This window comes from [Ruminococcus] lactaris ATCC 29176, from assembly GCF_025152405.1.
Classification (GTDB): Bacteria; Bacillota; Clostridia; order Lachnospirales; family Lachnospiraceae; genus Mediterraneibacter; species Mediterraneibacter lactaris.
In genome coordinates this window covers 57,672-173,014 of record NZ_CP102292.1, presented here as the reverse complement: position 1 = coordinate 173,014, position 115,343 = coordinate 57,672, and the positions used below count along the sequence as shown (strand labels likewise).

Here is a 115,343-nt window from a genome sequence, read left to right as displayed (position 1 = left end):
ATATGCGGAACAGGTGCGGGTCAAATGGAAAGAACGTCCGCCCCGTCTTTCTTCGGCTGAATTTCTTTCCCGGTTTCAAAAGAATGATAAACTCATCCCGGTGATTACTTTGATCTTCTATTATGGGACAGAGGAGTGGGATGGACCTTTGGAACTGCATCAGATGTTCGATCTTGGGACAGAAAAGAAGCATGCGGAACTGATGAAAAAGTATCTTCCCAATTATCACATTAACCTCGTCGATGTCAGAAGACTGAAAAATTTAGAATCTTTTCAAAGTGATTTACAAATCATATTCGGTATGCTACAATGTAGTCAGGATAAATACGCATTGCGTACATGTGTAGCAAGTCATAAAGACTATTTCCAAAAGCTGGATCTGGAGACTTATCATGCACTTGCGGCATTCTTAAATTCCCGGCAGCTTATGGAGATAAACGTAGAGAAGGAAGAAAAGGAGGAACTGGATATGTGTAAAGCACTGGAAGATATTTATAATGATGGCGTTCAGGATGGTATGGAACAGGGCAGACGATCAGGTATTGCCGAAGGAGAAGCTCATGGAAAAGAACTTGGCATAGCCTCCCAGAAAAAGGAGGTGGCCCTGCAGATGCAAAAGCTTGGTTATCCTTTGGATGCCATTGCAGCGGTACTGATGGAGTCTCTGGATAGCGTCCTTAAAATTCTTGCTGTAGTTGGGTAAATTTGTGGTTGTTGGGGTGATACGCTTGTAGATTAGAAAGCTTCTTTGTGAAGAAGCGGACGCGGAAATCAGAGATATTCCTTCGCGGTGCAGGCCCGCTTTACCTCAGCCCGTTGACCGTTTGTAACTCGAAAGTGGAAATCTTCGTGCAATGGCACTCGATTTACTTTCTCTAACAAACACTGCAAAGTGTCTTCGGAACGCTCCTGCTAATGCACCTGCTCAGGAACACCCTACTTTCCGCTGACCATCTCGATAAGAAGTTTTTTAGCTCCACAGCGTAGTCACTCAACAATACAAGATTTAAAAGATAAAAAGAGCCGGATGGCTATTGGCTAAGATATTCGATCGTAAATGATGTCGGGGGCTTTTGACCCCGACATCTTTAATATTTGACTAATCATTCATCTTAGTTGATAGCCTTCCGGCTTTTTACTTCTTACTTAAATTTCGTGTTTGTTAAGAGAAAATGTCCCGGCACGAGAACTGTTTTCTGACTTGAAAAGCCTAATATCCGCCTTTGCTGTTGCGTGAGCAGTGCATTGACAGGGAGCGTTCCGAAGACACTTTGCCCAACTTGTTAAGGAACGTAAACAGGAGTGCCTCTGCACGAGTGTTTCCACGTTCCTGTTACAAGTTGTCAACGGGCTGAGGTAAAGCGGGTCCTGCACTGCGATGCAACAACAAGGGCGGATATGGACGCTCTTCTGTCAAAAAGCCTTCCTGCCGCCGAATCATTTTCACTCTCAACAACTACAAATTTCTACTTTGTCGCTCTATAATAGTTAATCAGACATCCATCCAGTATGATCTGGCGTTCAGCATCTGTCAGATCTCCGAGCTTCAGGTCGATCTCTTTTAACTCATCCCCGACAACATATGCTTTCACAACCGCAGCCTTTTCTTCTACTGCTTTTCTCACATCCGGAACAAAGATATAATCTCCATTTTTAAATGGAAGTGATTCATGGTCTGTATCAGTCAGGAACGGGAGCATACCCCAGTTGATGAGGTTGGAACGATAACGCTTTGTTGCATATTCATTCGCGATATTTGCCCAGCCGCCGAGTACCTTCTGACATGATGCAGCCTGCTCACGTGCAGATCCGTCTCCCGGCTTCACTGCAAAGATTGTACTTCCTACTCCAAGGTTGCCTTTGCCAACTTCCGGGTATGTCTCATGGATCTTGTCCATAACCGGTTTCAGCTCTTCCAGTGCTTCTACCGGACACTCATCGGCCTCAATCGCCTTCTGTGCTTTCTGTACTTCTTTTGCCCGTCCTACATATGCCGGATCTTTTCTTGACAGAGCAAACTCTGCAAGTCCCAGCGGATTGGAACGGTAAGAAGATGTCTCTCCTGACGGAATCAGCTCATCTGTTGTCGTAACCGGGTCGTGGATCTCAGATACAACCTTTACAAGCAGATTCTGCGGAAGCGCTGACATTGCCGGCCAGTCTTTGATATTCGGACCAAACTTGATCTCTACGGACGGATCAGCAACACCCTTGCTGTCGAAAACTCTGTTCGCATAAATATTTTTATCGAAATGATACTTCTGTCCCTTATATTCCACATCCAGTGCAGTTGCAGGTGTAAGGAATCCCTTATTTGCAGCAGTTGCAGCAATAGAACGTGCATCCATCAGTGCGACGGAAGAGATCTGTCCGCTCTGCAGCTTACTTCCCTCTCTGTTCGGGAAGTTTCTCGTTGTATGACGGATAGAAAATGCGTTGTTCGCCGGTGTATCTCCTGCTCCGAAACATGGACCACAGAATGCAGTTTTTACAACAGTTCCTGCTTCCATCAGATCAGCGATCGCACCATTTTTCACCAGTTCCATATAAATCGGAGTACTTGCCGGATAAACGCTGAATGTAAATTCATCTGCTCCGATATTCTTTCCTTTAATGATGTCTGCTGCCGCACAGATATTTTCAAATCCGCCACCGGCACAGCCTGCAATGATACCCTGTTCTACATAGAACTTGCCATTTTTAATCTTATCCTGCAGTGAATAATCTACTGCTCCGTCCAGACTTACAAGGGCTTTCTGCTCTACATCATGAAGAATGTCTGCAAGATTTGCATTCAGTTCATCAATCGTATATACATTGCTTGGATGGAACGGCATCGCAATCATCGGCTTGATCTCGCTTAAGTTCACATATACCAGTCCATCATAGTAAGCAACTGCTCCCGAATTCAGCTCTTTATAGTCTTCACTTCTTCCATGGATGTCATAGAACTCCCGGATCTTTTCATCTGTTCTCCAGATAGAAGACAGACAGGTTGTCTCTGTCGTCATTACATCAATACCGATACGGAAATCAGCACTTAAATTGCTGACACCAGGTCCTACAAATTCCATAACTTTATTATTTACATAACCATTCTTGAAGGTCGCCCCGATGATTGCCAGTGCAACGTCCTGCGGTCCGACACCCTTTGCCGGCTCACCGTCTAAATAGATCGCGATCACGCCCGGCATCTTGATATCATACGTCTTGTTCAGAAGCTGCTTTACAAGCTCCGGTCCGCCTTCGCCCATTGCCATCGTTCCAAGTGCACCATAACGGGTATGACTGTCAGAACCCAAAATCATCTTTCCTCCGCCTGCAAGCATCTCACGGGCAAACTGATGGATGACTGCCTGATGAGGCGGAACATAGACGCCGCCATACTTTTTCGCACATGTCAGTCCAAACATATGGTCATCTTCATTGATCGTACCACCTACAGCACAAAGACTATTATGACAGTTCGTTAATACATATGGCATCGGGAATTTTTCAAGTCCTGATGCACGGGCTGTCTGGATAATTCCTACAAACGTAATATCATGGGATGTCAGCTTATCAAATCTGATCTGAAGTCTCTCCATATCAGATGAAGTATTATGCTCTTTCAGGATTCCATACGCCATAGTATTTTTCGCGGCTTCCTCTTTTGTAAGAGGAGTCTGTACATTTCCTGCGTCTTCCACTATCTCGGTGCCATTCAACAGATACACACCGTTATCGTACAATTTTATCATGTAACGACCTCCTTTTAATTTTAAACTCATTCCATAGTATCATATTTTCCGGCTTTGGTAAATGAAGAATGTATTTTACAATTTACATGATGCCAGGGTCAAAAGGTCTAAGCCCACATGAGCTTGCTCATAGGTGGGTGAAAGACCTTAGGATCTACCCCGATATGAGCATAAAAGTGGGATGATAATCCCACGATATGCGAATATTGGGTAGGATTGTGGGAGTGCGTAGCACAGAGCAATCCGTAGGCATCAAAGTCGGGGGGCTTTTGACCCCGACATCTTTACATTTTCTCTTTACAGAGGAGGTATCCTTCCAAACGGCGTTGCATTCTTTTCATGTCGATAAGCCAACGGATATTTCTTTGCATACTGTATAAATCCTCTTCCATATTCATCATCTCTCAGCCTTGTAACAATTTCCTGACGCTTCGCATAAGAAATTTCATTCAGATACAACAGATATTGGATCTCTGCCCATTTTGCCATACCCTCATAGATCTCCAGCCTGTACTGCTTTCCATATTTACTGAGGATCATTTTTTCATCCCAGTTCTGGTATTGCCAGATATGCGTCAGTTCATGTGCGATCGTTGCCATTGCTGCAAGTTTCGGAGACCCATTTTCTATATACAGGCTATATCCTGATGAATCTTTCTGTGCGAATCCAAGTACACGTCCATCAAATCCCGGAGTTGCCACAAATTCATCCCCGAAATGTTTTGCGATCGTCTTGGCATCTGTCATTCTTACCTTAATTGCCACATTGAGCTTGATTCCAAAAAAGATCTCCATATTCCGGACAACCATTTTATAAACTTCTTTAAACTCTTCGCCAGTCCTAAGTGCAGTTGAAGAGCAATGATTGCAACGTTCTCTTCCGTCTTTCAGAAGTTCATATTCTCCTCCGGCAAGCTCTACACCACAGAAATCGCAAAAATGACTTCCCTCTTTATGTGGATCATATTTTGCGTTATCAGCTTCTGCTGCCTTCACGCCATCACGAACCTGCTGCAATGGATTTCGATCATAACCATATTTAGTAAGATACTTGATCGTTCCCCCAAAATCAAAGTATGGATCGATTTCTTCATAGCCATACTTCAGGAAACAACTTTTCTGATATTCCGTCTTTTTTGTCGTCTTTTGTTCCACAAGCTGCTCATCTTCACCTTCAATATCCATTTCTGCTTCTGCTGAATACATCACATTTTTCATGACATTTTCAGTTCCGGTTTCTGTGTTTCTTTCATCTGTGGAAGTGGTTTCCTCTGACGGAAGTTCTTCTCCTGTTGAAGGCTCCTCTTTTATTGAAGTTTTTTCTTCCCCTGAAGGCTTTTTTTCTGTTGAAGTGGTTTCCTCTGTTGGACTATCTTCTGAAATTCCTTCTTCTGGTGTTTCTTCTATTGGTGTTTCTTCTGTTGGTGTTTCTTCTGTTGGAGTTTCTTCCACCGGCTCATCTTTCGGCTTCTTTTTAAATCCCGCAGTGATCTTTTCCCAGAATTTCCTTAATTTTCTCTTTATTTTTCCGAGGAATCTCTTGTTCTCTTTCTCGGCTTTCTCCCTGGCTTTCTTCGCAGCTTCCTCTTCTTTTCCGGCTTCCGGCGTAAACGGAGTCTCATAGTCCTCCGGTTTGCTTTCTTTTTCCGGATTTTCAGCCATTTTCTGCTCATGCCACATCAGTACTTCTGTTATGATTTCAAAATACCGCTTTAAATTTCGTTCAACAGATGCGATCAGACCCAGATCGATCTCACTGTCTTCTACTATATAAATTGCACTTCCGTCTACTTTTCCTGACAGTGTATACATTGCACCTTTTAACTTTTCCGGTGCATGATTCGTATCAACCAAGGTTACCGCACAAATATATGGGTAAGCATCTGGATAAATCGTGCGGAAGATTTCATTCAGAAGAAGGCAAAGTGTATATCTCACCCGCTCCGAAACATCCGGCAAATTCAATTTCATAACCAGTTTATTCCTATAGGAACGAACCGGTATTCCGCTGACACGAACTTCTTTTGCCGCATTCAGATTCTCATAAGATGTCATTTCCAGGTATCCTGCTGTCTCAATATCTATCTCACAATAGCCTTTATAGATTGAGATTCCCTCAACGGATTTCTGTCCACCGATATTCTCATCATCTTTCCAGTCATTGATCCTGATATGACGCAACTGCCTGTAGTAGACACGATCCGTGATATGATCTGCTGCTCTTCGTACCACGACCCCATTTTGTGGTGTGATCGCCTGTACTTCATAATATTTTCCATCATAAGTCAGGAACTGGCCCGGAATCAGTGCCTGGAATACATGTCCATATAATTTTGCACCGATATAATATTTATCGCCCTGCTCATCTTCTGCGATATAATATGCATTCTGAAGTTTCTTTGCGTACTCTGCAATTTCTGTTTCTTCCTCGATCGCATAATATTTTTTCACTTCTGTATGAAGTGCATCTTCCATCAACTGTTCTCTGAAATAGATCCGAATGTTGATTTCCTTTATGAAACAATGCTTGTAGATCAGGTTCTTTAATGCTGCCAGTGGATCTTCAAACTTGATTCCACTCACCATCAGTGCATCCACGATTTCATCTTCGGAAACCTGCTCCTCTGCCATCCGCATGATCAGTTTCAAAATTGTATTCCGCTCTGTTCGTGCATAGTCTGCCACAATCGTCGGGATTGCTTTCGGGTCAGAAATAAAGGTCTGTGCATTTCCCAACATATAATCCCTTAAGAGATAATTTTCACTGATCACGTTAATAAATCCCTGCTGCGTTCCTCTCGTTGCGAACAGTCTCGTCAGCTCGAACAAGTTCTGAAATTCATCTTCCACCACAAGGAATGAATTTTCTTCTCTCTGTGTATTCCACAAATTGGATTCCACATGAAACGCTCTGTTGAAAGACTCCTGACTCACTGGCAGGTCTGTATAATTACAGATCTTTTTGTAGTACTGTCCCGCGATCCATTTCATATCCATAACCGGAAATTTCTCACTGCTGATCCATTTTGTATTGGCAATCTGATACTTCAATGCCACTGCATTGATCTCTGTACCCATACCAAGATAACGGGATACATTGGAGAAAATCCGGTGATGCATATAATCTCCTTCTGTTTTCCAGCACATAATAGAAGTCGTTGCCGCACTTTTCAGTGTGGCTGTTACTTCTGTAATCGTAGTCTTCAGTACATGAGACAGTGCATCAACCAGCCCGTCACAGTTTCTGTCGCATGCAGCATACACAACCGGCTCTTTACTTTCATCAAAACGATGAACCAAAAGGCTGACTCCAGCCTGTCCGGATGCCAGCAAGCGGGATGGTTCTACAATAAATACAAATCCGACACGGCTTAAAAATTCACTGTGGTTTCTCTGCAGACGAAGGTTATACAGATCACTGAATTTAAGGATTCCGATATCCGGCTCGTCAATTTCCGGATTTTCATTCTCCAGCACCCCGACTTTCCACAGACTGCTTGTATTTACATTTTCAAAGATTCCCTGCTCCAGCCATTCTTTTACATCTTCCGTTGCTGAATCTCTTCCCATGATCACCAGACATTTTTTATATCTCATCAGTTGCCCCATAATCGGAAACATCAGATAATGAGTCAGGTCTCTGTAAAACGGATTACAGAACAAAGTACTTTGTCCACCGATCAGATTAACACAACTTTTTACATAGTTGGGTTCTACATCCTGACCGCTTTCCTTTAGCTTTGTGAAATATCCTGCCAGATTGCGGATGGCCTGATTTTCTGATTTCTTCATCTCCTCCAGTGTCTCAAAACTGGAAGATGCATCAAGCCCACTGTCTACAGTTGCATCATATAAGACACGCTCTCCAAATAAATCCTTTAAAATATCTTTCAGCAAGCCATAATTTGCAACTTTAAAAGACTCCTCATCTTCTCCAAGGACATCTTCAATAAATTCTGTTCTGCTAATTCCGGAAAGATAATTGATCACTTCCCCCAATACCAGCACTCCAAAAACCGGATAACATGGTGTCTGTGCAAATGCCATCTTCGGGTACATCTGTCCCAATACAAAAATCAGAACAGATGCTCCAAGTGCCGCATAATAAATTCCGTTGCAATAAGTCTTTACCTGCTCATATTCTTTCTTCAACAGCCATTTATCCAGGTCTTCTTCATATTCATAGAAATTCCCGGAGGTTAGCTGCATCAGGTTTTTAGACTTCCATGTCTTGTTCAAAATAGGAAGGAAAATCCCTTTCAGCACAAGAAATATAACTACAATCAATATATTGAACAGATTCATATAATGACTTATCCCTGCATTTGATAAAAATGGAAGGAATCCTGATATCCACCCCATAATTTTGATCAGCAGGGAATGGAACTGCGTTAAGATTACTGCTACGATCGTACAGTAAAGCAATGCAATAAACGGCATCAAGACCTGTCTTCCTCTGTCAATTTTATTCAGATTTGCTTTTCTCGCTGCCAGACACAATAAAATAAAAGGAATCGCCTGTGCTAAAAACTGCAGCATTCGTATAAACATCATACTTCTCCTTTCACTTCATCGTACAGATCTTCTCGTTCCAGTTTTAGTTTGGCAACAAACTTATACGGTGCTCTCACCAGGTCTCCCGCCTCATTCAGCGGAATACCTACATCGGATTTATCTGTCTCATAGTAATACAGTGCATTATCCTTTGGAAGTTTTTCTTCATGGAAGAAAGAAGTAATATTTTTCTCAACTTCTGCCACCCGCCTGATCCCATAGGATGCAGCCACTTCCTCATCTCTTTCTATAGAACTTTTCAACGCCTGCTTATGTGCCCTGAGTATGAACTGTGCGGAAGAGATCGATTCACTTTTCAGCTTGATCCCTGCCCGGATCGATTGTGCTTTCATATAAGTACATACCGCTGTAAAATATTTGCCAAATTCATCTGCTGATGCATTGACATTATTTACCATCGTGTGGATCACATGATTATATTCTTCCATACTCATCCGGACTCTGTACCGTAGAATGAAGAGTGCTGCAATTCCGCCTGCTGCCGCCACTGCAAGTGCAGCCAACGCTACCACAACCGCTGAACCGAACTGACTTCCTCCCAGTTTGGCTGCAGAGATCCAATATGGCACAAATCCCAACAGGTACACTAACAGAAGACAGCATCCAACCTGAACTGCCGTACTTCTTCTGATATGAGATACAATATCCTTCTTCACTTTTTTGTCTACTTTTTCGATCTGCTCTTTAAATTTTGCTTCATCTACCAGTCCACTGGTACTGTTTTCCAGGACGTTTGTCTCCAGTCTTTCAATTTCTGCTTCAAGATCCTCCACCTGAAACTGATCCATCTTATACTCATCACCAAAGAAACTTTCTGCTCTGCCTTTCAAATGCTGAGATGCTTTGTCGATCGCACGTCTTGGTGCTTTCAGGAATTGATTGATCTGACGCTTTTTCTCTGTGATCTCCATGATCCAGGTAAATAATTCATCTTTTGGGCAATCTCTGCTCAATCCAATCTTTGAAGTATTGATATACAACTCTTTCCCTGATGAACCATCAAAATGAACCGGTATCTTCTGTTCCGGCACAAGAATATCATCTTCCTCAAAGGAAAGTTCTGCTTTCATTTTCATTCTTTCCTGAACAAAATCATAGACCGACTCCATTCGGTTCAATCGCTTATTCAGCAGCCGTTCCAGTTCCTCTTCTGAAGCTTGCATTCCCAGTTTGTACAGACGATATGCCTGCAGCGAACTTGCCGGGATCCGGTTGATCGCCAGTGTAAGAACAGAAACCCAGAACTCTGTCAGCTCCTTCATATACAGACTATTTTCTGCATTGGTAATACTGCTGCATATGAATCTACAGTTATTCGGATATTTATTTCGGCTGCTGAAGTTGGAACTTTCCATTTCAAACTGCGTCTTCCAGGACTCATAAATATGTTCTTCATCCTTTTTATGCTTCCTGGTCGCAATAAAGATCAATTCCTGCGGACGATTATCACTGAACCCATATTTTTCATTTAATTCATCCTGTGCTTTTTTTACTTCTTCAGAGACCGGAACATCCAGATAGATTGGTTTCAGCCTGTCACGATACCGCCGAGACAACTGGTAAACCTCATCCTCCGTCAACTCTGACTCTCTCACCCGGACTCGCTTCAGGGTCTTCTCATCATAATACTCGAACCCTTTTTCAAAATTTTTCACTGTTGCAGCAGGATATCCGCACAACATATGTGACAAACGGATCATTGGTACATTACTTTCTCTTGGGATTTCCGTATCATTTACCGTCTCACCCGGAAAATCAAATGGATTTTTTTCATCTGCAACCGGTCCTGACGTATGTACTGCCATAGAATCCGTATTCAGCACGATTGCACGCCAGTCCGGTTTTCCCTTGATACATTTGTATATATCAGGGACAGCCGATTTCAGGTCCGTCCCCGCCTCATTCCAGTCACAGAAACTAATCGTTCCTTCATCCACAAATGGTTTATACAGAAAGCGAAAGTCTTTCAGCAGATCCGATGATTGCTTGTTCAGTATGATCACTGTATGCATTTCATTCACCGCCTTCTCCTATGCTTTTCAAGACCCTAGCCTCTCTTTTTGCTTGATTCTTTCATGATTTTTCTCATTTTTTCATAAATATCTGTCAGTTTCTTTCTTTCAATATCGCTTACAGCTATTCTCATCAAATCATTAATATAGTCACTGAAATTATCTTTCCAGTTATCCATATACCAGTCTATATTTTTATCAAACATTTCAAATTGTTCTAAGACAAACTTTCCATAAATTCTGTCTAAATCTGCCTCAAGTACCATTGTCTGTGCATACTCATAAATCAGGGTAAGAATTTCTCTCATAATTCCCTTACCTACAGTTTTATCAAACTCGGCTGAAGGCGTTGAAACTTTTAACAATAACGCAACATCAAAAATAGATAAACCAGCTTTACCATATTCTATACTTGCAAGCTCATTAATCTGTCTTCTTAAATAGCTATGTTCAAAATCAAGTTTTCCTGAACTATTACGTTCATCTGCAAATTTCTCTTTCATATAAGAAAGAATCGTCTGCACAGCAACCGGATTGATTGTCAATGCATCCAGTACTTCATAATAATGATCACAAGGTGTTCCATTAGAAACCACAAATTCTTCCGGTTCAAGATCATTAAGCTCTAATCTATATAAATATTTTCCTTCTGAAATCTTACTATAGCAAACCAGATCACAGATAATTCCAAGTGCAAATGCCCGGTAAATTTCTCTTTCCTGACGTCTCTGATTCTCCTCGTCCAGATCCGGCAATGCAGATACAATATGCCAGTTTCTGTCGATATGCGGTGTGATAACCGGTGTCTTATCTGACTTTGGTTTAATCTGGCTTACTACCTCATAATATGCCTTATAATACTCACCATCTGAACGACCCTCTGCTGCACATCCAGGTGAGAATTTTGACAGCTTATTTGCTCTCAATCCATAAATAGACTGGTAGAACATGATCATATTCAACGGAATATCCTCATCCGGTGTTCCGCCATAATTTCCAAGCTCTTTTGCAATCAACATAGATCTCGGTGAATCATCCTTCGGATCCAGCTCTTTACTGTATGTACATGCAGCAATCGGTGCTTTCTGCTCACCAAGCGGACGCTCGATAAATGGATTCGACAGGTTTCTCGTCTCTGCGATCACCTTCTTTACATACTGCTCGATCCTGGTTGCATCATATTCATTCTTCTCGTATTTTGCTTCTTTTTCAAGTGCGGTCAGCACATCCATGTTAACAGTGCTTCCATAGATCTCCATCAGAGATTTCTTGAAATAGCCGATAATTCCATTATCAAAGATCTGTTCAAAGTAACCACCATTCTCCGGTTTATCCTTGAGCATGGAATAGTTACGTACTTTATTGTAGATTTCCTCTGCAAGCTCTTTATCGATCGTGATGCTGCTTCCTGTATAAGGCATCTCTTTTAACAGTCTCTGGAAGCAGTTCGGTGTCGCACATACATATCTGGAAGTTCTTCCTGCTGTATTGCCATATTTCTTGGACAGGGCTGCAATTCTGCGATCCAGTGCTTCGATACGATTCTCGAAAGATGTATAGAAATTCTGGAAAGCCTCACACAAACTGGAAATATAATCGATTCCTTCTGCCAGAACTTCTGCCAGAACACTGCTTGTTCTGTATTTATCTGTCTCTCCGATATAAAAACGTAACTTGTCTTTAAACTCCTGCTGCGTCTTTTTATCAATCTTTCTTTCTGTGAGCTGATCTACAGTTTCAATTTCATCATCCGTCTTCGTATTGTCAAAAATTGCATACATTCCATCAAAGGATTTTTCTTTTTTATCATTTTCTTTCTCTACCAGAACCTTCTCTGCTTTCATCAGTTCCAGTGCCTGATACAGGAAATAACGGACTGCATTCGGATGGATAAAGTTTCCTTCTTCATCTCTTAAATATGTCTCCATCTGATGCGGCAGTTTTTCCTTCGTGATAGAGTCGTTCTTCGCCTTAAAAATCGAATACGCAATGGTTCTTGCAGTATCTTCACTTCGTTTTACAACCATATCTTTATACTTTTCCATCTCTCTGTACGCATCCTGAAGCTCTTCTGCTGCCTGCTTCGATCCAATCTCAACCTCGTTGATCATTCCCATTGCCAGATTCTTCTGTGCATCCAGATCCATCTGACCATTCATGGTACTGTCCTTCACAAACTTCTTGAGCTGCCCGACATACTCTGTCCACTTATCGTTGACTTTCTTATAACCACCCTCGTCGTAGATCGTGCAGGCTTTTTCAATCGATAATGCAAATGGATCTTTCTGCTTTGCCATCTGGTTGATCGATTCAATATAATCTACCGACGCATTGATATCTCTCCGGTTCAGTCCCTGTGCACGCATTTCCGCATTAGCCAGACATTTTTCCTTATACATACGGTCAAATACAAGCCACTGACTGGATACACACTCTTTTGTCCAGTTCAGTGCGATATACTCTCTTACATCTTCATATGGATAGATCAGCATTGCAGAACCTGCACCGGCATAACGGTTACGTCCACGTTCCGCACAAAGTTCACGGATCGTATTATCCTCTGAAGAGTTACTTCTCTTATTCATTGGTCCGATGGACTGAGAATAAATACAGTTGGCGGCATGATCCAGATACTGGTTAAAACTGTTCAGCTTCTTTCCTTCCGTATTCTGTGCATCAAACAGGAAACAGAAATCATACGGTCTTACATTATACTCTTCCACATCATTGGATCCGACTCTCGGGAACTCCAGCTTGACCGTCTTTTCATACTTCTCCGGCAGAGTCTCGTCCCCTTTCATAAGAAAGGCATCCAACTCTCTTAACGTTGCATAAGCATTACATTTCAGATTATTTCTCTCTGACTGTCCACGGATTACCTCATAGAACACTTCCGGAAGAATGAAGAATCCTCTCGTAATATTGGCACTTGCCTGGAATTTGGTTGCAAGATAATTTTTCAGGTACAGTGCAACCGGGAGAATCAGTCCTGATCCGGTTCCTCCTGCCAGGGAACTTACAATGACCACCCTTAATGCCTGTTCTGAGGAATCGCCCTCCAGCTTGTAAAGTTCCTCGATTGCATTATGCAGAGGCTCCATATTTCCCGCACGGATCGCTGTGTCCAGTGCCAGTCTGGAAATCGCACGTACCTGACCGGCTCCCTCTGTCAGGGATTTGCTGTTCAGGATTCCGTTCACCGGGAACCACTCATCTCTTGCATGCGTATCAATATTCAGATACTCTCCGACCGTCAGCTTTGTTGAGGTCTGGATCGTCTTGATAAACGGATTCGCCTCACGGATTTCTCTTAATTCATTGATATCCGTATCAAAAACTGCAAATCCGATCCTTTTCCGCTGCTCTTCCGTAACCATCTGAGATACACGGCATACAATCTTTGATCCGGTTCCTCCAAGTCCTACTAATAATGTTGGTGCAATCATACTCTCTTCCTCCTATAGCCTTTTATTTTCTTTTTCCTCTTTTTATCTCGCCATTTGCAGTTCTCTGCACATTCGGGATACAGGTATATGTAAACTCTGGCGTACTTACTACAATAATGGTACTTGCGGAAATACGGTGATGTCCCTTTTCATTCTCCTGAATGGACATTCCGTTAAATGTGATCTCCTCTTTCCCTGCAAAAGCGGATGTATTCAGAATCAGCATACTTCCGCCTCCTGATGCCCGGACTTTTGCTGTTTTTTTCACCGGAGTCGGTGAGAACGTCAGCCTTCCGGTCTCCGGTACATATGGGAGCAGTCTGGATGCAAGATCCTTCTCAAAATTTCCCTTCATAACATTATCACGAAGTCCGATCTTCTCCGCACTGCATTCGATACTCGGACGCTTCTTGATACTTCTTGCAAACCGCTTTTTAAACGGTGGCACATATCCTAAAATAAGGATCAGAAGCAGAAGTGATATTACAATATGCTTCCAGTAGCGCTTCAGATAATCTACGATATTCTTATCATCCTTGATGTTTACACTGACCGTTTCTGCCTTACCGTAATCATCCCCGTCGATTTCTGCCGATACATTGATCGTTACATCTGCCTGACCGGTCTCTGTTGCGAACATACCGCCTTTCTTATATTTCGGAGTAACGATCCAGGTTGAGACTTCACTGCCCTTCTGCACATCCCACTGGATACCAAATTCTTCTCCGTCTTTATTTACACTTACCACGTCCAGCGTTGCGGCATCCCACTGCTCTTTTGTCAATGGCTCACCATTTCTCGTTGCCTCTACAGTAATCTGATTTGCTCCGTCTTCCAGCATCTTCAGATTTGCACTCTTGAATGCGTCCACATTCATATCCAGCGTGCAGACCTTAAACGTATAGGATGCACTGTCTGTATAATCTTTCAGGTAATTGACATCTGCCGTCAATTCCAGTGACTCCCCGTCTACTTCCACATCAATGGACTGAGATGCCCCGTCTTTTCCGGTCAGTTCCTGCGTCTCTCCATTGATGCTGACTGTATACTTCGGTTCTCCAAGAAGCTTGGAGCTTTTAATATATTTTCCTGAAAGCTGATCTACGAATCCAACTTTTACTGTATAAGCTCCACCTTCGATGGTTCCCTCTTCCATCTTTGTATCGCCTTTGTAAAGTCCTGCCTCAAACTTCACATCCGGCTCATAATAAATCTGAATACTGTCTGCTCCGCTGACATCCAGCGTATATTTTCCAGCTACGATCGGTGACTCATCTGCAAAAACCGCAACCTGTCCTTTCAGAGATGTATCTTTGACCGGTGTTGACTTTACAAAGGTAGTCAGTCCCGCTCCGTCCGTACTGCTATATGAAACCGCCGTATCACTCTGGAGCTTCACTTCTCCGCCCTCTTCATTTTTCAGGCTTCCGATCTTCACATCTTTCCCCTGTGCAAAGACAATCAGCTTTCTAAGCGGAATGTCAAATTCCAGACCGGAATCTTCACTGCTATAACCTGCATATTCATTTCTCTTGAAAATGCGGTTGCTGATCTCAGCAAGCTCATTCACAACTTCTGAAGTATTACCCGCCTTCTGTGCATACAGACCTTTATCCGCATTTCCCTCCGGGATATTCTCTACATCCGTTCCGATAGCCAGATACTGCACATACAGATTTTCGTTGGCCGCAGCCTTCCCCTCCAGATCTGCTTTCAATCCGCTGGCCGGAATATCATTGTCAAAGTCACCGTCTGTCAGCACAACCAGCCATCCTTCATCCACACTTCCGGCATTCAGAAGCTTCGTCAGCTCTCCTGCCGCATTATTCACCTGCGTATACGGAGTTCCGCCCGGCTTTGGTGTATACATATTATGAATCTGTGCAATATCATCTTTTCCACGAATCTCCATGGATGACTTTGTTGCAGACCCCGTATTCCCATCTGTTGTGATATCATGCATCGGGAATACTTTCATCACGTCTCCGCTCTCATAATTCATCATCGCGGCAAAAACTTCCATCGCATAAGTCGCCTGAGACCATGCTTTGTTGCCGTCCCCATACATACTTCCCGAATTGTCAAATACAACATAGATTGCACGCTTCGTTGTCCCCTGCTGCTTCTCTGCGTGTACCTTACCGACTTCGGAAAAACCTCCGCTAAGTATCATGGCAAATAAAATCACTGCCGCTAATACTCTTTGAATCGTCTTTTTCATTCCTTCCTCCTCATCCGTAACTATTTTGACCTTCCGTACAGTTTTTTCAACACATACAGTAGAATGCCAATCATTGTGATTGGGAAAACTCCCTTTAAAATAATATCAAGTACTCCCGCCGGTATCAGCCAGTCCAAAGTACTCAGATAATCATTACCGTCGATCATGGCACTGAAGAAGCACAGAACGGATAAGATCGTCAAGGCTGTATTGGACTGATCATCTCTCTCTTTTTCTTCCTTTGCCTCCTGTCGGTCAACGATTTCCCTGTTGATATCAAAAATGTTCCCAACTTGTTTTTGATTATACTCCATTTTCTCTTTCAAGTCATCTATAAGAAACGATTTTCTGATCATTTGCAATGATTTTTGTGACGACGGGTAGTTTACACTAACATTCCAGAAATCCACCGTATTTAAATACCGGTTTGTAATCGTTCTTGCACGGGTCAGGAACTCCGTAGGTTCGATCCGCATGACCTCTGCCATCAGATCGATCAGTTCCTTATTGAAACAAGTCAGTGCCGCCTCTTCAAACATCAGCAATTCCACATAAAAGCAGGTAAATGCTGCATTATACATCCTTGCCTGTATCGTTCCCCGCAGGTCTTTTTCAAAGTCCAGAAGCACATTTGTATGTGCCACAACAAAAGCACGGCTGTACTGTCCCATACCGGTCTCTGAATTTGTCAGCTTCAAAATTTCTGCATCTGTAAATTCCCCGAAATCTTCTCCCTCTTCGTAGATCGTTTCTGACAGGAGAACTGCTCCTAACTGCTTTTTGTTTAGGCAGTTTTTCTCTTTCGGTATCATTTCATAACTTTTTGGAGTCCCGGAAGCGTTCAGTCCCCATTTTTCCTGCATATACGCATACAGATTCACTGCTTCTCCATTTTCTTCTATTACCATCAACTGGTTTCTTACAATGTTATCCAGAAAATGACTCAGCAGAAAAGGAGTGGACAAAGAAACCAATGTCAATACTCCGATATGGCTCAACCGGTCAATCGAAAGGACCGCTTCTGCCTCCGCATCACATCCCACCGGCTGATCCTCATGATCCAGGATATCCAGGATCATTTCCAATGTGATCCTGACTCTCAGCCTTCCAAGTGGAATACGTTCCAGACGGTTCTTATAACGTTCCATCAAATCAATTCCATCTTTTCCAAAAGGAACTCCTGTTTCACATTGCAGACGGATATCCATATAATGCATATAATTGCCGATCTCCTGATTATCATAACAGGCACATTCTAAAAGCCGGTCCTGCTCTTTATACGTCACCGGATACATAATGTAACTGTCAGGAACAATGCTCCATTCCGCTTTTCTTGTCTTTACCATTTCACGGAGCAGATCATTCCACAGAAGAGAGCTGTCACTTTGATATTTTTCTGAATAGATCAGTGCTTTTCCCCTGTCTGTCTGCTCAAAATGTTCTTCATAATTAGTAAGGTTGATAAACCGCTGATATCGAAGAAGCTGTTCATAATCACACTGCAGCAGAACCCCCTCACAGGCCGCTCCTGGTTTTCTGAAAAAAGCACTGCCTTTTTCAGATCGGACGATCTCATAACCGGTCAGTTTCACCATCGTCACTTCTGCCTCTTCTATTCCCATTTCCAGAAGCACTTCCTGCCCCGGCAATATTAACAATATCTCTTCTTCAAAATAAGTATCTTCCATTCGGATCTGCGGTGCAAAATGAAAAAGCCACACGTTTTCACCTGCCGCATCGTATCTATGGCTTTTCAGATTCTTCTCTGATACCACTGCCAGGTCTTCCTGAAATTTTTCACTTTGCTCTCCGCTAATTCTGAACAAAAGATGACTGTCCCGGTATTGTTCCCGAAGCAGTTCGATCAACCGGCCCACCTTCTCTTTTCCAACAAGCAGAGGTATCACAACAACATTCGTTCCCAATGTCTCGATCTGCCGCCATTCTTTATCACCTGGATTCAGCCATTTCCTTCCATTTCTTTTCAATCCTGTATACTCAAAAGCACAGGCAAATGCGGTCAGCTCCCCACCGGTAAAAATTCCGGTTATCTGGCAGTCTGCCCCCAATTCCTGTGCTTTTTTTCTGTCACAGAGTATCTCTGTAACACCCATTTTTCCCAGACATCCGTAAAATGCAGATGCCTGTTCCATACATTCTCTGATCAACTTATCATCTTCCGACAATGACAAAAGCTTTAACTCCATCTTTCTGTCGGATTTATCCTCATAATATTTCATCTCTGTCCCCGACTATACCAGGCCATACACGCGGACTGCATTCTCATAAAATACTTTTTCATGATATTGCTCCGGCACCAGCCTTTTTATAAACTCTCTATATTCAAAACAGTTGACCGCAGGCCAGTCTGTCCCATATATAAATTTACCATAATCGCTGACATAATGCATCCATGATTTCAAAATTTCCAGGTAACCTGACTGATCTTTTATAAACGTTTCCGTTTCAAAAGCACCTTCTATCAATCCTGAAAGATCTGCATACATATTTGGATTTTTCTCTAATACGGCCGCTGCCTCCTGTAAAAACGGATTTCCAAAATGGCACATCACAATCTTCAAACCTGGAAAATCTGTCGCTATATCGTCCAGATGGATCGGTCTGCAATACTTCAGATGCCCGCCATTTCCGGCAACCATCCCCGTATGAACTGATAGAACTTTCCCATATTCTTCCGTCATTTTATAAATGGGATACAGACTTTTATCATTGGGATAAAGTTCATAATATCCCGGATACAGTTTCACACCTACACAGCGTTTTCTCTGAAGATGTGACTCGATCTCCTCCAGCTTCAGCCAGGAATCCTTCTCATCCAGTCCGGCACTATAGTAAAAGTACTCCCCCAGATTCTTTCCCTGCTCTTCCAACGGGCCATTCCCCATCACAATCCCTTTTTCAATTCCCAATCTGCCATAATATTTTTCAGTCAGGTATTCCTGCGTAGGTTCATCTCCGATCCCATGTGCCAGACGGTCTCCAAATTCACAATGACCGAAAATATGAAGATGTGCATCAATTACTTTTCTTTCTTTTTTCATTCAACCTGACCCCTTATCTCAAATTAGTCTAATATCTTAACCTGGTTCTTCTCGATATAACCGATCGGTTTATAACCTCTCTTTGAGCGTCTCAGCCCCGGCTCATTCAGATCTTCCTCCCGGTTCATATATTTTACTTTCTCCTGCAGATCCTGTGATACGAGCTGAACCAGCTTCGAGTACACACCATTGTAGGTCTTATCCGCTTTCTCAATATGAGAATAATAATAATCTCCCAGAATTTCTCCTACTTCAAGTCCTACGATCTTTCCGTCCACTTTCAGAACATATCCGACTACCCCATAAGCCTCCAGATCGGAAAGCACTTCTTTTGCCTTTACATTTTCTTCTTTTGCGATCGTCGCTTTTTTATGTTCACTCTTTACATAATCATCCAGAAATTGTAGATACTCTGCCGGTTCTACATCCCGGATATCCAGCAATTCTACATTTTCATACAATGCATTGAACTTATTGATATGATTTTTGTGGTTATGATATTTTTTTCCCTTCATATTTGCCAGAGCTGTAATATCATAGACATAATCATTCCAGCCTTCATCCCGCTCTGTCTCGATCCTGTATCCGGCTTCCTCAAATAAAGACAACTCTTCGTTCGCTACCGGATAAAAGTAGCACTCCTCACCCTGCTCTTTCATATAAGCAACAATCTCTCTAATCCCTGCAATCCGGTCTTCCATCAGCGGAATATAAAATAAATGCTTTCCGTCTAACTGCTGATACACGATCAGCTTCTCTTCCTCAAGAGAAATCCTGATATCCAGATAATCCCTCCACATATAAGTACCGCAGATCGTGCAGTCACATGACCAGTTTCCATACTTTTCATACATTTTCCTGAGTGCAGGAAAATCTGACATTTCTATTCTTCTAAAATCTAACATAGGTTCAACTCTCCACTGCTCCATTATTTATATGATACCAGGGTCAAAAGGTCTGACACCACGTGTGCTCGCACACTAGTGGTAGAATGACCTTGTGACCCGCCCCGATTTTCAGCCACTGTTCAGTATAGCACAGCTTCTTTTTGAAATCCATTATCCACATTTGCCGAACCGGCAGCATCTCACTCCCTATTTATGCCCAATTTTAACAGGAAAAACCGCACTTATAACCACCTATTCATTTTCGTTATATATGCATCCCCAAATCTATCTTGACAGACTGCATTGGCTGGTGATACGGTTACTTTGAAGTTTATGACAAACGTATGATGAGGTGAGAAAATGCAGGAATTAAAACCAATCAAAGAAGGTAAAGTACGAGAGATCTATGACAATGGGGACAGTCTGATCATGGTTGCAACTGACCGTATCAGTTGCTTCGATGTCATCCTGAACAATGAAGTTACAAAGAAAGGAACTGTTCTGACCCAGATGTCCAAATTCTGGTTCGATCTGACAGAAGATATCCTTCCAAACCACATGATCTCTGTTGATACAAAGGATATGCCGGAGTTTTTCCAGCAGGAGAAATATGAAGGCAAGTCCATGATGTGCCGCAAGCTCAATATGCTCCCGATCGAGTGTATCGTACGTGGTTATATCACCGGAAGCGGCTGGGCAAGTTATCAGGAGAATGGTACCGTATGCGGCATCACACTGCCGGAGGGACTCAGAGAATCTGATAAACTCCCTGAACCAATCTACACACCATCCACAAAAGCAGAGATTGGTGACCATGATGAGAATATTTCCTTTGAGCAGAGCGTAGATCACCTTGAGAAATATTTTCCGGGCAAGGGACGCGAATACGCTGAAAAGCTTCGTGACAATACGATTGCCCTTTATAAAAAATGTGCTGAATACGCACTGAGCAAAGGAATCATCATTGCCGATACTAAATTTGAGTTCGGCCTGGATGAAAATGGTGATCTGGTGATCGGTGACGAAATGCTCACTCCTGACAGCTCCCGTTTCTGGCCTGCAGAAGGATATGAACCGGGACATGGTCAGCCATCCTTTGACAAGCAGTTTGCCCGCGACTGGCTCAAGGCAAATCCGGGCAATGACTGGACACTGCCTCAGGAGATTGTTGACAAGACGATCGACAAGTATCTTCAGGCTTATGAGATGCTGACAGGCAAGCCATTAGACAAATAATTTCTGTCTTTTAAAAACTTTTCAACATCAGAGAAGGAATTTGAGGAAGTTATCCACAAATTCCTTCTCTTTTTCTTAAAATTGTGCAGAAAGAGCCGGAACAGATATGGTATACTTAACTTAAAGATGCCAGGGTTCTAAGGTCTTTCACCCACCTATGAGCAAGCTCATGTGGGCTTAGACCTTTTGACCCTGGCATCATTTAAACACCTGCTTTATGCTGTCATAATGAAGGAATATTCCCTCTTTCGCAAAAGCTTCAATCTGTTCTTTTGAAGCGAACATATATCCGTCCGTTTCTTCTGTCTGCAAATGCAGATCCTCTTCCTTTATATTCATGGTAAACCGGTAAACATCCACAAAATAGTTATCGCCCTCTCCCGGATTTTCCCGCTTATAGGTAAAGACATAACCCCCTTCTGCTCCACTCACATCCAGTCCTGTCTCTTCCCTGACCTCTCTTAAAACTGCCTCATAAGAAGACTCTCCTGCCTGTGCCGCACCACCGGATACTTCCCACCAGCCTGCTGCCCATGCCTTTGTCATAACTCTCTTTGTGATGAGATATTTTCCATCCGGTCTTGTAATGACTCCCAGTACCGTCAAATGATATTCTCCATCTTTCAGACACCAGTCATTTCTCTTCATTGTCCGTCCGGTCGGTTTCTTCTTTGCATCATAAATGTCCCATAATTCCATTGTTCTTCTCCCTTTTTCTCTTCTTTTTTAATGGAGTTCTTATCCTGTCATTCATATAACGGGCTCTCATTCTTGCCTTCCATCCTGCAGTCTTTCCTGCTTTATAGTGCCGTAATCATCTGCTCATTTCCTTCCGCACTCATTCTGAATATATTCTGATGTTGGGGTCAAAAGTCCCCGACAATGATGCCAACGGATTCTCTTTACAGTATAAAAGCTCCCAAGTTCTATATGAAGTTGGAAGCCAAATCAAGAAAAATCACGTATGTTCTTTTATACCTATTAACTGATTTATTATATACAAATTTTCTCTTTGTGTCTACCTTCTGAATCTCGCTTTTACACATGTATCTATTTTTATACTTTTAATAAATGTAAACTGCATCACCCGATTCCGCCCAGTGCGATTCCCAGAATCAGCACTAAAAAGCAGACTGGAATATACAGGTATTTGCAAACCGGTACAAACCATTTCGTAAATGGCTTTTCCCTTCCTTTATTGATCTGCTCTTCCACATAATCTTTTCCGCATAACCAAAAGAACATAATCCCGGCAAGCCCTGCTCCAAGCGGACAAATATAAATCGACAGCACATCCATCCAGTCGGATACAATTCCCTGGATCACAACCGAAATCACCGCTCCGATGACCGCGATCACTGCACACGCCTGGACTCTTCCAAGATGCAGCTTCTCCTGTACAGTTGCAATCGGTGCTTCATATAAATTGATCAGCGAAGTCAGACCCGCCAGCAGGACTGCCACGAAAAAGATCATTGCGATCACCGGCCCTCCCGGCATCGACTGAATCAGATGCGGAAGGAAAATAAATAAAAGTCCCGGTCCTCCCTGATCTAACTTTGCCCCTGTGGTTGCCATTGCCGGAATGATAACCAGTGCTGCAAGTATAGCAGCAAGTGTATCGAAGAAAGCGACTCTTGCTGCTGCCGCAGGAATATTTTCCTCATCCGACAAATAAGATCCATAAATCAGTGTTCCATTTCCCGCAACAGACAGTGAAAAGAAGGCCTGTCCTAACGCAAAGATCCATGTTACCGGATCTGCCAGTGCCTTTGGATCGATTCTGAAAATATATTTATATCCCTCTGCTGCTCCAGGCTGGAATGCTACATAAACTGCAAGGATCACGAACAGCCCGAAAAATAACGGCATCATAAACTTATTTGCTTTCTCGATTCCACTGACAACTCCCAACATCAGAATCCCCATACATAAGATCAATGCGGCAATCTGCCAGCCATTATTTCCAAATGCGGATGCCATACTTCCAAATGCTCCGCTAAATTCCTCCACACCCTTCGGTGCAAGTGTCTTTCCTGTAAACGTTCCCACTGCATACTTCAGGATCCATCCCATTACAACCGTATAACCGATTGCCATCGCTATTGCCCCAAGTACCGGGATCATCCCCAACGCTTCCCCGTACTTTCTTTTTCCTTTCCGCTCACATGCGATTCCAAACGCATCTACCGGGCCGGATCTTGTTGCACGCCCGAAACTCATCTCTCCGATCACCCCGGTAAATCCGACCAGTGCCACAAAGATAAAATAAGGGATCAAAAATGATCCTCCTCCATAGGATGAAACTCTTGTCGAGAACATCCAGATATTCCCCATACCGACAGATGAGCCAATGCACGCTAAAATAAAGCCCCACTGGCTCTTGAACGACTCTCTTTGCTTTTTCATAAATTTTCTCCTCTATCTCTCCGCTCATTAGTATAATGGTGCCAGGGTCAAAAGGTCTGAAACCACGTGGGTTTGCTCATAAGTGAGTGAAAGACCTTCCCCCAACATCATAATAATAACAGAGATCTGAACATGTTAAAAGGGGAAGTTCCCCTCGTCACATAGAAACGCCACATAGGAAGTGTCACATAGGAAGTGTCACATAAGAAACATCACCCAGAAAGGAAAGATGAAATGAAACCAGGAGAAGCACTTGACATTGAATCACCGATATTTTCCGACTGGATCATAGGACACTATCAGGATATGGGTGACCTGCAGGAATTTGAATCCGATTTATTATAACTGTTGCAATAGAGACAATTTATATATAGCAAAATAACAGCCCCGTCTCCGGTGACTGCTATTTTATGACCAGTTCTATAATCCTGACCTCTCTAATACTGATCTTTCTAACACTGCCCCTATTTCCTCACCAATAAGCTGCAAAACATCAATAACTACTGAATTGCCAAACTGCTTATATGCTTGACTTTTACTGTCAGAAATCTTATACGTGTCGGGATATCCCATAATTCTGGCACATTCACGGGGATGAAGTTTTCTCGTCTTTCCATTGATCAAATATCCACCCGTCTTGGCAAAAACGCCGCCACCGGATGCAGAGAGCGTGATCGCAATTCCCTTTGTGCTGTAAATTCTTTCTCCCTGTCCACCTTTATTAACAATGCCCAGTCGGATCGACTTATTACTGTATTGATCGTCCTCAATCCCATTGAAATAAGTATCAGGTCTTTCCACATACAGATCTTTGACCATTTCTTCATCATCAAGAAGAAAATTTTCCACATGCCGGGTCAGTTTAAACGGTTTTGGATAGCTGAATCCCGTAATCCCCAGATCATTCCTGAAACAAACCATATAAATTCTTTCTCTCTTTTGAGGTATGCCATAGTCAACAGCATTCAGCACTTTCTGATAAAATGTATATCCGAGCGTTTCCATCGTTCTTTTGACAACCTCTAAGGTCTTTCCATGATCATGAGTAGCAAAATTTTTTACATTCTCCATAAAGACGACTTTCGGTTTCTTTGCTTTTACAATTCTCGCAACATCAAAAAATAACGTACCCCTGCTGTCCTCAAACCCCCGCTGCTTCCCGCTGATCGAAAACGCCTGGCATGGGAATCCGGCACAGAGGATATCATGATCCGGTATTGTATTCTCATCTACCTGCGTAATATCGCCTTCCGGAATATCGCCAAAATTATCTGCATAAACTTTTTGCACCGGAACATTCCATTCATTTGAATACACACACTTCGCCCCCAGCGACTCCAGTGCAATTCTGAATCCGCCCAGTCCTGCAAATAAATCAATGAACGAATACCCTGCCAATGATTTTTTTTCTATCGTGATCATTTAAATAACTCCCCATCTACTTTCTCTCGATTATAACGCACAGCACTATAACTTTCAATATTCCAAAAGTTTCCGGTTCCGTTTATTCTTATGATGCCAGGGTCGAAAGGTCTAAGCCCACATGAGCTTGCTCATAGGTGGGTGAAAGACCTTAGGACCCGCCCCGATATGAGCATAAAAGTGAGATGATAATCCCACGATATGCGAATATTGGGTAGGATTGTGGAAGTGCGTAGCACGGAGCAATCCGCAGGCATCACTTAAAAGGAAAAAAAACTCTTGAATATTAAAATTCTTCAATAAAAAATCCTCTAAGACAATAGGTATTTCACTATCTCTTAGAGGATATATATCAGAGGAAACGAGAGATGCAACGAAATCAGCCTGCTCGGACTAAGAAAAAGTCACATGATATGGAATTGTAAATTGGGAAGAGCCACTTTTGTATTTTCTTTCATATCGCCATCCTCATTTGTGCCACAACTTGTGGCACAATTCAGCTTTCACCATCTGTTACTTTTTTCCGTCAGTTTTCTGTTCCAGCAGCTTTATCGAATTCAGATAATCCCGTTCCACATCACTGAGCGTTTTAGCCTTATATTTTCGATATTCATCTGTGGCTTTATCCACCGCCTGTTTGTGAGAAATAATTCCTTGAAGTATCCACCGCCACCCAGATTTTTCAATCGTTCATCGTCCATGGCAAAGCCTTTTTTCATATATTCTTTGAGAATATTTGTTGCCCATATTCTGAACTGTGTGCCACGCCTGGATTTTACACGATAGCCAACAGAAATGATAACATCAAGATTATAGTAGTCAACCTGATAGGTTTTTCCATCTGCCGCAGTTGTTGCAAAATTTGCAACAACTGACTCTCGCTGCAACTCCCCTTCGGAAAATACGTTTTTTATATGTCTTGAAATAGTAGATTTATCTCTTTGGAACAACTCCGCCATCTGATCAATGGATAACCAGACGGTATCTTCATCAAATGTGGTTTCAATTTTTGTCAATCCGTCTTCTGTTGTGTAAATAATCATATTGGATTTTTGATTCATATCATCATAATTGTTCACCGGAATACCTCATTCCTAATTGTGCAACGGGGCGTTGCACTCTTTTTCTATGTAGCTCTATGCGTAAAGAATAGCAGCTCTCGCATAGAGTTTGGACACTTATTCCACGACTATTATATTGTTGTTTTCCAGTTAATTCAATAGTGTCACTGGGTTCTTCAGATGTGTTTTCTTCCTCCAAACAAGACAACGGCTCCGGAAGATTATCAATATCCAGAACCGCCGCATATTTCTCTACTAAATTTGCAAGTAAATTGGCAAAGCCATTCCAATTATCTGTCAATAGTGTTCTCCTTTCTTTTTCGTCCATGTTCCTGCGGAATGTCCTATACTTCTTTTCCTCTTATTAAAACGGCATTAATAAAAAGCATCCTCACTGGATGCTCATTTACTCAAACTGTATGCAATTGTATTCCTGGCTAAGCACTGCAATCCCAGGAACCATGAATCAATCAGAAGCTTCCCGCCGTCTGACAGATCTTCCCATTCGATCACCGTCATTCCGCTGGCTGTTTCCACCCGGATTCTGTCACCTGTCAGATCTTCCAGGGAATTGATTAGGTTGCAGGTCAGTGCTGATACTGCTGTGCATACCCGGTCAATCCCATCTGGACTCTTCCTACAGGCATGACCATTCATACGGATACTACGATCTGTTATTTTGATCGTTATCATAATACCTCCTAAAAATGAGTGCAAAAATACCACTCACTCCGAAGAATGGGTGGTATCTATTCTTTTATAAATTTCATTCCATTATTACATTCTTTTTCAACTGGCTCCCACAACACATCCTCTGGTATTCCATCTGGAAATGCCTCGCATGTTTCATGCTTACCATCATCCTTGTATCTAGCACATAATTCGCATTTTGGCAATGTTAACATTATTTTTTCCACCTTTCTATGTAGCTTCTTATCAATAATTCAGCTCTAATTGGAATCTTTTCTTTGTTTCTATAGCGAACAAACGCTTCTGCAAGAGATTCTTCGCCTTTTCCGGTTTTGTCAGCATATTGGGAAATTCCCTGCATGAACTGTCTTTCAACAATTCGTTGTCTAGTGCGAAATTCTGCTTCATTTTTACAATCTTGATATGTCATAATGTGCGCCATTTCGTGAGCGATATAATCTTCAATACTTTTTCCTGCAAAGCGCCCTTTATCATATCTTCGCTGAATTTTCTTCTTCACTACATTGTAATCAATATCTTCATTGATTACAAGTGCAAATCTCAGCTTTCCTCTATCGTCCAAATATGGTGCTGCACCAAATATATCTCCTACTTCCATCTTTGCAACTTCAATTAAATCCAACCTAATATCATACTCTTTTTTCAAATTATTGATTGCTGCCTCTATTTCGTGCTTAGCTTCAGAAGTCATTCCTTTAATTTTATATGCATCTCTCGGAACTGATATTTTCATGGTATTCACCACATTAAGCTTCTTGTCGATTCTTCCTGGTGCGACTCTCCAACGGCCATCGATATAAATCCTCTCACGCTCCTGCTTCAGTCCCATCTGTTTGGAGAACCGTGCGTACTCGTCAAGCTGCCCCTGGTACTTGCACTTTGCCAGCATCACATCATCCGGATCAGCATCACCGTCCTGAAGCATCTGCACCTTTTCACGCTGTGCCCTCATGGCTGTTTCCATCTGCCTCTGTCTTTGCTTTGCTTCATACAGTGTATATTCTTTACCACGGAACTCGGTCGGCTCGCTTTCTTTCCAATTCTGTTCGTCTAGCCAGTCATCCGTATAAGTTCGTACCGATACGCCGGGAACAAAAGGGAAATAAGTATGGTAGCAGTTTGCTCCACATAGTCCGATTACTGTACCGAGTCCACAGACATCATACAATTGCTGTTGACTCCACACTCTGCCCTGCCATATCGTATGCGTTGGTCTCGCCCCTGCGTGCCATTCCACTTCAAAATATTCCGTACCGAGCTTTTCAGCATTATATTCCGCAATCTTCCCAGAAAGCTGCGTCAGTCCGGTCATGACAGCCCGTCTTGCTGCGACCTCGATTCGATTTGCATAATCATTTCGGATGTGTACTTAGCATTTTGCTTTTTCGTATTTGTAGCAACTCTGCCTTTCATATCCAGATAAATTCTCTCACGTTCCTACTTGAGTCCCATTTTCTTCGAAAACCTTGAGCCACGTTATAATTACTATCAGAATCCCATATAGAACAACCGCCATTTCAACCGCTGTTCTCCATTCAAAATACAACTTCATCCTATTTTTCTCCATAAAAATACCACCGGTCATTACGACTGGTGGCAACTAACTTGCCTGACTTTTAATGGCTGTTTCTATCTCTTCTTTTTTCCAACCATCCTTTTGCAAAATAGATACAATTTCTTCCGGCTCACATAAAATTTCTTTCAGACGATTTATTGCATCAAGTAAATGCGTATTTCTGATTGCACTTTTTATCTGTTCTTCTGAGTATCCCTGTTTTTTCATAAAGTTATATAGATCATTATCCTCTATCTCCTGAAGCTTTTTTTCTACGTTTACTGTATCCACATCAAACATTGTCATCGCAATCCCTCCATGATTTTCTCCAAGACCTCTCCGAAGATTTTAGCTGCTTCTCTTGGTCTTGCACTCATCAGATATTCCGCAAAGCATTCTGCAAAAAACTCTCTTTCATTCTTATTCGCATATTCTGATATATGTTTAGTAATAAATTCTTTTTTAGAAAACTCTAATGCTTCATTAAGTTCTCTCCCTTTATATCCCATCCGTGTCCATTCTGCACGTTCTGCACGGATGTAATCAAAATATCCTAATTGCTGTAATACTTCTCTCTTTACGGCTACACTTGTTCGGGTCGTTCCGTATAGACTTACATTCCCTCCCCAAACTCCCCTTTGCGTAAGATAGCCATCTAATTGATGTCCCATTTCATGAATAATAATAGCATCTGCATTAGTCCCCGCTGGATGAAATTGCATTCTCACATCTCTATCGTACCGCCTTTTTAACTCCTTATAATTACTGAATTTACTGCCAATTTTCAAAACGCCTTGCATGGACTTACTCATTGCATAGCCCTTTATATCCGGATCATACAATACCTTGTTTGTATACCCCCTTAATTCCGGGAATTGAGCAAATACTTTCTTAATACCATTATATACAGATTTTTTTGATTTTTCATCCATTTTTCCAAAATCAATAGCGTTTTTATTCACTCCCATTATATTTGCAATTTTACCTCTCTCAAATAAATAGTCAGTGTTCATTATTTTTTGTGCAGTTCTCAGTGTATCCTTACTCGGTGCTACTCTTCCCCGTCCATCAATATAGATTCTCTCCCGTTCTTCCTTGAGTCCCATCTTCCGAGAGAATACCGCATATTCATTAAGCTGTCCTTGGTACTGTGCTTTTTGGAGCATTACTTCCTGTGGATCAGCACCGCCTTTTTGCAATAGCTGCACCTTTTCACGCTGTGCCCGCATGGCTGTTTCCATCTGCCTCTGCCGTTGTTTTGCTTCGTAAAGAGTGTATTCTTTACCACGGAACTCGGTCGGCTCGCTTTCTTTCCGATTCTGTTCGTCTAGCCAGTCATCCGTATAAGTTCGTACTGATACACCGGGAACAAAAGGGAAATAAGTATGGTAGCAGTTTGCTCCACATAGTCCGGTTACTGTACCGAGTCCACAGACATCATACAATTGCTGTTGACTCCACACTGTGACAATGTCCATGCAGGCATTATCGAGATACCTACTGTATACCTGTGACAATGGAGTTAATACCTTTCTGCCGCCGTAATCCAAATAAAAGCCTAGAGATCTTGTAATATTTTCCAAGTCCTCAAGGCTTTGCTTTTTGATAGCTGATGTCACCTGTATCAGATGTTTATTTTCTTCAAAAGGGATGTATTCCGCATTGATCTGTTCATAGATGTCCTTGTTTCTGACATATTCCCAGTCGATCACTTTGTCGTACAGTTCAAACATTTCCAGGTAAGAAGCATTCAGAGTGTCTTTCAATGCATTTTCAATGTCCTCCGAAGAATACCCCGGTATTTTTAACCGGTTAATCTGCCAGTCTGCCGTGCTGGTGATCTTTTCCTTATATTCATTTCTCATATCACTCCATCACCTGATTTTGCTCGGGAAGATTCTGACGAGCCTGCTCAACCAAAAGCAAAAATACACTCTGAAACTTCTCCGTTCTTCCAGGTCACTGGGAAAATATTGGGTGCATCCACATATTCAATTCCAATCTTCCCTGATAGTACGGAGCCGTCCTCGTTCACTTCCGTATCATACAAATACGGAATGTATGCAACTGTTCCGGTGTATGCCTTATACGAGTATTTCTTCGCATTCGCATAGTTCAAATCGCAGAGTGTAGATTTCTTCATATTTTGTGATATAATATTTTGAAGATGCCAGGGTCAAAAGCCCCCAACAATGATGCCATATCTTTGCGGAGGAATATTATTTTCATTGATTCTTCAAGCAAGAAAAACACGAACAAAAACTAGAGATAAATTAAAGGGTGGATCTGATGGATTAAAAGACACCGATGTAATGATGGGGTTAGTCGAAGTGGTTACTGGTGATTGTTTTGATTCTGCACAAGGTACAACTTTTGGAAAATGCACTACGCAATTCAAAACTTGCCAGGATTACGGGACAACCTATATTCCGTTTACCGGCCCTTCGGTTATCAGTTCCTTTAATTCGATAATAATGTAGCAACTCTAGAAAGACTAGAAATCCTTTCACATTACTTAAAGAATCCAACAAATAACGGTAAGTATTCCGTGAAAGATATTAGAGATATGGAAGGAAAAATAATAGACACACGTATGAATGATCTTCGCATTTATGAAGGGCGTTGTCCTACATTAAGAGCACAACGAGACGGTGTATTGTATGTTAAAAACCACACCATATACCAGCTGACTGGGTACGAAACTTTACTTCTTCAAGGCTTTCCTAAAGAATATGCCGACAGAGTTAAGGACGAGGTTTCTGATAGACATCTTCTGATGCAGGCAGGAAACGCAATGACAGTAAATGTAATCAAACTACTTGGACAATCCATTATTGGATTCCTGGAGGTGAATAATGAAACGTAATTATGATGAATGTGTTACTAAATATTCAGATTCTTTTGTAAGAGTTGTGCTTGACCCCGGATACGTTTCTCGAATCCAAAACTTTGTTACTGAATTGGTTGAGGCTAAGTCCAAGGAAGATCATCACAAGATAGACTCTAACAAGGAAGTCAAAAGATTTACAACTGGCTTTTTAGGAGAGGCTGCACTTGAGAAACTATTCGGAATACCCATTATTGATTGGACTATAGGTTATTCTGGTCTTTATCATATTCCAGATATTCCCGGCTATCGAGTTGGAATAAAAACAGTCGAACGAGACAAGTTTCCGATTATCTTTAAGGACAATTCATATCCACAAATAATTTGTATTAAAAGCACAAAATATAACAATTTAATATTTGTATGTGGCTTGGCTACAAGTAATGTCTTAAACAACTATCAAGATGACGATTTGATTCTTGACCCTAATTTACGAGCAAGAGGAACGAAAACCGGTTTTTATGGATTTGAGCAATTAGTTCCTATTAAGTCATTAAATGACTTATCTACATATAAAAAATGAAAGCGAGGTACTTTGAATATTCTCGTGCGGCTTGTTGATTCGAAATTCAACCTGTGATAAAGTTTCATCGTTTATGATTTCGGGACGCTCGGGTGCACCTAAATATCCAGAATTACCATATACAACATGATCGTCTTTACGAATCAATTTTGAGGTTTCAGAATTTTGTTCTTTGTAGACTTTGGTGCAGCAATCAGGCTCGCATCCACAATCGTTCCACTATTGTTGTTCATTAAAATCTATGTGCATAAAAGTACGCATAGCATAACTGTCATAAATGGAATCCTCGATTCCTTCATCAGACAGATTGAACCAAATCTGCATAAGATACATGCGAAGCATGACGGAGTTTTTCTCTAACATCGAGCTGGGCGTCGATACATTCAAAACAATCAACGGCAACGAGTTCACTGTCACCAGCGTGGATGATAAGCATATCAACATCTCCATCCCCGGAAACGCTACAGTAAATAAGCTCACCCTTAGTCTCGACGAGGTCAGGAAGATGCTGGAGTCTGGGCAGAAGTTCGATAAGATAAAGGACGTTACCACATTCTTCGGAAAGTCATACGACCGTCAGAAGGTCATTGAGCAGAATAAGAAGAACGCTGTCCGTCATGCTTATTTCAGAGAATACCTTGCATTGCAGCGGCTGGCATATATGTTCCGCTTCGATGCAAAGGCAGGTTACTATCTCTACCCGGAATCCGAAGGAACGGATGACTTACGACTGCGGATGAACCAAGGCTCAACATATGAAAAGAATGTGACGCCTCGGGAGGATATAAGCGTTACCAAACACGGATTAAAGCAAGAAAGGACTGTAGCAATTATGTGGTTAAAACTTGATATTGGCGGCATAGATTTTCATTTCCGTATATCAGAATATAAAAAATCAACACAGGAAAACTGGGATGACGAATGGTGCGATGTAGACCTGACTCTTCAATCACGAAAATGGCTGGATTACCACATCAACTCGGACGAGACTTTGCTTGCTCTTGAGGTCGAGGAACTACGGGATTCGATAGATGCACTCTTGAAGGACGGATTGGAGAATTACGAACACAAGGAATGCGTTGAGCCTGATTTTGAATTTCACCTATATCCCAAGGAAGACCTTCGAAACAATCCCAGGTTCACCTATGTCGCACCCGGTCACGAGATTCTTGATGTGCATATGGATTTCTCCGTCACATTCTGGGATCGAGAGGGATGCTTATCATCCAATCGCCTTCTGATGGAATTCGATAGAGATGATTTGGAGAAGCTGTTGTGCTATCTGAATCTTGTAACCAAAGCTGTCAGCAAAGATGATGATACCGTTAAGAAGGCTATTGCTGAAGGATATATTTATGGATAGAATGGTGATTTGAAGGAGGCATAACGTATGCCATTTACAATTGTCCGTCAGGACATAACAAAAATGAAAGTTGACGCAATCGTTAATGCAGCAAACACAGAACTATTGATGGGAGGCGGAGTCTGCGGAGCAATCTTTAATGCCGCAGGTGCAAAGGAACTTCAAGAGGCTTGCGACAAGAAATCACCTATCAAAACGGGAGATGCAGTCATCACTCCCGGTTTTAAGCTGCCTGCGAAATTTGTGATTCACGCTGCCGGTCCTGTTTATATTTGCATAACAGGAACGGTAGTATAAAAGAACTGTTTTGAAGAAAAAATCTCCGCTTTGCTAAGGCGGGTTAGAGCGGTTTCTTTAATTCAGAAAAGCCTGCGGACTTTCCTCTTTTTTCTCCCTGAGACGGGCAGGGAAAAGGAGATTCGGAATGGATCGGAAAAGGGTGGGAATGGTACACGAAAAAGGAAGATTTCCCTTTGAAAGAAAATTTTTGTTCTGATCTCCTTTTCACATGGTATCAAAATTAATTTTGATACCATGTGAAAAAAGGGACGATTCCGAAGAATCATCCCTTCCAACTAATTTGCCCAATTTTCAACTTTCAATGATTTTACCCGATCAAATTCTTTTGTATTATTTGTAACAACCGTATATCCTAATGACTGTGCATGACCGGCAATCATCATGTCCAATGGACCGATTGGTGTTCCTGCTTTTTCTAAATCAGCCCGGATCTTTCCATAACTTTCCGCAGCCAAACTGTCAAAATCCAGAATCTCAATGTTGGCCAGTAATAACGTGAGGGCAAGGCGATTCTTTTCCACCGCTTTACTTTTTTCCACGCCATGCATTAATTCTGCATAGGTGACTGCTGAAATACATACTTCTGATGGATCATGTTGTTGTAATCGCCTGAACACTTCCTCCGGCTTTTTCTTAATCGCATAGATACAGATATTCGTATCCAACATATATCTCATAGTTCTTCCCTTTCCTGTTCCATTCCCTGATTTCTTCCTGTCTCCATAAAATCATCAGAGAACAGATCTACCGCTTGGAGAAAAGAACTCCAACGGTTTGTATTTGGCATAAGTAACACAATGTCACCAATTCTATTTACAACTACCTCATCAGTGGCAAATCTGCATTCTTTTGGAAGCCTTACTGCCTGACTTCTTCCATTTTCAAAAACTTTTGCTGTCATCATGATACGTCACCCCTTTCTTTTTCTTAATGTCAGTATATACCACGATATATATCTTAGTCAATTTTTTCTTCTTTTTTAGGAGTTTTTTTAGGTGCTATTACTAGCACCTAAAATCATCCCACGGTATCATAATTAATTATGATACTCTATTATTTCAAAAAATTTTTCATTCTCGTCATAAACTTCCGGATTTGCCTGTAATATTTTCCATGTCCTATAATAAAAAAGAAGGCTTTCGGCAGAACATCAAAATCTACTGAAAGCCTTTATTTTAGCCACTTTTCTACACTCCCATGCGGCAGGCATTGTATCAAGATGCGATTTTACATATCTATCTAAAAGCCGCATGGAACCTTGTCATACGAAAGGCGAAGGGGGAACGGAAATGCTCCTATCTGCCTCGCCAAAAAGAGAAATTGTGAAACGGGGACGAAGCAATGAACCGTCCAAGCGGCTTGAAAGCAAATCGACCGTTGCTTTTTCTTCCTGCCGCGAAAACAGCCGTGTGGGCTTGCTTTTATTCGGATATTCGTATACAATGTATTGTATTGAGTATTATCCATGCGGAGGTGCGGTATGAACGGGATCAAAGGCTATATCTCCATTCGGGAGGCGTCCTACCGTTGGGGCGTATCGGAGCGGCGGGTCAATCAGTATTGCGCCGAGGGGCGGATCCCCGGTGCGTCCCGGTTCGGGCGTTCATGGGCGATCCCGGAAAATGCGGAAAAGCCGTCCGACCCGCGCTTTCAGGAACAGCACCGCGATCCCGGCAGGACAAGCACCTGACGGATCTCCTCCGCATTGGAATTGGAAGCATCTGCAAAAAGGAAGTGAGTGCGATGGCCTGCGATGAAACCCTATACCGCCAATATCTGAGCGGCGACGATGCGGGGCTGGAGGCCCTGATGAAAAAATACGGTGACCCCCTGACCCTGTATATCGACGGCTATCTGCACGACGTTCACGAGTCCGAAGAGCTGATGCTGGACGTTTTCGCCTATCTGTTCACGAAAAAGCCCCGCATCCGGGACGGCGGCCTCAAGGCGTATCTGTATAAGGCGGCACGGCACATGGCACTGCGCCATAAGAGCAGGCGGAAGCCCCTGTTCAGCCTCGATGCACTGACCGACGAGCCGGAGGGACGGCTGCTGGCGGAGGAGGTTATACAGACTGAGGAACGAAACCGCGTCCTGCACTTCTGCATGGGCGAAATGAACCCGGACTACCGTGAGGTTCTATATCTGACGTATTTCGAGGATATGAGCTACGCGCAGGCGGCGGAAGTCACGGGAAAAACGGTGAAGCAGATCACCAACATGGTGTATCGCGGAAAGGAAAGCCTGCGAAGGCTGCTGGAACGGGAGGGGATCACAAATGCGGAGTCATGAGGAACGGGTCACGGAGACCAAGCGGCGCATCGCTAAAATTGAACAGGAGAAACGGCTGCGGCACAATATGGTCACCATGGCTTCCGCTGTGGCTGCGTGCCTTGTGCTGCTCATTGGTGCGTCTTTCGCCATGCCCGGCATTGCCGCAAGCATCCAGGCAGGCAACTATGCGGGCTTTGAAACGGCGGCCAGTATGTACGGCGGCGGTGCGGCTTTGGGATACATTGTTATCGGGCTGCTGGCCTTTCTTCTTGGCGTGTGCGTGACCGTTCTGTGCTTCCGGCTGCGGCAGATGAGCCGTGAGGACGGGCAGGACAAGGAAAGCGAGGATGCACATGGAGCTGATTGAGAACCTGCTACAACTGCTGGTCACGTTCGTGGGCGTGCTGCTTTCGGGTATCTCCTACCGGAAAAGCCGCAGGCAGGCGTATTTTCTGCTGCTGTGCTTCTATGGCTGCTTTGCCCTCGGTGTGCTCTACTGGACACTGTACCTGCTGCTGTTCGATACCACGCCGCGGGTCTTTTATGTGTCGGAGTTCGGCTGGGTGGCCAGCGTAATTTTCCTGCACATTTTGCAGGCCACGCTCTCCACTCCGGAGGAACGCACCTTCCGTTGCCGCAGGGCGTGGCTTGCACCTGCGTTCGGCGTGCCGCTGCTGGCGTTCTACTGTACCTACGGGGACATTCTCTCCAACCTGATCTGGTGCGGCATGATGATTGAGCTATCCTACTGTGCCATACGGGGGCTTTCTTATGCAGACACCCAGACGGGTGCGATGCGGAATATGCGGTGGTTTCACATCGGCATGCTGTGTTTTGTGTACGCAGAATACCTGCTGTGGACGGCGGGCTGCTTTTGGCCGGATACCTCACCGGCCAGCCCAACCTTCTGGTGCGATCTGCTGCTGACGTTTGCGATTCTGGGGCTGTTGCCCGCCACGAGAAGGGCGGTGGAAGCATGACCTATATTGAAAACATCTTCCTCTGCATGGTATCTCCCCTGCTGGTGGCCGCCCTGTGCATGGGCAGACGGCAGCTCCGCTTCTTCCTGTTCTGCATTGCCGGGATGGGGGTGTGTCTGCTTTCGGCCTATATTAACACCTTCCTCGCGGCGGTGTGTCAGGCGGATGCCCTTGCTGCCACGGCGGAGATCGCACCGGTGGTGGAGGAAATGATGAAGCTGCTGCCGCTGGTGTTCTATCTGCTGGTGTTTGAGCCGGAGGGGGATAAAATCAAGGCTGCCGCCATCACGGTTGCCCTCGCCTTCGCCACCTTTGAAAATGTGTGCTATCTGATCCAGAACGGTGCAGACCGTTTCTCCTTCATCTTCTTCCGGGGCTTCGGCACGGGAGCCATGCACGTCCTCTGCGGCCTGATCGTGGGCGGCGGGCTTGCCTATGCGTGGCGGCGGACGTGGCTGAAGGTCGCGGGCACCTGCGGACTGCTAGGTGCGGCCATCACCCTCCACGCCATCTATAATCTGCTGATCGCCTACGGCGGTGCGGCACAGTACATCGCCTACGCCCTGCCGGTGCTGCTGGTGGCGGCGGGAAGATTGTCCGTTTTCCGCTTATCGCGGAGGAAATAACCGAATATTCACTCCTTGAGAGCTGCTTTCTGGCAGCTCTCAAATTTTTTTGAAAAATTTTGCGTTTTGGGTGAGAGTTTTTTCGATTTTTTGTACCTATATAAGTGAAGGGGTTTTTAAGCCGCATTTCAAAGAATCCAGAAAGGAGGTTCAAACGATATGTACGATACCGAAAGACGGGTCGCACTCGTCAAGCAGCGTGTGCGGGAAAACACCCGCCGAAGGCAGCGGCACGAGGCAATAAGCCTCTCCGCAGCGTGTATGCTGCTGTTCGCGGTGCTGATGCAGGCGGCAGACGCACTTATCGCTCCGGGGCAGACCGCCGCATGGGGCAGCTTCGGCGCAATGCTGCTGCGGGAGGACGCGGGCGGCTATGTGCTGGTGGCCGTCGTCTCCTTTGCCGCGGCGGCGACGATCACCGCGCTGTGCTTCCGGCTCAGAAACAGAGAAAACCGGAGAAAAGACGGGGCGAACAAGCACGCCCGACACGAACAGGAGGAGAAAAGCCAATGAAAAAACGAATACTCAGTATCCTGCTACTGTGCTGCATGTTGCTGACGCTGCTGCCGACAGCGGCCTTTGCGGCAGATACAGGAAAGGCGATCCAGCTTGGCACAGACGCACTAAGTAAAAATGTAAACACAGCGAGCGCACCGACCGTGTATTTCGGGCAAGACCATGAAAATAATCCTGCTGCATGGCGTGTGATCGGCTATAACGGAAACGGCGTTGCAAGCGCACAGGGGGATATGACCCTGCTTGCGGCGGGCAATATGAGCTCAGTGTTGCAATTTGCCGATTTCGGAACAAACAACAGATATGCATCGAGTTATTTGAAAACCGCAATAGACGCGCTTGCAGAAAAGCTGACGACAGAAGAAAATACTGCCGTAAAGAAACGGACGCTTACAAGCGGAAGCTACAACGGAGAAAATACCGACTGTGTAGCAGGAGAGCAGGTGGATAACGCTGTATTCTGGCCACTTTCCACAGCGGAAGCGTTTGCGGTAAATCAGGATCTGCGAATTGTGGATCCCGAACATCCGAGTTGGGCGTCAAGCTATTGGTGGCTGCGCTCCCCTGGTTACTCTGATCACGATGCCGCCACCGTGAATGGTGATGGTTCTGTCGTCTACTCTGGGAACGCTATCAGCAGTTGGTGGTGTGTTCGTCCCGCTTTTAACTTAAATTCAAGCTCCGTACTCTTTACATCCGCCGCTGTGGGAGGAAAGCCTGACGGAGGCTTGACCCCGATTTCCAAATACACTGGAAACGAATGGAAGCTGACGTTGAAGGACAGCAACCGCAATTTTGCCGTAACGGAAACAACCGTCAGCGGCGACCCCGGCGATACCGTTACGCTGCATTACACCGGGGCGACCGCAGGGATAAATGAATATATCTCTGTCATCCTTGCGGATAACAGCGGCGCACAGTATTATGGCAGAGTAGCGCAGCCTACTGCCGAAAACGGAACGGTTGAGATCAAAATCCCGTCCGGCCTTGCACCGGGCAGCTATACCTTAAAGGTCTTCAGCGAGCAGTGCAACGACGATAAAAAGACCGACTATGCAAGCGATTTTGTAGACATCGATCTCACCGTTGGGTATCAAGAGCAGTTTACCCTCACTCCCGGCGGCGTCTATTACTTTGACCTCTCCGGCGTGAGCATTCCCGGCACGGCAAACGGCTCTCTGCCGGACAAAACAATGCATTATGTCCCCTTTACCTATGCCGGGACAGTGGACGCCTACAAGCTCACATCAGAGATGGCCACCACCGAGGAGTATGCACAGCAGAACGAATATGCCCATAGCCTGTTCGTGGCGGACTATGCCGTAACGCATGCGGTAAGCTGGGATGACCTGAACGCCACAGGGCTGATTTTTGGCAAAGGCTACGCCACCGGCAGCGTGGACTATACGCTGCGTGCGCCGTCCGGGGGAAGTGGTGGTACAGGCTCGGGTGCTTTAGAACGCGGCACGCCCCAAAGCAACGAATGGGACAGGATACTGGACAAGGACGACGGATATATCAAAAACTGGAGAGATATAGGTTCCTGGGGACAAGATACTTTACCCAATACGCTATCGAACCGTGTGATTCGCGGCCGGTACGATTTGCCCCGCAAATATGCCGGCGCCAATACTACGCTCTCCTTCCCGTTCCTCGGTTTCCGCCCCGTCCTTGAAGTCCTGAACTCTGACACACTGGGTTCTGACGGACTGAAGGCCGTTACCCTTGACCTTGGCGGCGGAAAATTTGGAGGAAGCTCGGATACTATCCAGATCATTGTGAAAACCGGCGAGAGCTTTACCGCGCCTGCGTCCGACGGTCTGACCCGCCCCGACGGAAATACCGGCAGCTACTTCGAGTGGCTTGGCAGCGATGGCGAGCTCTACGCTCCGGACGATAATGTTCCGGCGGACGTAACCAAGCTGACGGCGCAGTTTGTTCCCCCAGAGCAGTTCAACCTTGCTCCCGGCGGAGTCTATTACTTTGACCTCTCCGGCGTGGGCATTCCCGACACGGTGAACGACGCTCTGCCGGATAATACGCTGCACTATGTGCCCTTTACCTATGCCGGGACAGTGGACGCCTACAAGCTCACGTCGGAGATGGCAACCACTGAGGAGTATGCAGAGACGTACAAATATGCCCACAGCCTGTTCGTGGCGGACTATGCCGTAACGTACGCGGCAAGCTGGGATCATTTGAATGCCATAGACATGATTTTTGGCAAAGACTACGCCGCCGGCGGCGTGGATTATACGCTGCGCGCGCCGTCCGAGGGAAGTGATTATACAGGCTCAGGTGATTCAGAACGCGGCACGCCCCAAAGCAACGAATGGGACAGGCTGCTGGACAAGGACGACGGATATATCAAAAACTGGAACGGGATTTTTTCGTGTGGACAAGATTCTGTGATCAGATTGTCGTGGCGCCGTACGGTTCGCGGGCACTATTCGAGCCGCTTCTGTGGCCACCGCGACGCTGCGGGCCAAAACCCGCAGGTCGGTTTCCGCCCCGTCCTTGAGGTTTTGAACCATGGCACGATAGGTCCTGACGGACTGAAGGACGTTACCCTTGACCTTGGCGGCGGCAAGCTGGGCGATAAAAGCAGCATTCGGATCATCGTGAAAAACGGCAGCGAATTTACCGCGCCTGCGTCCGACGGTCTGACCCGCCCGGAGGGAGCTACAGGCAATTACTTTAAGTGGCTTGGCAGCGACGACAAGCTCTACGTGCCCGGTGATAGCGTTCCGGCGGATGTAACCACGCTCACGGCGCGGTTTGTGCCAGACACCTACACCGTCATCGTGACCACGGATACCCTGCCGGACGGCAAGACAGGCAAGGCTTACAGCCATACCCTGACCGCCATCAGCACAGCGCCCATCACATGGAGCATTGATGAAGGCGTGCTGCCTGCCGGCTTGAACCTGAACGAAAAAACCGGAGAAATCAGCGGCATACCCACTGCGGCGGGAACCGCCACCTTCACCGTCAAGGCAGAAAACAGCGAGGGCAGCGACACAAGGGCGCTGAGCATTACCGTGAACAACGCTGTCGAGCAAACCCCCGTGCGCTATCTGGACGCGGACGGCAAGGAGCGCTTCTGCACCGAATACACGGTGCTGGAAAGCGTTATTATCGAGGATTTTTTCGATAGCGACAACAAATGGTATGATCTGCCCGCCGGCTGGTATGTGGTGAAGGGCGACGTGACCATCACGCCCCGTTTGGACACCCACGGCGCGGTCAATCTGATTCTAACGGACGACTGCCACCTCACGGTACCGTGGGGCATCAACGTGAAGGAGGGCGACACCTTCACCATATACGCCCAGAGCACCGCTGAGGCATCCATGGGCAAGCTGACGGCGTGCCTCCCGGAGCTGTCTGATCATGAAAAGAGTGTGTGGCCTGTGGCTGGACTGTCCGGCATCGGCGCCGGTGTGCGCGTGTGGGCTGCCAACGACAACTACTATGAAAACGAGGGTACGATCATCATCAACGGCGGCAATATCCACGCCAGAGGACAGCAGGGCTCCTCCGCCATCGGCGGATCGTATCAAGATCGCAACGTTTCCTCCGACGGAGATACGCCCGGCAATCTCAGGCAAGGCGGCAGCATCACCATCAACGGCGGCATCGTCTGTACCAAGCTCAGGACGAGCGGCGGCGCTCACACTGCAGACAGCTTTGGAATCGGCACATGCTACGGTAATGGCGGCAGCGTCACCATCAACGGCGGCACGATCATCGCCGAGGCATCCAGCAGCGCGATCAGTAGCGGCCGGGGCGGCAGCATCACCATCAACGGCGGCAATGTGACCGCTCACGGCGGTATCAATCGCTATGAAAACCAGCCGCTATACGCGATTCCCGGAAACGGGATCGGCCCGCTTGAGGGCGGCAGCATCACCATCAACGGCGGTACTGTCAAGGCATCTTCCGATGGAAATGGCTTTGGCATCGGCGGAGCCGGAGTTCACCACACGGCGGAAATGCACATTACCATCAACGGCGGAAATATAGAAACCACGGCAAATCGCAATAACGCCGCCATTGGCGACAAAAGCAAACAAAAGAGCAGCGTCACCATCACCGACGGCGTCGTCCATGCGGTCGGAAAAGGCAGCGCGGCAGGCATCGGCAGCACCGGCGACATCCGCATCACCGGCGGTGAGATCTCCGCTTTCGCCGAGGGCGGCGGCGCAGCCATCGGCAGCATTGGGGGAGTGGATTGCAAAAGCATCACCATCAACGGCAATGCGATCAAATCCATTTCCAGTAAGGACGGTGCCTGCATCGGCGCTGCCACCGGCGGAAGCGTCGGAAGCATCACCATTTCGGACGCAGAGCTTCCGCTTCTCAGCAGCAATAAAATTCTGATCGGCTGGGACGCAGACTCGCCGGGCGGGAAGCTCACCATCCGAAACTGCCACGTTGCATCCACGGACGAACTCACCACTCGTACCGACGGGATCCGCGTGGGCAGCAACAGCGAGCTCGTCATTGAAGAAAGCGAGATCAGGCTGCCGCATTTTAGAAGCATTCGCGTCGGCGGCAATGGGAGCATCGCCGTTCGGGATTCCGATCTGCACACCTACGGCATTTTTATGGACGAAAACGCGAAATCACCGAATGACGCAAAGACACTGAAAAGGCTAGAGATCACGGACAGCACCGTGTTGACGGGCGATATCATCGGCGCTCGTGGAGAATATTCTTCCGTTGAAGAGATCGTGATCCGCGGCAGCATCATCCGCCTGAACGACGAGTACACCTATAATCGCTGCACGATTGGCGGCGGCGAAAAGGCTTCCTTTGGCAGCATCGACATTCAGGACAGCCAAATCGATAGTAGGTCTTCAGTCAACGCGGTTATCGGCAACGGTACACAATCCCAATCCTATGGTGAGAGCCGTATCCGCATTGCGAACAGCCAGGTGTCCGTTCGCAATGAATTGTTCGGCCCCGCCATCGGCGCGGCGTATGGCTCAAGTGGAGGCCAGATAAATATTCTTATTGAAAACAGCACCGTGACCGCAAAGGGCGGCAATTTGAGGTCTGGTACCGACTATATTCCCGGCATCGGGAAAAACTCGTCTGGCAGAGCTTCAGAGATTGGAAAGATTCAAATTCTGAACAGCACGGTGGAATCCTTCCGGCTTGAGGAAAAGGACGGCACAAACTATGTCTATGACAAGCTGCACACAAAGGAGCTGCCCGGTATTCCGGCGGAAAACATCACCATCTGCGGCAGCACCGTCAACGGAAAGACCATTGACCATAGCCCTGACGAGTACGGCAAATGCGCACTCTGCGACAAGTATGATCTTGGATACTGCTATGAGCATGGGCTTTTGACGCTCGAGGGGCTGACGGACTGCGCCCATGACGGCAGCGAAAAGAAGCTGACGGGGCTTTCCCATCAGACGGGCGAGAACAAAACGAAGCAGCTTACGGAGAACACGGACTACACCGCCATCTATTCCAACAACGTCCATCCCTACACCCTCACACCGGGCGACGAGGGCTTTGACAGCAAAAAGGCTCCCAAGGTGACGCTGTACGGCACGGGAAACTACTGCGGCAAGGCAGAGCATTACTTCACCATCAGCGAAAATGCTGCCGCCGCCCCCACCATCACCACGGACACCCTGCCGGGCGGCAAGGTGGGCGAGGCGTACAGCCAGACCCTGAGCGCCACCGGCACTACGCCCATCACATGGGGCATTGACAGTGGCAATCTCCCTGCCGGCCTGACGCTGGACGAAGCCACCGGCGAGATCAGCGGCACGCCTACCGCAGCGGGAACCGCCAGCTTCACCGTTAAGGCGGAAAACAGTGCGGGCAGCGATACGAAGGAGCTGTCTATTACGATAACCAAAGCCGCGCCTGCCGAGTATACCGTCAGATTCAATGCCAACGGTGGCGGCGGCACAATGGCAGATGTCACCGGCGTTTCCGGCAGCTATACCCTGCCTTCCTGCGGTTTTACTGAACCGGAAGGCAAGCAATTCAATGGCTGGTCAACCAGTGCCGACGGTTCGGTTATTTCCGGCACGACCTATGAAGTAAGCTCGGATACTACCTTCTATGCAATCTGGGAGAGTAAAGAGTATTCCATCATCGTAACGGACGGCAAAGCGACAATCGGTGCAGGAAGCGAAATCAGTAAAGCGGCACAAGGCACAACCATTACTCTGACCGCAAATGCGGCTCCTGACGGTAAGGTGTTTGATAAGTGGGTAGTAGAAAGCGGCAACACTACTCTTGAAGATGCGAACAGTGAAACCACTACTTTCATAATGCCTGACAGTGAAGTCAGCGTGAAAGCGACCTACACAATTCCCCATACTCATACCTACGATCAGGAAATTCAGAAGCCGGAAACCCTCAAGTCGGCTGCCGACTGCACCAACGATGCAGTATATTTCAAGAGCTGCTCCTGCGGAGAGATCAGCACAACAGAAACCTTTACAGCAGCAGGTACACAGCTCGGGCACGCATGGGCAAGCGATTGGAGCAAGGACACAGACAATCATTGGAAAGAATGCTCTCGCTGTCACGAAAAGAAGGAGGAGGCGGCTCACGATTACGGCAGCGATAACATCTGCGACACCTGCGGATATGACAAGACCGTACCGCATACGCACAATCTGACCCTCGTTCCCGCAAAGGCTCCTACTTGCACGGAGAAAGGTAACACGGCATATTACACCTGCGACGGCTGTGACAAGTGGTTTGAGGATGCAACTGGTGCATCCGAAATTACCGACAAGACAAGCGTAATCCTTGCGGCAACAGGTCATAGCGTTTCCGACTGGAAGTCCGATCATACCGATCACTGGAAAGAGTGCACCGTTGTCGGCTGCGGCGTGATCATCGAGGACAGCAAGGCGGCACATACCGCCGGTGAATGGATCATCGACACCCCGGCAACAGCTACCACAAGCGGCTCAAAGCATAAGGAATGCACCGTCTGCGGTTATACGATGACAACTGAAACCATCCCGGCAACCGGCGGCGGCGAGCATACTCACAGCTACGGCAGCGAGTGGAAGAACGATGCCGACAACCACTGGCATGAGTGCTCCTGCGGCGATAAGAAAGATACAGCAGCGCATACCGCCGGCGAATGGATCATCGACACCCCGGCAACTGCTACAACCGACGGCTCAAAGCATAAGGAATGCACCGTCTGCGGTTATACGATGGCAACCGAAACTATCCCGGCAACCGGCGGCGGTGAGCATACTCACAGCTACGGCAGCGAGTGGAAGAACGATGCCGACAACCACTGGCATGAGTGCTCCTGCGGTGATAAGAAAGATACAGCAGCGCATACCGCCGGCGAATGGATCATCGACACCCCGGCAACTGCTACAACCGACGGCTCAAAGCATAAGGAATGCACCGTCTGCGGTTATACGATGACAATCGAAACTATCCCGGCAACCGGCGGCGGCGAGCATACTCACAGCTACGGCTCCGACTGGAAGAACGATGCTACGAACCACTGGCATGAGTGCTCTTGCGGAGATAAGGCCGATAAGGCGGCACACGACTTCAAGTGGGTTGTTGACAAGGAAGCGACCGCAACGCAAAAGGGCTCCAAGCATGAGGAGTGCAGGGTTTGCGGCTACAAGAAGGCGGCAGTTGAGATTCCGGCTACCGGAACACCGACTGAGCCGGGCAAGCCGACCGATTCGGATTCTCCGCAGACCGGTGACAACAGCAATATGATCCTCTGGATCGCACTGCTGTTTGTCAGCGGCGGCGTAGTGATCGGCATCACCGTTTACAGCAAAAAGAAGAAAGAAAACGCTGAATAAATCAGCTGCGAACCTTTGAGCAAAGGGCGGTGACGGACATTGCCGTCATCGCCCTTTCGCTTGGACCGGAGAAGAACCACATGATGCAGGATTATCAATCGAACCGCCCCGTCAGGCAACAACCGCCGGGACGATTCCCGAACGAGTCAGATCGAACGGTAGAGAGAATCAGAAAAAGGAAGAAAAAACAGACGCAGTGCCGTATGGTGCTTTGCGGTGCGATCGCCGCACTGGCGGTAATCATCGTTGGCATTATACTGCTGGCAAAAGGCTGCTCCGGCGGCACGGACGCACTTGCAGGCACATGGGAGTTCGACGGAACGACCACCTATTCCTTTGACGGCAGCGGAAGCGGCGCAATGGAGCTGCCCTCCATATCCTACGATTTCACCTATACCATCGACGGCAACAAGCTCATGATCGATTACGTCAACGAGTCGGTGCGGGATTCCGAATATGAATTTACCGTTGACGGAAATACCCTTACCTTGATCGGTGGCGAGGGCACGGTCGGCGGGACATACGAGCTGAAAAGAAGCTCAAAGAAATAAGGGCTTCCGCAAAAAACAACAGGAGTGACGCTATGGCAGAATCCAAGAGCAGACTGTTATACATATTGAAATACCTTTGGCAACACACGGATGCCGAGCATTATGCAACAACGGCGGACATCCTCGCTTTTCTGAAGGGCAACGGCATTTCCTGCGACAGAAAAACAATACCGGGCGATATTGCGAAGCTCTGTGATATTGGCATTGATATTGAAGAAGAAAGAAGCCGTGAGAACCGCTATTCCCTGAGTAGTCATTTATTTACTCTGCCGGAGTTGAAACTGCTGATTGATGCGGTGGAATCGTCCAAATTCATCACGGTAAAGAAAAGTGCGGAGCTGATCGAAAAGCTGTCGCAGATGACCAGCATCCATCAGGCGGCGGAGCTGAAAAGCAATCTGTATGTTTCCGAGAGAGTAAAACCGCTGAACGAGCAGATTTACTATTTGGTAGATAATATCAATACGGCAATCAACCGCGGGAAGCAGCCCGGGTTAATTGGTTACATTGCTTCCCTGTCACCACTGTTTTGAGATTTCAAAATGTGGTTTAAGGCAACAAAAAAATCCACAAAACTCATTGGTTGAATTGGCATTGCTGCCTTTTCTTCCATTTGTTTCATGGCTTCGCTTTTTGGTATTTTTGTATTCAGTTATTGTGTTTTGGCTACGATTGCACCGGATTATGGCTACATACTAATAGAAATTGTGATCTGTCCTTAACATCACGAATCAGCTTTTCAGCATCTTCTTCCATTTCCGGTGTTGTTGCTACTTCTATGACTGACAGCGAATATGCAAGAAATTTCTCTAGCATGGAAATCTTAGTCGGGAATTTCCGATTAAAGATTCTCCATAGTTCTTCAATATTCTAGTCACAGATAATTCCCTTGTTTGGATAGGTAACTGCCTTTAGGTATCGCCAAGTTACAAGAGTATCAAAAACATCCTTGTAACAGGTTCTGTAAAAAAGGAATCAGAAGCATCGGATTCCAAGACCACACACAAGGCACGCGGCATCACAAGAGGTGCTGACTACTATCGGAGGTAATCACATATGACAAATCAGAGTACAATAGATAAATTCATTGAGATGCGTCTTACATCAATGGCAGATGCATTTCGCAACCAACTCAATGATCCTGAATTTAAGGAAGTTGCATTTAAAGACAGTTTGCCCGAAGTCAAATAATTGTAATAGCGAACTCGGTGATTTGATTTTATGTATCGCTTATAACGTTGACCCCATACACCAATTTGATATTCTGTCTGTTCGGTCAGTTCCACATTAGGAAACATATAATCTCCCGTCTGACGATACTCGACACCTTGCTGTTCAAATATTGTTTTCATAGAAAAATCCTCCTGTAATTTGATTGTACTATCATTTTACAGAAGGATTTTTAATTTTACCAATGTGCCGTTCATACATTATCTAAACGCACAAATTACCTTACAAGTTGTAGGGCAACTTGTTTAAAAATCTTTTGGACTATTTGAAGTTAAAACTTCTAATCTGTTTTTAATCAATGTATTTGATAAAGCGATTCCCGTAAGTACGCTATTAATAAATTCTTTTATTTTTTCTTCATCACATTCCTTTCCTTCAAAAACATTTGTTGTCGTCTTTGATATTAACTCGCAGTTATTTTGCATTGCAATAACAACTCGTCCTGTAACAGAGAAAATTTCTATAGGTACATATACTTGATAAAGCAAATTTAGATTTTTCAGTTCTGTTATTGCTTTCAATAATCTTAAAGATATTTCTTTAAGATTTTCACATCTAATTTCACTCTTAACATCATTTTTCTCTATGCTATAAAACCCAATATCCTGAACATCTACTATGACTTTAGCGTATATTTTATCTATAGACTCATAATATTCAAATTCTTTTTTCAAAAGAATTTCATATGCAGTAAAACTTCTTGAAAATGAACTCTTTGCTTTTTCTAACTCTTTTTCAGCAGATTTTCCTATCTGAGTATAGATGTATTTTTCAAAAATGCCTTTACAAACTCCTAATGTAGTACACACTACAACCGATATCCCACCCACTAATTCTAGCACATATTTTAACCATTCTTGCATAACAATCTCTCTTTCGTAATTCGTATGACATTTTATGGAATCATTTTGAAATATCGCAACGCTTCTTCAATCAGTTTTTCCTTTTCAGGCGTACACTGTGGTACTTTTGCTTCTTCGGCTTTCGACTTATTATAACAATCTCTTTCAATGATTCCGTGCTTCTGCTTTATCTGAGCAATGTATAATGACGAAACCTTTACACCGTGCTTTTTCACAATGTAATCCTTGATTTCCTGATAAGTTGCTTTCGCTTCCGAAGCCGTCAAATCAAGCTCGTCCATATCCACTTTGAGGTCGATATATGCGTCGGGAGTTTTTCTAACCAACTTAACAACCGTCTCGATGTGGCTCGGTTGTTCAACGAAAAACATACTCAACCCCTATTGTACAAGGGAATGGTGGAACGCACCTTTTTCCTTAAAATCTAGGGTTTTGAGCCTGTGATAACCTTGAATTGCCATATAATTTGTATAGGCAAACAGGGTAAAGCTCTGTTCCTTAAACTTCATTTTTTCATATTATCCCTACAAACTTGAATTGTTGTTCTACCTCTTCTTTTTGGGCTTTTGATTTGGCAATTCGTCATACATGGCATCAAACAATCCGGTCAAGTAATCCTTATTGTCAACATCATCTACAAGCAACATCTCTTTTGCCCCATCGTACGGCAATTCATACTCAGCATTTGGCATATAAGAAATTGCTGCTTTTACTGGTTTCACCAGTAGCCTGTCATCATAAATTCCACCAACAATCTTGCCCTTATAATAGAGTATAAATTCTCCCATCATTGCTCTATATGATATATCGTTTAACTCGCATAACTGTCCTAAAATAAATTCTAAATAATCTTTACTCGATGCCATATTTCCTCTCTATACTTCCAATTTTTCTCTTTTAAGGTAAGTTAGACCTTTAATTCTTATACTGATTACAAAATGCTGACATCTCATCCTCCAGCAGCTTAAATACCTTTGCAACCAGATACCCGTCAGCAATTGCATGATTCAGTCTCACACTGACCGGCATTAAAAACTGTCCGTTTTCTTCATGATACCTTCCCCAGTTGATAATCGGTGCAAAAAACAGATGCCCGTCTGGAAGCTCAATATTCAATGAGTCATAAGACAACCATGAAATGTAAGAAGCATCAAACCAGTTTGGATGATTTGCCATATCAAGAAGATATTCTCTTGTCTCCTTCGCTTTTCTGATATCCTCTGCACAATCCTTATAGAAAACGTGATAGTCTACTGAATATTACGGTGCGGCAGAGCCGCCAGTCCGGTGTGGCGAGAGCCACCTGTCCGGACTAACGGAGCCACCCCATTTTATTTATTAAGTTACTTTGCCATTGCAGGATCCAGTCCATACACTTCTCTCATAGAGAGGTCTTTAGATGGGTCAACACTTTCAATATCGATCTTATAAGAATCATACGATATACGATCCATGATGGCATCAGCAAGAGTACTTTCACCATCACAGATTTGCTGGTACCATTCACTTTCACGGAACTGAGAACAAAAGATCGTTGAAGATTTTTTTCGTCTTTTATGTATCAGTTCAAAAAGATTTCTGGCTTCAGCTTCTGTCAATTTAAGAAGCAGCCACTCATCAATAATCAGTACTATTGGCTTAGTGTATTTCTTCAGGGCAGTCGAGAAAGTTCCATTGTCCCTGGCAGCCTGTAAGTCCAATAATAGATCAGGAAGTCGTACATACCGTACTGAGTAATAGTGCTTGCATGCTTCCATGCCAAAGGCACAGGCCATGTAGGTTTTACCGCTTCCAGTTGCTCCAGTAATAAAGATGTTCCGGTATTCTGTAATGTATTCACAGGTTGCCAGACGATTAATCAATGCTTTGTTCAGTTTTCGCCCAGAATGATAATCAATTGCTGCAATGCTCGCATCTGGCTGCTCAAGTTCAGCCTGGCGGATCAGCCTTTTCAGACGATTGTTTTTACGGTTGCTGTATTCGACATCAACAAGCATACCGAACCGATCCTCGAACGGCACTTCCTTCATTGTAGGATCATCCATCTGGATGCGGAATGCATCCGCCATAGCAGTCAGACGCATTTCAATAAGTTTATCGATTGTACTTTGATTTGTCATGATTGTTTACCTCCATAGTATCTGGCTCCTCTGGTTATGCCGTGTGGTTTTTCTGCTTGAGATGCTTCTGGTTCAGTACCAGGTACATTCTTCACAGCAGCCAATAGATTTTTGATACTTTTATAGCTGGGTTTACCGGAATAAGAAAGTGCCTTAGCACAGACCTGCTCCAGTTTTCCAGGCGAATATTTTTCTGCCAGTTTCAGTAATCCCATGCAGCTTCTGTAGGATTGCTGTTCAATCCTGCCGGAGGTAAGTATTGCATCGACAACCTTGCTTGTGTTAATTCCAATCGAATCAGCCCACTTACGGAACCGGTCACCGTTCCATTCCAGATATTTCTGGTGTTCCTGTGGCATATGTTCTGTCACTGTAGAATACTGACCGCTTCTTCCATAGAGTCGTCTGTGAGAGGCAATACGATTGTGATTATAAAATATTTCAACCGTTGTATCTGTTATACGCACATCCACCTTATTTTTGATATACTGATAAGGCACGGAGTAGAACATTCTGTCTACTGCGATGTGATAGTTAAACTGGACGGTGGCTTGTTTCCACTCAGCCAGTTCAAAAGGTGTAGCAGGCAACGGAGCCAGTAATGGCATTTCTTCCCCAAGAAATAAACTGAGTCTGCTACATTCCTTTTTCTGAAATTTACGGGCGTTGTAGGCATCCAGTTTTTCACGGATTGAAGCATTTAATTCTGCAAGAGAGAAAAACTGCTCATTGCGAAGGGCTGCTGTTATCCATGTGGATATCTTTCCTACTGATCCCTCTACATTCGGTTTATCCTTGGGTTTCCGGATTCTGGCCGGAAGGATGGCGAGATTGTAATGTTCTGCCATCTCATGATAAGTTGTGTTTAAGGCAGTGTTGTACCAGTCACTCTTTTTATGATTCACTGCGGTTGTACAGTTATCAGAAACGAGCATAGGTGTGACACCTCCAAAGAAATCAAACATCTGGACATGAGCTTTGATCCAGTTGTCGATTTTCTCATTCATATATGCTTTTACAAAAGCATACTGACTGTAAGTTAATACACCTACAAATATCCATGCATCTGTGATTTCTCCGGTGTCCGGATCAATGATGTGGGCAGGGTCACCGGCCCAGTCAACTTCAATCTGTTCACCTGGTTTTCTGGGGATACGCATGGTAGCCCTGCGTTTTTCTTCATCCTTCTGGATGTAGTAGCAGAACTGAGAATACATTAGAGGCTCTTCGCTGCTCATGCGGCACTCCTCACAGTATTCTACCCAGAGAAGCTTTTTGTTTACACCATTTCGCAGAAGTTCTTTGCGAATGTAGTCAAAGTTTGGCATGCGTTTATTCGTTGCCGACTTATCCTTAGGAAACATCAGCTCCTCTAGTGCACTGTCGGTCATGTCGAAATCCAGCGGCCATGAAAGCTTGATTTCCGCTGCCTTTTTCAAAACCTTAGCGACTGTGTTTCTGGATACACCGCAACTCTGTGCGATGTTCCTCTCACTGAATCCTAAGCTTTTCAAGCGTAGGATTTCACGATACTTGGTCATAACTTATGACCTCCTTTATCTGTATTCACACCAAAGGTGTGTATTTACAGTATAAAGGAAATATATGTAATAGAGCCAAATAAGGTGGCTCTGAATTACCGGAATATATGGCTCTCATTCTCCGGAATGGTGGCTCTCAAAGTCCGGACAGGTGGCTCAGAGAGCCCCGGAATAATCAGTCTACATTATAAACGGTATAAACCGGTGTACAGGTCTCCGTATCCTCGTGAAAAATATACTGTGCGGGATTAATCTGGTCATAGCAAATCAGTTCTTCGGTCTGCCAAATATACCCCATTCTGTAATCCTCTCTGGAATTAAGTACCTTTGCGAGTATATACAGAAAATTAATATAAAACTTCGTACCAGAATCTTCCGAAAACTTTTTCAGTGCTGTCACATTAATTCTTGCCGTCATAGAAGTGGAACATTTACAATCTTCTGAAAAATGCCGGAACACTCCACTCCTGTAATAAGTCTGCTTATCTATTATTTTATAATTCATGTTTTTATCCGATATAGTCATTTTATCCTCCAAATATTTCCAAATGTTTTATTATGATTTATAAACTATACCGGTCAATGCAATGCAAAGCCTCATGTCAATCATCACCGTCCTCTCGTTGCCATCATCAAGTCAACTATAATCAAAAACATATTATATCCCTTACACTTTCATACCTTCCAGTGCTACAAATGGGAAGCTGTCTAATTCAATTCAAACATCGCCTTTTCATAATCTTTTACATAATAACTGATATTTTTGCGCCCCCGCTGAATAATTGTATGCCCTTCTGCTTCTAATTTTTCTTTCTGCGCTTCTATACCACCAGGATATTTTGCGTTTAACTCTCCATTTGCTTTCAGCGTTCTCCAATAAGGCGTTTCATCCTCAGAGCGCTGATAGCTTGCCCAAGCTGCAATGGATACAAAAATTCCCGCCGTAATAGGCTCTGTAAAATCTGCGCCGTTTTGTTCTGCGAAGTAACCACGAATTTTCCCAACAGTAATTACTTTTCCATAGGGAACACACTTCATAATTCTGTCATAGTCGATTGGCGGTGCAAAGTACATTCTGTCCCCACCATATTTTTCTATGCTCTTTTCATCCGTAATCGTCTGAAACTTAGGCATGTCCTTACTGTCATGCAACATAGCGTTGAAATCTTTTTTATCTTCATTTGCCATAATAGCCACCTCCTGCTTTAAGCATAGCCTGTTTTTATAAGCCATGCAATGAGGCTGTTTGAATTTTTTTGCTTTCACAAATAATGAGTTGTTAAACTCTTTCTATGCTCCATCTTCTTGCCCTTCGGACAAGAAGCATCCCTCGCTCCAAAGAGCTCGGTCAATTTCGATTTGTCAATTTCATTAAATATGAATTTTATCTTTCTCCGGTGGATACAGATATGTAATCGGATTTTGTGCTGATTGATTAAGTTTCAATCCAGCTATCGACTTTCCTAAATAGAATTCTTCATTCTCATCCAACGGAAGTCCCTGCTCATATCTTTCATCCACAAAAAATAATCTATTTTCAGTTTTCGGTGTAAGAACAATATCCTGTCTTGGAAGTCTGTCCTTTGCCTCTTTACATACAAGCCACTCTGATGGCTTATATACGGCAACAATCAAAGAATTGTAAACACCGAATACATACTCAATTGTCCTAACCTTTTCTTTCGAGGCTCGCCAAACTCCACGAACAGCATCATACAGAACCTTTTCATCCATACCCCTTTGATAGAGTCTGTTTATCTTGATGACAAGAATTCTATGTTTGATGTCTTTTTCTTCAAGTTCAACTGCACCATTTATTCTTTCAAAGTCATCTACCGACAATGCCTCAGCTGAATGATGCCCAGCTACGATGTTCGTAAGCTTTGCATCACTTATATAATTAAAAGCGTTGATCAGTGATGCCTCTGCAGCAAATGCCTCTTCTTCAGTTAAGTTTGAATTGATGATTATTTTCTCAACTTCAAGTCCGGCATTCTTGATTTCTGATATAGTCCTTAGCTTTAACTTCTCACTATCAGGACTGCCCAGACTTTCTTTTTCATGTTCAAGAACTCTGTTTTTTGTACCTTTTCCAATATAAAAGATTTGTTTATTGCGTGGATCTACGAGTCCGTACACATAATAATCTCCAAGTGAAAGAAGGCTCTTCTCTGAAAATCTATCCATAGCATTTCTCCTAGAGTGTGTCTTAAAAATCATTCCTGCAATCTGCACGCCCCACTTTGTGGTATATTTTACCTTCATTCGGTTGACATAGCCCGCTACGCCGCGCTCATTCAGACAAAATCTCCCATAAATTGTGACATATATCTTGCAGAAAGCATTTTTCAGACACACTCTAGTGAGCAGTCTTTATTCCTTTGTTTGTATCCAAATCAAAACCGACCTGCCAAAATCCCATATCAAGCATTTTCATCTGTGGATATGGCATACCTTCTACTTCCATTTTTTCTCTAACAGGTTCCAACCTTTTAGAATTCCTTTCATAAAACTCAACAAGCTGCATAATCGAATTAAGATTATAATTTCCTGTTGCAACTTTCTGATTTTTTATGCCAGCAATAAAATATCTATCATATGCTGGAACGCAGCCTAACGTCCCCATAAGTATTTTTGTTATAAGCGTATATGATAGCTGATTCTTAATTTCTTGCTCTTTAACTTCGTGTCTGATTTTATCGTAGTATTTCTCTAAAAACGAATTGATATCCTGTAGCAACTTTTGATTGCTTTCTTCTTTAAAAGCTGCACATTCTATTCCAGCTAAAGCATCATATTTTTTGTTCAACAATTCCTTTACTACAGGAACATGTACTCTATAGTCTTTCTGTAAAAGAAACGATGACCCTCTATACATCCCCCAACTTGCTAAATAGAAAGCTAGTTGTAAACTCAGATAATCATAATCGACTTCTTTGGATTCTCTTGCTTTTATGAAATGTGAATAGCAGTGTTCCCATGAACGATATCGACCATTCTCATCAGCTTTCAAATCATTATAAAATTCCATTGATGATTTAATAATCAAATCCACAGTATCCATGCTACTCACCGCCTATTCGTTACTCGTTTTTATCTGTTCTCCATTTGGAAAGACAAATGACTGTTCAAAAGTAACCTCCATCACATCAGCTATCTGTTTCAACTCCTCAAGAGTAACTGTATCTCGTTTCAGTTTCTTACCAAAGTTCTGTGGAGTCTGACCTATGCGCCTTGCAAGTTCTGAAAGACTTATATTCTTTTTATTACATAATTCTTTAATCATATCGGATGTCTTCATCGTTATCCTCCATGTCTAAAACGACCTCACTTACCACATTATAAACCATTTGGTTGATAAATTCAATCCAGACACGGTTCCACTCTATAAATTTTCTATGAACGAAAAAACACCCTACATTGCTGCAAGGTGTTGATGTAATAGTTCCTATTCAATTATCTTTTGAGTTCAACAGTCATGCCGGATTTGAATTCGAAGATTAATTTATCATCATAAACTGTGATTTTTTCAATAAGCCTTCTGACCAATTGCTCATCATATTCTGTGATTCTGCTTGTTTGCGTTTGAAGAAAATGTCGCATTTCATTAATTCGTTTTCTGAGCATTTCCTGTTCAGCATCCTTTGTTACAACTGCTGCTTTCTTTTCCCTCAAGGCATCTATTTCCTTTGCTATAACATCATACTCGGCATTTTTATTTACGCACATCACAAGCTTTTCCTGCAATTCCGCCATTCTTTGGTCTATATACTCAAGTGTTGCCGTAGAATCACCATTCAGCACATCTTCGATATTATGCTGTAATTGCATCAAAAATTCTTCTCTTCCTCCAAGAGTCTTATTGATGGCTCTCATGACTGCTTTTTGAATTTCAGATTCACTGATTGCCTCGGCATCACAGCCTTCTTTCGGACCCTTCTCAATTCGGCTGGCACATCTCCATTTGTTATAAAATGCACCCCCCGGCTTTCCACGCAACTCTTCTGAAAAGATCCCCACATTTATTACATTATATGATGCTCGATAATGCATATTTGCAAGTATAAAAATCTGCTTATTCGCAACTTCCAAAACGCAGAAAATCAGAGAACTTGGATTTACATCCAAATCCTCGGAAAAACCTTATATTTCAAGCATTTTCACACATTTACTTGTGTACTTTAGTCAACAGAACTACGCTCTCGATGTGGCTCGATACGTGCTGATTGATGTCGCCATATTGGAACATATCTGTGTATTTTGAGCCAAATATCGCTTGTTTGCGGAAACATATCTATCGGCATAATCTGCCCTTATCCAATCCGCTCACTGAACCCTTATCGTTAGTGGAAACATATCAAGTTTTCCTTGTTGCTACTATATATAACAGCACAGGGAGGACTATCGTCTCCACCTCTGATGGGTCATTTAGGGAATTGGTCATAGTAGAACTGTTTCCGCTTTAATTGCCATTGTCTCGACCTTATAATTACACGTTATAGCTGATGTAATCTGGCATCTTTCCATCTTCTTGATACTGTAAAAACAAATGGAATAATATATGACACACCATTACATCAATTCCATCGTGTGTGCGATGCCAGCAGTTACTGCAATTTTCAATAATTATACGTCCATCACTAATCATCTGAGGGTAATCGACTCTTACAGGAATACGCTTAGTAATTAGCTTTTTTCTACCACTGGGCATCCTCTTTAATTTCTCATGTATTTCAGGTTCTGCAAAACAACTACGAGAAATGGTTATCAACCCATCATATAAGTGTTTTTCATTTCTAAACTCTGGCTCATTCAAATTATAGCCACCATATTGATATATGACGGTTTCATTATCCTGTGCAACTAAATCTGCATGTGCACCAAATCCACGACTCATGCTAACACCTCGCTTCTATTCCAAAGTGTGATTCAACAATTTTATTTAGCTGATTTGCAATTTCAGAGAAATCACAATCCAAATCCAAAGTCTTAACGCTAATTGTATTGCCGCTCATTTTATAACTGTTGTTAGGTAATACCGCTTCATCAGTTTTCGCATATAACAACATTCCAAACACCTCATGGGGTTGTGCTGATAGCTCAATTTCTTTATTTTTTACATAAGTAAATATCTGATAACCAATCCACAGCCTAAACCCTACCGCTATTCTCCGGTACTCAATTTCTCTCCAGTCAGACCGAAAAGTAGATATGTTTCCATATAAGAAAACCGAGCTTTTCGCAAGGCTCCTCTGATGATGCTCACCTCGCAAAAAGCCCGGAAATACGCCACTTTTTAGCCTTTATTTATCTTTCCTTGACAGCAAACAGACCGTCTCAACGGTACTTTCGTTGTCCCAATAAAGTTCCTGTGTTTCCCTGTCTCCAAAATACACCGGAAAACGGAACTTTATGTGCTTCAGGAATCTGCCATCTGGCTGCTCCTGCTCATAAATGTCCACCTGTTCTACAAAACTGTTAAGAAATTCTTTCTTCTCCAGGTCGGTGAACTTATCATATAGTTTATCAAAATATAAAAGAAATTGATAGACGTTTTCTTCTGATATTTTCTGTTGCTGGATATTCAGCAGGCGGTTCTTGATTTCTTCTATACTGTTCTCCACGCCTTCAATCTCATCATACAAACGGTATAACCTTGTCTCCATATCCTGATATTTCTTTTCATAAAATTTATCCATGATATCCAGACTATCCATCTGCTGTCCAAGCCTTGCTTTTGCTCCGGTCAGCTGCCTGTGCTGTTTTTCCAGTCCTTCAATCTCTTTTTCTATTTCTTCTGTATCTATTCTTGAACCGATTTTATTCAGAATTGCGTCTTCAAATTTAGGATTCTTCACCAGTTTCCGAATAACTTCTTCCACTGCATTGTTAATCTTCTCCTCGCTCCATTGTTTACGATATCCACATTTATGACCATCTACCAGGCGACGATGTTTGCAGGCATAATAGAAATAATCCTTATATAAGGTTCCGTCTTTCTTTTTCTTTCGGTTCACGTTCCCATACATACCGCTTCCACATAACGGGCATCTCAATATTCCAGATAAAATATGCTCATGATCGAGACTATGTGTCTTTTCATATTTCACACCTGTTTTTTCTCGTTTTTGATGAGCCAGCTCCCAGTCTGTTTCTGAAACAATCCCTTCATGGATACCATCGTGCAGCATATGATTTTCCTGCTTTACAATGCGATATTCATTTCTTGTACCAGAAACTTTCTCGTTTTTCCTTCGTCCATAAGCCAGCTTTCCACAGTATACCGGATTATCCAAAACGCCTTTTATAAATGATGTGGCAAATGCGTCCAGTGTATTATTCTGTCGTTTTTTCTTTTTATATCCATGCTGGTTCAGCCATGCAGCAATCGCAGAGATTCCCATATTGGTATGAATAAATTTATCATAAATCAGACGAATAATCTCTGCTTCGTCCTCTGCGATCTGCAATTCTCCATTTACCAGCTCATAGCCATAAGGAGCAAACCCGCCGTTCCATTTTCCTTCCCTAGCTTTCTGCTTACGTCCTTCCATTGTTTGAACAAGAATATTCTCTCGTTCAATCTCTGCCACCGCAGACAAAACGGAAATCATCAGCTTTCCACTATCTTTTGAGCTGTCAATCCCATCTTCAACACAGATCAGATTCACTCCAAAATCCTGCATCCTCTGCAAAGAATTTAAAACATCTGCCGCATTACGACCAAATCTGGAAAGCTTGAACACCAGTACAAACTGCACCTTATCTGTTCCATTCTCAATATTATCCAACATTCTCTGAAATTCCGGTCTGCCCTCTACGCTCTTTCCAGACTTACCTTCATCGGAATACTCATTTACGATTTCCATGTTCTGAAATTCCGCATATCTCTTGAGTTTTTCTTTTTGAGCATCCAGACTGTAGCCATCCACCTGCATGGTTGTGGATACTCTGGTATATATATCGCATTTAATCTTTTTATTCTTCATAATTTTCCTCGCAGTATAACTCTGTTTTATTGTCCCAACTTTATTTTAGTACTTGTTCCAACTATTTTCAATACTTCTTTTCATTTTTTATTGACATATTTTCGTTACAAACATATAATAATGATAGAGACAGGATTTCTGTCATCGAAAATATTGTTCGCCCACCGTTGGCGGCTTATAAGTGATCGGCTCGAAAATATTGTTCGCTCACCGGAAGCGTCTAATAAATGTCCGGCTCGAAAATTTCGGCCCTGCCGCATGGCAGGGCTTATTTTATAGGTGATAAACATGATATATCAAGAAGGATACGTTTACCATATTAAAGATGAATACTTTGAAAAAGTACAGGATTCCAACTTAATGCAGAACAAAGAAGGGGGTACATACCGTCTTACTTTTTACTGTCTGCGTGACAATAAAACTTCTCTGTTATGGATGGTTCCACTCAGTTCTCGTGTAGAAAAGTTTAAAGCAATACACGATAAACAGGTGGCTAAATACGGAAAGTGCCTAACGATTGTTTTAGGTGAATTTGATGGAAAAGAAGCTGCTTTTCTTCTCCAGAATATGTTTCCAATCAGAGATTACTATCTTGACCATATACATACTCGAAATAATAATCCGGTTCCTGTTAAGCATTCCATTCACAGGGAAGTAACAACACATATGAAAAAAATTCGTCAACTTCATTCCAGAGGCAAAAAGGTGGTATTTCCAGATATTGACCGACTAGAGCAGATTATGCTTGCAGAAGTAAAAGATAACGCAGCCGAATAATTTCACAAAAAAGCGACAGTCTGATTTACATTTTGTATTTCAGGAAACTGCCGCTTCTTTTTCTTCTTTATTCTGTTTTTCTTCCTCCAACTCCCGGAGGACTTCTTCGCCGTACTTATCAATCATCCGTACCAGAAAATCAATACACCGCTCAAATTCAATATTCTGTTGCATAAGCTCCTCCCGTTATTGTTTTGATCTGAGCTTATTTTACAGAACCTGCCAGAAAACCACATTGAATAGAAATTGATTGTAAATTGACACAATCAATTTAAAAATATCCGCATTTCCTTGAACCGAATATATGTTCGTGTTATGATGGATATACTTAATCTTTAACTACGAAAGGGGAATTTCTATTGAATCGATGCGATTTTTCTTCTATTAGCACTTGCTTAAAAAATCATATCAGCGAAAGTAATCAAATGAGTCAGCCTGATTTTTTATACGAATTATTTGAAGATTTTATGGATGATCCGGCAAATCAGGATTTTTCAATGGATAACGGTCTGGTTTGCCGCTGGATGACTGGTCAGGCTAAAATCAGTCCTAAAATATCCGCTTACTATTCCAAGCCATCCAACCAGGAAAAATTAGCCCATACCATCCACCAGAATCTTCTTCCACTGATGTCTGACTGTAATATGGCTATAGAAGATATTTACACTTTATTCATTCAGGATGACAGCATCTCAGATGCGAAAAAGAAAAATCTGACTCCCTTATATAAACCAGCCAGTTCAAGACTGCTGTTTCTTGCAAAACTGATTTCTTTTGGCATGGAACGTCAATTCATCAAACGTAATACCAAAAATCAGAAGCTGCTCGCCGGAGGAGCTTTATCCCCCATTGTGCTGGATTATATTATGGACAGTGAGGTTCCGAGACCATGCCGTCATTTTATCGGAAGAGATAAAGAACTGGAAGAATTATATACCATGCTTGAGGAAAACCGTCATGTTTTTCTTTGCGGAATTGCCGGTATTGGTAAAAGCGAACTTGCCAAAGCCTACGCAAAACATTACAAAAAGCATTACACTAACATTCTATATGTAGAATATACAGGTGATCTTCATCAGGATATTACTGACATGGATTTTATTGATGATCCACCAGAAATCAGTGAACAGGAACGGTTTCAAAGACATAACCGTTTTCTGCGTTCTCTGAAATCTGATACTCTGTTGATCATAGACAATTTTAATGTCTCTGCTACACAAGACAGCTTTCTGTCAGTAGTATTAAAATATCGCTGCCAGATTTTGTTTACAACCAGAAGCAAACTGGATGAATACTGTACTCTGCCATTAAAAGAAATAGAGGATATGAACGCTCTCTTCCAGCTGACATCGGTATTCTATACCTCAGATTGCCAATTATGCAATGTTCCTGACAGAACAGCAGGAACCTGAAAGAGGGATCTCCGAATTACAAAAATTATCCGGCATCATCAAGGAATACCATTCCGATGACTGTCTGGATTATGCCAAAGTTCAGGAAACCCTTGCAACCATTTATCTGATGACCGCCAGTCTTTCACAAGCCAAATCACATTTTAAAAAAGCTTTTAAAATATATGAAAAAATTTGGGCTGATGAACCGGAATTGATTGAAGCAAAATATCAGGAAATTCAAGAATTATATCCACAAGTTGGTTTCTTTCTTGGACAGCAGATATCAACCTTTTTAACAAAACAGCTATAATTTTACGGCGGACAAATTGCCCGCCGTTGCTTTGCTATCACTTTTGGCAGAAAGTATTTTCACACTAATAATCATTAACGCTCCATGCTACTGATTTTTTAACTAATGGTCAATTGAATGATAAGGAGCGTCTATGCGATGGGAACAATAATTATTTCTGCATAAATTCAAATACTGCCTCTTTCGTCGGAATCGCAGGGATTCCACCTCTCTTTTGCACACACAATCCAGCAACTGCATTTCCCAAAACAGCACACTTTTTGATTTCTTCCCATTCCATTTTTTCAACATTCTTATTCATAGAAAGGATACTGCATAATACGCCTCCCCAGAATGAATCACCTGCCCCAGTCGTGTCGACCGCATTTGTCTGAAATGCTTTGATGATTTCTTTTCTGCTTTTTGTTGCCATAAGAACGCCCTGTTCTCCCAATGTAATGGCAACCAGCTTTGGTCCCATGGCAAGGAGTTGGTCTGCGGCCTGCTCATAACTTTCGGCCTCTGTCAACAGAATACTCTCTTCATCCGATACCTTCATGACATCTACCAGTTCTATGACAGATTTCATTTTTTTCACTGCACACTCTTTGTTCTTCCAAAGAGACGGGCGGTAATTTGGATCATAGGAAATAAGTACACCCGCTGCTTTTGCCATTTTTACCGCTTCGATCGTTGTACTTTCTGCCGGTTCATCCGTCAGCGATAATGATCCAAAATGAAAAACTCTACAACCTGAAATTAATGTCTGATCCAATTCTTCTTTTTTTAACTGTGTATCTGCACCCGGTTTTCTTGCAAAAGAAAAATTCCGTTCTCCGTTTTCACCGATTTCCACAAACGCCAGCGTTGTAAAATAACCCGGGTCTTCAACAATAGCATCTGTATTGATTCCTTCCTTTTGCAATGTCTCCTTTAAAAATTTACCATGCATATCGTTTCCAACTTTTCCAATAAAAGATGTGTGATACCCAAAGTGGCTTGCAACGGTTAGAAGATTTGCCGGAGCACCGCCGGGATTCTGTTCGAACAATTTTCTCCCATCCTGACTGTGTCCTGCTTCCGTAAAATCAATCAGCAATTCTCCCAATGCCACGATATCAACTTTTTCTTCCATTTTTCAATTCCCCCACAATCTCATTATAACGTTTTTTATTTAACCGGTAGAAAAATAATACAACCGCAGTCACAATCCAAAGTGCACCTGGAATCGTCGTAAATGCATGTTTCATAATTGAAAGTACAGTTGTATTTTGCGTCTGATTTGCAATATAACCATATTTTCCAAGTAATCCTGCTAAAAGTGATGTTCCAACTGCCATTCCGATTTTATTTCCAAGCGAAATAAATGCATACTGAAAACCGTCATTTCTAAGTCCGGTTTTCCATTCCCCATATTCCACGCAGTCTGGAATAATTGCATAGATTGCAGTATTAAATCCAGAGAAAAAAAACTGTGTGAGACCAGATAATGCATAAAAAATAGCTGGTGATTCTTTGGCATTGAAGAAAAACATAGACAACATGGAAATTCCTGTAAATAAAGCAAAGAGAGATGCTGTTCTTCCTTTGTTATTCAACTTGCGGAATACTGGTTGAAAACAGGCTGCCCCGATGATAGAAGGAATAATGATGCACATCGAATAAGTTGTGTAGTAGGAGGCATTCCCTTCCACATATGTAAAATAATACAGAATATCTGCGTTTCTACCATATAATGTAAATCCAAATAATATCTGTCCTGCCAATGCAAGAAGATATGGTCTATTCTGCATGACTGCTTTCAACTGAACCTTTACAGAAATTTTTTCTTTTTCCGGAGTGATCACTGCCTCTTTCGTCTTCGCAAAGCAGAAGAAATGACAGGCTGTAAAAATACATCCATATATGACCGCAACCGTCAGATATCCTGTCTTTGCACTGTGACTGCCGAATTTGCTGATCAGTGGAACTGTGATAATATTTAACACACCAATTGCTATCATCGCTGCAACCGAACGGGATGTATTTATTTTTGCACGTTCATCAATATCCTGTGTCATAGCACCACACAAGGTTCCATATGGAATATTCACACAGGTATACCCCAAAACCAGCAAACAGTATGTAATTACCATATAAATGATCTTTCCATTCTGCGGCCAACCAGGTCTTGCCCAGAATGTCAGGACAAGAAGAAGCGCTGTAATTGGTGCCGCTACTAACAGCCATGGACGGTACCGTCCCCATCTCGATTTTGTTTTATCCGTAAGTCCCCCGACGATTGGATCATTGATTGCATCCCAGAATCTTGAAAAAAGCATAAGTGCTGACACCGCCGCCATACTGATTCCGAACACGTCTGTATAAAATATCATCAGAAAATTACTGACGAACATCCAGCTGAAATTACATCCAACATCACCAAACCCATATGCAATCTTACTGATCAGCGGTACTTTTCCATTTATGTTTTCGCTTCCCATATGTCCCTCCTGTTTTTATCAGAGTTTCTGACAGAACTCTATTCTTTCCTCATTTGGTCCTTTAATCATAAAAAACCTCACACCATTTTCCCAAAATGGCAGTTCTTCGATTCCGTCTGTAATAACCGTGTATTTTTCATTGCAGATTTTCTGATACATACTTTCAATGTCTTCCACATCAAGTGCAACATGCTGGTATGCACCGTCTGACATTGCCGCCTGTCTATTTTCAAAAGTCTCTATACAGTAATTTTTTATCTGTAAAAATGCCACTTTTTCCCCTGCTTTTTCATTATATGTCTGCATAATTTCTTTAAATCCAAGACTCTTATAAAACTCAACTGTTTTCTGTAAATCGTTTGTCGGAAGCCCGACATGGGCAACTCCGACAATTCCATATTTATTTTCCATATAAGCTCCTTACTTTTCACTGACATTGATAATTACTTTCATCGTTGTCTCACGGTTATCATCAATATACTGGTATGCCTTCAGATAATCTTTAAAAGCAAATGTCTTTGAGATGAGCGGTTTCAAATGAACTTTGCCCTCATTTACCAGTCTGATTCCATCTATATAATCATCATGGCGGTACATCATCGTGCTCTTAATGTCAAGTTCGTGGTCATTTGCCACTGCAAGATCTACTTCTGCCATTCCTGCAAAAACAGCCACCAGTACGATCGTGCTTCCTTTTCTTGCGTATTTAATTGCCTGTCCCATTGTGATATTGTTTCCGGCACAGTCGTAGATCACATCCGCCTTATCCGGTCCAAATGCTTCGATCATTGCCTCACCGAAATCTTTATTTTGGGTATTCACACACGCATCAATTCCACATTCTTTTGCCTTTGCCAGTCTAAGATCACTGATATCTGTGATCATCACTTTCGCTGCCCCCATTCCTTTTGCTGCCTGTGCCACGAGATTTCCGATCGGTCCTGCACCAAGGACTGCAATATTCATGCCAGCCACATCGCCAATCTGTTTTACACCATGAACTGCCACAGCAAGAGGTTCGATCATAGCTCCTTCTTCATAGGACATATCTTCTGGAATAGGTGTTACTTTCGATGCATCCACTGCAAAATACTCAGATGCTGTTCCTGTCGTCTGAAATCCCATTACTTTTAATTCCTCACAGAGATTATACTTTCCATGACGGCATGGATAGCAATGTCCACAATATACCTGCGGCTCTATCGTCACTTTCTGTCCAACATGAAACTCTGTGACATTTTTTCCAAGTTCTGTAATCTCACCTGAAACCTCATGTCCCTGTGTTACCGGATATTTTGTAAACGGATGTTTCCCATGATAAACATGAATATCTGACCCACAGACACCAATATTCATAATCTTTACCAACACCTGATTTTCCTTTACCTCCGGAACCGGAACCTCTCTGAAAATAATTTCTCCTGGATTTGTCATTACCTGCTGTAACATAATTGTTTCCTCCTTTTTTATATTGTTTCATTTTATGTTTTATAAAATGTTTTATTAAAGTAATTACATTATTGCCCTGTAAACACGATTTGTCAATATGTTTTTTCATAATTTTATATATTTCATAATTTCAAAATGCATTTTTTGTGTATTTTTCACAATCAACACGCAAAAACGGAAAGGAAACCGTAGTTACTGTTTTCTTTCCGTTTTTTACTATAATATCTTTTTCTAATTTTACACAACTTCTCGTTTTTCACACATATAAAGCGGGCATCTGCATTCGCTTTGCAACGTATCAATGGGAACTTTTAACTCCAGCAGACTAAACATCCCCTTACCCAACGCTTAATGCCCTACACACCAGATGCGGTGGACTACTTATCTGCGTTCAAAAAATTTACAATTCTACCATATGTTTTGTAAAAAAGTATTTCGCAGCTCCAACAGCCGACGCTTCTTTCTTATACGAACAATTTTTCAAGTATGAAACATCATGCTCAAAGCCATTATATGCCATCACTTTTTCTCCCAGTGGTATCATATAATCTGACAATACCCCTCCCACATCACCTCCTAGTATGATATCCATATCATATGCCATCCGCAGATTTGATATCAAAACAGCAAGATGATCCAGATACTCATTCCATGTCTGCAAAATTTTTTCGTCACCACTTTCAATTTTTTCCATAAATGCATCCAGTGACTGCCTGTTACCTTGTGTTAGTACACTTGCAGCACAATATGCATCCGCACATCCTGATTTACCACAATAACACTTTCTTCCACCGGGAACGAGTATCATGTGACCAAACTCCCCTGCTTTCTGATTCTGTCCTCGAAACAGCTTTCCATCTATGCAGAATGCACCTCCTAAGGTATGGTTCAAAGACAGATATATCGCATTTGGATACTTTTGCTTTTTTTCTGCAAGCATTGCAGCATTAGCATCATTTTCAAAATATACTGGAATTTCCAGAGCCTGCTCTAAAAAGCGCAGACTATAATTCTCTATGCCTAAAGCATGAGATTTTAAAACGATCTGTTCTTTCTGATCAATGATTCCTGGAATCGCCACTCCAATCCCAAGTAGCGTATCCTTCGCTAATTCGCCTTCAAGAAAAGTTTTGACCTTTTGCGCCACCTCTGTACAATAGGATAATTCTGCCGTAAATTTTAAACGGATGCGATCCTTTTTTATAATCTCATCTCCAAGATTTACTAATACCATTTCTATATGATTCGCTGTAATCAAAATTCCCATTGCATGACAGTACGACTTATTAATCCCTATACTTTTTGCCTTCCGTCCACCGGTCGAAGCATATTCTCCAGTTTCTTCCAACACCATTTTTTCTAACAAGTCATTCACATTTGCTAATACAGTCGGCAAACTCAAGTTTAACTCTTTTGCGATTTCTGCCTTGGATGTGACATGATTGTTCAGCACATAATTAATTATTTTTTTTCTTGTTATATTTCTTTTATCTTTATTTTCCGTTTTTTTATCCTCTTTTATTAAATATTTTATTAAAGAATTATATACTTTTTTATTCTTCTTGTAAAGTAATGTTTTATCGTGAACTTCCTGAAAAAGTAACACTCAAATTGCCCTTTTCTCATCAAAACAGTCCAATCTAATTTATTTCATCCTCAGAACAGATAAATGCCATGATCTCTTCATATGTTTTTGTACTGTTTTCAACAGCTTTGAGCAGTTCTTTTTTCTTCTCTTCGTTCCTTTTTGCATAAAGATCTTTCAGTTTCATCATTTCGGAATCATACTTTTCTTTTACTTTTAATACCGTCTCTTCCTGCTTCTTTATCTGCTCTTCCAAGGATATCATTTTTCCCAATCTTGCCATATATTATTTCCCCTCTTCTGCATATTTTTCAAGCAGTCTGCTCAATCCTACAGCTTTGTCCTGTATCTGGTCTGCATCCATATCAAATGCTTTTAAGATTATTTTCTGGGTTGCTGTTACTGCATGATCCATACAGTATTTTCCATCTGTCTGACGGACCAGCTCTAGCTTTTCCAGTTCACGGATCGCTGCCGGAGCAGTCATATAATTCGGCTTTTTGTCAAGCTTTTCCACTTCATCTTTCAGCAGGACATACATCCTGCTCCTTACTATCAGCACTACAAATTCCACGAAGATCTTCGCACTTGCATCCTCATCTGACTGTACCCGCAGGCTCCTGTTCCCAAGATAACTCTTATCTCCCCTAAACAGTTTTTCTGATACATCCCTGCTCTTATACAGTTCCAAAGCTTCTTCCGCTGTCATCTGTTTTGACGTTACTATCACAAAATATCCGCACAGATCAATCTCTTCCTGGATCACTTCTGTCCTCTCCCTTGCACATATGATCGTTCCATCATCCTCATATCCGACCGCTGCCTGGATTATGCCCAAGTACAGGAATCTCTAGGAAATATATGCCTGATAACATCTAATATCTCACAGGCGAAAACACACTTCAAAAAGCCCTGAAGATTTATGAGAATATCTGATCAGACGAACCGAAATTGATAGAAGCAAAGTATCAGGAAAATCAGGAATTATATCCACAAGTTGGATTTTCTATTGGGAAAAGACTATCAGATTTTTTAGCAAAATAAACATAATTTTACGGCGGACAAAATTGCCCGCCGTTGTTTTTTCCAAGTCTCATCAAAAATCCATCTTTTTGCTATATGTTTTCCATTCATTAATTTCCGCAAGACATTCTTTAAGTTTATCATGGGTAATTCTTACTGTGTCACTTCTGCGTTGATGATTATAAGCTATTTTTCAGTATATTCAGTACCTCATCATGATTCAACACCTTATATCCACCTTCCATGATGATGGTTCCATTTGTGATGCCATCCAGCATTTCTTCTGTGACGCCCAACTCATGGAGATTCATTGCAAGTCCCAGTTCCTTCATCCAACCTTCCATACAGGAAAGTCCTTCTCTGGCAATCTGTTCATCAGATTTTCCAGCAGGATTGACCTCCCACACATTCACAGCAAAACGGCAAACCTGCTAAGACCATAAGGCATAATATACTGATAGTAAGGAAGTGACACCGCAGAAAGCGTCATTCCGTGAGTTGCATCCGTATATGCTCCTACTGCCTGCCCGAGCATATGAACCATCCAGTCGGTACTTTTTCCTCTGGAGACAAGCGTATTCAGCGCCCAGGTTGCAGCCCACATGATATTCGACCTTGCCTCATAGTCCGCTGGATTCCGAATGGCAATTCTCGAACTGTGAATTACCGATTTCATCAACGCCTCGCTGATATAATCACTGGTATTGTCATCCTCGCCGGAGAAATACTGCCCGCAGATGTGGTTGAAAATATCGTAGATACCAGCCACCATCTGCCGCTTCGGCAGAGTAAAAGTAAATTTCGGATTCAAGATTGCAAATTTCGGCATCACCTGATCGCCAAATACATGACCGATTTTCAGCTTTTGCTCATGGTTGGTAATCACTGCACCACCGTTCATCTCGCTTCCGGTTCCCACCATAGTCAATACACAACCAACAGGGACAATCTCACAATCCGGCTCCTCAAAGCGGATATAATATTTCTCCCACGGATCTTCATCACAGTGAACAGACACGGAAACCGCTTTTGCATAGTCGCAGCAAGAACCGCCGCCATAAATCAACTGAACGGTTTTTCCATATTTTGGAAGCTCCTCGTTCAAAAAACAAAGAGAATCCTCTCCAAAGTAAAGTTTTGTCGGATTTGAATAGGAAAAATTTCCTAACATAATGTTTTTCCTCCTTAGTCCTGATAGATTTCTTTCGCCATGCGAAATGCTGCCCATGCTTTCGGCCAGCCAGCATAAAAGGCGGCGTGTGTCAAAATTTCTGTCATTTCTTCTTTTGTAACACCGTTCTTTTTTGCTTCTCCTATATGAAAGGCAAGAGAACTGTCCAGAACACCGCTTGCCATAAGTGCTGTTACTGTGACAATGCTTCTGTCTCTTGCAGGCAGCTTATCTTCTCGTGACCACACTTCTCCAAACAGCACGTCATCATTCAGTTCCACAAATTTTGGTGCAAAATCACCTAGGGCATCTCTGCCCGCTGTTACCTTTTTCATGATCTGTCTCCTTATTTTAGCTTACTGTATTCCTCTTCCTTCACCGGCTCCATCCATTCATTGGAACTTCCTTCTGCCGGAACCTCTACCGCCAAATGAGAAAACCAGCTATCAGGAGCAGCACCATGCCAATGCTTCACTTCCGGCGCAATATTGATGACATCACCGGGTTTCATCTCCTGAGCTGTTTTTCCCCACTCCTGATAATATCCACGTCCGGCAGTGCAGAGCAAAATCTGTCCGCCTTTGTGATGAATATGCCAGTTATTCCGGCATCCTGGCTCAAAGGTTACATTTTCAATTACAACTCTTTCCGTTGTCAGCATAGACAGGTAACTCTGTCCAACAAAATATTGTGCATACGCATCATTTTTCTCACCCAATGGGAATATCTGTTTAAATCCTTTTTCTGTCATGAGTTACTCTCCCTTCAAGAATTAAAATAGTCTAAAATCTCTTGCATCCTTGCAACCTGATCCACATGGAACAGGCAGCGTTTGTTACAATGCCCGCACCCAACACAGGCATCAGCCTTAAAAAAGACGCCGCTGCTTTCCGAGAAGAAAAATTTCATCCTGATCCGGAACAATACGCAGAATTGTTGGATACCAGAATCCAGATACGTCCTGATTTTCGGGATAAGCTGATCGAACAGCTCAAAGGTACTTTCGGTAAATATTATGATTATCACCGCCGTGATATTGCAACCAATGAGGTGGATTATCTCAATGTGGAGGATCCTGATGTTTTCTCCCATCGTGCATGGGAACTTGAATATCAGAGGAAACAGGAGATGCGACGAAATCAGCCTGTTCGGACTAAGAAAAAAACACATGATATAGAATTGTAATTTGATTCTTCTTTGAACCCGTACAAACACGAAGAGCTGAACAAATAGGATTTTTCGTCCTACCTGTTCAGCTCTTTGTTTACCTGTAAATCAATTCTTTCAACACAATCTCTTCTGCCATATTACGAATACCATTTACCGCTCTGACCCATTCCATCTGGTCACGAGCTTTCAATTCCTCCGTAATCCCTTGCTTCTCCATCATCTGACACACCAGAATATCCATTCTCTCTTGTGCTTCATCGTCCACAAAATTCAGATGTTCCACCAGTCTGTCTTCCAACATATACAGTGAATACATTGCCGGACGATGCTCTTTCAGTTACGTTTTCCGCATCATTCCATATTTCCCATAATGCGGTTCTTCATCTGTACTGACAAGATTCGGATAGTAAATTCCGTCTGCGCCAAGTGTGTAGGTTCCACCCGTTTTTTCAAATGTGCTTTTCATGTGTTATTCCTCCTTGAAATCAGCGATGTCCTTAAATCATCGCAAAATATTTCAGGGCAGCCTTGATAGCTTCTTCCTTCTCTTTCGGGCATTGTGGAACTCTTGCATTTTCTGATTTTGGAAGATTATAGTTTTCCCCCACTTCAATTCCACATTTGCGTTTTACCTGAGAAATATATAAACTTGAAACCCTCAAGCCAAATTCTTTCAGCACATAATCTTTGATTTTCTGATAGGTTGCTTTCAACTCGGCACTGGTAGCATCCAGCTCGTCCAAGTCTAAGTCGATCTCTATCGTGTCATCTGGCTTTTGTTGGGACAAAAGAACTACCGTCTCGACATGCACCGTCTCCGGGAACTGATCCACTCCCCGCACTTTCCTGATCTCATACCCATTTTCACACAGATACTTCAGATCCCTTGCCAGGGTCGCAGAGTCACAGCTTACATACACAACTTTTTCCGGCTCCATCTTCACGATCGTCTCAAGCAGCGTCTCATCACAGCCTTTTCTCGGAGGATCTACTACGATCACATCCGCACGTGCCTTCTCGCCACCATGAGTTTTAGCATATTCTTCATAATAGTCCGGCAGAACTTCTTCTGCCTTTCCAACATAGAACGCTGCATTATTGATCTCATTGATCTTCGCATTATTCTTTGCATCTTCGATTGCCTGCGGCACGATCTCAACTCCATAGACCTGCTTTGCCTTCTGTGCAAGGAAGAGAGAAATTGTTCCGATACCGCAATACAGATCCCATACAGTTTCCGTCCCTTTCAGATCTGCATATTCCAGTGCAAGTCCGTACAGTTTTTCAGTCTGCACCGGATTCACCTGATAAAAGGACAAAGGAGAAATCTGATACTTTACATTTCCAATATAATCTGTGATAAATCCCTGTCCCCACAGTACTTCATAAGAATTTCCCATGATGACGTTATCCCTGCGTGTATTCGGACTGAGCGTAATACTTGTCATTCCTTCAAGCTGAGTCAGTTTTTTAATCAGCCGGTCCGCTTTCGGTAATTTCGTTCCGTTGATCACAAGACAGACCATGATCTCTTTTGTTGTAAATCCATAGCGGATCAGTACATGGCGGATCAGGCCTTTGCCTGACTTTTCATCATACGCTGCAACACAATTTTCTTTCATATACTGCAAAATAATTTCGAGAATCTCCCGATTCTGCTCAACTCCCAGGATACATTCTGTATTGGCAATGATATCATGGGTTCTTCCGGCATAAAATCCAGTAACAGGATTCCCCTCTTTATCTGTACCAAAGGGGAATTGTGCCTTATTTCTGTAGCGGAATGGTTCATCCATTCCTTCCACCGGTTCCATTACTGCATCGATCTTTCCCCTGTCAAAACCACCGATCCGTTCCAGATTGCCACGAATCTTCTGTTCTTTGAAAGCAAGCTGACGCTCATAAGACATTTCCTGGATCTGACAGCCACCGCACTTTCTTGCAAATGCACACTTCGGTTCTACACGATCTGCCGACGGATGGATAATCTCCATCATCCGGGCATAGCCATAATTTTTCTTTGCTTTCATCACTTTCGCTTCTACTACATCCCCGATGATCGCATCTTTAATAAACAGGGTATATCCATCCACGCGGCCGATTCCTTCACCGCCCACACCAATATCCGTTATTTCTACTGTTACAACGTCATTTTTATTCAGCATTTTATTTCTGTTCCTATTTCTATTCTTGTTGAAAGCCGATTCTTAAATTGATGTTGGGGTCAAAAGCCCCCAACAATGATGCCAACGGATTGTTTCGTGCTACGCACTCCCAGAATCCTACCCGCTATTCGCATATCATGGTGCTTCCGCCCCACTTTTATGCTCATATCGGGGCGGGTCTCAAGGTCATTCTACCACCAGTGTGCAAGCACACGTGGTTTCAGACCTTTTGACCCTGACATCTTAAATTATGAAAAATACGCTTTGCAAATATCTTAAATATCTGAGGTTTTCCTTATATTTGACTCAAATAAACGGTTGAATCCCAGCCAGTCTGTTCCCTTTTTATTCTTAAAAAGCTCAGTCAGTGTCTGAAGCTTCGCATCTGCACTGTCTGCCAGGTTCAGAGCCATTGCCTCTGCCAGTGCCGGTTTCTTTGGTGAACCATATTCCAGCTCGCCATGATGTGCCACGATACAGTGCTTCAGTTCATTTCCTATCTTTTCTGGGAAATCAGGAATCGAGCGGATCGCATCATCGATCATTTCCACACCGATCACAATATGACCGATCAACTGTCCTTCATCTGTATAATCATTATCCGGAAATGCAGACAGCTCTTTTACTTTTCCAATGTCATGGAAAATTGCTGAAGTCAGCAGAAGATCCCGGTTCAGGATGCTGTAATTTGAAGCAAAATATTCACATAAATGAACCACGCCAAGTGTATGCTCAAGCAGACCTCCGGCAAATCCGTGATGAACCGTCTTCGCAGCAGAATGACCTTTGAATTTTGCAATAAATGCTTCATCTTTCACGAAGTAAAATTCCAGTGCCGCTCTCAGATATGGATTGGAAATCTGACGGATATATGCCACCAGTTCCTCGTACATACTGTCCACACTTTTCTCTGTTGTCGGCATATAATCAGCCGGATTATATTCTCCTTCCTGAGCCACCCGGATCTGACGGATGTTCATCTGAAGATTCCCGTTATAATTAATGATATCTCCAAATACTTCGATAAAATCTTTCTCATCATAATCCGCAATTCCCTGTGAATTAGGATCCCATACCTTTCCGTCTAACGTTCCAGTCTTATCCTGAAGGATCAGATTGTCATAAGGCTTTCCATTTCTTGTCTCCGCAGAACGCTTTCCCTTACAAAGGTATACATTCCTGATTGTCTCGCCTTCACATAATCCACTAATATATCTCATTTCTATCCTCTTTCTATTATTTTGATGTCGGGGTCAAAAGCCCCCGACTTTGATGCCTACGGATTGCTCCGTGCTACGCACTCCCACAATCCTACCCAATATTCGCATATCGTGGGATTATCATCCCACTTGCACTATTTTTTATCGCCAACATTCACAGTGAAATCAAGATCCACATATCCGTCAGCACCTTTTCTTTTTCCTTTAACCCGGATCACTGCATCGCTCTTTTCTTCCAGCACAGCCTTCTCATAGCTGCTCATACTGGAAACTGACTCACCGGAAACCTGCCAGATAATATCCCCGCTCTGGATTCCTGCTGCCATTGCCGGAGAATCAGGATCTACTTCAATGACATACAATCCTGACGGCATGCCTTCATTCTGCTGAAGTTCTCCCGTCACAGTCGTTCCGTAAATTCCGATATAAGGCACACTTCCCCCATTCGCCATCAACTGGATCCTGGATTTCAGATCAGAGATTGCATATGCATTCACCGTATGGTCTCCCTTATCTTCCCAGATATCATCCGAAATCATTCCGATTACTTCTCCGTCCATATTGAAAAGGATTCCTGTCGCACCATCTGAACCGGAAATATCTGTTCCGATCACTCCGCATTCGCCATCCCGGAATTTTTGCTGATATTCGGTGGAACTGATAATCCCATAACTGACTCCGTCCTCATATCCTAAGGTATTTCCAAGTGCAATCACTCCGTCCCCCTGAGCTGCAAGATTGGAATTGCCAAGTTCTGCGACATGGATCGCATTCCAGGTTGCATCTGACAGCTCGTTCTTTGCCACACTGAATACTGCAAATCCACTGTTCTTATCTCTGCTTTTGACCGATGCCTTATAACTTGTACCGTCTACAAATTCCACCTGCCATTCTTCCGCATCTTTGCAGACTGACTCGCTGGCAAAGATCAGAAGCTCCTGTCCGTTATCCGCAGTGATCACTCCTGATACAGACGAGGTGATCCCCGTTGCCTCCGCATCCCAGTCTTCTTCCTCCGATGCCGCACTGACAGATACAACTCCCTTTTTTGCTTCCTTTACAGCCTGATACATACTCTTAAGGATCTCTTCATAATTTTCTTTGCTCAATGTCTGATCCACCGGATCATTCTGATTTCCTGCTGCCGCATCTTCCTGCCCTGAAGGAGTATCATCTTCCGGGATCGTCACTGTCTCCGGTTTGCCTTTCAGCCACCTCTGTGCCGCCGGCTTCACCGCAAAAAATCCCAGGCTCGCAACTCCTCCGAAAATCAGCCCGTACAGAGCGATCCTGACAAACTGCTGGATCAGCATCTTCCGGCTGATCTTTTTGGGCTTTATCGTCTCCTGCAGGAATGAATAAGATTCCTCTTCTTCCTGAGGCTTCTCCTGCTCTTTTTCATCTAACATAGGCACTGTCTCCCATACGAAAAAAGTCTTTCGTTTTCTAGTATAACTGATTTATTCTCATTGTTCAATATCGGATAAAAGCCTTTTCTTTACGCAAAGAATGGGGTACAATAGGACAGAGTTAATCCTAAAAAATATCAAGGTGGAATTATGAACCAGAAGACTTTATTTAAATTAGAATATGATAAGATCATTGCCCTGTTGGAGAAGGAGGCAACTTCTTTCCGCGGAGGGCAGCTCTGCCGCCGGTTAAAGCCGATGACAGATATCAATAAAATTAATACATTTCAGGAACAGACTGCGGCAGCGTTCACCAGGATTGTACAAAAGGGACGCATTTCTTTCGGTGATGCTGCTCCGGTCGAAGAGTCCATGAAACGGCTGGAAGTCGGTGGTGCTTTAAGTATTTCCGAGCTGCTCCGCATCAGCCGCCTTCTCGGAAATGCTGCCCGGGTAAAGGCTTATGGCAGACATGATACACAGGAAGAATCCTGCGACTGTCTGGATGCTTTTTTTGAACAGCTTGAACCGCTTACCCCTCTGGCAAATGAGATTGAGCGGTGTATCCCCGGGGAAGATGAAGTCAGTGATGATGCAAGCTCCACATTAAAGCATATCCGACGCAGTATTAATGGGATCAATGAGCGGGTACATGCAACTCTGACCAGTCTTGTAAATGGTTCTCTGCGGACTTATTTACAGGATCCGATCATCACCATGCGGGGTAACCGCTACTGCATCCCGGTCAAGGCTGAATACCGTGGACAGGTTCAGGGACTGATCCATGACCAGTCTTCTACCGGTTCTACGCTTTTTATTGAACCTATGGCTGTCGTGAAACTGAATAATGACCTGAAGGAACTTTATGCCAGAGAACAGGAAGAAATCCAGATCATTCTTGCCGGTCTGAGTGAAGAAGCCGCCCAGTATATTGAAGAAATCCGGGCGGATTACCGTGCTTTGACCGATCTCGACTTTATTTTTGCAAGAGGTGCATTGGCTCTGTCCATGAAAGCCAGCCGTCCGGTTTTTAACGAAGAAAATAAAATCCATATCCGTGAGGGACGTCACCCGCTGCTGGATCCTAAGACGGTCGTTCCGATTACGGTCACTCTCGGAGAAGAGTTTGATCTGCTGATCGTGACCGGTCCAAATACCGGTGGTAAGACCGTTTCCCTGAAGACAGTCGGACTTTTCTGTCTCATGGGGCAGGCAGGGCTGCATATCCCTGCCGGTGACCGCTCGCAGCTTGCAGTTTTTCATCAGATCTATGCGGATATCGGAGACGAACAGAGTATTGAGCAGAGTCTGAGTACTTTTTCTTCCCATATGACGAACATTGTATCGTTTCTTAAGAAAGTAGATTCACACTCTCTGGTCTTATTTGATGAGTTATGTGCAGGAACAGACCCGACAGAGGGAGCGGCACTGGCGATCGCCATTCTTTCCCATCTCCATTCACAGGGGATCTGCACCATGGCGACGACTCATTACAGTGAGCTGAAAGTCTATGCACTTTCCACTCCGGGAGTAGAGAATGCATGCTGTGAATTTGATGTCCAGAGTTTACGCCCGACTTACCGGCTTCTGATCGGTATCCCCGGCAAAAGTAATGCCTTTGCTATTTCCGGGAAACTCGGACTCCCCGATTATATTATTGATGACGCAAGAGAGCGTCTGACGGAACAGGATATTTCTTTTGAGGATCTTCTCACCGATCTGGAGACAAGTAAACGTACGATTGAAAAGGAGCGGGAAGAGATTTCTGCTCTCCGCAAAGAGGCTGAAGAATTAAAATCGCAGGCAAAAGAGCGGCAGGAAAAGCTGGACGAACAGCGTGACCGGATCCTGCGTGAGGCAAATGAAAAGGCAAATGCCATCCTCCGGGATGCAAAGGAAGTCGCAGATGAGACGATCCGCAAATTCCATAAATTCGGCAAGGAAAATATTTCTGCGGCAGAGATGGAAAAAGAACGGGAACGGATCCGTAAGAAAGTCAATGATACTGCCGCTGCTTCTTCACTGAAGTCAAAAAAACCGAAAAAAGAACATAAGCCTTCCGACTTTAAACTGGGAGAATCTGTCAAGGTTCTGAGCATGAACCTGACCGGAACTGTCAGCTCTCTGCCGGATGCTCGTGGAAATCTGACAGTTCAGATGGGAATCCTTCGTTCCCAGGTCAATATTTCAGACCTTGAGATCATTGAAGAACCATCTTCATATGGTGCAAAGAAAATGAACCGCACTTCCAAAGGGAAGATCAAAATGGGAAAATCTCTCTCTGTCCGCCCGGAGATCAATCTGCTTGGACGAACTGTAGATGAAGCGGTTGCAGAACTGGACAAATACCTCGATGATGCACTGCTCGCCCATTTATACACGGTTCGTGTTGTCCACGGAAAAGGAACCGGGGCATTGCGTAAAGGAATCCATGAATATCTGCGTCGGCAGAAGCACGTAAAATCTTATCACCTCGCTGAATTTGGAGAGGGCGATGCAGGTGTTACGATCGTAGAACTCGGATAATAAGCCTGATAAATAAAAAGGAGGATCTTTCATGATAGGGAAACAAAAAATTCTCATCGTTGATGATGATGAAAATATTGCGGAGCTGATCTCGCTCTATCTGACAAAAGAATGCTTTGATACAAAAATGGTTTACAACGGCGAAGATGCACTGGCTGCTTTTGATACTTACCAGCCGAATCTTATTTTGCTTGACCTGATGCTTCCCGGCATCGACGGATATCAGGTCTGTCGTGAGATCCGTGCCAAATCCGTAACCCCGATCATTATGCTCTCTGCCAAAAGTGAGGTATTTGACAAGGTACTTGGCCTGGAGCTTGGTGCGGATGATTATATTATGAAGCCTTTTGACGCAAAAGAAATGGTTGCCCGTGTGCGTGCCGTACTCCGCCGCTATCAGGTCGGCAGACAGGCTGAACCCGCCCGGGAAAAGACCAAATGCGTTGAATATGAAGGACTGACGATCAATCTGACCAATTATTCTGTTCTCTGTGACGGGAAAAATGTAGAAATGCCTCCAAAAGAACTGGAGCTTTTATACTGCCTTGCCGCTTCACCGAATCAGGTCTTCACCCGTGAGCAGCTTCTTGACCGCATCTGGGGATATGAGTACATCGGTGATACAAGAACCGTTGACGTTCATATCAAGAGACTTCGTGAAAAGATCAAGGATCATCCTCACTGGAGTCTGAGTACCGTGTGGGGAATCGGCTACAAATTTGAAACGAAATAATTTTTACAACAGATGATATCCGGGGGAACATCATGAAAAGTATTTTGCACTTAAAATTTATCGTCCTATATATTATTTTTGGTTTTTTGTGCGTTTTTACAACCGCCACACTGACAAATGAGCTGATCATGGACAGACTGGAAGAAGATATTTCCCAGTCTCTTTACAGGGAGGCAACTCTGATCTCCAATAATTATCTGCCTTCTTATTTTTCAGAAGACTCTTCTATCTGGGCAGTCCAGTCCCAGCTCATTGCCATGCGGCTGTACTTAAATTCTTCTCTTTGGTTCGTCGCACCGGATGGAAGTCTCATTACCTCTTCCAATATCAGAGGTACGACTGCCCCCCGTACGATTGAAAATTTTGATCCGGCCGAAATCGGGAACAGCCAGTACATTACCGGAACTTACCACGATTACTTTGACGAGGATTTTATTACTGTCATGGCACCGGTCACTCAAGGATTCTCAACAAAGGGATATCTGCTGATCCATCATCCGGTTTCTGACATCCAAAAGCAGTGTTCGCTTCTGATGCGTCCGGTTTACATTACTCTGGCAGTGATCTTCGGACTGTCTTTCATTTTCCTGCTGGGATTCCACTTCTTTGTCTACCGCCCGCTGCGGCAGATCACAGAGGCCGCCAAGCAGTACGCCATGGGGAACCTGGATTATGCGATCCCGGTTCATTCTCATGATGAAATGGGATATCTTTCTGCCTCCCTGAACTTCATGTCTGTGCAGTTAAAAGACATGGATGATTATCAGAAAAAGATCGTAGCAAATGTTTCCCATGATTTCCGCTCACCGCTGACCTCCATCAAAGGTTATGTGCAGGCAATGACCGACGGAACAATCCCACCGGAATTACATGAAAAGTACCTGAATATCATCCTGTTCGAGGCGGAACGACTGACCGACCTTACTACCGACCTGCTCACTCTCAACGAATTTGATACCAAAAAGCTGCTTTTAGACAAAACCACCTTTGATATTCAGGAAGTGATCAAGAATACAGCCCTCTCTTTCGAGGGAGTCTGCACACCGAAGCACATTTCCATTCAGTTGCTGCTGCTTCCTGATGCGGTTTTTGTCTGTGCAGATAAGCGGAAAATCCAGCAGGTTCTTTACAACTTGATTGATAACGCAATCAAATTCAGCGAAAATGAATCTTCTGTTTTTGTGGAAGTATCAGGAAAAAATGATAAGATCTTTGTCTCTGTAAAAGATCAGGGAATCGGTATTCCGAAAAAAGAACTGAATAAAATCTGGGAACGTTTCTATAAATCTGATCTGTCCCGTGGAAAGGATAAGAAGGGAACCGGACTGGGGCTTGCTATTGTCAAGGAAGTGATCCAGGCTCACGATGAGCATATCAATGTCATCAGCACCGAAGGAGTCGGTACGGAATTTATCTTTTCTCTGAGCAAAGCCAGTCAGGATTAGGAGGAAAACTGATAAGAAAACCGGGATGACGATCTTTCAAGATTCTCTCATCCCGGGTATTTTTTTCTGTTGCTTTTTGCTGTAATACTTTTCCTGTCTGTAAACTGCTCTCTGGATTTTATTTGTAAACCAGCGGTTTAATATCGGCATCATCCATATTCTCTGCCGTCACCCATACATACCCCGTATTCACTTCCGCTTCATTTCCAATCTCAAGAACTGTACGGGCAGATGCGATCACTGCCGCATATCCCATTCCAAATGGATTCTGTACAACCAGTCCATCCAGTTCTCCGTCCTCCAGTGCTTTCACCTGTTCTTTTCCTGCATCAAATCCTACAATCTGAATTTCATCGGAATTGTCCAGTTCATCCAGCACCTGAATCCCCAACTGGGTAGAAGTTTCATTCAATGCAAAGATCCCTTTCAGTTCCGGATGCTTTTTCAGGTAATACGCAACCGCCTCTTCGTTACTCATTTTGTCGGCTGCCGACTTTACTTCCTCAAACTTTTCCGCTACAGTCGGTGCGGTTGCTCCGTCCTTCGTTGCTGTATCTGTTCCTCCGGCTGCCGTTCCGTCATCGCCATTTGCAGAAGTTTCTGCTGTATCTGTACCACTTCCATTTGCAGTGCCTGTCGTCTGAGCTGCATCATCCATCTTTTCTCCTGCTTCTGCTGCAGCCAGATCTTCTGCAGACATCCCAAGCTGCTCTGCCGCTGCTTTCCGCTTTAACTGATCCAGTTCATCTACATAGATCGTCTCTACTACGGATACATCAGGATGATTTGCCTTAATCTCCTCTTTTACACCGGCTTCTCTTTCTTTTCCATTCTCCGATACAGAATCATTAAGCAGAAGGGCAATTTCCCCACTGTCACCGATAGCCTCACATAATTTCTTCACACCCGTCTTTGCGGCTTCTTTATTATCTGTCCGGCAGATACACTGGATTCCCTGATAACTGTTTCCTGAATCAAACGCTACGATCGGAATCCCGTTCGCAGTCGCAAGATCAAACTGAACCTCCGAAGCACTCTCATCAATACTGGACACCGCAATCACATCGGGATATCTTGCAAGCTCTTCATCTAAGATGTTGACCATCTCATCAATATTATCATTCTCATCCGGGGCATTGTATACCACCTTGATCTTATCATCTCCGCTGTATCCAAGACTCTCATTAAGATCCTCGGCTGCCTGCTCCACACCTTTCTTTACTTCATCCCAGTAAGGTGTCCCTCCGGCTCTTCCGATCACGGAAATATAAGTTCCCGGCTCTAAATCCAGCCCCTCTACATCTGCATATGCCGAAGGTGAAATGGCATCCAGATTCGCCTGCCATGCCGGAACTTCTGTCTTATCCCCGGTATAAATACTCTCTGTTTTTTTTGAATTGCCACAGGCACTCAATATCATTGCGGAACAAAGAACCGCACTGATCATAGCCACATAACGTCTTTTCATCATATTCCTCCGCTTTACATACTTTCCTTATCCTGTTCAGGCTCTCAATCCACTATGATACACGAAACTCCGCAAAAAGGAAGTAGTTTTTTCTTAAAAAATGATGAAATCTTCTTTTAACCTGCATTTTTCATCCTCTGACCACTCGTTTTGCATTAAATTCCCGCCATTTTTCTTCTCCTTTTCTGTCGCTTTCTTGTATAAAAGCCTGATTTATGTTAAAATGTTGATGTTTATTGTATAATCTGTAACCGCTGAGTTACCAGTCCTTATATACTGCATTCAGACTGTTACATATAAAAAGAAAGGAATGAATCAAATGACAACAGCACATCTCTGCATCACGCTCGCGATCATCGTCTATTTAGGATGTATGCTTTATGTGGGCTATCGTTGCTCCAAGAATAACAACGACTCCGCAGATTTCTATCTGGGAGGCAGAAAATTAGGTCCTCTTGTTACCGCCATGAGTGCCGAAGCTTCTGACATGAGCAGTTGGCTTCTGATGGGACTTCCGGGACTTGCTTATCTGACCGGAGTTGCCGATGCCGGCTGGACAGCCATCGGACTTGCCATCGGTACTTATCTGAACTGGAGGATCGTAGCAAAAAGAATCCGCCGCTATACTCATGTAGCAGGAAATTCTATTACCCTTCCATCCTTTTTCAGCAACCGCTACCGTGATGAGAAAAAAATTCTCCAGTCGATCGGTGCTATTTTCATCGTAATCTTTTTTATCCCGTATACCGCTTCCGGTTTTGCCGCCTGCGGAAAGCTTTTTTCCAGCCTGTTCGGGATCAATTATCAGGTTGCCATGGTCATCAGTGCATTGATCATCGTCGGCTATACAACACTGGGCGGATTCCTTGCCGCATCCACCACAGATTTTATCCAGAGCATCATTATGTCGATCGCACTGGTTATTGTATTTATCTTTGGTATTCATGTAGCCGGAGGTGTGTCTGCTGTTGTTGAGAACGCCCAGTCTCTCCCGGGATATCTTACAATGCACACGACTTACGATCCGGTTTCAGGAACAGAACAGCCTTATCCGATTATCAGTATCGTATCCATGATTGCATGGGGACTTGGATATTTCGGCATGCCACATATCCTGCTCCGCTTTATGGCCATTGAAGATGAAGAGAAATTAAAGCTGTCCAGAAGAGTTGCAACCGGATGGGTTGTCATTTCTCTTGCAGTTGCAGTGCTGATCGGTATCATCGGACTTGCCATGACAGCAGCCGGTGAACTGATTCCACTGGAGGGTTCTGCTTCAGAGACGATCATTGTTAAGATTGCTGACCTGATGAGCCAGCATGGTGTACTTCCGGCACTTCTTGCGGGAACGATCCTCGCAGGTATCCTTGCCTCCACCATGTCAACGGCCGATTCACAGTTACTTGCTGCTTCTTCCTCCGTTTCTTCAGACCTTTTGGGAGATTTTCTGAAGAAAAAGACAGGAAAGAAAGGTTCAATGTTTGCGGATCGTATTACCCTGCTTATCATTGCACTGGTTGCAGTCTTCCTTGCAAGAGATCCGAACAGTTCTGTTTTCAATATCGTATCTTTTGCATGGGCCGGCTTCGGTGCTGTATTCGGACCGGTTGTCCTCTTTGCATTGTTCTGGAAACGTTCTAACTGGCAGGGAGCTTTAGCCGGAATGATTTCCGGCGGAGCAATGGTCTTCATTTGGAAATACCTGGTACGCCCGCTCGGTGGTGCGTGGGATATCTACGAACTGCTTCCGGCATTCCTTGTATCCTGTGCAGCGATCGTCCTTGTAAGCCTGCTTACAAAGGCCCCGTCCAAAGAGATCGTGGAGGAATTTGAAAGCGTATAATCCCTTTAAAATACGTGGAAAAGGCAGTCATGACTAACTCGTATCTGCCCGGAAGGTATTCGATTAAATACAGTTTCAACCCTTGTATATTTTAGATTCTTGTATTAGAATGTAGATAACGAAACGGAAGTTGTCCGTTTTGAAATTAAAAAAGGAGGATACATACCCATGGCACGTGTAATTAGTGATGAATGTGTAAAGTGTGGTACTTGCGAAGCTGAATGTCCGGTAAGTGCAATTTCTGAAGGCGAAGATACATATGTTGTTGATGCTGATTCCTGCATCGATTGTGGAGCATGTGAGGCTGCCTGTCCAGTAGGTGCTATCTCCGAGGCTTAAGATTACAGACGCAACGTGATCACAGAGCAGAAAAAGTCCTGCCCGGCTGATGAAGTTCAGCCGCTGCAGGACTTTTTTTTCTGAAACAAACGGACATCCACTGCATAAAATATAGAAACAATGAAGTATCTGCAATTCCGGAGGCTGCAACTCTGGAAACTGCGAATCCGCTTGTAATTCCCGTGATATATGCCACAATTTGACGAACGATTAGCCGGCATTCCCGGAACAGCTTATGCTATAATAAAGCAAGAATTACAGTTCACCCCTTAAAGGTGAACTGTAATATGCCATGTCAGATAGGAGGTATAGATATCCATGGGGGAAGTCAGATTTATGATTTCCGAAGCCGCAAAAAAAGTGCATGTCGAATCTCATGTTCTACGCTACTGGGAAGAAGAGCTTGGACTTTCGATCGGCAGAACGGAAATGGGACATCGATATTATACCGAAGATGACATACAGCTTTTCTGCTGTATCAAAAGACTAAAAGATGAAGGAATGCTTCTGAGAGACCTGAAGCTGCTTATTCCTCAATTAAATGAGACCCGGAACCGGCTGCGTCAGGCGGACAAGGTCTCTAAAAAAACAACCGCAAAGTCCGCTGTAAAAGCACTTGCAGGTGCAGCCACAAAAACAGACATAAAGACTGCCGCAGATGCAGTTTCAAAGCCAGTCACAAATGCAGCCGCTCCTGCCGGAACGAATCCTGTTTCCACACCGGACTCTGTTGAAAAATCTTCAGCCGCCCTGCCATCGGCTGCCGTTACCCCTGATGAAATCATAACCCGGACGCAACTGGAACAGGTAAGATCTCTTCTCGGCGACGTGCTTTCCGAGGTAGTCACAGACAATAATTCCACGCTCACCGATCAAATCAGTAAGACAGTAACTTCTGATATACTCCGGGAAATGGACGACCTCTTTCAGGCAAAAGAGCGACGGGAAGAAGAACATTTCCGTAAGCTGGATTCTCTCATCCGTCAACAACAGGCAAATCGACGGGAATCTGCAAAAGGGAACGCAGTTATCAGGCTTAAGAAAATTTTTACCTGACCGGCAGATGCAAAGGGACTGCCGTATCTGAACTTTCACTTCATACGGCAGTCCCTTCTTTGTCTGATCTTCTGATGATCTTCTGATTTACAGGCAGATCCTGAACTTCTGGTCTGAATTTTCATCTTAATTCTGATCTCAAGATTTTAAATTTCTCAGGAGTCCCTCTCCTGTCTTCTTTCTTCATTTCCAAATCTCGTATACTGCGGCATCCATGCAAGACGCACTGTTCCGATCGGACCGTTTCTCTGCTTCGCAATAATGATCTCCGCAATATTTTTATCTTCTGTATCCGGATTGTAGTAATCATCACGGTAAATGAACATACATACATCGGCATCCTGCTCGATCGCTCCTGACTCACGCAGGTCAGAAAGCATCGGACGCTTATCCGTTCTCTGCTCTACCGCACGGCTCAACTGAGACAGTGCAATGACCGGCACGTTCAACTCCCTTGCCAGCCCTTTCAAAGAACGCGAAATCTCCGAAATCTCCTGCTGACGGCTTTCATTTCTGCGGCTGTTACTTCCGCTCATCAACTGTAAGTAGTCGATGATAACCAGATCAAGTCCCATTTCCAGCTTATATTTTCTGCATTTGGATCGCATCTCAGAAATAGTGATACCTGACGTATCATCAATGATCATCCGGGAAGATCCAATCGTTCCTGCTCCTTCGATCAGCTTCTCCCAGTCCGTATCTGACAGATTACCGGTTCTTAAAATCTGTGCATCCACATGAGATTCCAGTGAAAACAGACGGTTTACCAACTGCTCCTTTGACATCTCAAGACTGAAGATCGCCACTGCGAGATTCTGACGGAATGCCACATGCTGTGCGATATTCAAAACAAAGGCAGTCTTTCCCATAGAAGGACGGGCCGCGATCAGGACAAGGTCTGATCTCTGTAAACCGGAAAGCTTATAATCAAGGTCAATGAATCCTGTCGGGATTCCCGTAACCGTTCCCTTTGTCTTTGATGCCCGCTCAATGACATCCAAGGCATTCAGAACAACCTGCCGGATTGGAACATACTCTTCTGAATTTCCTGTCTCCGCAAGCTCAAAAACCTTCTTCTGTGCATCTTCCAGAATCTCATCCAATGGTTTATTCTGCTGATAACACGTATTTGCGGTCTCCTCATTCACTTTAATGAGCCTCCGCATCACGGATTTTTCCCGGACGATCTTTGCATAGGTATCTGCATTGGCGGATGTCTGTGCCTGCATGAGAAGATCTCTCGCAAATTCCATATTGCTGATCTCCGGTGGAACATCTTTTTCCTTCAGATAATCCTGAAGCGTGATCAGATCTACCGGCTTTCCCTGCTGAAACATTTCCACAATACAGTCAAATAAAATCCCATATGCAGTCTGATAAAAATCCTCTCCGGTTATAATTTCGGAGGCCATCGAAATAGCCTCCTTATTCATCAGCATCGCTCCCAGCACTGCCTGCTCCGCCTCCGCACTGTGCGGAGGAATCCGTTTCATTGCTGCTTCCATATCCATAAAGAATACCCTCTTATGCTTCTTCCTTTACAACGACTTTCAGTTCTGCTGTCACTTCCGGGTGCAGTTTCACTGATACCATATGCGTTCCCAGTGTCTTGATTCCCTCTTTGATCTGGATCTTTTTCTTATCTACAGAAAGATTCATCTGCGTCTTCACAGCTTCTGCAATTTCCTTGCTGGATACTGAACCGAACGTTCTTCCGCCTTCTCCGACTTTAATCGACAGCTCAACCTTTCCTGCTCCAAGTTCTGCTGCCAGTTCTTTTGCAGCCTCCAGGTTCTCCTCGGCAACTTTCTTTTCATTATTCTTCTGCAGCTTCAGGTCATTTAAATTCTTTCCCGTCGCCTCCAGACCGACTTTCTTCGGAAGAATGAAATTTCTTGCATATCCATCATTTACGTTTACGATCTCACCCTTTTTTCCAAGGGATTTTACATCTTTCAACAAAATTACTTTCATCTTATATATCTCCTTCTTCTATCATTTTATCAATCGTTTCTTTGAGTGCATTAACCGCCTCTTCAATATTTGTATGGTCAAACTGTGCTCCTGCGGAATTGATATGACCACCGCCACCCAGCTTCTCTGCAATGATCTGCACATTCACCTCGTCAATCGATCTGGCACTCATATAGATTTTGCCCTCATACACCGTCAGCACAAAAGAGGCTTTGATCCCGCTGATATCCAGCAACTCATTGGCTGTCTGTGCCGCAAGTACCGTCGGACTGTCAATGTCACCCGGACACTGGGCAATGGCATACTCTTCCCGGTAGACCTCTGCCCGACGCATCGCCTCTGCTTTCGCCCTGTAAGACTCCATATCATCTCGGAACATCTTACGAACACGGGTAATATCTGCTCCGCATCTCCTTAAGAATGCAGCCGCTTCAAAGGTACGCACACCGGTACGGTTCATAAAGTTTCTCGTATCGATCATAATTCCCGCATACAGACAATCCGCCTCAACCGACGGGATTTTGATATCGTCTACAATATACTGCAATACCTCTGCAACCATCTCACAGGCAGAAGAGGAATACGGCTCGATATAAGACAGTACCGCATTGTCAATGATCATGCTGCCCTGACGGTGATGATCCAGTACTGCGATCATACGGGATCGATGCAAAAGTTCAGGACACTCTGTCATCTGCGGCTTGTTCGTATCCACAACAATGATCATTGTATTGTCATTTACATAATCCAGAGCCTGGTCTGATGTCAGGAAAATATCATCTTCATATGCCGGACTCTCTGCAATCTCATCATAGAGCGGTCTTACCGATCCTGTCACTTCATTGATGACAATATGTGCCTTCTTCTCCAGACTTACCGCTGCTCTGTAGATTCCCATACATGCACCAAATGAATCCGGGTCTGCAATCTTATGTCCCATGACAATGACCTGATCTTTCGTCACGATAAACTCTCTGAGTGCCTCAGCCTTTACACGGGCTTTCACACGGGTATTCTTTGCTGTCTGCTCTTTCTTACCGCCAAAGTAAGTAATTCCATTGCAGTCTTTAATCACAGCCTGATCTCCGCCTCTTGCAAGTGCCAGGTCGATCGCCACACGTGCATACTGATAACTCAGTGCATAAGTTGCAGTGTTCAGTCCCAGTCCGATACTCAGTGTCGCTGACCTTGCATTTCCAATATTGACCTGCTTCACTTCTTCCAGAAGTGAGAACTTATCCTCTTTGATCTTCTTATAACCGGATTTACGCAATACAACAAAATACTTGTCCTTCTCCAGCTTCTTAACAATTCCGTCCACTTCACCGATATATTTATTGATCTTCCGGTCGATCAGTGCAACAAGAAGTGACTGCCTTACTTCTTCGACACTTTCCATCACTTCATCGTAGTTATCAATATAAATCAGTCCTGCGATCATCCGCTGCTCTTCATTTTCACGAATATAGGAATTTAACTCCGTAACATCCCTCATGGAAACCGCCACGAAATATTCCTGTTCTTCCGGAATCTGAAGCAGTTCTTCCTTTTTACTAAAGCCCTGCAAGGATACCCTTCGCAGTTCTACCTGGTAATCCCGCTCCCGGTAAGTCACTTCCATCTCTACATGTTCCATATCATCTTTCGGGAACACTCCCGGATGCAGATCCGGTATCAGGCGATTCAGATATTTTTCTTTCTTCTGCCCTTCCATCAACTCTTTAAAGCAATCATTCTTCCACAGGATCCTGCCATCTTCAAGAGCGATCGCATAAGGAAGTGCCAGTTCTTTCAGCAGTCTGTTCTCAATCCCTTTATACTGCACAGAAAACTGGATCAGATCCGCCAGGATCAGGGAACGGTTATGGAAATACAATGAGGATGCAATGATCAGATAGATCGCAATAAATACCGTCATCATCACTCCGGCTTTTTTATCGATCATATACATCCAGATATTCATGGCAAATAACAGAAGGGTCATAATAAGCGGCCACTTCATGTACATTCCCAACTGCCCTTTTAGTCGCATCTTATCTTTCTTCATAATCTATACCTCATCTAGGACTTTTGTCTGAAGTCTTTCCCTTTTAGTATAATCGTTTACCCATCGAAATGCAACTCGTATCGTCAACAGCCAGCATCCCTGTATGTTTGCAATCCTGTTTGATATACAAAAGCGTTACTGCATATTTATGTCGTATGCCCTGCAATGAAAAAAGGACTGAATCCCTGAATTTCTTCAAAGTTCCAATCCTTTGTATATGCTTATATTCTCGATTAGTCCTGAACGTAAGGCATAAGAGAAATATGTCTTGCTCTCTTGATCGCTACTGTAAGAGCTCTCTGGTGCTTAGCACAGTTTCCAGTAATTCTTCTCGGAAGAATTTTTCCTCTTTCAGAAACATATTTCTTTAATTTTGCAACATCCTTATAATCGATCTCGTTATTCTCTTTACCACAGAATACGCAAACTTTTTTTCTTCTGCGAACCGGGCCTCTTCTCTTGAATCCACCCTCTGGTCTGCTTCCCTTTTCGTAAGCCATGATGGTTATCTCCTTTCCGACTTAGTTAAACGGTAATACGTCATCAATACCTTCCGGGATATTCATAAAGCCATCTCCTGCATCCGCACTCGGTGCCGGTGCAGCCTGGTGCTGGAAGTTCGCTCTGTTCGCATCACTCTCAGCTCTGCTTTCTGCAAATTCCTGTTCCTCCACGATCACTTCTGTCGTATATACTTTTACGCCATCTTTGTTCGTGTAGCTGCCTGTCTGAATACGGCCTGAAATAGAAACTCGCATTCCCTGACGGAAATACTTCTCTGCAAACTCAGCGGAACGTCCGAATACAACACACGGAATAAAATCCGCTGTCGGCTCACCGTCTCTCTTGAATCTGCGGTCTACTGCAACTGTATATCTTGCAACTGCTGTAGCATTATTTCCCTGTGAATATCTCACTTCCGGATCTCTTGTCAACCGTCCTACTAAAACTACTTTATTCATATATACCTCTTTCCGCTTATATTATGCTTCCTCTTTCACGCATAAATATCTGAGTACATTGTCCATAATGCGGATACGCTGCTCCACCTCAGCTGGAACTGTACTTTCAGCCTCGAAGTGGACGAAGTAGTAAAATCCTTCTTTCATCTTCTGGATCTCGTAAGCGAATCTTCTCTTGCCCCACTCATCAACGTCTGTTACATTTCCGCCGAAACGAGTGATCATGGCTTTCACTTTCTCGATTACATCCGCTCTTGCTTCATCCTCGAGTTTTGCGCTTACAACAACAGCTAATTCATACTTGTTCATGCTCTTTTACCTCCTTATGGTCTCTGGCTTCCGGATTCTCCCGGAAACAAGGAATGTTGATCCCCTGTATGGATATAATTCCAACAGTATGTCACAATTTGACATGATACCATAAGAATGTCTTAGTTTCAAGCTTTTTTTGTAATTTGCCTGGTATTTTTTTCAACCAGTTTTCTTGAAACCATGATCTGATGACCACATCCCGCACACTTTAACCGGAAATCTGCTCCGACACGCAGGATTTCCCACTCATAACTGCCACACGGATGAGGTTTTTTCATTCTGATCACATCACCCACATCAAATTTGTCTGCCATAAAGCACCTCGTCAATAAATCAATCTACTTAATACTTACTGATAATTTTTATCTGATAGCTTTTTATACTCTCCCGATCAATACTCTCCGGCAAGAACTCCCTGAAGCAGAAATCTCTCGTCCTCTTTTACATTGGTGCAGGTAGACAGGCTGACAATCTGAGACTGTGCATTGACCTCTACATCCACCTGATAATTGGAAGATTCCCTGCACAAATTCAGATAGCTTTCAAACTCTTCATCTGAATTGTATGTAAGATTATAAGCATCTGACGTATCCTTCACCACCGAAGCAGCAAATACTTTATACATCCGTACTTTTCCATCCGGTGTATAAATATAAAACTCAGGATGTGCCTTGCAGAAATCTTCACTTTCATATTCTTTCAACTGAGAGAACATTTCTCCACCGATCTTTAAGTTATGTCCGTAGATCATCGTATTACGGTCTGCAAAATCTGAATCACACCGCATATCCATAAAAATCGCTCCCAGCTTATTGTCATTTGCTGAAAATGTCTTTGTCAGGTATTCCTTATTATCTGAACTTTTTACGACCGGATAACTGATGATCGAAGGCTCATCAAACCGTATCCATGCTACTGTATCTGGATTTTCTGCCCGAAGTGCATCAAAATCCACACTGAAGCCTTCTCCCTGCTCATTCGTCTTGATCGCAATCTCTTTGATCTTATCATACTCTGCTCCACCCGAATAATACGGTACAAGCATCGTTACTAACTGAAAAACGGAAAATACAAAAACGAAAACCGCAACGATCAGAACCGCTGTCGAGCCAACATTAAATGCCGCTCTTTTCTTTTTCTTATTTTTTGCATTTGGATTTTGCTTTCTGCTATTTGGACTCTGTCCTCTTCTGTCATTTTCCTGGCGACGTTGTCCTGCCTGCGTTTCACTCTCTCCCACCGGACGGCGGCGTGCTTCCTGCGTTCCGCTCTCTCCTACCGGACGACGACGTCTTTCCTGCGTTCCGCTCTCTCCTGCCGGTCTGCGACGTCTTTCCTGTGTTCCGCTCTCTCCTGCCGGTCTGCGACGTCCTTCCTGCGTTCCGCTCTCTCCTGCCGGTCTGCGACGTCTTTCCTGCGTTCCACTCTCCTCCACCGGACGGCGGCGTGCTGTCTGCTGCCGTTCTTCTTTCGGACGGCGGCGGATTCCGTCTCCGCGGTCTTCGCCCTGTCTTCCCTGGTGATTCAAATCTTTTTCCATGCCTCTCTCCTTCACACTTTCCCCTCAGGGAATCTGCTGTCTTCTTCGTTCCTCTGATTCAGATCATTCTGCATTAAATAGCTCTGTATGCAAAAGGCCTGCCACAGGCAGCTTCTCTTGCATCCTTTGCCATTAAAAACCAAGTGGCTCATCCACGAGAATGATCTTAAACCGGTTCTTGATCCTGCTGAATCTTGTCACCAGAATCTCTGCACAGATACAGTCATCACTCTTACAGTTAAAGCAGCTTCCATTCTTTACACACGGAGTATTAATGCCAAATCTCTGTGCATTGATCGGCCCTGCCTCATTTCTTGCACGGCTCATGGCATCTTCCTGTGTCTTTACTACCTTGTTCATTCCGACGATCAGAAGTACATTCTTCGGGCCGAATGCATAAGCTGCAATACGGTTTGCATTTCCATCAATATTAATAAATACACCATCTTCACTCATCGCATTCACACTTCCAAGAAACCAGTCCGATGTAAATGCCTTTAATGCGATCTCATGGCGTTCTTCCACTGTAGCAGCTTTATCTCTGTCATAAAATACATAATCATCGGAACAGACTGCATCGATCAGACCGCACTCTCTCACCGAAGCTGAACCGCCCATATTGATCGTACTTCCCTTTGGAATCAGTTCCAGTGCTTTCTTCACTGCTTCTTCTTTCGTCTTCACATAATATGCTTCCATATTTCTGGATTCAAGTGCCTTGACAACTCTTTTGCCAAGTGCCTCATTTCTCATCTCTCTGACATCCATTTTTTGACCTCTTTTCTTTTATGCAGTAAAACCAGTATACCACGAATTTCTTTTTTATGTTGTTAAAATCTCTGCATCCGCAACGTAATATTCTTCCCCCGTTTCCAGGCAGAGACATCCCAGTCGTCCTCCAAATGCAGGAAATGCCGCTCCACAATCTATATCCGTCAGCCATCCATCCTCACTGTGCCAGATCTTTGCCGGTCGATTCGTATTTCCACGAATCGTAAAAGCCGGTACATGACCGACCACCGAATGATATCCGGGAATCCCTTTCCCCCGATCAATCATTTCAGTACTCCAAAGCATTCGTTCTTTTCTTTTCCAAAATGAAAGCACCTCTTCTGTACAGGCATGGGCAAGAAGCCAACATTCCCCATCAATCCTCAGCTTTTTATATAAAGGCATTTTCCTCATAAATTCCACATATTCCGGCAGTCTTTCCCTGGTTCTGCGACTGTCCATCAGAAAATCATAAGTATTATAATAGTACCGGTTGTGAATCTTATCCGGTACTGTATCATACCAATCCACAAATGCGTCCTCATGATTTCCTTTTAATGCAATGATATTTTTCCGTTCCATTGCCAGATCCAGCACACCTGCCGGGTCAGGTCCCCGGTCAATCAGATCTCCTAAAACATAAAGTCTGTCTGCCTCTGAAAATGCAATCTTTTCCAGCATCTGATCCAGAAGATGACCCATTCCATGCACATCAGAGATTGCGTATGTTCTCCCCATCTGCTTTTCCTCCCTGCCTTTTCAACAGTTCCCGAATTGTATATGCCACACCAGATTCTATATTGGACTTTGTTATATACTTTGCAGCCTTTTTACTTCTTCGTCTCCATTTTCCATTGCAACCGCTGCTCCAATTTCTGCGTTCCTGAAAAGTATACCTTTTTTCTTCAAAAAAAGAAAGAGCCTGATGTGATATGACCTCAACTTGCATCACACCACACCGGACTCTTTCTTATATTATACTTTTGTTATCTTAAGATACCAGGGTTAAAAGGTCTGACACCACGTGTGCTCGCACACTAGTGGTAGAATGACCTTGCGACCCGCCCCAATATGAGCATAAAAGTGGGGCGTAAGCACCACGATATGCGAATGTTGGGTAGGATTGTGGGAGCACGTAGTGCGTAACAATCCGTAGGTATCATAGTCGGGGGCTTTTGACCCCGACATCATCTTAACTTATACTCCGCTCCATTCTACAGAGTCAGCAATCCGATCAACCCTCAATTGCGATTGTCTTCTTTGCCTCTACTGCTTTTGCAGGTTTCTTCGGAACAGACAATTTCAGGATACCGTTCTCATATTTTGCTTTGATATCTTCGTCTGTCAGATTCTCACCGACATAGAAGCTTCTCTGCATTGCTCCGGCATAACGCTCCTTACGGATGTATTTACCTTTCTTATCTTCCTCGTCTTTATCAAGACCCTTAGCTGCAGATACGGTCAGGTAACCGTTCTCAAGTTCAATGCTGATCTCATCTTTCTTAAATCCCGGAAGATCAATATCTACTTCATATCCCTCATCATGTTCACGGATATCTGTCTTCATCATGTTCTTAGCGTGCTTACCATATAACGGATTTTTCTTTCCCCAGAAATCCTGCTCAAATGGGAAGTTCATCCAATCATCATCAAATAAGTTTTCTCCAAAAATACTAGGCATCATCATAAGTCATTTCTCCTTTCAATGCTAACTTTGTTGCCCCTGCGGGAAATCCCACAGTTTATATAAGCTGCTTTCGCAGTTGTTGCCAGAACAAACCTGGATGACTTTTTCTTATTCTCTGCTCTTTATTTCTTTGTCTTCCTTTGTTCTAGTTATTATATAGCACGTATTGTTAGCACTGTAAAGTGTTGAGTGCCAATTTTTTTAAATTTTTTTCTAAAATCCTTATCTACATGATGCCAGGGTCAAAAGGTCTAAGCCCACATGAGCTTGCTCATAGGTGGGTGAAAGACCTTAGGATCCTGGCATCTTTTTATTAAATTATCTGTTTTTTCTTATAATATTCAATCTTTTTTTGCCAACTCGAATTATTGTTCCAGCCATTACAACCAATGTCATCCAAAGAATCGGTGTTGTTTCATCACCTGTTACCGGAACCTTATTTCCATTCGGTTTCTCTGGGGTTCCAGGTTTCTCTAGGTTTCCAGATTTCTCTGGGTTTCCAGGTTTCTCTAAGTTTCCAGGTTTCTCTGGCTTTCCAGGTTTTTCCGGTTTCCCCGGTTTTCCAGGCACGTCTGCTTTTTCCAATGCAGCAATAGCATCTTCAATTCTCTGAGCCATAGCATCAACTTCTGTCTGCTCATCAATCTTCTTACCACGTACAACTGCGGCAATTGCTTCTTCTACCTTACTGAAATCCTTATAGTCTTTTTTATTTAGTTTCTCTGCTTCGGCAATGGCTGCATCTACCTTTCCATACTCTGCATCTTTCATAATCAATTCAGCTTTTGCAGCTTCCAAATTAGTCAAAGCTTCATTAACTTGCTCTTGAGTTGCTTTTCCATCTGCTAAAACTTCATTTGCAGCCGCTAATTCATCTGCAATCACATCAAAGTTTTCATAATACGCTTCATTTAAACCAGCCACTGCATCTACTGCTGCCTGCAATTCTGATTTATCTGCTTCAGGTTCTACTGCCTTTGCAATTCTTACAATCACAAAAGAATGTTTCTTCAGATTGATGATTGGATTCCCTTCCAATTCAACTTCTGCATCTTCTGTAACCTGCACAGCTGTAGGCTCATCCGGTGTATTTGCAGCTGTAATAGAATCTGTTTCCAGCTTTTGGATTGTCATCTTATTCCCTGCAACATCAGTTCCTTCTATCTGTAATGCAATATTACGATCTCTTTCTCTGTCTGCATTAACAAGCGCAATATACAAATTTCCTTCTGCATCTTTACTTGCAAGAGCTGATAATGTTTCTGCTCCGTTTGCCATGGTAGGAACTTCACTAAATTCCGTTTTTACGATATTATCCCCAAATCCAGAGTTCAACATTTTAAATACATACGCTGATGGTGTTGAAAAGAATGTAAACGTACCTTCTCCAGTTGTTGTATTTGCATCCGCACCCTTAACCACCTGGATAACCGCCTGCTGTGTTGGTCCTAAAGAATCTTTGCCATCACTATACCAATCCGAGAGACAATGTTTTTGAATATAAGGACTTCCCATGCGAACATATTCCATTAATACTTTTGCAATATAAATCGCATGCGTCTGCGACCGCAGCTGTGCCTCTGTATTATTATAAATTCCAAACTCACTGATAACCGGAACTTTTCCTTTTGGCTCTAACAATGCCATCTTATTTTTGACCTTGCCGATTCCACTGACTTCCGCACGCTTCATTGCATTATCATAAAATGCATTTGCATCATTTCCCCCATCAACATGGTCTGAATATGGATGAATTGTCATTCCGTCATACCACTGTTCCGCATTTTTCTCCTCCATCTTATTGATAAAGCCGACCGTTTCATAACTCGTATAAACATTTGCTGTATGTTTTGTACCTTCTATTTTATTGATTTTAGCTGTTGTATCTTTAATTGCTTTCGAAACAGTAATAAATCCATCCCGTTTCACAGAATATGTAGCATAAATATTATTTCCGGCTGTAGGGATTTTACCATTCTTGCCATCACCAAACTTGATGGCACCTGTACTATAATCTACTTCACAATGTGTATCGTTTGGTCCTGATTGACTCAAATCTTCTACCACAGTCCAAGGAGTAAGATGTCCATCTGTTCCGACTTTTACCTGTACACCTTTTTCCATAGCTCTAAACTTTGAATCATCTATAATTTTTCCGTCTTTGTATTCTCCTCCCGGATTTATATTTGCATATCGCAAATATCTTACTTGATTAGGTGAACCATCACTCTGTGATGCTGTTTTATTCCAGTCTTCTTCTTTCACAGTATATCGATCTGTAATCTGTATTGTTCCACCTTCTATGTATGCATCCTCTACACCTTTATTCTGAGCATATTTTGTCCAATATTCTTGAGATGCTGTTCCATCCTCTCCGCCAAGGTTCATCTCATTTCCAATTTCAAAATATCTTACATTATATGGCTCTGTATGACCATTATCTGCACGTACCTGCGCCCAATCAATTCCGCCATTTGGGTTTGTACCAACCTTTGCATTTAAGTACTCTACAAGATCTGCTGCATCTTGTGCATTTCCCCGTCCTAAACTATATACATAAACAATCTCAGAATCTACTTCGTCTGCAAAGGTTGCAATCTCTCCAATACCAAAATTGGGAGCAATTCCCCCCTGTCCCTGATTATTATAAAAGCCATGAATCTGTTTCTTTCTCTGTTCTTTCGGTCCTAAAGTCGTCTTCCAATTGAACAGATTAGAGATGGTACCACCCGGATAACGAATGGAGCCAAATCCTGCATCCTTATACAATTCTACAAATTCATCTTTCATCTTCATATTTTTAGAATCAAAGGTGCCATATCCATTAAACGCATAACGATGATTGATTCCAAAAATAGATTTTGAGTCGATATGCTGTGTTACTTCTTCTGTATTGATTTCCAAATCAATCGGCTGATTTGCCTTATAGTTTTCCATTGCCTTTGTTAGAGTATCTTTTGCAGATTTTAACGTCTCCATCACTGGAGTTCCTGCGGATGTCGCCTCTTTTGCCGCAGAAATCGCCTCCTGTAGTTTTACATGAAGTTCATTCTCCTCCGGCAAACTTCCACTGCTAAGTAACTTTTCGGCCTCTGTAATAAGTACATTTAAATCTACTTTATATAACTCTGTTGCTTTTTCTTCATAAAGGCTCTTTGCCTCATTGTCACTCAAAGCTCTATCATATACATATAGTTCATCAATAAATCCACGCATAGGATGAGGATCTGTAGAACCTGCACTTTTATGAGAACCTACTCTTAGGGTTAACACTTCATCTGTTGCACTATTCCCAATCGTTTTTGCAGTACCATCTAATTCCCCGTTAATATAATATTTTACGGTTTTAGCTTCTTGATCAAACACTACTGTAATATGCTGCCAGTCCCCCTTCTGTACAGCTTTTTCTGTTACTGCTGCACGCTCTCCATTAATAAATGTATCATACTTCCCATCTGATTTTAATGAAAGAAGAGTTCTTCCTGAACGATTTCCTTTATCTTCATGTTGTAAAAGAACCGCTGACGCATTTGTATTAGTCTCTGTGATACTTGTATCATATTTATACCACATAGAAAAAGAAGTTTGTCCGGTACCCGTATTGATATAATTTTCTAAGCTCATATATTTATCTGTACCTGTTCCAAACTTCAATGCTTTTCCAAAAACAGAATTTCCCGTTTCTTCTATTGTAATATCATGTAACACTCCTGTACTGCGATTTCCCTGATCACTTATATTTGAATCAAAATTCCAATGATCTTTTACATCGCTTTTCCATGATGTTTCTGCCGTAGTTTCAATGCTTTCCGCATATACCGGCACGCCCACCTGAACCAGCATAGTCAGTGCAAGAGCTGCACTTGCTACCATTTTCAAGCTCTTTTTTTTCATAAACTTCTCCTTTTTTCTTACTTTTTCGCTATCATTACATACTAATTTCCCCAAACCAGTACTTAAATCTTATCATTTTTCTTTTCTTAACTCAACCAATTCTTCTTGTTTATCAAAAAAAGAGAAAATGTGAATAATATTACACATTTTCTCTATCAGATTCAAAACCGATGTCTTTTTATTTTACCTCTATACTATTCCGAACATCACGCCAATTCCCTGTACGAGAAATGCCGCAACCCATGCAATAAAACATTGCCAGACTACTAACCCGACTGCCCACTTTCCGCCCAGTTCTCTTTTTACAGAAGCAATCGCAGCCACACACGGTGTATATAATAAGCTGAATACCAGCAAAGAGGCTGCTGCAAGCGGTGATAATACAGAAGCAATCCCTCCGCCGAACAAAACTTCCAACGTAGACACCACGCTTTCCTTTGCCATAAAACCACTGATTAAAGAGGTACAGATCCGCCAGTCTCCCAACCCCAACGGCCGGAAAATCGGTACTAAAAACCCTGATACTGCTGCTAAAATACTTTTTGCCGAATCCTCGACCATATTTAAATGCAGATCAAAACTCTGCAAAAACCATACCACGATCGTTGCTATTAAAATGACAGAAAATGCCTTCTGAAGGAAGTCTTTTGCCTTCTCCCATAAAAGCTGTGCTACGTTCTTTGCTCCCGGCATCCGATAATTCGGCAGTTCCATTACAAAAGGAACCGGTTCTCCCCTAAAAAGAGTCCCTTTATATAAGAAAGCAATCAAAATACCTGTCAGAATCCCCAATACATATAAGCCTGACATGATCAGACCACCCTTTTTCGGAAAAAAAGCACTGACAAAGAAAGAATAAATCGGTAATTTAGCCGTACAGCTCATAAATGGAGTCAGAAGAATCGTCATTTTTCTGTCTCTTTCACTGGTCAGGGTTCTTGTTGCCATAACTGCCGGAACCGTACAACCAAATCCAATCAGCATTGGAACGATACTTCTTCCTGAAAGTCCGATCTTACGAAGCAATTTATCCATAACAAATGCAACCCGGGCAATATAACCGCTGTCTTCCATCAGTGAAAGGAAGAAGAACAATGTTACAATAATCGGCAGAAAGCTCAGTACGCTCCCCACACCCGTAAATATTCCGTCAATGACCAGACTATGGATCGCCGGATTTACATCCAGGTTCAGCAATGCTGTATCCACAACTGCTGACAACTGATCGATTCCATATTCCAGTACGCTCTGCATCCATGCTCCGATCACGTTAAATGTCAGATAAAATACAAGTACCATGATCCCGATAAAACATGGAATCGCCGTATATTTTCCAGTCAGAATGCGATCGATTTTCTCACTCCGAACACGCTCCTTACTTTCTTTTGGCTTCACAACCGTCTGCTCACATAACCGTTCAATAAAATCAAATCTCATATCAGCGATTGCCGCACTGCGATCCAGCCCTCGCTCCTTTTCCATTTGAACTACAATATGCTCCAGCATTTCCAGTTCATTCTGCTCCAACTGCAACTGCTTTAAGATCAACGGATCTCCTTCAATCGCTTTTGTTGCTGCAAACCGAACCGGTAAACCTGATTTTTCTGCATGATCTTCGATCAGATGACTCACCGCATGAATACAACGATGCACTGCTCCGTTATGATCATTCATATCACAAAAATCCTGACGCAATGGATGCTCCTGATATCTGGCAATATGAACCGCATGCTTTACCAGTTCTCCAACGCCCTCATTTTTTGCCGCTGAAATAGGAATCACCGGAACTCCCAGCATCGCTTCCATCTGATTAACATCAATCGATCCCTGGTTTCCAAGTACTTCATCCATCATATTTAATGCAACAACCATTGGAATATCCATTTCCAAAAGCTGCATTGTCAGATAAAGATTCCGCTCAATGTTCGTCGCATCAACAATATTAATAATCGCCTTCGGCTTTTCGTTCAACACAAAATTTCGTGAAACGATTTCTTCACTACTGTAAGGTGACATCGAATAAATTCCGGGCAAATCCGTTACCTGCGTATTCGGATAACCCTTAATAGAACCGTCCTTTCTATCCACTGTTACCCCCGGGAAATTTCCAACATGCTGGTTCGCCCCGGTCAGCTGGTTGAATAATGTTGTCTTTCCGCAGTTCTGGTTTCCCACTAACGCATAGGTCAGTCTTGTCTCCTTTGGCAATGGGTTCTCATCTTCTTTGGAATGATATTTTCCTTCTTCACCTAAGCCAGGATGCTCTGAAGCTTTAATATTCTGTCGTCCTTCATGACTTCTGCTCCGCTTTCTGATCGGCTCCACCTCGATCTGATCTGCCTCTGCAAGTCGGAGTGTCAGCTCATAGCCATGAATCTGCAATTCCATCGGATCTCCCATAGGTGCAAACTTCACAACAGTTATCTCCGCTCCCGGTATCATTCCCATATCCAGAAAATGCTGCCTTAATGCACCTTCTCCACCAACCTTGCAGATCATCGCACTCTGCCCGATTCCAAGTTCCTTTAATGTCATATCCACTCTCTCTTTTCCACTTCTCTTCTTTTGCTTCTTTCATAAATGAATGCTATTTTGTTTCATTATAACAGTTATTGATAATTTTTACCATTAACAAGTGCGGAAAAGGTTAGAATTTTTATACCTTATTACATCTTCCTGTCACTGATTCGTCTTCCTCATTATATAGAAATAATACGGCACCAGCGGAATCAACGCAGAGATCCACGCTGCCGGGTCTGCCAGGCACACACCGGCAAAACTTGCCCTGCCCGATACAATATAGACAATCGCTGCCCTGGCGATTAGTTCAAAAACTCCGCCCAGCATCGGTACAAGACCATATCCAAGTCCCTGCAAGGTATTCCGATACAGGAAAATACTTCCTAAAAATGGATAACACCAGAAGACCATCCGAAAATAAGTAACTGCCGCACTGACTACCGCAGTTTCTGACGGATTGATAAACAGCCAGGTCATATATCTTCCAAAGAAGAAAACCAGTACCATTGCAAAAATACTGTATCCCCAGATCATAAACTGCGTACAGCGGACTCCCTGTCTGACGCGGTCCATTTTCCCTGCACCACGGTTCTGTCCTACATAAGTTGCGATTGTAGCACCAAAAGCAACAAATACCGTCATAATAATATTTTGCAGTTTACTTGCCGCTGAAAATCCTGCCATGGCATTTTCTCCATATACATTGATCGCACCTTGCACGATGATTGTTCCGATTGCCGTGATCGAGAACTGTAATGCCATCGGAATACCCAGTGCCAGAAGCCTTCCCCATGCAGAAAGAGAAATCTTAAAGTCCTCTTTTTTCAAATGCAGGATCGGAAACTTCTTTATAATATAAATCAGGCAGAGTACTGCGGAGATTCCCTGTGCAATGACAGTTGCATACGCACATCCTTCGACTCCCATGCCGCCAAAAATAATAAATGCCACATCCAGTGCCACATTAATCACCGCTGAAATAATCAGAAAATACAACGGTGACTTTGAATCACCCAACGCACGCAGAAACGCAGCAAGTGAGTTATATGCGGCTGTTACGATCAGACCTGCATAGATAATTCCCATATACGCCTTTACATCCGGCATGATCTGATCGGAATAATTCATCAGTCTCAGGATCGGTTCATTTGCAAACCCAAATCCGATGGTCATCAATAATGCAAATCCAAGTGCAAGATAAACCGACATTGCCACATAATGCCGCATCCGGTCATATTGCTTTGCCCCAAACCACTGAGATACAAGAATCGCAAATCCACTGCTCAGTCCGTTCAGCCAGCCCGTCACAAAAAACATCAGAGACCCCGTACTTCCAATCGCTGCCAATGCCCGTACCCCAAGGAACTGTCCGGCGATGATCGAATCTGCCACGTTATAAAACTGCTGGAAAATATTTCCCAGAAACATCGGGATCATAAACTGCACGATCAGCTTTGCAGGACTTCCCGTTGTCATATCATGAATTGTCTTCGTTGCCTTTACAGCACTGTTATTTTCACTCATGCTCCATCCACTCCTTTTCTTTTGTCGTAATTTCCCTGATCACAATTTTCTCTGTCGTTATTCTCTCATCTGCCTGCGACTTTTCCACGCAGACCGAAAGAATCCATTTCTCCTTTAACTTACATTGCATTGCCCCGACTTTTTCATCCGTACACGGAACTTCCCTCCATCCCGGATCCAACTCCGGCTGAAATGCAAAATCCGTCAGCTTTACCGTCATTCCCTGCCCACTTTGCTTCACATAGCTTTCCTTTAAAGTCCAAAAACGGTAAAAAATTTCCTTATATTTTTCTTTCTCTGCTTTGTTCCAAAAAAGAAGTTCCTGCTCTGCTCTGTCAAATACCTTCGGAATAACTTTTTCCTTCACTTCTCTGATCCTTTCAACATCCACTCCCGTTTCCGTATCACTGAATACACAGACTGCCAGTCCTTCGCAATGACTGATATTAAAATGAATTTCCGGGTGATTCCGCAGATATGGCTTTCCATGCTGCCCGTAGGATAATCTGTCTCTATTCAATTCCATTCCATAAAGTTCTCTCAGTCCGACCGCAAGCAATTCTGTTCCTGCTTTATGCTCCGTCCTGTGCTTCTGTCCTGTCCTGTTTCCGTCATTCTTTTCTGATATCGGCAGATACATGATATAGATATGGATCACTTCTGCAACCTCCCGCTTTTCACTCTTAAACTCATCTCAAAGAAGATTCCAACGTCTGATTGTAACGCACTCTTTTCGATTTATCAATTCGTTTTCCGATAAATTTTATCATTTTTCTTGCAACTCCATCTTTGGTGTGATAGAATAAGGCAATCCTGCGAGGGAGTAGTCGACGCTTTGATATAAGCTTATATACAGGCTTCAATCCTGACTTTTACAAAAGCGTTGTATTATCGACATAATGGTGCAGAAACACCCGGTATTACTATAAACGACGAGACTCATGGGGCGGTATTTTTATACTGTCCCTGAGTCTCTTTTTTTGCATTACAGTCATTACCTGTCACTTTTTAATGTAAAGATACCAGGGTCAAAAGGTCTGACACCACGTGTGCTCGCACACTAGTGGTAGAATGACCTTGTGACCCCGACATCATGTAAACCGGTTTACATCAAATTTAAAGAAATGAGGAAAATGAAATGGGATTAATTGAACTTTTTATTCTTGCTGTCGGTCTTTCTATGGATGCATTCGCTGTCTCCGTCTGTAAGGGCCTCTCCCTTGGGAAGATCAAGACGAAACATATGTGCATTGCCGGTGCATGGTTTGGCGGATTTCAGGCTCTGATGCCTCTGATTGGCTATTTTGCCGGACGCTTTCTAAGTGATTTTGTAACAAATTATTCTCACTGGATCGCATTTATCCTGCTTGCCATTATCGGAGTCAGCATGATTAAGGAGTCCTTCGGTGATAAAGAAGAGGTAGATGCCTCCATGGATGTAAAATCTATGTTCCTTCTGGCTGTTGCCACAAGTATTGATGCACTGATGGTCGGTGTAACTTTCGCTTTTCTGAACGTTGCCATCGTTCCGGCTGTTCTCTTTATCGGTGCAACCACCTTCGTCTGTTCCGCTGTCGGAGTCAAGATTGGAAGCATCTTTGGAATGAGATACAAATCCCGTGCGGAACTTTGTGGTGGAATCATTCTGATCCTGATCGGATTAAAAATCGTACTAGTATAATCCACTTTAAATAACAAACTATTTTAATTCACATTCCTATTATGGTATAATTGAACCATCGGAGGTGCCAATTATGCCTAATACAATTAAAACTATTTCTTTAACAGATGATGATAAATCTTACTTAAATAAACTGCTGACTCAGAGCACTTTGGAAATTCGCGTTTATCAACGTGCTAGGATCCTTCTGCTCAAATCTGAGGGTGCATCTAACAAAGCAATTGCTGACAAACTGGATATTGGAATCAGTGTGGTAAAACGTTGTCTTAACAAATTTAAAGAGAACGGTGTTGAAGCTTCTTTACGTGATAACAAAGGCCGTGGAAGGAAAGCGGAAATTACCGATGACGATATCACCTGGGTAATCAGTAAAGCCTGCCAAAAACCGAAGGATTACGGCTATTCTGCTGAATTCTGGTATCCCATGAGTTTCAGGAAATTCATCAACTCTATAGCAGAAACGGAAGGACATCCTCGTATGGCAACAGTAGCTGAAACAACGCTTCGGAAAATTCTGAGCAATGCAAGGATCAAACCGTTTCAGGTGTCCTATTACTGCGAAAGAGGGGATCCTGAGTTTGATGCAAAAATGCATGATGTCCTTGTTATCTACAAGCAGATTGAAATGCAGTTTGACAAGGATGGAAAACTGATTCCCTTTGAGAAAGATGCCGTACATACCCTGTCTTATGATGAAAAGCCAGGAATTCAGGCAATTGCTATCACAGGTGAAGACCGTCCACCGATTTTGAATACAAATAAAAGCAATGGCTATCAGCGAGATTATGAGTATGTCAGGCTGGGAATCCTCTCCCTGCTTGCAGCGATTGATTTGCTCTCAGGTGAAGCAATTCCATTAGTAAGTGAAACTCATAAAAGTTCTGACTTTGTGACTTTTCTAAAGAAACTTGATGAAAAATATCCAAAGAGCGATATGATTCGGATTATTCTGGATAATCACTCTGCACATACCTCCAAAGAAACCCAGGAATATCTGAATACGGTTTCTGGACGTTTTGAGTTTGTATTTACACCCAAACATGGTTCCTGGTTAAACATGATTGAAGGTTTTTTCAGTAAAATGACAAAGCAGATGCTGGGTGGAATCCGTGTGGAAAGCAAGAAAGAACTCGAAGATAGAATCTACAGATACTTTGATGAAATCAACAAAGAACCTGTGCCCTACAAATGGACATATAAAATGGATACCATCGATCTTTCTCAAGAAGATATTGATTCCATAGTGTATGAGGTTGTAAATGCAAAAGCTGCTTCAGCAGAAAATAAAAACAAAAAAGCACCAAAACCAATTTCACGAAAGAGAAAGTCTATCCAAAATTAGCATAAAATGCTAATTTGAAACAGGCTTCTAATTTGCGTGGATTATACTAGAGGGAATTGGGCTTCTCTGAACCCAATTCTCTTATCATGCAGTATTGCTTCAGATGAAAAGGTGCTTTTTCAACCACCCCGAATGTCTTAAATCCAAGATGTTCATAAAATGCGACGTTCTTCGGATTGTGCGTCTCTAAAGAGATCATCATACCATGCTCTTCTGCCTGGTCGATCACTTCCTGCATCATCATCTCTGCCAGTCCATGATGCTGATATGCCGGATCTACCGCAAGGTAAATCACATGCAGCCGCCGGGTCTGATGAAGCTGTGCCGTCCATGCCGAGTTGAGATAATCTTTTCCAAGCATAAAATTCCAAAAAGTCCTTGTGCTCGGATCTTCATGAATCAGCCATCCGTCTGTCACCAGGCTTTCTTTCAGACTTACAAAATAATTATAAAATGCATGACGGTGATCCGACTCATCAGAAACGATCAGGATTCCTTTCAGCTCTTCACTGTCCGCATACACCTCACACGTTTCAAAACATTCCGTTACATCGCACGAAAATAAATGCGGCATCAGTCTTTCCCTTGTCTCCTGATCTTCGATCAACGCACTGTACAGCGGATCATTTTTAAAGCAAATCGTCAGTATCTCCCTTAACCTGTCCAGATCTTTCTCCTGAACCCGGTATAAATTTTTGCATTCCATATTTTTTGTCGGAGGCTTAAGTCAGTACCTTGCCACCTCCGGCTCCTTCCTTTTATTATTTTCTTCTGTATGGTTCTCTTCTGTATTATTCGATCCTGTAGTCTTTGATTTCCTGTAAACTGGCTTCCATCATCTTCTGCATCTTTTTTACAGATTCTGTCATATACCGGATATCATCCGTCAGATATGCCCTCTGTCTTCGCTGTGCTGCCTGCAGCCGACGTATTTCCTCTTCCAGATCCGGGATCTGTCCATGCTCTGCCTGTTGGCTTTCCAGCTTTCTAAGCCGTTTCACGATCCCATAAAGATTTTCATGATGCAAAATTCTTCCGGCTCCCCACATCAGCCTGTCTTTTGGCTGATGAAGAATATATTCTGTAAAATGATAATAAACTTCCTCGTCGAAAAGAAATGCATAACAGTTATTATCCACTTCATAGAGTGCCTTCAACGCTTCTTCTATTTCGCCCTCTTCCAGTGCCTGCACCGCCTGATTCAGATAGCAGATATTGTTCGATGCAGCTTCATGTGGGAACAATACTTCATCCTGCCAGTTCAGCCGCACAAAATAATCCTGTCCCTTTCTGAAGATTCCAAGCAATCTCTGTGAAATATCCTCACCGCTTTTTGCAGCCACCGGGCAGACAATCTGTGATTTTTCAATCCATTCATACAATTCTTCCGCTGTCCGCTCCGCCTGTTCCGTCTCCCGGATCAGCGTCTGCATCACTCCCTGCAGATCTTCTTCATCCTGTTCTGCCATCCTTGCAGAGACAGAACTGTGCATTTTCCTGAACAGATGGGAAAAATCCAGTGGAGGAAAAATCAGCGTATCCAGCTTCAACAAAAGTCTTGTATAGAGTTCATGGTGAAACCGGTAGACATTTTCCTGATAAATCTCTTCATTATCATACTGCGAATGATAATGTGTCTCCATAAAAGGACCGGCACTGAAATCATTCACCGTTGACGGGATTCCCGCAATCGCCATAGAGAAATCATCCGACCATGTCTCAATCGGGGCAAGCACAGTCAGCCCATCCGGGTAGGCATCCTCTGGCACAGCAATTTCATCTGCAAATTTTTTCAGAAAATCTGCATATTCATAAGTACAGCGGATGGCATCCCGACTGCTGTGAGCATGTGCCGGCAGTTCAAAGTTCAGATCTGCCAGCACCTTTCCCTGCCACTCCGGATGGATGCGGAACACCTGATTCCAAGCTCCCGTAGACCAGTCATACTTTGAATCGCACACACCCCATTCTTCTGCTGCCAACGCACAGATCACAATCGTATGACGGGGTCTGTAACCGCTCTCTAAAAGTGCTTTCGCAATGCCAATCGTCATGGACACTGCACAGTTATCATCCTGAAATCCATCAAAATAGGAATCATAATGCGCTGACAGAAGGATCATCTGATCTGTCTCCGTTCCCGGGATCTTTCCGGTAATATTATAAGCCGGACGATTTCTCTCCACTCGTGAACACGCATCCAGTTCTACCATGACAGATTTCTCATTTTCACAAAATCGGTCTTTCAGAAGTGCTGCATCTCTCCTGGAAATTGAAAATGCCGGTGCATATTCCGGTCCTGCGATATCCTGAGCATTCAGTGCTTCCTGATCCACTTCTCCATATCCCTGCATCTGCACAGCAATCAGCCCCACTGCCCCTTTCAGATATGCCTGATAGACCGGATAATTGATCCACCATTCATCTCTCTGATTGATATCTGCCAACACCAACTTGCCCCGTACATCCAGATTTTTATAATCCGCTGCCGTTCCTCTTCCTACATAAACCAGCTCATACTCTTGAAATCCATCCGTCTCAAAATTCGTCTGATAAGCCCCAAGCTGACAGGTATATTCTTTCCCGCTGCTGTCCTTAAACCGCAGGACTGCCCGCTCGAAAGTCCACGAATCCAGCCAGAATTCTTCTTTTTGAACTTCAGTCAGTCCGATGGATCTCATTTCCTCATACAGGAAATCACCGGTTGCCTTCTCTGCATGAGAACCTGCGGTACGGAAACCTAACACCGGGTTCGTCTTCTCCCGCTCCATCTGCTTTGCCAGCCGACAGGAATAGTCTGTATCAAGATGGGAAATGCATCTTTGGATGATCTCCTCTTCCGTCTCTTTTTCTGCTCTGCATTCTCCCTGAGTTCCTGCTGTTCCACTCATAAGTCATCCCTCCGGTCATTCAAGATTCACTGTGGTTTATTTTAACATTTTCACGGCATTTCTACAATGATGATTGTAAATGATGATGCAAATGATGGTTCATCAATTCTTTCACTTTCCATATACATATGCTATAATAAATCTGTATGTGTCCATCCGCTGTATTTTCATTCATAAACGGATGGATCTGAAATTTACCATTATTTCTCAATAAAAGGAGTTATTGATTATGAAAATTATCGTATTAGCCGGAGGTCTCAGCACAGAACGTGATGTATCACTTTCTTCCGCTGCCGGCATCTGCCGTACATTACTTGAAAAAGGACATGATGCGTTCCTTCTCGACGTATTTATGGGACTGGAGCATACACCGGAAAATCTCGAAGATGTCTTTACACTTCCGGATCATGGCCTTGATATCGTCAAAAATATCAGCACAGAAGAACCGGATCTTGCCGCAGTTAAAGCATCCCGCCCGGATCAGTCTGACTGCTTTTTCGGTCCGAACGTCATTGAGCTGTGCCGCCTTGCAGATATTACTTTCCTCGGCCTTCATGGCGGAGAGGGAGAGAATGGAAAGCTTCAGGCTGCATTCGATCTTCTTGGCATTAAGTATACCGGACCGGATTCTCTCGGATGTGCCGTTGCCATGCATAAGGGCGTTGCAAAGCAGATCTTCCTTGAGTCCGGTGTAGACACACCTGGCGGTGGAACTTTATATAAGAACGGATCGGATCTTTCCTACCAGTCTCTTGGACTGACACTCCCGGTCGTTGTAAAGCCATGCTCCGGCGGTTCAAGTATCGGAGTTTATATTGTGAATACCGATGAAGAATATCAGAATGCTCTGGAGCATTCTTTCCACTATGAAGATGAGATTGTGGTAGAACCTTATATCAAAGGACGTGAATTCGCATGCGGAATCATTGACGGTAAGGCTCTCCCTCCGATCGAGATCATTCCAAAGACAGGGTTCTTTGATTATGCCAACAAATATCAGGACGGTGCTACCATGGAAGTCTGCCCGGCCGACATCCCGGAAGAGGTTGCAGAGCGGATGAAAGCACTGACTGTAAAAGCATTTAATGCGTTAAAACTCAACGTATACAGCCGTGCCGATTTTCTTCTCGATGCAGAAGGCAGCCTCTACTGCCTGGAAATGAATACACTCCCGGGAATGACTTCTGCCAGCCTGATGCCGAAGGAAGCAAAAGTTGCAGGGATCGAATACAGCGATCTTTGCGAATTAATCATTAAAAAATCAATGGAGGCAAGATACTCATCATGAAAAATATGAGCTTAAAGGAAATAGCTGCTGCCTGTGGCGGCACATACCACGGTGATCCTGCCCTTCTTTCAAAAGAGGCATCCAGCGTCGCTATCGACAGCCGTAAGGTCCAGAAAGATACGCTCTTTGTAGCAATTAAGGGTGCCAGAGTGGATGGCCACAGCTTTATCCCTCAGGTCATGGACCAGGGTGCCATCTGCTCTTTATCTGAACAGGATCTTGGAGATGTAACTTACCCTTATATCCAGGTTGCATCCTGCACAGAGGCTCTCAAGGATCTTGCAGAACATTACCGTCGTTCACTGGACATCAAAGTGGTAGGAATCTCCGGCAGCGTTGGAAAGACCAGTACCAAAGAAATGATCGCATCCGTTCTTTCTGAAAAGTACTGTGTATTAAAGACCGAAGGGAATTTCAACAACGAGATCGGACTTCCTCTGACCGTATTCAATCTCCGCAAGGAGCATGAAGTTGCTGTTCTTGAAATGGGGATCAGTCATTTCGGTGATATGGAACCACTTGCAAAGATTGCACGCCCGGATGTCTGCGTGATCACAAATATCGGATATGCTCATCTCGAAAATCTCGGAACAAGGGATGGTATTTTAAAAGAAAAGACTTCCATGTTCGATTTCATGAATCCTGATGGTACTGTCATTCTCAACGGTGATGATGACAAGCTCCGTGGATATACTTCCGAACGTGGGATTCAGCCGGTTTACTTCGGACTCGATCCTGCCTGCCCGTTCCACGCAGAACAGATTCAGAAAATGGGACTGAAAGGAACAGTTGCCACATTCGTGACACCTTCTTCCAGTTTTTCCGCCCACGTTTCCATCCCCGGAGATCACATGATCTCCAATGCACTTGCAGGAGTTGCCGTCGGTTATGCACTTGGAATGAAAGACGAAGAGATCATCCGTGGAATTGAAAAGCTTGTCCCGATCGCAGGACGCAACAATCTGATCGAGGCAGAACATTATACAATCATTGATGACTGTTATAATGCCAATCCGGCTTCTATGAAGTCCTCTCTTGATGTTCTCGCCTTTGCCGATACCCGCACCGTAGCAATCCTCGGTGATATGGGAGAACTTGGAGCAGATGAAAAGAAAATGCATGCCGAAGTGGGAAGTTATGCCGTTAAAAAGGGCATCAGCCTTCTCATCTGCATCGGAACTCTTTCCGCAGAAATGGCGAATGCCGCCCGGACAGCTTCTGAAGCATCTTCTGATTCCGACACCAAAACTCTCGTATATCATTTTGATACAAAAGAAGCTTTTTACCGGCAGATGGATCAGCTTTTAAAAGAACAGGATACTGTTCTCGTCAAGGCATCTCATTTTATGGAATTTCCTGAAATTGTGAAGAGGCTGCAAGTACAATAAATTAAATGTTTGACGTAACATTGCACACTTTGACAAAAAAATCCGTATGATATGGGAAAAACTCATATCATACGGATTTTTTTCCTGGAATCTGATTCAGGAAATCACGATCTAATTTCTCAGAATCCACTGATCCATATTCTCATATTCTTAAATATTCAGAATCTTTAGATATTCAGAAGGTCGCTGAACACTTTCAATGCTCCGTCTGTCTCATGTGCAAGCACACGCTTTGCGAGAACCTTACCAAGCTGAACACCTTCCTGATCGAAGCTGTTTACATTCCATACAAATCCCTGGAACATAACTTTATTCTCAAAGTGAGCAAGAAGAGCTCCGAGAGCCTCCGGTGTGAGTGCCTCACCAATAATGATACTGGACGGGCGTCCACCTTCAAAGTTCTTATTTTTATTCTCATCAGCTTTTCCACATGCAAAGGCTACGATCTGTGCAGCTACATTCGCACATAACTTCTGCTGGCTTGTGCTGTCCTGGATCACTACATCTGTTCCGATCTGACTGTTCTTAAATCCGATAAACTGAAGCGGCACGATATCCGTTCCCTGATGAAGCAACTGATAGAAAGAATGCTGTCCATTGGTTCCCGGCTCTCCGAAAATAACCGGTCCGGTCGGATAATCTACCGGCCCACCAAAGCGGTTTACAGATTTACCGTTAGACTCCATATCCAACTGCTGCAAATGTGCCGGGAAACGGCTCAGAGCCTGTGAATATGGAAGAATTGCTGTGCTTGGATATCCCAGTACATTACGCTCGTAAACTCCGATCAGAGCATCCAGCATTGCCGGGTTCTGTAATACATCCTGATTCAGAGAAAGCTTGTCTTCCTCTGCCGCACCCTTTAAGAATGCTGCAAATACTTCCGGTCCAAATGCCAGTGAAAGAACTGCCCCGCCAACTGCAGATGTTGAAGAATAACGTCCTCCGATATAATCATCCATGAAGAAAGCTGCAAGATAGTCATCACTCTTTGCAAGCGGTGAAGTCTCACTTGTAACAGCGATCATATGCTTCGATGCATCCAGTCCTGCATTCTTCAGGGCATCCTTTACAAAAGATTCATTTGTCAGCGTTTCCAGTGTTGTACCGGACTTGGAAACCAGTACGAAAATAGAATGTGCCACGTCGATGGAATTCAGAACTGCTGCCGCATCATCCGGGTCAACATTGCTGATGAACTTTGCTTCCATCTTAAATGTATCATTCTTCTTTGCCCAGTTTTCAAGTGCAAGATACATTGCACGCGGACCAAGGTCACTACCACCGATACCAATCTGAACAACTGTAGTAAATTTCTCACCTGCCGCATTGGTAATCTCACCGTTATGTACTTTATTTGCGAACTCTGCAATTCTCTCCTGCTGCTCTACATAAAAAGCTCTCTTGTCCACGCCATCAGCCTCAACGGCCTCTCCAAGCTGTCCACGGGTCATATGATGAAGTACGAGACGTTTCTCTCCGGTATTGATCACTTCTCCATTGTAAAGAGCTGCAAACTTCTCTCCAAGCTGAGCTTCCTCTGCCAGCTTTACAAGTGCATCGAGAACTTTCTCATCCACCTGCTTTGCAGCATAATTATAAGCAAGTCCTGCTGCCATCGGGATGCTGTAATTCTTCACACGTTCAGCACCATTCTCTCCTGTCATTGCAGATACGAGATCTACCCGTTCTGTCTCTGAAAGAGTCTGAAATGAAGCCAGAGTATTTAAGTTGTTCCAGGTAACCATAATAGTTTCCTCCTTAATAAAACTTTATTTATTGCCATTGTCTTCTAGTCTTATTGATTATACTATTAAAAGGTTCTTAATTCAAGACTTGCAAATTCCGGCAAAAGAAAAACCTGAAGAATACTTTATCTTCAGGTTTTGAGAGGCGCAGACCGGATTTGAACCGGTGCATCAGGGTGTTGCAGACCCACGCCTTACCGCTTGGCTACTGCGCCACAAATGAAATTGTGAATACATGATGCTTCTGCTTCATGTAAGTGACCCCGACGGGAATCGAACCCGTGTTACCGCCGTGAAAGGGCGATGTCTTAACCGCTTGACCACGGGGCCATATGCGGCCACCGCTATCGCAGTGACCGTTGACTATAATATCATATTGTTGGGGAGAATGCAAGAGGTTTTTTTATTTTTTATAAGTGCCTTTTGCTTTTTTCTATTCATGGCATACCTCCGGATGACTTTGAAATGAATTATTCTGGAACAACTTCAACGTTATATTCCAGATTTTCTATCACTTTTCTGACGAGTGTCTCTGTATTAGATCCTGCTGGGACATGAATTTTTAACCCATCCGCACATAAATCAAAATTGTATTCATCTATAGTTTCAAGTGTACTTGGCAAATAAATGTCGGTAAGGCTTTCACAATTTTCTATCGAACGTTCTCCCAATTCTTTTAAACCCTCCGGCAGACGAACTTCTTTTATTTTAGGGCATTCATAAATACAATAATCTCCCATCGTTTCTATTCCATTAATCTCTAATTTTCTCAATGCAGTTGCACCATAAAAAGCTTGATCTTCTATTATTTTTAAACTTTCCGGCAGTATAATCTCTTCAACAACTTCATTAGAAAATAAATATCTATTCAATACACTTACCTTTTTTTCGTCAATTGTATCAGGAATTTCTACAATTTTAGCCTTATCTTCATTGTCATATCCTTCAATTTCAAGTGTTCCGTCATCTAGTATAATCCACGCAAATTAGAAGCCTGTTTCAAATTAGCATTTTATGCTAATTCTAGATAGACTTTCTCTTTCGTGAAATTGGTTTTGGTGCTTTTTTGTTTTTGTTTTCTGCTGAAGCAGCTTTTGCATTTACAACCTCATACACTATGGAATCAATATCTTCTTGAGAAAGATCGATGGTATCCATTTTATATGTCCATTTGTATGGCACAGGTTCTTTGTTGATTTCATCAAAGTATCTGTAGATTCTATCTTCGAGTTCTTTCTTGCTTTCCACACGGATTCCACCCAGCATCTGCTTTGTCATTTTACTGAAAAAACCTTCAATCATGTTTAACCAGGAACCATGTTTGGGTGTAAATACAAACTCAAAACGTCCAGAAACCGTATTCAGATATTCCTGGGTTTCTTTGGAGGTATGTGCAGAGTGATTATCCAGAATAATCCGAATCATATCGCCCTTTGGATATTTTTCATCAAGTTTCTTTAGAAAAGTCACAAAGTCAGAACTTTTATGAGTTTCACTTACTAATGGAATTGCTTCTCCTGAGAGCAAATCAATCGCTGCAAGCAGGGAGAGGGTTCCCAGCCTGACATACTCATAATCTCGCTGATAGCCATTCCTTTTATCTGTATTCGGAATCGGTGGACGGTCTTCACCTGTGGTAGCAATTGCCTGAATTCCTGGCTTTTCATCATAAGACAGGGTATGTACGGCATCTTTCTCAAAGGGAATCAGTTTTCCATCCTTGTCAAACTGCATTTCAATCTGCTTGTAGATAACAAGGACATCATGCATTTTTGCATCAAACTCAGGATCCCGTCTTTCGCAGTAATAGGACACCTGAAACGGTTTGATCCTTGCATTGCTCAGAATTTTCCGAAGCGTTGTTTCAGCTACTGTTGCCATACGAGGATGCCCTTCCGTTTCTGCTATAGAGTTGATGAATTTCCTGAAACTCATGGGATACCAGAATTCAGCAGAATAGCCGTAATCCTTCGGTTTTTGGCAGGCTTTACTGATTACCCAGGTGATATCGTCATCGGTGATTTCCGTTTTTCTTCCACGGCCTTTGTTATCACGTAAAGAAGCTTCAACACCGTTCTCTTTAAATTTGTTAAGACAACGTTTTACCACACTGATTCCAATATCCAGTTTGTCAGCAATTGCTTCGTTAGATGCACCCTCAGATTTGAGCAGAAGGATCCTAGCACGTTGATAAACGCGAATTTCCAAAGTGCTCTGAGTCAGCAGTTTATTTAAGTAAGATTTATCATCGTCTGTTAAAGAAATAGTTTTAATTGTATTAGGCATAATTGGCACCTCCGATGGTTCAATTATACCATAATAGGAATGTGAATTAAAATAGTTTGTTATTTAAAGTGGATTATACTAGCTCATAATAATCAAATGTCACATCATCCTCATTTTTTTCATCTGCATCCTTCTTTGTTACAACTTCTTCTTTGTTACAACTTCTTCTTTTGTATTACTTCCCTGGTCAGAACTACTGCCGCATCCTGAAAAGCAGGTCACACTTACTGCAATTAATAAACTAACTAAAATTTTCTTCCTCATTTTCACTTTCTCCTCTTTTAATAGCCTTTGTATGCCTTATATTTTATCTGTCCGATAATTCCATCTGATACACTTCCTGAATAATCCGATGTAAGCGGCAGATTTAACATTAATGGCTCTACCTTTAAATTTGCTTCTGCTGAATAATAGACATTCGCTTTTTTCATAACAAAACCGGAATTATTACTGATCTTTTGTCCCATATTTGCCTGTATAACATCAGCAATTCTGGCATATACCGCGTATTCATTATTGCCTGTTAATTTTGTAAATAAAATCAGTTTCAGATAATCACTGTAAAAGAACCCTTTTCCAGAAACTGCTTTTTCGCTATATCCTGCATAAGTCCATGTCAACTGATCTTTATTTTTTACTAATTCCACCGGCATTCTATTTTTTAAGTATTGCATATCACTTGCAGTCTCTGCTGCCGTTAATCCTAAAACTACAACTAACTTAAATAACGGAGCAGGAATAATACCACTGGAAGCACTCTCTATTGCAATCGCCATACCACTTAATGTACCATCATTCCAATTTTCCTGAAATTCCGGCGGCAGATTCAAGGCATACCGGATAGCAAAAATAGTTCCATACGCTGATTTTTTATTTTTTTCATTGGAATTTCCATAAATGATATACTCCACTTCATTTCCATAAGAATAGTTATTGGAACTATTGATCATCTTATTGGTTAATGTCTTATTCTCCGAAAAAGTTACTGCCTCATTATTCCAGGCTTCTGAC

General features: G+C 43.3%; 102 protein-coding genes, 2 tRNA genes and 7 pseudogenes (2 of these 111 cut by a window edge). 32 read left to right on the top strand and 79 right to left on the bottom strand.

From position 1 onward, the window contains the following. Positions 1 to 703 carry the 3' portion of an Rpn family recombination-promoting nuclease/putative transposase gene (locus tag NQ541_RS00875; RefSeq protein ID WP_259936359.1) on the top strand. It extends 302 nt beyond the left edge of the window, so the window shows 703 of its 1,005 coding nt (coding positions 303-1,005); its start codon lies beyond the left edge, outside the window; its stop codon occupies positions 701 to 703. Between the two features lie 763 nt (positions 704 to 1,466). Here the strand turns inward: NQ541_RS00875 and NQ541_RS00870 are convergent. From NQ541_RS00870 to NQ541_RS00835, 8 genes are all read right to left on the bottom strand, one after another. Further along, positions 1,467 to 3,740, bottom strand: coding sequence for a hydratase (locus tag NQ541_RS00870; protein WP_044940740.1), 2,274 nt, complete (start codon positions 3,738 to 3,740; stop codon positions 1,467 to 1,469). A 297-nt stretch (positions 3,741 to 4,037) separates the two neighbouring features. Continuing rightward, positions 4,038 to 8,294: a hypothetical protein gene (locus tag NQ541_RS00865; RefSeq protein WP_005611292.1), complete on the bottom strand. Its 4,257-nt coding sequence runs from the start codon at positions 8,292 to 8,294 to the stop codon at positions 4,038 to 4,040. Then, positions 8,291 to 10,336: a hypothetical protein gene (locus NQ541_RS00860; RefSeq protein ID WP_044940745.1), complete on the bottom strand. Its 2,046-nt coding sequence runs from the start codon at positions 10,334 to 10,336 to the stop codon at positions 8,291 to 8,293. Before NQ541_RS00860 ends, NQ541_RS00865 begins: the two co-directional genes overlap by 4 nt. A gap of 26 nt (positions 10,337 to 10,362) precedes the next feature. Next, complete coding sequence (locus NQ541_RS00855) at positions 10,363 to 13,773, bottom strand: tubulin-like doman-containing protein (protein WP_005611322.1); 3,411 nt, start codon at positions 13,771 to 13,773, stop codon at positions 10,363 to 10,365. 22 nt (positions 13,774 to 13,795) lie between these two features. Then, a complete protein-coding gene (locus tag NQ541_RS00850; RefSeq protein WP_005611323.1) occupies positions 13,796 to 15,994 on the bottom strand; it encodes a hypothetical protein in 2,199 nt (732 codons plus the stop codon). Positions 15,995 to 16,014: 20 nt separating this feature from the next. After that, complete coding sequence (locus NQ541_RS00845; protein WP_005611324.1) at positions 16,015 to 18,234, bottom strand: hypothetical protein; 2,220 nt, start codon at positions 18,232 to 18,234, stop codon at positions 16,015 to 16,017. 12 nt (positions 18,235 to 18,246) lie between these two features. Further along, positions 18,247 to 19,056: an amidohydrolase family protein gene (locus NQ541_RS00840; protein ID WP_005611325.1), complete on the bottom strand. Its 810-nt coding sequence runs from the start codon at positions 19,054 to 19,056 to the stop codon at positions 18,247 to 18,249. Between the two features lie 23 nt (positions 19,057 to 19,079). Continuing rightward, the gene (locus tag NQ541_RS00835; RefSeq protein ID WP_023921508.1) at positions 19,080 to 19,961 is read right to left on the bottom strand and encodes a phosphatidylglycerol lysyltransferase domain-containing protein; all 882 of its coding nucleotides are present in this window, start codon (positions 19,959 to 19,961) and stop codon (positions 19,080 to 19,082) included. Between the two features lie 342 nt (positions 19,962 to 20,303). On the opposite strand from NQ541_RS00835, the gene NQ541_RS00830 reads away from it, so the two are divergent. Next, positions 20,304 to 21,179, top strand: a complete 876-nt coding sequence (locus tag NQ541_RS00830; RefSeq protein ID WP_005611329.1) for a phosphoribosylaminoimidazolesuccinocarboxamide synthase — start codon at positions 20,304 to 20,306, stop codon at positions 21,177 to 21,179. A gap of 198 nt (positions 21,180 to 21,377) precedes the next feature. On the opposite strand, the gene NQ541_RS00825 is transcribed toward NQ541_RS00830, so the two are convergent. From NQ541_RS00825 to NQ541_RS00775, 12 genes and pseudogenes are all read right to left on the bottom strand, one after another. After that, on the bottom strand, positions 21,378 to 21,878 hold the full coding sequence (locus NQ541_RS00825; protein WP_005611332.1) for an NUDIX hydrolase: 501 nt from the start codon (positions 21,876 to 21,878) through the stop codon (positions 21,378 to 21,380). Between the two features lie 384 nt (positions 21,879 to 22,262). Next, positions 22,263 to 23,588 (bottom strand): sodium-dependent transporter, encoded by a 1,326-nt coding sequence (locus NQ541_RS00820; protein WP_005611334.1) that lies wholly within the window; start codon positions 23,586 to 23,588, stop codon positions 22,263 to 22,265. A gap of 420 nt (positions 23,589 to 24,008) precedes the next feature. Further along, positions 24,009 to 25,010 (bottom strand): DNA cytosine methyltransferase, encoded by a 1,002-nt coding sequence (locus NQ541_RS00815; RefSeq protein ID WP_005611337.1) that lies wholly within the window; start codon positions 25,008 to 25,010, stop codon positions 24,009 to 24,011. Between the two features lie 111 nt (positions 25,011 to 25,121). Then, the gene (locus tag NQ541_RS13325; RefSeq protein ID WP_005611338.1) at positions 25,122 to 25,310 is read right to left on the bottom strand and encodes a hypothetical protein; all 189 of its coding nucleotides are present in this window, start codon (positions 25,308 to 25,310) and stop codon (positions 25,122 to 25,124) included. A 346-nt stretch (positions 25,311 to 25,656) separates the two neighbouring features. Continuing rightward, positions 25,657 to 26,071 (bottom strand): annotated as a pseudogene (locus tag NQ541_RS00810) (virulence RhuM family protein); the annotation flags it as partial. 4 nt (positions 26,072 to 26,075) lie between these two features. Continuing rightward, positions 26,076 to 26,399 carry a hypothetical protein gene (locus NQ541_RS00805; RefSeq protein ID WP_005611340.1) on the bottom strand — a complete coding sequence of 108 codons (324 nt, stop codon included), beginning with the start codon at positions 26,397 to 26,399 and terminating at the stop codon, positions 26,076 to 26,078. Between the two features lie 74 nt (positions 26,400 to 26,473). Next, positions 26,474 to 26,764 carry a ribosomal-processing cysteine protease Prp gene (locus NQ541_RS00800; protein ID WP_005611341.1) on the bottom strand — a complete coding sequence of 97 codons (291 nt, stop codon included), beginning with the start codon at positions 26,762 to 26,764 and terminating at the stop codon, positions 26,474 to 26,476. 56 nt (positions 26,765 to 26,820) lie between these two features. Next, positions 26,821 to 26,976, bottom strand: a complete 156-nt coding sequence (locus NQ541_RS00795; RefSeq protein WP_005611345.1) for a hypothetical protein — start codon at positions 26,974 to 26,976, stop codon at positions 26,821 to 26,823. Then, a complete protein-coding gene (locus tag NQ541_RS12915) occupies positions 26,976 to 28,094 on the bottom strand; it encodes a phage minor capsid protein (RefSeq protein ID WP_005611346.1) in 1,119 nt (372 codons plus the stop codon). The genes NQ541_RS00795 and NQ541_RS12915 overlap by 1 nt, the downstream gene beginning before the upstream one ends. Before the next feature lie 288 nt (positions 28,095 to 28,382). Continuing rightward, a complete protein-coding gene (locus NQ541_RS00785) occupies positions 28,383 to 28,643 on the bottom strand; it encodes a hypothetical protein (protein ID WP_005611350.1) in 261 nt (86 codons plus the stop codon). Further along, positions 28,640 to 30,103, bottom strand: a complete 1,464-nt coding sequence (locus tag NQ541_RS00780; RefSeq protein ID WP_465245076.1) for a phage minor capsid protein — start codon at positions 30,101 to 30,103, stop codon at positions 28,640 to 28,642. The genes NQ541_RS00785 and NQ541_RS00780 overlap by 4 nt, the downstream gene beginning before the upstream one ends. Before the next feature lie 146 nt (positions 30,104 to 30,249). Further along, on the bottom strand, positions 30,250 to 30,480 hold the full coding sequence (locus NQ541_RS00775) for a hypothetical protein (protein ID WP_005611353.1): 231 nt from the start codon (positions 30,478 to 30,480) through the stop codon (positions 30,250 to 30,252). Between the two features lie 423 nt (positions 30,481 to 30,903). On the opposite strand from NQ541_RS00775, the gene NQ541_RS00770 reads away from it, so the two are divergent. Further along, positions 30,904 to 31,203 (top strand): DNA cytosine methyltransferase, encoded by a 300-nt coding sequence (locus NQ541_RS00770; RefSeq protein WP_147644452.1) that lies wholly within the window; start codon positions 30,904 to 30,906, stop codon positions 31,201 to 31,203. Beyond that, positions 31,193 to 31,747, top strand: a complete 555-nt coding sequence (locus NQ541_RS00765) for a hypothetical protein (RefSeq protein WP_005611368.1) — start codon at positions 31,193 to 31,195, stop codon at positions 31,745 to 31,747. Before NQ541_RS00770 ends, NQ541_RS00765 begins: the two co-directional genes overlap by 11 nt. 245 nt (positions 31,748 to 31,992) lie before the next feature. Here NQ541_RS00765 and NQ541_RS00760 read toward each other — a convergent pair. Beyond that, positions 31,993 to 32,095, bottom strand: a pseudogene (locus NQ541_RS00760) (transposase); the annotation flags it as partial. Here NQ541_RS00760 and NQ541_RS00755 point away from each other — a divergent pair. After that, the gene (locus NQ541_RS00755; protein ID WP_226979097.1) at positions 32,079 to 33,110 is read left to right on the top strand and encodes a WapI family immunity protein; all 1,032 of its coding nucleotides are present in this window, start codon (positions 32,079 to 32,081) and stop codon (positions 33,108 to 33,110) included. The pseudogene NQ541_RS00760 and the gene NQ541_RS00755 sit on opposite strands and share 17 nt — an antisense overlap. 27 nt (positions 33,111 to 33,137) lie before the next feature. Next, a complete protein-coding gene (locus NQ541_RS00750) occupies positions 33,138 to 33,407 on the top strand; it encodes a macro domain-containing protein (protein WP_005611374.1) in 270 nt (89 codons plus the stop codon). A gap of 278 nt (positions 33,408 to 33,685) precedes the next feature. On the opposite strand, the gene vapC is transcribed toward NQ541_RS00750, so the two are convergent. Further along, positions 33,686 to 34,087: a type II toxin-antitoxin system tRNA(fMet)-specific endonuclease VapC gene (vapC, locus tag NQ541_RS00745; RefSeq protein WP_005611381.1), complete on the bottom strand. Its 402-nt coding sequence runs from the start codon at positions 34,085 to 34,087 to the stop codon at positions 33,686 to 33,688. Continuing rightward, on the bottom strand, positions 34,084 to 34,314 hold the full coding sequence (vapB, locus tag NQ541_RS00740; protein WP_005611383.1) for a type II toxin-antitoxin system antitoxin VapB: 231 nt from the start codon (positions 34,312 to 34,314) through the stop codon (positions 34,084 to 34,086). Before vapB ends, vapC begins: the two co-directional genes overlap by 4 nt. Positions 34,315 to 34,890: 576 nt before the next feature. On the opposite strand from vapB, the gene NQ541_RS00735 reads away from it, so the two are divergent. From NQ541_RS00735 to NQ541_RS13065, 10 genes and pseudogenes are all read left to right on the top strand, one after another. Continuing rightward, positions 34,891 to 35,100: a helix-turn-helix domain-containing protein gene (locus tag NQ541_RS00735; protein WP_023921485.1), complete on the top strand. Its 210-nt coding sequence runs from the start codon at positions 34,891 to 34,893 to the stop codon at positions 35,098 to 35,100. Between the two features lie 53 nt (positions 35,101 to 35,153). After that, a complete protein-coding gene (locus NQ541_RS00730; protein ID WP_023921484.1) occupies positions 35,154 to 35,702 on the top strand; it encodes an RNA polymerase sigma factor in 549 nt (182 codons plus the stop codon). After that, positions 35,689 to 36,051 (top strand): DUF4179 domain-containing protein, encoded by a 363-nt coding sequence (locus NQ541_RS00725; RefSeq protein WP_005611385.1) that lies wholly within the window; start codon positions 35,689 to 35,691, stop codon positions 36,049 to 36,051. Before NQ541_RS00730 ends, NQ541_RS00725 begins: the two co-directional genes overlap by 14 nt. Continuing rightward, positions 36,038 to 36,664, top strand: coding sequence for a hypothetical protein (locus NQ541_RS00720; RefSeq protein ID WP_023921482.1), 627 nt, complete (start codon positions 36,038 to 36,040; stop codon positions 36,662 to 36,664). Before NQ541_RS00725 ends, NQ541_RS00720 begins: the two co-directional genes overlap by 14 nt. Next, on the top strand, positions 36,661 to 37,290 hold the full coding sequence (locus NQ541_RS00715) for a PrsW family glutamic-type intramembrane protease (protein ID WP_023921480.1): 630 nt from the start codon (positions 36,661 to 36,663) through the stop codon (positions 37,288 to 37,290). Before NQ541_RS00720 ends, NQ541_RS00715 begins: the two co-directional genes overlap by 4 nt. 159 nt (positions 37,291 to 37,449) lie before the next feature. Next, on the top strand, positions 37,450 to 37,803 hold the full coding sequence (locus tag NQ541_RS00710; RefSeq protein WP_005611390.1) for a hypothetical protein: 354 nt from the start codon (positions 37,450 to 37,452) through the stop codon (positions 37,801 to 37,803). Then, positions 37,800 to 45,638, top strand: a complete 7,839-nt coding sequence (locus tag NQ541_RS00705) for a putative Ig domain-containing protein (RefSeq protein WP_005611392.1) — start codon at positions 37,800 to 37,802, stop codon at positions 45,636 to 45,638. The genes NQ541_RS00710 and NQ541_RS00705 overlap by 4 nt, the downstream gene beginning before the upstream one ends. Positions 45,639 to 45,718: 80 nt before the next feature. Next, positions 45,719 to 46,189 carry a DUF5640 domain-containing protein gene (locus NQ541_RS00700; protein ID WP_207635041.1) on the top strand — a complete coding sequence of 157 codons (471 nt, stop codon included), beginning with the start codon at positions 45,719 to 45,721 and terminating at the stop codon, positions 46,187 to 46,189. Between the two features lie 32 nt (positions 46,190 to 46,221). Continuing rightward, positions 46,222 to 46,722, top strand: a complete 501-nt coding sequence (locus NQ541_RS00695; protein WP_005611395.1) for a hypothetical protein — start codon at positions 46,222 to 46,224, stop codon at positions 46,720 to 46,722. 523 nt (positions 46,723 to 47,245) lie between these two features. Next, positions 47,246 to 47,359 (top strand): annotated as a pseudogene (locus NQ541_RS13065) (AAA family ATPase); the annotation flags it as partial. Positions 47,360 to 47,394: 35 nt separating this feature from the next. On the opposite strand, the pseudogene NQ541_RS13060 reads toward NQ541_RS13065, so the two are convergent. The 10 genes and pseudogenes from NQ541_RS13060 to NQ541_RS00640 form a co-directional block, all read right to left on the bottom strand. Further along, positions 47,395 to 47,487 (bottom strand): annotated as a pseudogene (locus tag NQ541_RS13060) (TnpV protein); the annotation flags it as partial. A 177-nt stretch (positions 47,488 to 47,664) separates the two neighbouring features. Next, complete coding sequence (locus NQ541_RS00680) at positions 47,665 to 48,282, bottom strand: hypothetical protein (protein ID WP_005611401.1); 618 nt, start codon at positions 48,280 to 48,282, stop codon at positions 47,665 to 47,667. 32 nt (positions 48,283 to 48,314) lie between these two features. Next, positions 48,315 to 48,653 carry a hypothetical protein gene (locus tag NQ541_RS00675; RefSeq protein ID WP_005611403.1) on the bottom strand — a complete coding sequence of 113 codons (339 nt, stop codon included), beginning with the start codon at positions 48,651 to 48,653 and terminating at the stop codon, positions 48,315 to 48,317. A gap of 174 nt (positions 48,654 to 48,827) precedes the next feature. Continuing rightward, complete coding sequence (locus tag NQ541_RS00670; RefSeq protein WP_005611406.1) at positions 48,828 to 49,148, bottom strand: TfoX/Sxy family protein; 321 nt, start codon at positions 49,146 to 49,148, stop codon at positions 48,828 to 48,830. A 49-nt stretch (positions 49,149 to 49,197) separates the two neighbouring features. After that, positions 49,198 to 49,497, bottom strand: coding sequence for a CatA-like O-acetyltransferase (locus tag NQ541_RS00665; protein ID WP_147644454.1), 300 nt, complete (start codon positions 49,495 to 49,497; stop codon positions 49,198 to 49,200). A gap of 128 nt (positions 49,498 to 49,625) precedes the next feature. After that, positions 49,626 to 50,402 (bottom strand): IS21-like element helper ATPase IstB, encoded by a 777-nt coding sequence (gene istB, locus NQ541_RS00660; protein WP_005608787.1) that lies wholly within the window; start codon positions 50,400 to 50,402, stop codon positions 49,626 to 49,628. Then, entirely contained in the window at positions 50,399 to 51,943 is a 1,545-nt protein-coding gene (istA, locus tag NQ541_RS00655; RefSeq protein ID WP_005608790.1) for an IS21 family transposase, read from the bottom strand. Before istA ends, istB begins: the two co-directional genes overlap by 4 nt. 175 nt (positions 51,944 to 52,118) lie before the next feature. Then, positions 52,119 to 52,469: a CatA-like O-acetyltransferase gene (locus NQ541_RS00650; protein ID WP_005611408.1), complete on the bottom strand. Its 351-nt coding sequence runs from the start codon at positions 52,467 to 52,469 to the stop codon at positions 52,119 to 52,121. 182 nt (positions 52,470 to 52,651) lie between these two features. Then, positions 52,652 to 53,131 carry an MGMT family protein gene (locus NQ541_RS00645; protein ID WP_044940749.1) on the bottom strand — a complete coding sequence of 160 codons (480 nt, stop codon included), beginning with the start codon at positions 53,129 to 53,131 and terminating at the stop codon, positions 52,652 to 52,654. Positions 53,132 to 53,314: 183 nt separating this feature from the next. Then, entirely contained in the window at positions 53,315 to 54,244 is a 930-nt protein-coding gene (locus tag NQ541_RS00640; protein ID WP_334303786.1) for an LEM-3-like GIY-YIG domain-containing protein, read from the bottom strand. Between NQ541_RS00640 and NQ541_RS13055 the strand changes: the two genes are divergently transcribed. Continuing rightward, entirely contained in the window at positions 54,146 to 54,421 is a 276-nt protein-coding gene (locus NQ541_RS13055; protein ID WP_147644455.1) for a DUF6783 domain-containing protein, read from the top strand. The two genes, NQ541_RS00640 and NQ541_RS13055, sit on opposite strands and share 99 nt — an antisense overlap. Here NQ541_RS13055 and NQ541_RS00635 read toward each other — a convergent pair. The 5 genes from NQ541_RS00635 to NQ541_RS00610 form a co-directional block, all read right to left on the bottom strand. Further along, positions 54,303 to 55,007 (bottom strand): hypothetical protein, encoded by a 705-nt coding sequence (locus NQ541_RS00635; RefSeq protein ID WP_005611411.1) that lies wholly within the window; start codon positions 55,005 to 55,007, stop codon positions 54,303 to 54,305. The genes NQ541_RS13055 and NQ541_RS00635 overlap by 119 nt on opposite strands. 12 nt (positions 55,008 to 55,019) lie before the next feature. Then, the gene (locus NQ541_RS00630) at positions 55,020 to 55,244 is read right to left on the bottom strand and encodes a helix-turn-helix domain-containing protein (RefSeq protein ID WP_005611413.1); all 225 of its coding nucleotides are present in this window, start codon (positions 55,242 to 55,244) and stop codon (positions 55,020 to 55,022) included. A gap of 155 nt (positions 55,245 to 55,399) precedes the next feature. Beyond that, complete coding sequence (locus NQ541_RS00625) at positions 55,400 to 56,035, bottom strand: zinc ribbon domain-containing protein (RefSeq protein ID WP_005611417.1); 636 nt, start codon at positions 56,033 to 56,035, stop codon at positions 55,400 to 55,402. Between the two features lie 397 nt (positions 56,036 to 56,432). Next, positions 56,433 to 56,840, bottom strand: a complete 408-nt coding sequence (locus tag NQ541_RS00620) for a hypothetical protein (RefSeq protein ID WP_005611419.1) — start codon at positions 56,838 to 56,840, stop codon at positions 56,433 to 56,435. A gap of 406 nt (positions 56,841 to 57,246) precedes the next feature. Beyond that, positions 57,247 to 58,932 carry a recombinase family protein gene (locus tag NQ541_RS00610; protein ID WP_005611426.1) on the bottom strand — a complete coding sequence of 562 codons (1,686 nt, stop codon included), beginning with the start codon at positions 58,930 to 58,932 and terminating at the stop codon, positions 57,247 to 57,249. A gap of 288 nt (positions 58,933 to 59,220) precedes the next feature. Between NQ541_RS00610 and cptIN the strand changes: the two genes are divergently transcribed. Beyond that, positions 59,221 to 59,709: a type III toxin-antitoxin system CptIN family toxin gene (gene cptIN, locus NQ541_RS00605; protein ID WP_005611427.1), complete on the top strand. Its 489-nt coding sequence runs from the start codon at positions 59,221 to 59,223 to the stop codon at positions 59,707 to 59,709. Between the two features lie 39 nt (positions 59,710 to 59,748). Here the strand turns inward: cptIN and NQ541_RS00600 are convergent, their stop codons facing one another. Further along, positions 59,749 to 59,883, bottom strand: coding sequence for a hypothetical protein (locus tag NQ541_RS00600; protein ID WP_004844681.1), 135 nt, complete (start codon positions 59,881 to 59,883; stop codon positions 59,749 to 59,751). 251 nt (positions 59,884 to 60,134) lie between these two features. On the opposite strand from NQ541_RS00600, the gene NQ541_RS00595 reads away from it, so the two are divergent. Both NQ541_RS00595 and NQ541_RS13320 read left to right on the top strand, forming a co-directional pair. Further along, complete coding sequence (locus NQ541_RS00595) at positions 60,135 to 61,121, top strand: ATP-binding protein (protein ID WP_005611428.1); 987 nt, start codon at positions 60,135 to 60,137, stop codon at positions 61,119 to 61,121. After that, positions 61,093 to 61,413 carry a tetratricopeptide repeat protein gene (locus NQ541_RS13320; RefSeq protein WP_005611429.1) on the top strand — a complete coding sequence of 107 codons (321 nt, stop codon included), beginning with the start codon at positions 61,093 to 61,095 and terminating at the stop codon, positions 61,411 to 61,413. Before NQ541_RS00595 ends, NQ541_RS13320 begins: the two co-directional genes overlap by 29 nt. A 151-nt stretch (positions 61,414 to 61,564) precedes the next feature. Here the strand turns inward: NQ541_RS13320 and NQ541_RS00585 are convergent, their stop codons facing one another. The 10 genes and pseudogenes from NQ541_RS00585 to NQ541_RS00540 form a co-directional block, all read right to left on the bottom strand. Then, positions 61,565 to 62,527 carry a carbohydrate kinase family protein gene (locus NQ541_RS00585; RefSeq protein WP_005611430.1) on the bottom strand — a complete coding sequence of 321 codons (963 nt, stop codon included), beginning with the start codon at positions 62,525 to 62,527 and terminating at the stop codon, positions 61,565 to 61,567. Beyond that, entirely contained in the window at positions 62,511 to 63,875 is a 1,365-nt protein-coding gene (locus tag NQ541_RS00580) for an MFS transporter (RefSeq protein WP_005611433.1), read from the bottom strand. The genes NQ541_RS00585 and NQ541_RS00580 overlap by 17 nt, the downstream gene beginning before the upstream one ends. 18 nt (positions 63,876 to 63,893) lie before the next feature. Beyond that, complete coding sequence (locus tag NQ541_RS00575; RefSeq protein ID WP_005611436.1) at positions 63,894 to 64,286, bottom strand: VOC family protein; 393 nt, start codon at positions 64,284 to 64,286, stop codon at positions 63,894 to 63,896. 9 nt (positions 64,287 to 64,295) lie between these two features. Continuing rightward, positions 64,296 to 65,324 carry a zinc-dependent alcohol dehydrogenase gene (locus tag NQ541_RS00570; RefSeq protein ID WP_005611439.1) on the bottom strand — a complete coding sequence of 343 codons (1,029 nt, stop codon included), beginning with the start codon at positions 65,322 to 65,324 and terminating at the stop codon, positions 64,296 to 64,298. 400 nt (positions 65,325 to 65,724) lie between these two features. Continuing rightward, on the bottom strand, positions 65,725 to 66,930 hold the full coding sequence (locus tag NQ541_RS00565) for an ROK family transcriptional regulator (protein WP_005611442.1): 1,206 nt from the start codon (positions 66,928 to 66,930) through the stop codon (positions 65,725 to 65,727). Positions 66,931 to 66,964: 34 nt separating this feature from the next. Further along, the gene (locus NQ541_RS00560; protein WP_005611446.1) at positions 66,965 to 67,192 is read right to left on the bottom strand and encodes a hypothetical protein; all 228 of its coding nucleotides are present in this window, start codon (positions 67,190 to 67,192) and stop codon (positions 66,965 to 66,967) included. 3 nt (positions 67,193 to 67,195) lie between these two features. After that, positions 67,196 to 67,747, bottom strand: coding sequence for a hypothetical protein (locus NQ541_RS00555; protein WP_005611448.1), 552 nt, complete (start codon positions 67,745 to 67,747; stop codon positions 67,196 to 67,198). A 364-nt stretch (positions 67,748 to 68,111) separates the two neighbouring features. Then, positions 68,112 to 69,103: pseudogene (locus tag NQ541_RS00550) on the bottom strand (iron-containing alcohol dehydrogenase). Between the two features lie 14 nt (positions 69,104 to 69,117). Beyond that, the gene (locus tag NQ541_RS00545; RefSeq protein WP_005611456.1) at positions 69,118 to 69,438 is read right to left on the bottom strand and encodes a carboxymuconolactone decarboxylase family protein; all 321 of its coding nucleotides are present in this window, start codon (positions 69,436 to 69,438) and stop codon (positions 69,118 to 69,120) included. A gap of 11 nt (positions 69,439 to 69,449) precedes the next feature. Continuing rightward, a complete protein-coding gene (locus tag NQ541_RS00540; RefSeq protein WP_005611458.1) occupies positions 69,450 to 69,854 on the bottom strand; it encodes a cupin domain-containing protein in 405 nt (134 codons plus the stop codon). 116 nt (positions 69,855 to 69,970) lie between these two features. On the opposite strand from NQ541_RS00540, the pseudogene NQ541_RS00535 reads away from it, so the two are divergent. After that, positions 69,971 to 70,288 (top strand): annotated as a pseudogene (locus NQ541_RS00535) (MobQ family relaxase); the annotation flags it as partial. Between the two features lie 79 nt (positions 70,289 to 70,367). On the opposite strand, the pseudogene NQ541_RS00530 reads toward NQ541_RS00535, so the two are convergent. Next, positions 70,368 to 70,739, bottom strand: a pseudogene (locus tag NQ541_RS00530) (TnpV protein). 31 nt (positions 70,740 to 70,770) lie between these two features. Continuing rightward, positions 70,771 to 72,438 carry a 23S rRNA (uracil(1939)-C(5))-methyltransferase RlmD gene (rlmD, locus tag NQ541_RS00525; RefSeq protein ID WP_005611468.1) on the bottom strand — a complete coding sequence of 556 codons (1,668 nt, stop codon included), beginning with the start codon at positions 72,436 to 72,438 and terminating at the stop codon, positions 70,771 to 70,773. Positions 72,439 to 72,488: 50 nt separating this feature from the next. Between rlmD and NQ541_RS13050 the strand changes: the two genes are divergently transcribed. Further along, positions 72,489 to 72,671: a hypothetical protein gene (locus NQ541_RS13050; protein ID WP_081442965.1), complete on the top strand. Its 183-nt coding sequence runs from the start codon at positions 72,489 to 72,491 to the stop codon at positions 72,669 to 72,671. 42 nt (positions 72,672 to 72,713) lie between these two features. Here NQ541_RS13050 and NQ541_RS00515 read toward each other — a convergent pair whose 3' ends face one another. Both NQ541_RS00515 and NQ541_RS00505 read right to left on the bottom strand, forming a co-directional pair. Then, positions 72,714 to 73,658, bottom strand: a complete 945-nt coding sequence (locus tag NQ541_RS00515; RefSeq protein ID WP_005611469.1) for a 3'-5' exoribonuclease YhaM family protein — start codon at positions 73,656 to 73,658, stop codon at positions 72,714 to 72,716. A 134-nt stretch (positions 73,659 to 73,792) separates the two neighbouring features. After that, positions 73,793 to 75,067: a S1C family serine protease gene (locus tag NQ541_RS00505; protein ID WP_005611476.1), complete on the bottom strand. Its 1,275-nt coding sequence runs from the start codon at positions 75,065 to 75,067 to the stop codon at positions 73,793 to 73,795. A 150-nt stretch (positions 75,068 to 75,217) separates the two neighbouring features. Here NQ541_RS00505 and NQ541_RS00500 point away from each other — a divergent pair, with 150 nt between their 5' ends. From NQ541_RS00500 to NQ541_RS00490, 3 genes are read left to right on the top strand one after another with little or no spacing between them, the layout of a single operon-like run. Further along, positions 75,218 to 77,593, top strand: a complete 2,376-nt coding sequence (locus NQ541_RS00500; RefSeq protein WP_005611478.1) for an endonuclease MutS2 — start codon at positions 75,218 to 75,220, stop codon at positions 77,591 to 77,593. Positions 77,594 to 77,624: 31 nt separating this feature from the next. Then, positions 77,625 to 78,326: a response regulator transcription factor gene (locus NQ541_RS00495; protein ID WP_005611480.1), complete on the top strand. Its 702-nt coding sequence runs from the start codon at positions 77,625 to 77,627 to the stop codon at positions 78,324 to 78,326. Positions 78,327 to 78,358: 32 nt separating this feature from the next. Next, on the top strand, positions 78,359 to 79,771 hold the full coding sequence (locus tag NQ541_RS00490; protein ID WP_005611481.1) for a sensor histidine kinase: 1,413 nt from the start codon (positions 78,359 to 78,361) through the stop codon (positions 79,769 to 79,771). Positions 79,772 to 79,889: 118 nt separating this feature from the next. Here the strand turns inward: NQ541_RS00490 and NQ541_RS00485 are convergent, their stop codons facing one another. Then, a complete protein-coding gene (locus tag NQ541_RS00485) occupies positions 79,890 to 81,242 on the bottom strand; it encodes a substrate-binding domain-containing protein (RefSeq protein WP_005611483.1) in 1,353 nt (450 codons plus the stop codon). 316 nt (positions 81,243 to 81,558) lie between these two features. On the opposite strand from NQ541_RS00485, the gene putP reads away from it, so the two are divergent. The 3 genes from putP (at position 81,559) to NQ541_RS00470 (ending at position 84,477) form a co-directional block, all read left to right on the top strand. Then, positions 81,559 to 83,082: a sodium/proline symporter PutP gene (gene putP / locus NQ541_RS00480; RefSeq protein ID WP_044940753.1), complete on the top strand. Its 1,524-nt coding sequence runs from the start codon at positions 81,559 to 81,561 to the stop codon at positions 83,080 to 83,082. Positions 83,083 to 83,250: 168 nt separating this feature from the next. Then, positions 83,251 to 83,421, top strand: coding sequence for a DUF362 domain-containing protein (locus NQ541_RS00475; protein ID WP_005611493.1), 171 nt, complete (start codon positions 83,251 to 83,253; stop codon positions 83,419 to 83,421). 318 nt (positions 83,422 to 83,739) lie between these two features. After that, a complete protein-coding gene (locus NQ541_RS00470; RefSeq protein WP_005611495.1) occupies positions 83,740 to 84,477 on the top strand; it encodes a helix-turn-helix domain-containing protein in 738 nt (245 codons plus the stop codon). 155 nt (positions 84,478 to 84,632) lie between these two features. Here NQ541_RS00470 and dnaB read toward each other — a convergent pair whose 3' ends face one another. From dnaB to NQ541_RS00390, 16 genes are all read right to left on the bottom strand, one after another. Next, a complete protein-coding gene (gene dnaB, locus NQ541_RS00465; protein WP_005611496.1) occupies positions 84,633 to 85,988 on the bottom strand; it encodes a replicative DNA helicase in 1,356 nt (451 codons plus the stop codon). A 13-nt stretch (positions 85,989 to 86,001) separates the two neighbouring features. Further along, positions 86,002 to 86,451 carry a 50S ribosomal protein L9 gene (gene rplI, locus NQ541_RS00460; RefSeq protein ID WP_005611497.1) on the bottom strand — a complete coding sequence of 150 codons (450 nt, stop codon included), beginning with the start codon at positions 86,449 to 86,451 and terminating at the stop codon, positions 86,002 to 86,004. Between the two features lies 1 nt (position 86,452). After that, on the bottom strand, positions 86,453 to 88,498 hold the full coding sequence (locus NQ541_RS00455; protein ID WP_005611498.1) for a DHH family phosphoesterase: 2,046 nt from the start codon (positions 88,496 to 88,498) through the stop codon (positions 86,453 to 86,455). Between the two features lie 233 nt (positions 88,499 to 88,731). Beyond that, the gene (rpsR, locus tag NQ541_RS00450) at positions 88,732 to 88,998 is read right to left on the bottom strand and encodes a 30S ribosomal protein S18 (protein WP_005611501.1); all 267 of its coding nucleotides are present in this window, start codon (positions 88,996 to 88,998) and stop codon (positions 88,732 to 88,734) included. Between the two features lie 21 nt (positions 88,999 to 89,019). Further along, complete coding sequence (locus NQ541_RS00445) at positions 89,020 to 89,460, bottom strand: single-stranded DNA-binding protein (protein ID WP_005611502.1); 441 nt, start codon at positions 89,458 to 89,460, stop codon at positions 89,020 to 89,022. 21 nt (positions 89,461 to 89,481) lie between these two features. Then, positions 89,482 to 89,769 (bottom strand): 30S ribosomal protein S6, encoded by a 288-nt coding sequence (gene rpsF, locus NQ541_RS00440; protein WP_005611503.1) that lies wholly within the window; start codon positions 89,767 to 89,769, stop codon positions 89,482 to 89,484. A gap of 128 nt (positions 89,770 to 89,897) precedes the next feature. Further along, the gene (locus tag NQ541_RS00435; protein WP_005611504.1) at positions 89,898 to 90,086 is read right to left on the bottom strand and encodes a DUF951 domain-containing protein; all 189 of its coding nucleotides are present in this window, start codon (positions 90,084 to 90,086) and stop codon (positions 89,898 to 89,900) included. Between the two features lie 77 nt (positions 90,087 to 90,163). Further along, positions 90,164 to 91,312, bottom strand: a complete 1,149-nt coding sequence (srtB, locus tag NQ541_RS12900; protein ID WP_005611505.1) for a class B sortase — start codon at positions 91,310 to 91,312, stop codon at positions 90,164 to 90,166. Positions 91,313 to 91,444: 132 nt separating this feature from the next. Continuing rightward, the gene (locus tag NQ541_RS00425) at positions 91,445 to 92,080 is read right to left on the bottom strand and encodes a lactate utilization protein (protein WP_005611507.1); all 636 of its coding nucleotides are present in this window, start codon (positions 92,078 to 92,080) and stop codon (positions 91,445 to 91,447) included. Positions 92,081 to 92,134: 54 nt separating this feature from the next. Next, the gene (locus NQ541_RS00420) at positions 92,135 to 92,821 is read right to left on the bottom strand and encodes a metallophosphoesterase (RefSeq protein ID WP_023921429.1); all 687 of its coding nucleotides are present in this window, start codon (positions 92,819 to 92,821) and stop codon (positions 92,135 to 92,137) included. 267 nt (positions 92,822 to 93,088) lie between these two features. Beyond that, on the bottom strand, positions 93,089 to 93,274 hold the full coding sequence (locus NQ541_RS13040) for a hypothetical protein (protein ID WP_081717072.1): 186 nt from the start codon (positions 93,272 to 93,274) through the stop codon (positions 93,089 to 93,091). Between the two features lie 43 nt (positions 93,275 to 93,317). Then, positions 93,318 to 93,770 carry an Hsp20/alpha crystallin family protein gene (locus tag NQ541_RS00410; RefSeq protein WP_005611260.1) on the bottom strand — a complete coding sequence of 151 codons (453 nt, stop codon included), beginning with the start codon at positions 93,768 to 93,770 and terminating at the stop codon, positions 93,318 to 93,320. A 318-nt stretch (positions 93,771 to 94,088) separates the two neighbouring features. Next, complete coding sequence (locus NQ541_RS00405) at positions 94,089 to 97,664, bottom strand: LamG-like jellyroll fold domain-containing protein (RefSeq protein ID WP_044940723.1); 3,576 nt, start codon at positions 97,662 to 97,664, stop codon at positions 94,089 to 94,091. 189 nt (positions 97,665 to 97,853) lie between these two features. Next, positions 97,854 to 100,199, bottom strand: a complete 2,346-nt coding sequence (feoB, locus tag NQ541_RS00400) for a ferrous iron transport protein B (RefSeq protein ID WP_005611265.1) — start codon at positions 100,197 to 100,199, stop codon at positions 97,854 to 97,856. A 144-nt stretch (positions 100,200 to 100,343) separates the two neighbouring features. Next, complete coding sequence (locus NQ541_RS00395; protein WP_005611269.1) at positions 100,344 to 101,708, bottom strand: MATE family efflux transporter; 1,365 nt, start codon at positions 101,706 to 101,708, stop codon at positions 100,344 to 100,346. Beyond that, the gene (locus NQ541_RS00390; protein WP_049931279.1) at positions 101,701 to 102,366 is read right to left on the bottom strand and encodes a 4'-phosphopantetheinyl transferase family protein; all 666 of its coding nucleotides are present in this window, start codon (positions 102,364 to 102,366) and stop codon (positions 101,701 to 101,703) included. Before NQ541_RS00390 ends, NQ541_RS00395 begins: the two co-directional genes overlap by 8 nt. A 480-nt stretch (positions 102,367 to 102,846) precedes the next feature. Between NQ541_RS00390 and NQ541_RS00385 the strand changes: the two genes are divergently transcribed. Continuing rightward, positions 102,847 to 103,389 (top strand): manganese efflux pump MntP, encoded by a 543-nt coding sequence (locus NQ541_RS00385; RefSeq protein ID WP_023921422.1) that lies wholly within the window; start codon positions 102,847 to 102,849, stop codon positions 103,387 to 103,389. A gap of 73 nt (positions 103,390 to 103,462) precedes the next feature. Then, positions 103,463 to 104,731, top strand: a complete 1,269-nt coding sequence (locus tag NQ541_RS00380; RefSeq protein WP_259936334.1) for an IS630 family transposase — start codon at positions 103,463 to 103,465, stop codon at positions 104,729 to 104,731. Positions 104,732 to 104,777: 46 nt separating this feature from the next. On the opposite strand, the gene NQ541_RS00375 is transcribed toward NQ541_RS00380, so the two are convergent. Beyond that, the gene (locus tag NQ541_RS00375; RefSeq protein WP_005608599.1) at positions 104,778 to 105,437 is read right to left on the bottom strand and encodes a GNAT family N-acetyltransferase; all 660 of its coding nucleotides are present in this window, start codon (positions 105,435 to 105,437) and stop codon (positions 104,778 to 104,780) included. Between the two features lie 85 nt (positions 105,438 to 105,522). Next, positions 105,523 to 107,622 (bottom strand): M28 family peptidase, encoded by a 2,100-nt coding sequence (locus NQ541_RS00370; protein ID WP_005608598.1) that lies wholly within the window; start codon positions 107,620 to 107,622, stop codon positions 105,523 to 105,525. 229 nt (positions 107,623 to 107,851) lie between these two features. Between NQ541_RS00370 and NQ541_RS00365 the strand changes: the two genes are divergently transcribed. Continuing rightward, positions 107,852 to 108,910 (top strand): D-alanine--D-alanine ligase family protein, encoded by a 1,059-nt coding sequence (locus tag NQ541_RS00365; protein ID WP_005608593.1) that lies wholly within the window; start codon positions 107,852 to 107,854, stop codon positions 108,908 to 108,910. Then, complete coding sequence (locus tag NQ541_RS00360) at positions 108,907 to 110,298, top strand: UDP-N-acetylmuramoyl-tripeptide--D-alanyl-D-alanine ligase (protein WP_005608591.1); 1,392 nt, start codon at positions 108,907 to 108,909, stop codon at positions 110,296 to 110,298. Before NQ541_RS00365 ends, NQ541_RS00360 begins: the two co-directional genes overlap by 4 nt. Before the next feature lie 167 nt (positions 110,299 to 110,465). Here the strand turns inward: NQ541_RS00360 and NQ541_RS00355 are convergent, their stop codons facing one another. The 7 genes from NQ541_RS00355 to NQ541_RS00325 form a co-directional block, all read right to left on the bottom strand. Continuing rightward, positions 110,466 to 112,046: a glucose-6-phosphate isomerase gene (locus NQ541_RS00355; protein WP_005608587.1), complete on the bottom strand. Its 1,581-nt coding sequence runs from the start codon at positions 112,044 to 112,046 to the stop codon at positions 110,466 to 110,468. 143 nt (positions 112,047 to 112,189) lie between these two features. Then, positions 112,190 to 112,261 (bottom strand) — tRNA-Cys (locus NQ541_RS00350). A 43-nt stretch (positions 112,262 to 112,304) separates the two neighbouring features. After that, positions 112,305 to 112,376, bottom strand: a tRNA-Glu gene (locus tag NQ541_RS00345). Positions 112,377 to 112,516: 140 nt separating this feature from the next. Further along, positions 112,517 to 112,918: a leucine-rich repeat domain-containing protein gene (locus tag NQ541_RS00340; RefSeq protein ID WP_005608584.1), complete on the bottom strand. Its 402-nt coding sequence runs from the start codon at positions 112,916 to 112,918 to the stop codon at positions 112,517 to 112,519. Positions 112,919 to 113,069: 151 nt separating this feature from the next. Then, the gene (locus NQ541_RS00335) at positions 113,070 to 114,332 is read right to left on the bottom strand and encodes an IS630 family transposase (RefSeq protein WP_005608582.1); all 1,263 of its coding nucleotides are present in this window, start codon (positions 114,330 to 114,332) and stop codon (positions 113,070 to 113,072) included. A 138-nt stretch (positions 114,333 to 114,470) separates the two neighbouring features. After that, positions 114,471 to 114,596: a hypothetical protein gene (locus NQ541_RS00330; RefSeq protein ID WP_005608580.1), complete on the bottom strand. Its 126-nt coding sequence runs from the start codon at positions 114,594 to 114,596 to the stop codon at positions 114,471 to 114,473. Between the two features lie 17 nt (positions 114,597 to 114,613). Beyond that, positions 114,614 to 115,343, bottom strand: partial view of a DUF5702 domain-containing protein gene (locus NQ541_RS00325; protein WP_005608578.1) — the 3' portion only. It continues 101 nt past the right edge of the window; 730 of the gene's 831 nt are visible here — the last part of the coding sequence; its start codon lies off the right edge, out of view; the stop codon is at positions 114,614 to 114,616.

What these genes read in the sequence shown, in the direction of transcription:
- NQ541_RS00870 (WP_044940740.1), bottom strand. Translation starts at nt 3,740, where the DNA reads ATGATAAAATTGTACGATAACGGTGTGTATCTGTTGAATGGCACCGAG.
- NQ541_RS00865 (WP_005611292.1), bottom strand. Translation starts at nt 8,294, where the DNA reads ATGATGTTTATACGAATGCTGCAGTTTTTAGCACAGGCGATTCCTTTT.
- NQ541_RS00855 (WP_005611322.1), bottom strand. Translation starts at nt 13,773, where the DNA reads ATGATTGCACCAACATTATTAGTAGGACTTGGAGGAACCGGATCAAAG.
- NQ541_RS00850 (WP_005611323.1), bottom strand. Translation starts at nt 15,994, where the DNA reads ATGAAAAAGACGATTCAAAGAGTATTAGCGGCAGTGATTTTATTTGCC.
- NQ541_RS00845 (WP_005611324.1), bottom strand. Translation starts at nt 18,234, where the DNA reads ATGAAATATTATGAGGATAAATCCGACAGAAAGATGGAGTTAAAGCTT.
- NQ541_RS00840 (WP_005611325.1), bottom strand. Translation starts at nt 19,056, where the DNA reads ATGAAAAAAGAAAGAAAAGTAATTGATGCACATCTTCATATTTTCGGT.
- NQ541_RS00835 (WP_023921508.1), bottom strand. Translation starts at nt 19,961, where the DNA reads ATGTTAGATTTTAGAAGAATAGAAATGTCAGATTTTCCTGCACTCAGG.
- NQ541_RS00830 (WP_005611329.1), top strand. Translation starts at nt 20,304, where the DNA reads ATGCAGGAATTAAAACCAATCAAAGAAGGTAAAGTACGAGAGATCTAT.
- NQ541_RS00825 (WP_005611332.1), bottom strand. Translation starts at nt 21,878, where the DNA reads ATGGAATTATGGGACATTTATGATGCAAAGAAGAAACCGACCGGACGG.
- NQ541_RS00820 (WP_005611334.1), bottom strand. Translation starts at nt 23,588, where the DNA reads ATGAAAAAGCAAAGAGAGTCGTTCAAGAGCCAGTGGGGCTTTATTTTA.
- NQ541_RS00815 (WP_005611337.1), bottom strand. Translation starts at nt 25,010, where the DNA reads ATGATCACGATAGAAAAAAAATCATTGGCAGGGTATTCGTTCATTGAT.
- NQ541_RS00805 (WP_005611340.1), bottom strand. Translation starts at nt 26,399, where the DNA reads ATGGACGAAAAAGAAAGGAGAACACTATTGACAGATAATTGGAATGGC.
- NQ541_RS00800 (WP_005611341.1), bottom strand. Translation starts at nt 26,764, where the DNA reads ATGATAACGATCAAAATAACAGATCGTAGTATCCGTATGAATGGTCAT.
- NQ541_RS00795 (WP_005611345.1), bottom strand. Translation starts at nt 26,976, where the DNA reads ATGTTAACATTGCCAAAATGCGAATTATGTGCTAGATACAAGGATGAT.
- NQ541_RS12915 (WP_005611346.1), bottom strand. Translation starts at nt 28,094, where the DNA reads ATGACCGGACTGACGCAGCTTTCTGGGAAGATTGCGGAATATAATGCT.
- NQ541_RS00785 (WP_005611350.1), bottom strand. Translation starts at nt 28,643, where the DNA reads ATGACAATGTTTGATGTGGATACAGTAAACGTAGAAAAAAAGCTTCAG.
- NQ541_RS00775 (WP_005611353.1), bottom strand. Translation starts at nt 30,480, where the DNA reads ATGAAGAAATCTACACTCTGCGATTTGAACTATGCGAATGCGAAGAAA.
- NQ541_RS00770 (WP_147644452.1), top strand. Translation starts at nt 30,904, where the DNA reads ATGGAAGGAAAAATAATAGACACACGTATGAATGATCTTCGCATTTAT.
- NQ541_RS00765 (WP_005611368.1), top strand. Translation starts at nt 31,193, where the DNA reads ATGAAACGTAATTATGATGAATGTGTTACTAAATATTCAGATTCTTTT.
- NQ541_RS00755 (WP_226979097.1), top strand. Translation starts at nt 32,079, where the DNA reads ATGCGAAGCATGACGGAGTTTTTCTCTAACATCGAGCTGGGCGTCGAT.
- NQ541_RS00750 (WP_005611374.1), top strand. Translation starts at nt 33,138, where the DNA reads ATGCCATTTACAATTGTCCGTCAGGACATAACAAAAATGAAAGTTGAC.
- vapC (WP_005611381.1), bottom strand. Translation starts at nt 34,087, where the DNA reads ATGAGATATATGTTGGATACGAATATCTGTATCTATGCGATTAAGAAA.
- vapB (WP_005611383.1), bottom strand. Translation starts at nt 34,314, where the DNA reads ATGATGACAGCAAAAGTTTTTGAAAATGGAAGAAGTCAGGCAGTAAGG.
- NQ541_RS00735 (WP_023921485.1), top strand. Translation starts at nt 34,891, where the DNA reads ATGAACGGGATCAAAGGCTATATCTCCATTCGGGAGGCGTCCTACCGT.
- NQ541_RS00730 (WP_023921484.1), top strand. Translation starts at nt 35,154, where the DNA reads ATGGCCTGCGATGAAACCCTATACCGCCAATATCTGAGCGGCGACGAT.
- NQ541_RS00725 (WP_005611385.1), top strand. Translation starts at nt 35,689, where the DNA reads ATGCGGAGTCATGAGGAACGGGTCACGGAGACCAAGCGGCGCATCGCT.
- NQ541_RS00720 (WP_023921482.1), top strand. Translation starts at nt 36,038, where the DNA reads ATGGAGCTGATTGAGAACCTGCTACAACTGCTGGTCACGTTCGTGGGC.
- NQ541_RS00715 (WP_023921480.1), top strand. Translation starts at nt 36,661, where the DNA reads ATGACCTATATTGAAAACATCTTCCTCTGCATGGTATCTCCCCTGCTG.
- NQ541_RS00710 (WP_005611390.1), top strand. Translation starts at nt 37,450, where the DNA reads ATGTACGATACCGAAAGACGGGTCGCACTCGTCAAGCAGCGTGTGCGG.
- NQ541_RS00705 (WP_005611392.1), top strand. Translation starts at nt 37,800, where the DNA reads ATGAAAAAACGAATACTCAGTATCCTGCTACTGTGCTGCATGTTGCTG.
- NQ541_RS00700 (WP_207635041.1), top strand. Translation starts at nt 45,719, where the DNA reads ATGATGCAGGATTATCAATCGAACCGCCCCGTCAGGCAACAACCGCCG.
- NQ541_RS00695 (WP_005611395.1), top strand. Translation starts at nt 46,222, where the DNA reads ATGGCAGAATCCAAGAGCAGACTGTTATACATATTGAAATACCTTTGG.
- NQ541_RS00680 (WP_005611401.1), bottom strand. Translation starts at nt 48,282, where the DNA reads ATGCAAGAATGGTTAAAATATGTGCTAGAATTAGTGGGTGGGATATCG.
- NQ541_RS00675 (WP_005611403.1), bottom strand. Translation starts at nt 48,653, where the DNA reads ATGTTTTTCGTTGAACAACCGAGCCACATCGAGACGGTTGTTAAGTTG.
- NQ541_RS00670 (WP_005611406.1), bottom strand. Translation starts at nt 49,148, where the DNA reads ATGGCATCGAGTAAAGATTATTTAGAATTTATTTTAGGACAGTTATGC.
- istB (WP_005608787.1), bottom strand. Translation starts at nt 50,402, where the DNA reads ATGACAAATCAAAGTACAATCGATAAACTTATTGAAATGCGTCTGACT.
- istA (WP_005608790.1), bottom strand. Translation starts at nt 51,943, where the DNA reads ATGACCAAGTATCGTGAAATCCTACGCTTGAAAAGCTTAGGATTCAGT.
- NQ541_RS00650 (WP_005611408.1), bottom strand. Translation starts at nt 52,469, where the DNA reads ATGACTATATCGGATAAAAACATGAATTATAAAATAATAGATAAGCAG.
- NQ541_RS00645 (WP_044940749.1), bottom strand. Translation starts at nt 53,131, where the DNA reads ATGGCAAATGAAGATAAAAAAGATTTCAACGCTATGTTGCATGACAGT.
- NQ541_RS00635 (WP_005611411.1), bottom strand. Translation starts at nt 55,007, where the DNA reads ATGGATACTGTGGATTTGATTATTAAATCATCAATGGAATTTTATAAT.
- NQ541_RS00630 (WP_005611413.1), bottom strand. Translation starts at nt 55,244, where the DNA reads ATGAAGACATCCGATATGATTAAAGAATTATGTAATAAAAAGAATATA.
- NQ541_RS00620 (WP_005611419.1), bottom strand. Translation starts at nt 56,840, where the DNA reads ATGAGTCGTGGATTTGGTGCACATGCAGATTTAGTTGCACAGGATAAT.
- NQ541_RS00610 (WP_005611426.1), bottom strand. Translation starts at nt 58,932, where the DNA reads ATGAAGAATAAAAAGATTAAATGCGATATATATACCAGAGTATCCACA.
- cptIN (WP_005611427.1), top strand. Translation starts at nt 59,221, where the DNA reads ATGATATATCAAGAAGGATACGTTTACCATATTAAAGATGAATACTTT.
- NQ541_RS00600 (WP_004844681.1), bottom strand. Translation starts at nt 59,883, where the DNA reads ATGCAACAGAATATTGAATTTGAGCGGTGTATTGATTTTCTGGTACGG.
- NQ541_RS00595 (WP_005611428.1), top strand. Translation starts at nt 60,135, where the DNA reads ATGAGTCAGCCTGATTTTTTATACGAATTATTTGAAGATTTTATGGAT.
- NQ541_RS13320 (WP_005611429.1), top strand. Translation starts at nt 61,093, where the DNA reads ATGTTCCTGACAGAACAGCAGGAACCTGAAAGAGGGATCTCCGAATTA.
- NQ541_RS00585 (WP_005611430.1), bottom strand. Translation starts at nt 62,527, where the DNA reads ATGGAAGAAAAAGTTGATATCGTGGCATTGGGAGAATTGCTGATTGAT.
- NQ541_RS00580 (WP_005611433.1), bottom strand. Translation starts at nt 63,875, where the DNA reads ATGGGAAGCGAAAACATAAATGGAAAAGTACCGCTGATCAGTAAGATT.
- NQ541_RS00575 (WP_005611436.1), bottom strand. Translation starts at nt 64,286, where the DNA reads ATGGAAAATAAATATGGAATTGTCGGAGTTGCCCATGTCGGGCTTCCG.
- NQ541_RS00570 (WP_005611439.1), bottom strand. Translation starts at nt 65,324, where the DNA reads ATGTTACAGCAGGTAATGACAAATCCAGGAGAAATTATTTTCAGAGAG.
- NQ541_RS00560 (WP_005611446.1), bottom strand. Translation starts at nt 67,192, where the DNA reads ATGGCAAGATTGGGAAAAATGATATCCTTGGAAGAGCAGATAAAGAAG.
- NQ541_RS00545 (WP_005611456.1), bottom strand. Translation starts at nt 69,438, where the DNA reads ATGAAAAAGGTAACAGCGGGCAGAGATGCCCTAGGTGATTTTGCACCA.
- NQ541_RS00540 (WP_005611458.1), bottom strand. Translation starts at nt 69,854, where the DNA reads ATGACAGAAAAAGGATTTAAACAGATATTCCCATTGGGTGAGAAAAAT.
- rlmD (WP_005611468.1), bottom strand. Translation starts at nt 72,438, where the DNA reads ATGCTGAATAAAAATGACGTTGTAACAGTAGAAATAACGGATATTGGT.
- NQ541_RS13050 (WP_081442965.1), top strand. Translation starts at nt 72,489, where the DNA reads ATGTTGGGGTCAAAAGCCCCCAACAATGATGCCAACGGATTGTTTCGT.
- NQ541_RS00515 (WP_005611469.1), bottom strand. Translation starts at nt 73,658, where the DNA reads ATGAGATATATTAGTGGATTATGTGAAGGCGAGACAATCAGGAATGTA.
- NQ541_RS00505 (WP_005611476.1), bottom strand. Translation starts at nt 75,067, where the DNA reads ATGTTAGATGAAAAAGAGCAGGAGAAGCCTCAGGAAGAAGAGGAATCT.
- NQ541_RS00500 (WP_005611478.1), top strand. Translation starts at nt 75,218, where the DNA reads ATGAACCAGAAGACTTTATTTAAATTAGAATATGATAAGATCATTGCC.
- NQ541_RS00495 (WP_005611480.1), top strand. Translation starts at nt 77,625, where the DNA reads ATGATAGGGAAACAAAAAATTCTCATCGTTGATGATGATGAAAATATT.
- NQ541_RS00490 (WP_005611481.1), top strand. Translation starts at nt 78,359, where the DNA reads ATGAAAAGTATTTTGCACTTAAAATTTATCGTCCTATATATTATTTTT.
- NQ541_RS00485 (WP_005611483.1), bottom strand. Translation starts at nt 81,242, where the DNA reads ATGATGAAAAGACGTTATGTGGCTATGATCAGTGCGGTTCTTTGTTCC.
- putP (WP_044940753.1), top strand. Translation starts at nt 81,559, where the DNA reads ATGACAACAGCACATCTCTGCATCACGCTCGCGATCATCGTCTATTTA.
- NQ541_RS00475 (WP_005611493.1), top strand. Translation starts at nt 83,251, where the DNA reads ATGGCACGTGTAATTAGTGATGAATGTGTAAAGTGTGGTACTTGCGAA.
- NQ541_RS00470 (WP_005611495.1), top strand. Translation starts at nt 83,740, where the DNA reads ATGGGGGAAGTCAGATTTATGATTTCCGAAGCCGCAAAAAAAGTGCAT.
- dnaB (WP_005611496.1), bottom strand. Translation starts at nt 85,988, where the DNA reads ATGGATATGGAAGCAGCAATGAAACGGATTCCTCCGCACAGTGCGGAG.
- rplI (WP_005611497.1), bottom strand. Translation starts at nt 86,451, where the DNA reads ATGAAAGTAATTTTGTTGAAAGATGTAAAATCCCTTGGAAAAAAGGGT.
- NQ541_RS00455 (WP_005611498.1), bottom strand. Translation starts at nt 88,498, where the DNA reads ATGAAGAAAGATAAGATGCGACTAAAAGGGCAGTTGGGAATGTACATG.
- rpsR (WP_005611501.1), bottom strand. Translation starts at nt 88,998, where the DNA reads ATGGCTTACGAAAAGGGAAGCAGACCAGAGGGTGGATTCAAGAGAAGA.
- NQ541_RS00445 (WP_005611502.1), bottom strand. Translation starts at nt 89,460, where the DNA reads ATGAATAAAGTAGTTTTAGTAGGACGGTTGACAAGAGATCCGGAAGTG.
- rpsF (WP_005611503.1), bottom strand. Translation starts at nt 89,769, where the DNA reads ATGAACAAGTATGAATTAGCTGTTGTTGTAAGCGCAAAACTCGAGGAT.
- NQ541_RS00435 (WP_005611504.1), bottom strand. Translation starts at nt 90,086, where the DNA reads ATGGCAGACAAATTTGATGTGGGTGATGTGATCAGAATGAAAAAACCT.
- srtB (WP_005611505.1), bottom strand. Translation starts at nt 91,312, where the DNA reads ATGGAAAAAGATTTGAATCACCAGGGAAGACAGGGCGAAGACCGCGGA.
- NQ541_RS00425 (WP_005611507.1), bottom strand. Translation starts at nt 92,080, where the DNA reads ATGGATGTCAGAGAGATGAGAAATGAGGCACTTGGCAAAAGAGTTGTC.
- NQ541_RS00420 (WP_023921429.1), bottom strand. Translation starts at nt 92,821, where the DNA reads ATGGGGAGAACATACGCAATCTCTGATGTGCATGGAATGGGTCATCTT.
- NQ541_RS13040 (WP_081717072.1), bottom strand. Translation starts at nt 93,274, where the DNA reads ATGATGTCGGGGTCAAAAGCCCCCGACTATGATACCTACGGATTGTTA.
- NQ541_RS00410 (WP_005611260.1), bottom strand. Translation starts at nt 93,770, where the DNA reads ATGATGATGCCTAGTATTTTTGGAGAAAACTTATTTGATGATGATTGG.
- NQ541_RS00405 (WP_044940723.1), bottom strand. Translation starts at nt 97,664, where the DNA reads ATGAAAAAAAAGAGCTTGAAAATGGTAGCAAGTGCAGCTCTTGCACTG.
- feoB (WP_005611265.1), bottom strand. Translation starts at nt 100,199, where the DNA reads ATGACATTAAAGGAACTTGGAATCGGGCAGAGTGCGATGATCTGCAAG.
- NQ541_RS00395 (WP_005611269.1), bottom strand. Translation starts at nt 101,708, where the DNA reads ATGAGTGAAAATAACAGTGCTGTAAAGGCAACGAAGACAATTCATGAT.
- NQ541_RS00385 (WP_023921422.1), top strand. Translation starts at nt 102,847, where the DNA reads ATGGGATTAATTGAACTTTTTATTCTTGCTGTCGGTCTTTCTATGGAT.
- NQ541_RS00380 (WP_259936334.1), top strand. Translation starts at nt 103,463, where the DNA reads ATGCCTAATACAATTAAAACTATTTCTTTAACAGATGATGATAAATCT.
- NQ541_RS00375 (WP_005608599.1), bottom strand. Translation starts at nt 105,437, where the DNA reads ATGGAATGCAAAAATTTATACCGGGTTCAGGAGAAAGATCTGGACAGG.
- NQ541_RS00370 (WP_005608598.1), bottom strand. Translation starts at nt 107,622, where the DNA reads ATGAGTGGAACAGCAGGAACTCAGGGAGAATGCAGAGCAGAAAAAGAG.
- NQ541_RS00365 (WP_005608593.1), top strand. Translation starts at nt 107,852, where the DNA reads ATGAAAATTATCGTATTAGCCGGAGGTCTCAGCACAGAACGTGATGTA.
- NQ541_RS00360 (WP_005608591.1), top strand. Translation starts at nt 108,907, where the DNA reads ATGAAAAATATGAGCTTAAAGGAAATAGCTGCTGCCTGTGGCGGCACA.
- NQ541_RS00355 (WP_005608587.1), bottom strand. Translation starts at nt 112,046, where the DNA reads ATGGTTACCTGGAACAACTTAAATACTCTGGCTTCATTTCAGACTCTT.
- NQ541_RS00335 (WP_005608582.1), bottom strand. Translation starts at nt 114,332, where the DNA reads ATGCCTAATACAATTAAAACTATTTCTTTAACAGACGATGATAAATCT.
- NQ541_RS00330 (WP_005608580.1), bottom strand. Translation starts at nt 114,596, where the DNA reads ATGAGGAAGAAAATTTTAGTTAGTTTATTAATTGCAGTAAGTGTGACC.